We start from the raw sequence: 114223 nt of genomic DNA on the forward strand, positions 1-114223 counted from the left end.
CACTATGCGACCGCGCCGGGCAACGGTACGGTGGACGGTGGACGGTGGGCGTTCGGCGTTCGGCGCCCTGCGCTCCATGAGTGTCATGCACGCGCCGCCCGGCCGCGCGAAGCGGCCGGACGGCCGACGCCGAACGACCTTACTGGCCGCCGCCGCGCTGGTTGAACCAGCGGTCGAGCAGCTTGCCGGCCGCTTCGCGGCCGCCGAGGCCGAACGACAGCGCGACCGCCACCGCGATCGCGCCGAGCACGAGGCCGAACGCGAGCTGCACGATCTCGTTGGCGATGCCCATCGCGCGCAGCCCCATCGCGAACACCAGGCCGAGGATCGCGAATTGCGCGATCCGCGCGAACAGCACGCTGTGCTCGCGGTCGGCCTGCTCGATCACGCGGCGCGCGAGGCCCGCGAGCCACACGCCGATCACGAGGATCACGCCGCCCATCAGCACGTGGCCGCCGAATTCGATGAACAGCGTGACGACGTCGCGCACCTGCGAGAAACCGAGCCGGTTCGCGGCCTCGACCGACGCGAACAGCATCGCGAAGAACACGATCAGCCGCGCGACCAGCACCGACGGCTGCAGGATCCCCGAGAACACGCGCTCGACGCCGAGCACGGCCGGCAGCCCGTCGGCGCCGGCGGCTTCCAGCAGCTTCTGCGCGAGCGACGCGACGAAGCGCGCGAAGTAGAACGTGACGAGCACGATCACGATCGCCGCGACGATGTCCGGCACCGCGCCGAGGAACTGGTTCAGCATGTTGGTCGCCGGAATCGAGATCGCGTCGATCTTCAGCGCGTCGAGCGCGGAGATCAGCGTCGGCACGAACACGAACACGTAGACGATCGTGCCGACGAGGCTCGACACGCGCACCGGCGTCGGGCTGTCGAGACCCTGCGTGAGACGATCGGCGCCGGCGGCAACCAGCAGGTTCGTCACGAGGCCGCGCAGCACGCGCGCGACGACCCAGCCGACGAAACCGATCACCGCGGCCGCGAACAGGTTCGGCACGATCGCGAGCAGCTTGTCGACCATCCCCTGCACCGGCGACAGCAGGCCGGACAGCGCGAACGACGCGAGAATCGCCGGCAGGAACATCAGGATCACGAGCCAGAACAGCACGTCGCCGAGATAGCCGCTCATCGGCTGCATGCCCGCGCTTTCGGACAGCGCGTCGTCGACCTTGCTCGCCTTCAGCGCGCGGTTCGCGAGGCTGCGCAGCAACGATGCGATCAGCCACGCGATCAGCGTCAGCGCCGCGCCGCCGATCAGGTTCGGCAGGTAGTTGACGATGTGCGTGACGAGCAGCGAGAACGGATTGGAGACCGCGTACAGGTTGAGCACGTTGAAGATGCCCACCGCGGTGACGAGCAGCACGAGCCAGAACAGCCCGCCGGCGATGATCCGCTCGACGTACGCGCCCTGGCCGGTGCTTTCGTTGATCCGCTGATCGACCTTCAGCGCGCTGAGCAGCCTGAGCGCGCCGGCCCGCACCGCCACGGCGATCAGCCAGCCGATCACCAGGATGCCGATCGCGCCGGCGATCTTGGGCAGGTATCCGCCTAGCGTGGTCTGCAGCGACGTGATGAAGCTGGAAGCATCCATTTGTTGTTCTCCCGAAAAACGTGGCGTTGCGATTGAACATCGACGAACTACCTGCGTACTTCGAAAACCGTGTGTTGCCGCCCCAAGCAACTTACCCGAGAAAAATGACGCGATCACCCGATTTCACCGTCTTTAACTTTAGACATATCTCAGCGGGGGCGAGACCCCATTTCGGCGAAATTAAAAAGGGACGGATTTAGCGTTCCTACGCAACTCCGCAAGATTTATCAATCGGCGGCGTGCTACCGTGACGTCGATTCCTGCCGGGGGACACACGCATGACCGTCGACACGAAAACCGAAACGCCCGCGTGGGCGCGTTATGCAGCACGCGTCGCCCGCGTTCACGACTACATCCGCACGCACCTCGACGACACGCTCGACCTGAACCGGCTCGCCGACATCGCGTGCCTGTCGCCGTATCACTGGCAGCGCGTCTATCGCGCGCTGTACGGCGAGTCGATCGTGCTGACGGTGCGGCGGATGCGGATCGTGCGCGCGTCCGAGGATCTCGTCTGCACGGCGCTACCGCTCGACACGATCGCGCGGCGCGCCGGCTACGGGTCGACGCACGCGTTCGCACGCGCATTTCGGGATGCTTACGGCGTGCCGCCCGCGCAGCACCGTCGCGCCGGGGTCCACCGGCCGATCTATCCGTTACAGCGAGGAGAGGAAGACATGTTCAAGCATGAGGTCGAGATCCGGCGGCAGCCGGAACTGCGCGGTTATGCGGTGGCGCATACGGGCGCTTACCTGAAGGTCGGCGACGCGTTCGGGCAGATCGGCGCGTGGGTCGGGCGGCACGGGTTGATCGGCCCCGGCGCGAAGATGATCGGAATTTTCTACGACGATCCGGATACGACGCCCGAGGCGCAGCTGCGCGCGAAGGCGTGCTTCGTGCCGGCCGACGGCGCGCCGGACGTCGAACCGGCGCCGCCCGTCGAGCGCATGACGGTCGCCGGTGGCGAGTACGCGGTGCTGCTGCATACGGGGCCGTATGCGGACCTGAAGACGGCCTACCAGTGGCTATACGGCGACTGGCTGCGTCACACGGGCCGCGAAGCCGCCGATGCGCCGCCGTTCGAGCTGTATCTGAATACGCCGATGGATGCGGCGCCGGCCGACCTGCGCACGGAGATTCATTTGCCGCTGCGTTGAGCGGCGGGCCGGGCTCAGTGCTCCGGCGCCCGGGGAGTTGGGGCGAGCCGGCACGCTGTGCCGGGCGACGCCCGTTGCAGACGCCATGCCGTCCCTAAAGATCGGCCGTCACGCCGGCAACCAGGCCGGCGATCCAGCCTTACCCGGCCTGCGTCCCGCAGCCCGGACAGAAGCGCGCGTCGGCGGCCAGCGCCGCGTGGCACCGGCTGCACGCCTTGCCGCGCTGCGCTACGCCGCACTGCGCGCAGAATCGCGCATCCGCCGCGTTGATGGCGCCGCACCCCGCGCACGCGAACTGGCGCAGCGGCACGTTGCTGCCCGGGCCGCCCTGCACATCGGTCGACGGCTGCCAGCCCCAGCCGTGACGGTCGCGGCCGCGTGCATCGTGGCCGCCATGGCCCTCCCGGCCCGCTCCGCCGTGATGCCCGCCGCCACCGTGTCCGCTTCCATGCCCACCGCCGTGGCCACCGCCATGCCCGCCCAGGATCCGTTTCAGAAAGCTCATCGCCCGCTCCTCATCGCTTCGCCGCCGCGCCGTCGAACACGCCCGTCTTCGACAGCAGCCGCAACCCGTTGCCGACGACGATCAGGCTCGCGCCCGCATCGGCGAATACGGCCATCCACATCGTGCCGAGCCCCGCGACCGTGAGGCCGAGGAACACGACCTTCACGCCGAGCGCGAAGCCGATGTTCTGCACCAGCACGCGGTGCGTCGCGCGCGACAGCCGCACGAACGCGGGAATCTTGCGCAGGTCGTCGTCCATCAACGCGACGTCGGCCGTCTCGATCGCCGTGTCGGTGCCCATCGCGCCCATCGCGAAGCCGATGTCGGCGCGCGCGAGCGCCGGGGCGTCGTTGATCCCGTCGCCGACCATCCCGACCGCGCCCGCGCCGCCCGCCGACAGCTCCTCGACCGCCGCGAGCTTGTCCTCGGGCAACTGGTTGCCGCGCGCATCGTCGATGCCGGCCTGCTGCGCGATCGCCTGCGCGGTATGCGGGTTGTCGCCGGTCAGCATCGCGGTGCGGATGCCGAGCGCATGCAGGTCGGCGATCGCCGCGCGGCTGGTGTCCTTGATCGTGTCGGCCACCGCGAAGATGCCGAGCACGCGCGTGTCGTCGACCAGCATCACGACGCTCTTGCCCTGCCGCTCGAGCGCGTCGAGCTTCGCCTCCAGCGCCGGCGAGCAGCGTTCGAGCTCCTCGACGAGCCGGTGGTTGCCGAGCCAGTAGCGCGCACCGTCGATCGTGCCGCGCACGCCGCGCCCGACGAGCGCTTCGAAGTCCTCGACGTCGGCAAACGCCGCCGTCTGCGCGTCGCGCGCCGCTGCGGCGATCGCCTGCGACACCGGATGATCGGAGCGCGCCGCGAGACTCGCGCCGAGCCGACGCACGCGCGCCGCGTCGAGGTCCGCCGCATGCAGGTCGAAATCGGTCTGCACCGGCTTGCCGTGCGTGATCGTGCCGGTCTTGTCGAGCGCGAGCCAGGCGAGCTTGCGGCCTTCTTCCAGATACACGCCGCCCTTCACGAGAATCCCGCGCCGTGCCGCGGCCGCGAGCCCCGACACGATCGTCACCGGCGTCGAGATCACCAGCGCGCACGGGCACGCGATCACGAGCAGCACCAGCGCGCGATAGATCCAGTCGTGCCACGCGCCGCCCATGACGAGCGGCGGCGCCACCGCGACCAGCAGCGCGACCGCGAACACGATCGGCGTATAGACGCGTGCGAACTGGTCGACGAAACGCTGCGTCGGCGCCTTCGCGCCCTGCGCTTCCTCGACCGCGTGGATGATCCGCGCGAGCGTCGAGTTGGCGGCAACCGCGGTCACGCGATAGTCGAACGAACCCGCTTCGTTGATCGTGCCCGCGTAGACCGCGTCGCCTGCCGTCTTGTCGACCGGCAGGCTCTCGCCGGTAATCGGCGCCTGGTTCACCGTCGAGCGGCCCGCGACGACTTCGCCGTCCAGCCCGATCCGCTCGCCCGGCTTCACGCGCACGATCGCACCGAGCGCGACCTGCGCGGCCTCGATCGTGCGCCACGAGCCGTCGGCGCCCTGCACGGTCGCGGTGTCCGGCGCGAGCTGCATCAGGCCCTGGATCGCGTTGCGCGCGCGATCGAGCGACTTCGCCTCGATCAGCTCGGCGATCGTGAACAGCACCATCACCATCGCGGCTTCCGGCCACTGGCCGATCGCCATCGCGCCCGTCACCGCGATGCTCATCAGCGCGTTGATGTTCAGGTTGCCGTTGCGAATCGCGATCCAGCCCTTCTTGTAGGTGGTCAGCCCGCACGCGAGCACCGCCGCGAGCGCCAGCACCGCCGACAGCCACACCGGCAGGCCGGCCCAGCTCACGGCCTCGGACGCGATCGCGGCGACGCCGGCCAGCGCGAGCGGCCACCACGGCTTCGCGGGCGGCGGCGCGACCGGCGTTGCCGGCGCGTCGGACGACGCGGCCTCCGGCGTCATCCCGAGCGTGCGGATCGCGCTTTCGATCGCCGGCTGTGCGCCGGGCACGTGGTCGACGGTCAGCATCCGCTGCATCAGGTTGAATTCGAGCGCCGACACCTGCTGCATCCCGCCGAGCTTCTTGCGGATCAGCGTTTCCTCGGTCGGGCAGTCCATCTGCATGATCCGGAACGCGGAGCGCACGTGACCCGACGCGGTCGCCCGCGCGACCGGCAGCGGCGCGAGCGTCAGCGCGGCCGGCGCACAGCAGGCGCCGGCCGCGTGGTCGTGGTCGTGGTCGTGGTCGTGGTCGTGGTCGTGGTCGTGGTCGTGACCAGCATGGTCATGCGCCGCGAGGTCGTGCGAGCACGTCGCACCGTGGACATGCCCGTCGCCGTGCGTGTCGCCGTGGTCGCCGTGGTCGCCGCGTTCGTGAGCGTGCCCCGTACCGTGCGCGGATGCGTGATCGTGGTCATGATCGTGACCACATCCATGCGGCTGCGCGCCACGCGCTGCCGCGTCGCCGTGGGCGTGCTCGCCGGCCGCCGGCGCCGCGCCGGCAACGGGCGCCGCCTGCGTTTCGCGCGCGTCGGCGCAGCAGGTCTCGGCGCCGCCGGCATGACGGTGTCGTGGGTCGTGGGTACGCTGGGCGTCGGTCATGACAACCTCCTCTATGGCTTGACGGTGTAGAGTTAACACCCTGAAGCCACTACAAGGTCAACCCTTACAACGGAGCAAGCCATGAAGATCGGCGAACTGGCCAAGGCGGCCCGCTGCACGCCCGAAACGATCCGCTTCTACGAGAAGGAGGGGCTGATGCCGGACGCGGAGCGCACCGATTCGAACTACCGCAACTACACCGACCTGCATGTCGAACGGCTGCGCTTCATCCGCAACTGCCGCGCGCTCGACATGGCGCACGACGAAATCCGCGCGCTGCTGCAACTCACCGACACCCCGGCCGACCCGTGCGATTCGATCAACGCGCTGCTCGACGAACACATCGGCCACGTCGATGCGCGCCTCGCCGAACTGACGCATCTGCGCGACCAGCTCACCGAATTGCGCCGCCAGTGCGTCGGCGAACATTCGGTCGAGGACTGCGGGATCGTGCACGGTCTCGCGACGATGGAAACCGTCGCGCCGGCCGCGAAGCGCTCGCACCTCGGCTGAAACCCTTGTGGAATATGATAGTCTAGTTGATACTAGTTATATTCTAACTAGACATATCAGAACTATTCATGGCAACAAGCCGCCCGTCTCCGCTTGCGCTCGCGGTCCTCGTGACGCTCACCGAAACGCCGATGCATCCGTACGGGATGCTGCAGCAGCTGAAGGCGCGCGGCTACGACGAAGTCGTCAACGTGCGGCAGCGCACGAGCCTCTACCAGACCATCGACCGCCTGCTGCGCGACGGGCTGATCGCCGTGCACGACACCGAGCGCGACGGCGCGTTTCCCGAACGCACGCTGTACACGCTGACTGAAGCCGGGCATACGGCCGGCCAGGCGTGGCTCCATGCGCTGCTCGCGGAGCCCGCGCGCGAATTTCCGGCGTTCGGCGCCGGCCTCGCGTTCCTGCCGCTGCTCGACGCGGAAGATGCGCGCCAGCAACTCGAGCGCCGCATCGCCGCGCTCGAAGCCGAACGCGCACGTCTCGAGTCGCTGCGCAACGCCGCGCAGAACGATCAGGTGCCGCGCCTGTTCCTGCTGCAGAACGAGCATGCGCTCGTGCTGCTCAACGCGGAGCTCGACTGGGCACGCAGCGTCGTCGAACACCTGAAGATCGGTGCGCTGCGCTGGGTCGACGGCTGACGCGCCTCGCCATCGGCGCGCGCCGCTCAAAGCACCTTGCCGGGATTGAGCACGCCGGCCGGATCGAGCGCGGCCTTCAGGCGCCGCATCAGGCCGATTTCGGCGTCGCTGCGCGTGTGCGCGAGATAGGCGCGCTTGAGCATGCCGATGCCGTGCTCCGCCGACACCGAGCCGCCCATGTCCCGGACGACCGCGTAGACGCAGCGGTCGATCGCGTCGGCATCCGCGTCGCGCATGCCGTCGAGCGATACGCCGATATGCACGTTGCCGTCGCCGACGTGGCCGAAGAACAGGCACACGATGTCGGGCCAGACCGCACGCAATGCCGCTTCGCAGCGCTCGGCGAACCGGCCGAGTTCACCCGTCGGCAGGCTCACGTCGAAGTTCACCAGATGCGGCAGTGCATCGATCGCGAGGCCTTCGCGCAATGTCCACAGGTCGCGCGCCTGCCGCTCGGACGTCGCAAGCGCCGCATCGTCGACGAGCCCCGCGTCGATCGCGTCCTCCAGACCGGTTTCCAGCGCCTCGCGCGCGTCGCCGCCCGGTGCGCTCGTCGCGCACTCGATCAGCACCGCGAAGCCGCCGTCGCCCGCGAACGGCGCGACGACGCCGGGCGTATGACGCGCCACGTAGTCGTAGAAGGCCGGCCACATCGCTTCGAAACTGACGATCTCGGGCAGTGCGCGCAGGCGGTTCCACAACCCGACGACGGCGTCGTAGCCCTGCACGCGGCAAAGCGCGGTGGCCGGTGCGGCCAGCTTCGGATGCAGCCGCAGCACGGCGCGCGTGACGACGCCGAGCGTGCCTTCGCTGCCGATGAACAATTGCTTCAGGTCGTAACCCGCGTTGTTCTTCAGCATCCGGTTCATCGACGACACGACGGTGCCGTCGGCGAGCACGGCCTCGAGCCCGAGCACCTGCTCGCGCATCATTCCGTAGCGGATCGCGCGCGTGCCGCCCGCGTTGGTCGCGAGCATGCCGCCGATCTGGCACGAACCGCGTGCGCCGAGATCGACCCCGAACGTGAAGCCCGCCGCATCCGCGGCCTCCTGCACCGTCTGCAGCGGCGTCCCGGCGCGCACCGTCATCGTGCCCGCCGCCGCGTCGATCGCTTCGACGCCGGCGAAACGCTCCATCGACAGCACGATCTCGCCGCCCAGCGCGACCGCGCCGCGCGCGAGCCCGGTGAGGCCGCCCTGCGGCACGACCGGCTGCCCGAGCCGCGTGCACAGCGCGAGCGTGCGTGACACGTCGTCGACGCTGCGCGGCCGCACCAGCGCGCGCGGCCGCACGCCGGCCGGCTCGTTGTATGCGGTGAAGTAGCGCGGATCGATGTCGGCGGCCCGCGTGACCAGCGTGTCGCCCAGCGCGGCGACCAGCGCCGCCTCCAGCGCGTCGTCCGCCGGCGCCGCCGCGCCGTGATCGCCGCTCGCGGCGGCAGTGTCCAGGCTCTGCATCGTGCGCGCCCGCTTACTTGGTGGAGATGTCGATGTCGCCGAAGTACTTCTGGCCGAGCGACTTCACCGTGCCGTCCGCCTTCAGCTTGTCGATCGCCGCATCGAGTTTCCCCTTCAGCGCGTCGTCGCCCTTGCGCAGGCCGAACGCGATCCCGCTGCCGAGAATCCTGTCGTCGCGCACCGGCTGACCGACGAACCCGAAGCCCTTGCCGTCCGGGCGCGACAGGAAGCCGCGCTGGCCGGCCGGCGCGAGCACCAGCGTCGCGTCGAGGCGGCCCGCCACGAGGTCCGCATACACCTGGTTCTGGTCCTGGTAAGCGACGACCGACACGCCGGCCGGCTCCCAGTGCGCCTTCGCGTAGGTTTCCTGGATCGACGCCTGCAGCACGCCGACGCGCTTGCCCTTCAGCGCTTCCGGCGTCGGCAGCAGGCCGCTGCCGGTGCGCGCGATCAGTTGCGTCGGCACGCGGTAGATGATCGTCGTGAAGTCGATTGCCTGGCGCCGCTGCTCGGTCGCGTTCATCGCCGAGTTGATCGCGTCGAACTTGCGGCCCTGCAGTGCCGGAATCAGCCCGTCGAACGACGTCTCGACCCACTTGCACGACAGCTTCGCGGTCTGGCAGACGGCCTTGCCGACGTCGATGTCGAAGCCCTGCAGGTCACCGTTCGGCGCCTTCGACTCGAACGGCGGGTATTGCGCCTCGAGGCCGAAACGCAGCGTCTGCCCGTCGGCGAATGCCGCGCCGGAGCCGAGCGCGCACGCGAATGCGAACGCGAGTTTCAGGGGGTGTGCATGCTTCATCGTGATCTCCTGGCTTGTCGGTCGGCGCCGCGCTTGGCGCACGTACGCCGGTCCCATCCGTGACTTTCGGTGCGACGTACACGTCGCCTGCTTGGGTGCGGGCCGCGCCCGCGATTACAGCGAACGCAACCGACGCGCGCCTTCGATCAGCGTCGCGTCGTCCTTCGAAAAACTGAGTCGGATCACGCCCGCGTCGGTGCCGTCGGTGTAGAACGCCGACAGCGGAATCGTCGCGACGCGCGCATCGCGAATCAGGCGCAGCACGAAGTCGCTGTCGCGCTCGTCCGAGAAGTGCCGGAACCGCGCGAGCATGAAGAACGAGCCTTCGCTCGGCAGCAGCTCGAAGCGCGAATCGGCCAGCTCGCGCGCGAGCAGGTCGCGCTTGGCCTGGTAGAACGCCGACAGGCCGAGATAGCTTTCCGGCCGCGCGAGGATCTCCGCGAACGCGACCTGCATCGGCGTATCGGCCGAGAACACCATGAACTGGTGCACCTTGCGAATCTCGTCCATCAGTTCGGCCGGCGCGAGGCAATGGCCGACCCGCCAGCCCGTCACGTGGAACGACTTGCCGAACGACGACACGATCACGCTGCGCTCGGCCAGCTCGCGGTGACGCGCGACGCTCTGGTGCAGCGCGCCGTCGAACACCACGTGCTCGTAGACCTCGTCCGACAGCACCACGATGCCGGTATCGCGCGTGAGCTGCGCGAGCCGTTCGAGATCGTCGGCGGAGAACACGGTCGCGGTCGGGTTGTGCGGCGTGTTGACGATGATCATCCGCGTGCGCGGCGTGATCGCCGCGGCCACTTCGTCCCAGTTCACGCGGAAATGCTCGGACGACAGCTTGATCGCGACCGGCGTCGCGCCCTGCATCCGCACGATCGGCGCATAGCTGTCGAACGACGGCTCGAAATAGATCACTTCGTCGCCCGGATGCACGAGCGCGCTGATCGCCGCATAGAGCCCTTCGCTCGCGCTCGCGACCACCGTGATCTCGGTGCCCGGGTCGTAGCGCGTGCCGTACAGCGCCTCGGTCTTCTCCGCGAGCCGTTCGCGCAGCGACGCGAGGCCGGCCATCGGCGCGTACTGGTTGTGGCCGTCGCGCATCGCGCGCGCGACGCCCTCGACCAGCGCCGGATCTGGCGCGAAATTCGGCGCGCCCTGCGACAGGTTCAGCGCATCGTGCTGCGCGGCAAGCTGGCCGATCACCGTGAAGATCGTCGTCCCGACGTCCGGCAGTTTCGAACGGGGCGTGGTGGCGCTTCGCATGAATTCTCCTTCTGATGTCCTTCGGGCCGGCCCGCGACGCGCGCGGGCCGGCTCATTCCGCATGATTTAGCCCGAGCCAATATCGGCGGACAATCGAAAGTTCGTCATGGCGGCCATGCATTTTTCTCATGATTGACCATACGAAAGGTTCAACACCAAGCCGGTGCGGCGACAACGCATGCGAATCGGGCATTGCCCCCGGAGGCGCACGGCCGCGCCGCGCATCACGCGCCCGCGGCCGCCAGGTAGGCGCTCAACACGGCCCGCAGTTCGCCGCGCAACGCGTCGAAGTCCTGTGCGGGCCCGAGCGTGAGCAGCGCCTGCGACACGCCGCCGTAGCAGACCGTATGCGCCATCCGGGCGATCCCGTCGAGCCGCGCGGCCGGCGGCGGATCGGCGGCCTGCGCGAGCGCGTCGCGCCACAGCGCGACATAGGCGTCGTAATGCCGGCGGTACGCGGCGAGCGGCGACACCTGCCGCTCCAGCGCGAAGAACGCGCTCCACGGCGCGGCGTCGGCGCCGATCGCGTCGACCTGCAGGTCGACCAGCGCGGCCGCGAGTTCGGCGCGCGGCACGCCGCGCAGCCCGTGCGCCGCATCGCGCAGCCGGTCGGCCAGCGCCAGCACGCGCCGGTGGATGCACAGCGCGGCGAGGCTCTGCTTGTCGCCGAAGTATTCGTAGAAGGTGCCGATGCTCACGCCCGCGACGGCCGCGATCTCGCGAATCGTCGCCTTCGCGTAGCCGCGCTCGAGCAAAAGCTGAACGAAAGCCTGCTGGAGCGCCTCGGACGTGGCCTGCGCGCGCGACTGGCGCGGCCGGCGGCGCAGCGCGGGCGCGGGTTGCGCCGCCGGCTGGCCGGGCGGCGCCGGAACCTGAACATGTCGCGGCGGCATATTTGCTACTCTGAAATTCAGCGGATACGCGTTTGACCGGCAGACCGCGACGCACGAGACCGGAGACAGCCCGATGACCGAATCGACCCATGCCGTCACGAACCAGTTCGACGAACTGGTCGACTATAACCTCTTCGCCACCGACATCGCGCTGCGCGAGGCACTCGCCCGCGCGAACGCCGACTGGGCCGTGCCGCGGCTCGACGCGTACGGCGCGCGGCTCGGCAGCGCCGACACCGCGCAGCTCGCCGACGAAGCGAACCGCCACGCGCCGGAACTGAACGCGTTCGACCGCCGCGGCCGGCGCATCGACCGCGTCGACTTCCATCCGGCGTGGCACACGCTGCTGGGGATGTACCGCAACGCCGGCTTCGTGTCGCTCGCGTTCCGCGACACGCGCCCCGGCCGCTGGGCCGCGACCGCGGCCGGCTTCTACCTGCACGGCCAGATCGAGGCCGGCACGCTGTGCCCGGCGACGATGACGCAGGCCGCGATTCCGGTGCTGCAGAAGGAGCCCGCGCTATGGGACCTGCTGCGCGACAGGCTGTACAGCGACGACTACGATCCGCGCGACGTGCCGGTCGTCGACAAACGCTCGATCTGGTTCGGCATGGGGATGACCGAGAAACAGGGCGGCTCCGACGTGCGCGCGAACACGACGCTGGCGACCCCGGTCGGCGCGGGCGGGCGCGGCGGCGAATACCGGCTGCGCGGCCACAAGTGGTTCTTCTCCGCGCCGATGTGCGACGCGCACCTCGTCGTCGCGCGCACCGAAGCCGGCAGCCCGTCGTGCTTCTACGTGCCGCGCTGGCGGCCCGACGGCACGAAGAACGCGGTCGAGATCCAGCGGTTGAAGAACAAGCTCGGCAACCGCAGCAATTCGAGCAGCGAGATCGAGCTGAACGACGCATGGGGGATCATGCTCGGCGACGAAGGCCGCGGCATTCCGACCATCATCGAGATGGCCACCTACACGCGGCTGAACTGCGTGCTCGGCAGCGCGGCGATGCTGCGCCAGGGCGTCGTGCAGGCGCTCGCGTACACGCGCCAACGCCACGCGTTCGGCCGCGCGCTCGCCGAGCAGCCGCTGATGCGCACCGTGCTCGCCGATCTCGCGCTCGAAAGCGAGGCCGCGCTCACGCTCGCGATGCGCCTGGCCGATGCGTTCGAGCGCGACGACTCGCCGCGCGAACGCGCGTGGAAGCGGATCGTCACACCCGCCGCGAAATTCTGGGTCTGCAAGCGCGCGGTCGAACTGACCGGCGAGGTAATGGAGGTGTTCGGCGGCAACGGCTACGTCGACGACGGTCCGATCGCGCGGCTGTTCCGCGAAGCGCCGGTCAACTCGATCTGGGAAGGCTCCGGCAACGTGATGTGCCTCGACGTGCTGCGCGCGATGTCGCGCGAGCCCGACGCGGCCGCGGCGCTGCTCGCCGAACTGGCCGACCTCGGCGCGGGCGAACCGCGCATCCGTGCAGCGCTCGACGCGCTGCGCGCGATGCTCGCGGCGCCGGCCGACACGCTCGAGGCGTCGGCCCGCGTGTTCGCGCAGCGGCTCGCGCTCGTCGCGCAGGCGTGCCTGCTGCGGCGCGACGCGCCCGCGTTTGTCGCCGACGCGTTCGTCGCGACGCGGCTCGCCGCGCCCGACTGGGGCCGCATCGCGGGCGGTTTCGATCCGCACGCGCTCGACGTCGCCGCGCTGCTGCAGCGCACGTACCCGGCCTGACGCCCGGCCGTCCGCGCGTTCGCCCCGCCCGCCCAGCCAGCCCAGCCTGGAGCCACGATGAACCCCGTCGCCGCCCTCGACCGCGCCGCCCGCGCGACGCCCGACAAGCCGTTCCTGATCCACGACGACACGACGATCACGTACGCCGACGCGCACGAGCGCTCGCATCGCGCGGCGGCCGTGTTGAGCGCGCTCGGCGTCGCGGCCGGCGACCGCGTCGCCGCGATGTGCTTCAACACGCCGGCCTTCGTCGACCTGATGTTCGGCGCGTGGCGGCTCGGCGCCGCGTTCGTGCCGATCAACCACAAGCTGCAGGCGCCGGAAGTCGACTACCTGCTGGCGCACAGCGGCAGCAAGGTGCTCCTGTTCGACGCGGCGCTCGCGCCGGTGCTGGCGCGCGTGGCCCATCCGGTGCGGCGGCTCGTCACCGAAGGCGACGCCGCCGGCGTGCCGAACTTCGACGCGATGCGTTCGGCGATGGACGGCCTCGCGGGCATCGAGCCGGCCGACGGCGACGTCGCGCAGATCCTCTACACGTCCGGCACGACCGGCCGCCCCAAAGGCTGCGTGCACAGCCATCGCGCCGTGACGCTCGCGGCGATGCAGGCGGCGCTCGCGACCGGCATCGGCCGCAACGAGCGCACATTGATGGCGATGCCGATCTGGCATTCGTCGCCGCTGAACAACTGGTTCGGCGGCACGCTGTACGCGGGCGGCACCGTCGTGCTGCTGCGCGAATACCACCCGCTGCACTTCCTGCAGGCGATCGAGCGCGAGCGCGTGACGCTGTATTTCGGTGCGCCGGTGTCGTATACGCTGCCGCTCGACACGATCGAGCGCTTCGCGACGTTCGACCTGTCGAGCGTGCGCGCATGGCTGTACGGCGGCGGCCCGATCGGCGCCGCGCAGGCCGAACGGCTCGCGCATGCGTATCGCAGCAACGCGTTCTTCCAGGTGTACGGGATGACGGAAACGGGCCCGGCCGGCACCACGCTGTATCCGGACGAGCAGATCGCGAAGGCCGGCTCGATCGGACGCCAGGGCGGCCCCGGCGTCGACCTGCGGGTCGTGCGGAGCAATGGCGCCGACGCGCTGCCAGGCGACATCGGCGAGATCTGGCTGAAGGCCGACAGCATGATGCTCGGCTATCTCGACGACCCGGCCGCGACGCGCGCCGCGTTCGCGCCGGACGGCTGGTATCGCACCGGCGACATCGCGCGAATCGATCAGGATGGCTACCTGTTCATCGTCGACCGGCTGAAGGACATGATCGTGACGGGCGGCGAGAACGTCTATTCGAAGGAGGTGGAGGACGTGCTCGACGCGCATCCGGGCGTCGCGGAAGCGGCTGTCGTCGGCGTCCCGCATCCGGACTGGGGCGAGACGGTCGTCGCGCACGTCGTGCCGCGCGCGGGCACCATGCCCGATGCGGATGCGCTGCGCGCGTTCTGCGGCGAGCGGCTCGCCGCGTACAAGATCCCGCGCGAATTCGTGTTCGCGGAAGCGCTGCCGCGCACGCCGACCGGCAAGCTGCAGAAGTTCCTGCTGCGCGTGCGCCACGAATAGCGTCGAAGCGCCGAAGCCAAAGAAAAAGCCACCGGACCCGACGGCCCGGTGGCTTTCTCACATGATGCGCGAGGTGGCGCCCTTCGACGCCGCCCGCGACTCACGCCATGCTTACTTGCCGCCGATGCTCTTCAGCGGCTTCCACTCGCCCTTCTCGACCTTGTACATCGTGATGCCGCCGTTCTTCAGGTCGCCCTTCGCGTCGTACGCGACGTGCGACGACGTGACGCCGGCCATGTCGGTCTTCGCGAGCACCGGCAGGTACTTCGCCGGATCGGTCGAATCGGCCTTCTTCATCGCGTTGAGCATCGCCATCGCGCCGTCGTACGCGTACGGCGAGTACGTCTGCACGTCTTCACCGAAGCGCTTCTTGTACTTGTCGGCGTAGGTCTTGCCGCCCGGCATTTCTTCCAGCGGGAGGCCCGCCAGCGATGCGATCGTGCCGTCGGCCGCGTTGCCCGCGATCTTCAGGAACGTCGGCGTCTTCACCATTTCGCCGCTCATCAGCGGTGCGGTGATGCCGAGCGTCTTCATCTGCTTGACCATCGGCGCTGCCTGCGAATCCGCGCCGCCGTAGTAGACGAGGTCCGGCTTCGACGCCTTCAGCTTGGTCAGGATCGCCTTGAAGTCGACGGCCTTGTCGTTCGTGAATTCACGGTCGACGATCGTCGCGCCGCCGGCCTTCGCGGCCTTCTCGAACTGGTCGGCGAGACCCTGGCCGTAGGCCGTGCGGTCGTCGACGATCGCGATCTTCTTCATGCCGAGATCCTTCGACGCGAAGGTGCCCGCCACCGAGCCCTGCTGCGTGTCGGACGTCATCATGCGGAAGGTCGTCTTGTAACCCTGCTGCGTGTATTCCGGCGCCGTCGCCATCGCGATTTCCGGAATGCCGGCGTTCGCGTAGATGCGCGAAGCGGGAATCGTCGTGCCCGAGTTGAAGTGGCCGAGCATGCCCTTGATGCCGTCGTCGACGAGCTTCTGTGCAACCGTCGTGCCGGTGCGCGGGTCAGCCTGGTCGTCCTGCGTCTCGAGCACGAACTTCACCGCCTTGCCGCCGATCTTCGGGCTGGTCGCGTTGAAGTCTTCCAGCGCGAGCGCGATCCCGTTCTGCATATCCTTGCCGTAGTGAGCCTGGGCGCCCGTCATCGGCCCTGCGTAACCGATCTTCACGTCGTCCGCATGGGCCGTCCCCGCCAGCGACATGACAGCGACGAACGTCGCGCCTGCCAGCTTTTTCATCGTGTGTTGCATAGCATCTCCTTGGTACCAGGGTAAATGGAGCGGCTTCGGGATCGCCTTGCCGCTTCCTTTGTTTGATCCGAACGGCAAGGATGGTCAGCCGATCGTCATCAAATTCGCATTGCCGCCCGCCGCGGCCGTGTTCACGCTCACCGAGCGCTCGGTCAGCAGGCGCTCGAGCGCGTAGTCTTCCGCATCGCCGTTCCCGAACGCGCCCGCCGACACGCCCTGCACCGACACGATCGGGCCCGGCCGCTGCGCGACGTCCTTCACGAGCGTCTGCAGTTCGTCGCTGTCGCCTTCGAACAGCACCGCGTCGAACGGCGCGTCGGCCTGCTTGCGCACGGCCGCATGCGCCTTCAGCGCAGCCGGCAGCGCAGCCACCAGCGCCTCGCCCGCCGCACCGGCGAACAGCGCGCGGTTGCCCGTCGCCAGCACCGCCGCGAACTGCGCACGCGCGCCGCCCGGCGTCGCCGCGACGCACAGCACCGTGCCGCGCGGGCCGAGTGTATACGTGTTTCGCTCGCCCGTCGGCCCGCTCAGCACCGCGGTCGCGCCGGCCGGCACCTGCGCCAGATAGCCGTCGCAGCGTGCGGCCAGTGCCGGCTCGCGCTGCTCGATCAGCCAGTCACGCAGTGCGATGAGCGCCGTCGCCGGGTTGCCGCGCTGTTCGCCATCGACCGCGCCGTCCGCGATCAGCGTCTGCGCGAGCGAACGCGGCAGGCCCGACGGACGCGTCGCGAGCAGGCGCTGCAGGTACAGCGCGCCGCCGGCCTTCGGGCCCGTGCCCGACAGCCCTTCGCCGCCGAACGGCTGCACGCCGACTACCGCGCCGATCACGTTGCGGTTCACGTAGATGTTGCCGACGTGCGCGTTCGAGATCACATGCGCGATCGTCTCGTCGATCCGCGTGTGGATGCCGAGCGTCAGGCCGTAACCCGTCGCGCGGATCTGCTCGAGCAGCTTGTCGAGCTGGCTGCGGCGGTAGCGCACCACGTGCAGCACCGGGCCGAACACTTCACGCTTCAGCTCGTCGATGCTGCCGATCTCGATCAGCGTCGGCGGCACGAACGTGCCGTGCGCGCAGGCTTCCGGCGACGGCAGTTGCGTGACCGCATGGCCCTTGTCCTTCATCGTCGCGACGTGCGTGTCGATCGTCTGCTTCGCTTCGCCGTCGATCACCGGGCCGACGTCGGTCGACAGCCGGTCCGGATTGCCGAGCGCCAGCTCGTGCATCGCGCCCTTCAGCATCGTCAGCGTGCGGTCCGCGACGTCGTCCTGCAGACACAGAACGCGCAGCGCCGAACACCGTTGACCGGCCGAGTCGAACGACGACTGCATCACGTCCGCGACGACCTGCTCCGCGAGCGCCGACGAGTCGACGATCATCGCGTTCTGGCCACCCGTTTCCGCGATCAGCGGAATCGGCTTGCCGTCCGGGTCGAGACGCGCGGACAGCGTCTTGTTGATCAGGCGCGCGACTTCGGTCGAGCCGGTGAACATTACCGCGCGCGTGCGCGGATCGGCGACCAGCGCCGCGCCGACGGTCTCGCCGGTGCCCGGCAGCAGCTGCACCGCGCCGGCCGGCACGCCGGCCTCGCGCAGCAGGCGCACGGCTTGCGCCGCGATCAGCGGCGTCTGTTCGGCCGGCTTCGCGAGCACCGTGTTGCCGGCCGCGAGCGCGGCGGCCACCTGGCCCATGAAGATCGCGAGCGGGAAGTTCCACGGGCTGATGCAGACCACGGGGCCGAGCGGACGGTGCGTGTCGTTCGAGAATTCGTCGCGGATCTGCGCCGCGTAGTAGCGCAGGAAGTCGACGGCTTCGCGGATTTCGGCGATCGCGTTCGGCAGCGACTTGCCGGCTTCGCGCACGATCAGGCCCATCAGCGTGTGCATCTGCGCTTCGAGCAGGTCGGCCGCGCGCACCAGGCAGTCGGCGCGCGCATCGACCGGCGTCGCCTGCCAGATCGGCGCGGCAGCCACCGCGTGCGCGAGCGCCGCGCTCACGTGCTCGGCCGTCGCTTCGCTGACCGTGCCGACCACGTCGCGCTGGTCGGCCGGGTTGCGCACGTCGCGCGCCGGGGCGTCGGCGAGCGCGTCGTCGGCGAGCAGCGGCGCCGCGCGCCATGGATGGTGCGCGCTCGCGAGCAGCGCGGACGACAGCGACGCGAGCCGGTGTTCGTTCGACAGGTCGAGGCCCATCGAGTTGGGACGCTCGTCGCCGTACAGGTGGCGCGGCAGCGGAATCTTCGTGTGCGGCGCGCCGAGCGGCACGACCTTCGACGCCTCGTCGACCGGATCGGCGACCAGTTCCTTCACCGACACCGTCTTGTCGGCGATGCGGTTCACGAACGACGTGTTCGCGCCGTTCTCCAGCAGGCGGCGCACGAGGTAGGCGAGCAGCGTTTCATGCGTGCCGACCGGCGCGTACACGCGGCACGGACGGTTCAGCTTGTCGCGGCCCGTGACTTCCTCGTACAGCGGCTCGCCCATCCCGTGCAGGCACTGGAATTCGTACTGGCCCGGGTAGTAGTTCTGGCCGGCCAGGTGATAGATCGCGGCCAGCGTGTACGCGTTGTGCGTCGCGAACTGCGGATAGACGGCGTCGGGCGCCGCGAGCAGCTTCTTCGCGCACGCGAGGTACGACACGTCCGTGTAGATCTTGCGCGTGTAGACCGGATAGCCTTCGAGGCCGTCGACCTGCGCGCGCTTGATTTCGGAGTCCCAGTACGCGCCCTTGACCAGGCGGATCATCAGGCGGTGACGGCTGCGGCGCGCGAGGTCGATCAGGTAGTCGATCACGAACGGGCAGCGCTTCTGGTAGCCCTGCACGACGAAGCCGATGCCGTTCCAGCCCGCGAGTTCCGGATCGAAGCACAGCGCCTCGAGCAGGTCGAGCGACAGCTCGAGACGGTCCGCTTCTTCCGCGTCGATGTTCAGGCCGATGTCGTAGCGGCGCGCGAGCAGCGCCAGCGCGCGCACGCGCGGCAGCAGCTCGCTCATCGTGCGGTCCTGCTGCGAGCGCGAGTAGCGCGCGTGCAGCGCCGACAGCTTGATCGAGATGCCCGGGCCTTCGTAGATGCCGCGGCCGCCGGCCGCCTTGCCGATCGCGTGGATCGCCTGCTCGTACGATGCGTAGTAGCGCAGCGCGTCCTCTTCGGTCGTCGCCGCTTCGCCGAGCATGTCGTACGAGTAGCGGAAGCCGCGCGCTTCGTATTTGCGGCTGTTCGCGAGCGCCTCGGAAATCGTCTCGCCGGTGACGAACTGCTCGCCCATCAGGCGCATCGCCATGTCGACGCCCTTGCGGATCAGCGGCTCGCCGCCGCGGCCGATCAGGCGCGTGAGCGCCGACGACAGGCCCGCTTCGCTGTTGGTCGTCACCAGCTTGCCGGTGATCATCAGCCCCCAGGTCGCCGCGTTCACGAACAGCGACGGCGCGTGGCCGACGTGCGAACGCCAGTCGCCCTTGCTGATCTTGTCGCGAATCAGCGCGTCGCGCGTCGCGCGATCGGGAATGCGCAGCAGCGCTTCGGCGAGGCACATCAGCGCGACGCCTTCCTGGCTCGACAGCGAGAACTCGTGGATCAGCCCTTCGACGCCGCCGCCCGAGCTCTTCTCGCGCAGCGCCTCGACGAGCGCCGTCGCGAGCGTCTGCACGTCGGCCTGCAGGTTCGCCGGCAGGCGCGCCTGGCCCAGCAGGAACGGCACGCATTCCGGCTCGGGACGGCGATACGCGGCCGTGATCGCCGCGCGCAGCACCGACTGCGGCTGCACGTTCTGCGCGAATTCGAGGAACGGATGCGGCGAGTTGTCGTCGTCGCCGTCCGTCGCCTGGCCGTCGGCGAGCTCTGTCACGCCGCTGCTGCCCGACAGTTCAGGCGGCAGCTGGCCGTGCTCGATCCGCTCGAGATACGCGAAGATCGCCTGCTTGATCAGCCAGTGGGGAGTGCGCTCGAGACGCGCCGCCGCGTCTTTCAGGCGCGAGCGGAGAAGGTCGTCGACTTTGACGCCGAGAGTCGTGCTTGCCATGGTGGGTTCGTGCGCCGGTGCGAGCCCGGCAATGTGGTGTGAGAGGATGCGCGAAATCCTACGGCACGCAATAAAAAGGTGCAACCGAATTAAGAGATTGGTTGCACCCTCAAGTTAGTCAATATAATCAGCCACTTAGAAGGTTGCAACCTAGGGGTTGCCCGTGGTCGGTGGATCGGTGTTTTCCCTGATCGAGGGCGAGTTGGGGCGCGTGGGCAACCTGCGGTGTGCACGGCGGAAGGGAAAAGCGGGTTGCACTGGGCGGACCGGCGGGTACCGCAGGCGGGTGTGGAACGGGGCCGGCAATGGGATCGCGCGCGGGTCGGCTCGGCGGCGGCGGCGGTGGGCTCGGTGGGCTCGGTGGGCTCGGTGGGCTCGGTGGGCTCGGCTCGGCTCGGCTCGGCTCGGCTCGGCTGGCTCGGCTGGCTCGGCTGGCTCGGCTGGCTCGGCTGGCTCGGCTGGCTCGGCTGGCTCGGCTGGCTCGGCTGGCTCGGCGGCTCGGCGGCTCGGCGGCGGCAGGCTCGGTGCCTAGAAGCGGCGCGCGACACGACGACTGTCGCCGCACCGCTCAGATATCGAGCGGATCGACCTCGACGCTCCACCGCAGCACGCCCTTCAGCGCCCGCAGTTCCGGCTGCCATGCGCGCAGCGCATGCTGCAGTGCGGCCCGCGACGCGCTTTCGAGCAGCAACTGCGCGCGGTGGACGTTCGCGACCTTCACGATCGTCATCGGCACCGCGTCGTACACCGTCACGCGATCGGCGCCCGGCAGCCCCGGCAACGCGGCCGCGGCCTGCAGCAGGAACGCGAGCGCCGCATCGAGCGTGCGCCCTTCGGCGCGCAGCAGCGCCTGATAGACGAACGGCGGCAGGTGCGCGTCGCGGCGCTCGCCGAGCGTCGAGTTCGCGAAGCCGACGTAATCCTGCCGGCCGAGCGCGTGATACAGCGCGTGACGCGGATACCGCGTCTGCACGAGCACCTCGCCCGGCAGCCCGGCGCGCCCCGCGCGGCCGCTCACCTGCATCAGCTGCGCGAACAGCCGCTCGCTCGCGCGGAAGTCGTGCGAGAACAGCGCGGTATCGGCATTGAGCACGCCGACGAGCGACACGCGCTGGAAGTCGTGCCCCTTCGCGATCATCTGCGTGCCGACCAGGATGTCGACTTCGCCGGCGTGCACGTCGGAGAACAGCGCCTGCGCACTGCCCTTGCGCCGTGTGCTGTCCGCGTCGATCCGCAGTATCCGGGCGCCCGGCACGGCCTCGGCAAGCGCCTCCTCGATGCGCTGCGTGCCGCGCCCGAGCGGCGCGATATCGACGTTCCCGCATTCCGGGCACGACCGCGGAATGCGCGCTTCCCAGCCGCAGTGATGGCAGCGCAGCGCATGCTCGGGCTTGTGCAGCACGACATAGGCGCTGCAGCGCGGGCAACCGGCGACCCAGCCGCACGCGTCGCACGCGAGCTGCGGTGCGTAGCCGCGCCGGTTCAGGAACACGAGGCTCTGTTCGCCGCGCTCGAGCCGCGCCTTCAGCGCCGCGACGAGCGGCCCCGACAGCCCGCCCATCGACGCGCGCCCGCGCCGCCGCTCCTCTTCGAGATCGATCAGCCGCACGGTCGGCAGCGTCGCGTCGGCCACCGCGCGGCGCGACAGCGTGAGCCGCGTGTAACGGCCCTGCTCGGCCTGCCACCAGGTCTCGAGCGACGGCGTCGCCGAACCGAGCACGACCGGAATGCCGAGATGCTTCGCGCGCCACACCGCGAGATCGCGCGCCGAATAGCGCAGCCCTTCCTGCTGCTTGTACGCGGGCTCGTGCTCTTCGTCGACGACGATCAGCGCGAGCGTCGGCAGCGATGCGAGCACCGCGAGCCGCGTGCCGAGCACGATCCGCGCGCGGCCCGTGTGCGCGGCGAGCCAGTTGCGCGCCCGCTCGCCCTCGGCGAGCCCGCTGTGCAGCGTGACGATCGCGTCGTCGGCGAGCGTGCCCGCGAAGCGCGCGCGAAACGCGGCCTCGAACTGCGGCGTCAGGTTGATTTCGGGCACGAGCACGAGCGCCTGCGCATCGGGCCGCGCATCGAGCAGCGCGGCGAGCGCATGCAGATAAACCTCGGTCTTGCCGCTCCCGGTCACGCCATGCAGCAGGAACGGCGCGAAGCCCTGCGCCGCGCGGATCGCGTCGAGCGCCTCGGCCTGCTGGTCGGTGAGCGCCGGCGGCACAGCTCGTCCACTGGTTGTCGACAGGTTATCCACAGCTTTGGGCACAGGCGCATCGGCCCAGCCGATTGCCTCGATGGCGACCCAGCCGCGCGCCGCCCAGTCGTCGAGCGTGGCGGCGGCCTTGGGATGCAACGCGCGCGCATCGGGCAACGTCAGCGAATCGGTGTCGGCGAGCGCCTGTGCGAGCCGGCGCAGCGCGGCCCCGCGCGCGGGCAGTGCGTCGGGAAGCGCCGCGCGGCCGGCGTCGGTCAGCCGGTAGCGCACCTCGGGGGCCAGCAGCCGCCCCCAGCGCTCCGCGTCGCGCAGCGCCTGCGGCAGCGCCGGCAGCGCAACTTCGCCGCGACCGCGCTGATAGTAGTCGGCCGCGAACGACACGAGCGCGAGCCAGTCCGGCGCAAGCGGCGGCAATTCGGTACAGATCGCGTCGACCGCCCGCAATCGGGACGGCGGCACGTCGGTGTGAGTCGTCACTTCGCAGACGAGGCCGACGACCTGCCGCTTGCCGAACGGCACCTGCACCAGGGTGCCGGGCTCGGGCGCGGGCCGGACGTCGCAGCGGTAGTCGAACAGGGTGGCGAGCGGATGGTCGAGGGCGACCCGCAGATAGGTGCCGTCCATCACCGCGCTCCGGCGGCAGCGCGCAGCGCACGGACGATTTGCTTCCGAGTCCGCATCACGGTGGCGAACTTAAAGTAAAACTTCAGATTCGGCGCTAAGTTTTGGATTCGCATTAGGAATCGCCGTATACCCTGACCAGCCTGTGGATAACTTTGTTGAGAACTCGCCGTTCAATCGCCGCAAAGCACGCGGGGCCGTGCTTTCCGCCGTTTTCGGCCGCCGTGTGCCGCGCCCCGCGGAGCCTTATTCCATAAGGCTGCTATTCAAATTACCTAACCATAGCGAGACAATTCGACCGATACAGGGCTCTACCGCGCTGCAACGTGGAAAATGTGCATAAGTCAAGTCTTGACAAGCCATGAATCGGCAACCGGGGCGGGGTTGCGCCCTGTTTAGCGCCGACAGCGAAACGCCGTCACCCCGCAGTGCAGCATGACAGCGCTTGCGCTCAGCCCGCCGCTCCGCTACGGATCTTGCGGCTGTGGGTGTGCACTTCGTCGACGAGTTCGGCGACATGGTCGGGCGACGTGAACTGCGAGATGCCGTGGCCGAGGTTGAATACGTGGCCCGGATGATTGCCATAGCTGTCGAGTACCGCGCGCGCCTGCTCGCGCACCGCTGCCGGCGGCGCAAACAGGATCGTCGGGTCGAGGTTGCCCTGCAGCGCGACGCGCCCCGCGACGCGTTCGCGTGCGGCGCCCAGGTTGACCGTCCAGTCGAGCCCGACCGCATCGACGCCGGTCGCCGCGATTTCCTCGAGCCACAGCCCGCCGCCCTTCGTGAACGTGATCACCGGCACGCGCTCGCCGTCGTGCTCGCGCTTGAGCTGCGCCACCACGCGGCGGATGTAGTCCAGCGAGAAGCGCTGGTACGCGCCGTCCGCCAGCGCGCCGCCCCACGTATCGAAGATCATCACGGCCTGCGCGCCGGCTTCGATCTGCGCGTTCAGGTACGCGGCCACGGCCTGCGCGTTCACGTCGAGGATCCGGTGCATCAGGTCGGGGCGCGAATACGCCATCGACTTCACCGTGCGGAAATCGTCCGACCCGCCGCCTTCGACCATGTAGCACGCGAGCGTCCACGGGCTGCCCGAGAAGCCGATCAGCGGCACGCGCTGGCGGCCCTGGCCGTCGGTGAGCGCACGGCGGATCTCGCGCACGGCGCCCGTCACGTAGCCGAGCGTCTCCTCGATGTCCGGCACCGCGAGCTTCGCGACGTCGGCCTCGGTGCGCACCGGATGCGCGAACTTCGGCCCTTCGCCGACCTGGAAGTCGAGGCCGAGGCCCATCGCGTCGGGAATCGTCAGGATGTCCGAGAACAGGATCGCGGCGTCGAGCGGGAAGCGCTCGAGCGGCTGCAGCGTCACTTCGGTCGCGTAGTCGGGATTCTTCGCGAGGCCGAGGAAGCTGCCGGCGCGCGCACGCGTCGCGTTGTACTCGGGCAGGTAGCGGCCGGCCTGGCGCATCAGCCAGATCGGCGTGTAGTCGGTCGGCTCGCGCAGAAGCGCACGCAGGAAGGTGTCGTTGAGCAGGGTATGGGCCACGGTAGGAGCGACGATGCGAAGGCAAAGCGGCATTTTACCGGAGCGGGGCCGCAGGGCTGCGTCTGTCGATGCGATGGCGGCCATATGACGCGCGTGATGGCTCCGTTATGATCGGACGCTGATATCGAACCGAACCAAGGAGGAGACCGATGAAGACATTCGCCACGCTGGCCACGCTCACTGCCGCCATGCTTTGCTGCGCTGCCGCGCACGCGCAGGGCGCGCCGGCGACCGCGGCCCCGGCCGCCGCCGCCGCGGCCGGCTCGCGGCTCGACGACGTGCTCGCACGCGGCACGCTGCGCGTATGCACGACGGGCGACTACAAGCCGTATTCGTACTACCGGAGCGACAGCCGCTTCGAGGGGATCGACATCGACATGGCCGAATCGCTCGCGAAATCGCTCGGCGTGAAGGCCGACTTCGTGAAGACCAGCTGGTCGAATCTCACCAGCGACTTCGTAGCGAAGTGCGATATCGCGGTAGGCGGCGTGTCGACGACGCTCGAGCGCCAGAAGCGCGTGTTCTTCACGCAGCCGTACGTGGTCGACGGCAAGACGCCGATCGTGCGCTGCGCGGACGCCGACAAGTACCAGACCGTCGCGCAGATCGACCGGCCCGAGACCCGCGTGATCGTGAACCCGGGCGGCACCAACGAGCGCTTCGCGAAGCAGTTCTTCACGCATGCGAACCTGACCGTCTATCCCGACAACGTGACGATCTTCAAGCAGATCCTCGCGGGCAAGGCGGACGTCATGGTGACGGATGCATCCGAGACGCTGCTGCAGCAAAAGCTGAATCCGGGCCTGTGCTCGGTGCATCCGGACAAGCCGTTCCAGTTCGGCGAAAAGGCCTACATGGTGCCGCGCGGCGACGTCGCGTTCCAGCAGTACGTCGACCAGTGGCTGCACCTCGCGCTGTCGACCGGCGAATACCAGGCGATCGCCGACAAGTGGCTGAAGTGAGCGCGATCGCGGGCGGCAACGGCGGCCGCTAACGGGCACGGCCCCCGCTGTCGCAGCCGGCAAATGCGAAGCAGGCAGCGGGTTCCGGCAGCCGTCCGGCGCACCGCCGTTACACATCGGCGCAGTGGACTACAGACGTGAAACCGAGAAAACCGGCCGAATGGCCGACTACCGCGCGCGCCGATCACGTTTCAAAATCTTTCCGACGAATGATTCGTCATATGCGGTATCTGCCGCGCGATGCACATTCCGGCGTGTAATTCGGCAATTCATCGGTGCCTATACGCATGAAAAACGCATTGCGCGCACTCGCTGAAAACTCTGCGGAAAAGATAAGTAAATATGACCTTTTTCAGGACCCCGAAAACAGCAAAAAATCCCGGGAAGCCTTATCTGGCGGGCGTTACAACCTGAAACACTTTGTTACCGCGAGGGGTGAGTAATTCGCCCACAATGGCCTCAACGGTTTCAACACGGATGCGGTCTCGTGTGCCAAGTGTGAGCGGACGCGAAGCGCTGCGAGCCAGTCGGTCACGTACCGAAGCCCTTCCGAGGGGCATCCCTGTTGGAGTCGTTTCCGGCCCCCCGCCGGATCCGGTTTCATCTTTGGTCTCCTCGCGCTAACCCCGTAGCGTGTGGTTTTTAGCGGGCTAATAAGCCCGCTTTTTTTCGTCCATCGAAAACGCAACGGCCCGCAGGCCGCGGCGTTTCCCGCCGCCGCGCCGCCCGGCCCTCTCAAGCGGTCTTCTGCACGTCCAGCTTCAGTTCCTCGATCATCCGGTCGCGCATCACGAACTTCTGCACCTTGCCCGTCACCGTCATCGGCAGCTCGTCGACGAAGCGGATGTAGCGCGGAATCTTGTAGTGCGCGATCTGGCCGCTGCAGAACGCGCGCACGTCGTCCTCGGTCATCTGCTCGTCCGTGCGCAGCACGATCCACGCGCACAGCTCCTCGCCGTACTTCGCATCGGGCACGCCGAACACCTGCGCGCTCTGAATCTTCGGATGCCTGAACAGGAATTCCTCGATCTCGCGCGGATACACGTTCTCGCCGCCCCGGATCACCATGTCCTTCAGCCGGCCGACGATGTTGCAGTAGCCGTCCGCGTCGAGCGTCGCGAGGTCGCCCGTATGCATCCAGCCGTCGACCAGCACCTCGCGCGTCTTCGCGTCGTCATCCCAGTAGCCGAGCATCACCGAATAGCCCTTCGTGCACAGCTCGCCGGTCGCGCCGACCGGCACGACGTCGCCGCTCGGATCGACGATCTTCACCTCCAGGTGCGGCTGGATACGGCCGACCGTCGTCGTGCGCTTCTCGAGCGGATCGTCGGTCGAGCTCTGGAACGACACGGGGCTCGTCTCCGTCATCCCGTACGCGATCGTGATCTCGGACAGGTGCATTTGCGACACGACGCGCTTCATCGTCTCGATCGGGCACGGCGAGCCGGCCATGATCCCGGTGCGCAGCGTCGACAGGTCGAACGTCGCGAACTGCGGATGATCGAGCTCCGCGATGAACATCGTCGGCACGCCATGCAGCGCGGTGCAGCGTTCTTCCGCGACGGCCGCGAGCGTCGCGACCGGATCGAACGCCTCGCCGGGGAACACCATCGCCGCGCCCTTCGACACGCAGGCGAGCACGGCCAGCACCATCCCGAAGCAGTGATACAGCGGCACCGGGATGCACAGCGAATCCTGTTCGGTGAAGCGCATCGCCATCGCGATCGAGCGCGCGTTGTTGACGACGTTGCGGTGCGTCAGCGTCGCGCCCTTCGGGCTGCCGGTCGTGCCGCTCGTGAACTGGATGTTGATCGGGTCGGTGGCCGCGAGCGTCGCGCCGATCGCATCGAGCCGCGCGACCTCGAGCGTGTCGCGGCCGCACGCCATCACGTCCGCGAAGCGGAACATGCCGGCCGGCGCGACCTCGCCCATCGACACGACCGTGCGCAGGCTCGGCACGCGCGCCGCATGCAGGTCGCCCGGCGTCGCGCTCGCGAGTTCCGGCGCGATGGTCTGCAGCATCTCGACGTACGCCGACGTCTTGAAGCGCTCGGCCGCGATCACGGCCTTGCAGCCGACCTTGTTCAGCGCGTATTCGAGTTCGGCGAGCCGGTAGGCCGGGTTGATGTTGACGAGGACCGCACCGATGCGCGCGGTCGCGAACTGCGTGAGCAGCCATTCGCTGCGGTTCGGCGACCAGATGCCGACGCAATCGCCCGTCGCGATCCCGAGCGCGGCGAGGCCGGCCGCGAGCACGTCGACCTCGTGGGCGAATTCGCGCCAGGTCCAGCGCACCTGCTGTTCGCGGAACACGACGGCCGGACGATCGGGGAACCGGCCGGCCGTGTCGAGCAGGAACCGGCTGATCGTCGCTTCGGATAGCGGCACGTCGGTCGCGCCGCGCACGTACGACAGTCCGTTTTCGGGCGCGATCAGCGCCCCCTTGCCAAGGTCTGCTGCCATCGATGTCTCCGTCCGTTTTTGTCTGATCGGCCCGGCACGCGGCTGACGCGCGCCTGCTCCGCCGCGATGGCGGCGGACAGCCTCTCCGCGGATGATGCCGTGCTCCGCTGACGACACTCTGACATCAAACCGCGGCGGGCGGATGAAATAGCACGACCGGACGATACGATCCGGCCCGCAAAAAGCAGACGAGAACGACGGGCGAAAAAAAAGCAGCCCGAAGGCTGCTTTCTTTCGCGGGATACGCGCGCGCGGCTCAGTGCCGGCTGCGGATCTTCGCCAGACGCTGGATCGCTTCGAGCTGCGCCATCGCGGTCGCGAGCTCGGATTGCGCCTTTGCGAGGTCGAGGTCCGACTTCGCGTTCTGCAGCGTTTCCTCGGCACGCTTGCGCGCTTCCTCGGCTTTCGCCGCGTCGAGGTCCTTGCCGCGGATCGCGGTATCGGCGAGCACCGTCACGGCGCCCGGCTGCACTTCGAGAATGCCGCCTGCGACGAACACGAATTCGTCGTTGCCGCCCTCGACTTCGATGCGCACCGCACCCGGACGAATCCGCGTGATCAGCGGCGTGTGACCCGGCAGAATGCCCAGCTCACCCGTTTCGCCCGGCAGCGCGACGAATTTCGCCTCGCCCGAGAAGATCTGCTCTTCCGCGCTGACGACGTCTACTTTGATGGTTGCCATATCGAACTCCTGTCGGCGGGAGTCAGCGCTTCAGCACGTGCTCCCGCCCCATGCCGCGGTTGGCGAGCGCCAGCGTTTCGGCGCTGACTCCTGCCCTGCGGCGGTCGACGGGAGCAAGCACTTCGGCGCTTGCTCCGATCCCATGACCCTTACTGGATCTTCTTGGCCTTTTCGAAGGCTTCGTCGATCGTGCCGACCATGTAGAACGCCTGCTCCGGCAGGTGGTCGCACTCGCCGTCGACGATCATCTTGAAGCCACGGATCGTTTCCTTCAGCGGCACGTACTTGCCCGGCGAGCCCGTGAACACTTCAGCGACGTGGAACGGCTGCGACAGGAAACGCTGGATCTTACGTGCACGTGCGACCGACAGCTTGTCTTCCGGCGACAGTTCGTCCATGCCCAGAATCGCGATGATGTCGCGCAGTTCCTTGTAGCGCTGCAGCGTCTGCTGAACGCGACGGGTGATCGAGTAGTGCTCTTCACCGATCACGTTCGGGTCGATCTGGCGCGACGTCGAGTCGAGCGGGTCGACCGCCGGGTAGATACCCAGCGAAGCGATGTCACGCGACAGAACGACGGTTGCGTCCAGGTGGCCGAAGGTGGTCGCCGGCGACGGGTCGGTCAAGTCGTCCGCAGGGACGTACACGGCCTGAACCGACGTAATCGAGCCCTTCTTGGTCGACGTGATGCGCTCTTGCAGCTTGCCCATTTCTTCAGCCAGCGTCGGCTGATAGCCCACTGCCGACGGCATACGGCCGAGCAGTGCCGACACTTCGGTACCGGCCAGCGTGAAACGGTAGATGTTGTCGACGAAGAACAGCACGTCGAGGCCTTCGTCACGGAAGTGCTCGGCCATCGTCAGGCCGGTCAGCGCGACGCGCAGACGGTTGCCCGGCGGCTCGTTCATCTGGCCGTACACCAGCGCGACCTTGTCGAGAACGTTCGAGTCCTTCATTTCGTGGTAGAAGTCGTTCCCTTCACGGGTACGCTCGCCCACGCCCGCGAACACGGAGTAACCGCCGTGTTCCTTCGCGATGTTGTTGATGAGCTCCATCATGTTGACGGTCTTGCCCACGCCAGCACCGCCGAACAGGCCAACCTTGCCGCCCTTCGCGAACGGGCAGATCAGGTCGATGACCTTGATACCCGTTTCGAGCAGTTCGGTCGACGGCGACAGTTCGTCGAACGCCGGAGCCTTCTGGTGGATCGAACGCGTGTGTTCGCTTTCGATCGGACCGGCTTCGTCGATCGGACGGCCGAGCACGTCCATGATACGACCGAGGGTCGGCTTGCCGACCGGCACCGAAATCGGCTTTGCCGTGTTCTTCACGGTCAGGCCGCGGCGCAGGCCGTCGGATGCACCCAGACAAATGGTACGGACCACGCCGTCGCCCAGCTGCTGCTGGACTTCGAGCGTCAGTTCCGAGCCATCGAGAATGAGCGCGTCGTAGATCTTCGGCATGCTGTCGCGCGGGAATTCCACGTCGATAACGGCGCCGATGCACTGTACGATCTTGCCTTCTACCAAAGCAGCAGTACTCATCGCTTTTCCTTTAAATACCTGATTCTTTACTCGCGCAAAGGCGCAGTTGTCGTCCCGGGCGCGCGCTTAAACAGCGGCTGCGCCGCCGACGATCTCCGACAGTTCTTTCGTAATCGCGGCCTGGCGGCTCTTGTTGTACACGAGCTGCAGTTCGCTGATCACCGTCTTCGCGTTGTCGGACGCGGCCTTCATCGCGACCATCCGCGCCGATTGCTCGGACGCCATGTTCTCCGCGACGGCCTGGTACACCAGCGCCTCGACGTAACGCACGAGCAGTTCGTCGACGACTGCCTGCGCGTCCGGCTCGTAGATGTAGTCCCACGACGTGGCCGGCGTACCGTCATCGGCTTCGAAGTGTTCCGACGACAGCGGCAGCAGCTGCTCGATCACGGCTTCCTGCTTCATCGTGTTGACGAAGCGCGTGTAAGCGATATAAACCGCCGACAGCTTGCCTTCCGAGTACAGATCGAGCTGCGTCTTCACGGCGCCGATCAGCTTGTCCAGATGCGGGGTGTCGCCGAGGTGCACGACCTGCGACATCACCTTCGCGCCGAAGCGGTTCAGGAACCCGAGGCCCTTGCTACCGATCGCGGTGGCTTCGACCTTCTGGCCCTTCTCTTCCAGCTCCTTGAACTTCTGAACCGTCGCACGCAGCACGTTGGTGTTCAAACCGCCGCACAGACCCTTGTCCGTCGTGACGAGAATGATGCCGGCCGTGTTCGCGCCGTCGTTCGCCACCATGAACGGGTGGCGGTACTCCGGGTTCGCGCGGCTCATGTGCGCGGCGATGGCACGGACCTTGTCCGCATACGGACGAGCGGCGCGCATGCGTTCCTGCGCGCGGCGCATCTTCGATGCGGCCACCATCTCCATCGCCTTCGTGATCTTGCGCGTGTTCTGCACGCTCTTGATCTTGCCGCGAATTTCCTTCATTCCAGCCATAGCTTGCTCCTTGACCGAAGCGGCGCGGGCGCATCAGCACCCGCGCGGCCTCAGTGTGTCACTCGCGGATCAATAGGCACCGGACTTCTTGAAGGATTCGATCGCCGCGCGCAGTGCGCCTTCGTCGTCCTTCGAGAGATCCTTGGTGTCTTCGATGCGCTTGATGAGGTCAGCGTGGCTGGTCTTCAGGTTGTCGCGCAGGCCCTTCTCGAACGACAGCACTTGCTTGACGTCGAGATCGTCGAGGTAACCGTTGTTCGCGGCGTACAGCGACACGGCCAGTTCCCACACCTGCAGCGGCTGGTACTGCGGCTGCTTCAGCAGTTCCGTCACGCGGCGGCCGCGCTCGAGCTGCTTGCGGGTCGCTTCGTCGAGGTCCGATGCGAACTGCGCGAATGCGGCCAGTTCACGGTACTGCGCGAGGTCGGTACGGATACCGCCCGACAGCTTCTTCACGACCTTCGTCTGAGCGGCGCCACCGACTCGCGACACCGACACGCCGGCGTTGATTGCCGGGCGGATGCCTGCGTTGAACAGGTCGGTTTCCAGGAAGATCTGGCCGTCGGTAATCGAGATCACGTTCGTCGGAACGAACGCGGTCACGTCGCCAGCCTGCGTTTCGATGACCGGCAGTGCCGTCAGCGAGCCGCTCTTGCCCTTCACTTCGCCGTTCGTGAACTTCTCGACGTACTCTTCCGACACGCGAGCAGCACGCTCGAGCAGACGCGAGTGCAGATAGAACACGTCGCCCGGGTACGCTTCACGGCCCGGCGGGCGGCGCAGCAGCAGCGAGATCTGACGGTATGCCCAGGCTTGCTTGGTCAAGTCGTCATAGATGATCAGCGCGTCTTGGCCGCGATCGCGGAAGTATTCGCCCATCGTGCAGCCGGCGTACGGTGCCAGGTACTGCATGGCAGCCGAATCCGATGCCGAAGCGGCGACGACGATCGTGTATTCCATCGCGCCCGTTTCTTCGAGCTTGCGAACCACGTTCATGATCGACGAAGCCTTCTGGCCGATCGCGACGTAGATACAGATCAGGTCCTTGCCCTTCTGGTTGATGATCGCGTCGAGCGCCACCGCGGTCTTGCCGCACTGACGGTCGCCGATGATCAGCTCACGCTGGCCACGGCCGATCGGCACCATCGCGTCGATCGACTTGATGCCCGTCTGCACCGGCTGCGACACCGACTTACGCCAGATCACGCCCGGGGCGATCTTTTCGATCGCGTCGGTCAGCTTTGCGTTGACCGGGCCCTTGCCATCGATCGGGTTGCCGAGCGCATCGACCACGCGGCCGACGAGTTCCGGACCAACCGGGACTTCCAGAATGCGGCCCGTCGTCTTGACGATGTCGCCTTCCGAGATGTGTTCGTATTCGCCGAGAATCACCGCGCCGACCGAGTCGCGCTCGAGGTTCAGCGCGAGACCGAACGTGTTGCCCGGAAACTCGAGCATTTCGCCCTGCATCACGTCCGACAGGCCGTGGATGCGCACGATACCGTCGGTCACGGAGATCACGGTGCCCTGGTTGCGAACGTCTGCGCTCGCTTCAAGGCCCTGGATCCGGCTCTTGATCAGCTCGCTGATCTCAGAGGGATTGAGTTGCATTATTCGCTCCTGATAGTCAATTCTGTTGCGTGCCGGCGTGGCGCTCAGGCGGTCAAGGCAGCCTGCATCGATGCGAGGCGCGCGCGAACCGAGGTGTCGAGCACTTCGTCGCCGACCGTCACGCGCACGCCGCCGATCAGCGACGAATCGACTTCGACCGTCGGCTTCAGCTTGCGCTTGAACTTGCGTTCGAGGCCAGAGACGAGGCTTTCGAGATCCGCGCCGTTCAGCGGGAACGCGCTCACGATCTCGGCGTCGGCTGCACCTTCACGTTCGTTCTTGAGCGCCTCGAACTGCTCGGCGATTTCCGGCAGCAGCGCGATGCGATGATTGTCGACCAGCATCTGCACGAAGTTCTTCGCTTCGGCGCCGGCCGCGACCGGCGACTTCACCGCAGCAAGCAGCAGCTCGGCCACTTGCGTGCGCGTCACCTTCGGGCTCGACGCGACCGACAGGACTTCCGGCAGACGCGCAACCTGGGCCAGCTCTTGCACGAGCGTGGACCAGGCGGCGATGTCACCTCCCTCGGCCACGCGGAACAGCGCTTCTGCGTAAGGGCGGGCGATGGTTGCAAGTTCGGCCATGATCAGAGCTCGGCTTTCAGTTGATTCAGCAGTTGGGCGTGGGCCGTTTGATCGACTTCGCGCTTCAGGATCTGCTCGGCGCCCTTCACGGCCAGCGCGGCGACTTCGCCACGCAGCGCTTCGCGCGCCTTCACGATTTGCTGTTCTGCTTCCGCTTTCGCCTGGGCGACGATGCGGGCGGCTTCAGCCTGGGCGTTGGCCTTGATTTCCTCGGCGACCGCCTGGGCACGCTTTTCAGCGTCGGCGATGCGCTGCTGGCCGTCGTTGCGGGCCTGCGCGAGTTCCTGGTCCACGCGCTTGTGCGCTGCGTCGAGTTCCGCCTTGCCCTTCTCCGCGGCGGCGAGGCCGTCGGCGATCTTCTTCGAACGTTCGTCGAGGGCGTTGATCAACGGCGGCCACACGAATTTCATCGTGAACCACGCGAGGACCAGGAACACGACCATTTGCGCAAACAGAGTTGCGTTGAGATTCACGGTGTTTCCTTATCTGCTATTCCGGAAAAATGAAACGGTAAGGCGCTCATCGAGTTGCATTCGATCAGCGCCCCAAGTCTCCGTTCCGCCCTGCGCCGGCTCACGCCGGACGCATATTTCCGAGGAACCTTAGCCTGCGACGAGCTTCGACAGGAGCGGGTTCGCGAACGCGAACAGCATTGCGACACCAACGCCGATCAGGAATGCAGCGTCGATCAGGCCGGCCAGCAGGAACATCTTCGTTTGCAGCGGGTTGATGAGTTCCGGCTGACGTGCGCAGGCTTCGATGTACTTGCCACCCATCAGCGCGATACCGATACAGGCGCCGATTGCACCCAGGCCGATGATGATGCCGATACCGATGGCGGTCAGACCCTGGATGTTGGCGATGTAAGCTTGCATGATCACTCCTTTGTGAAAAGACTTGGAACTGAGATTTAAAAAACTAAAACGGAAACTCTTTTTTGCACGCCGCGCTTAGTGCGTGTCGTGCGCCTGGCCGAGATACACCAGCGTCAGCATCATGAAAATGAATGCCTGCAACAGAACAATCAGGATGTGGAAGATTGCCCAGACGCTACCCGCGATCACGTGACCAACGAAGCCGAGGAACGTTGCGTCGCCACCGAAGCTCCACATGCTGCCGAGCAGGGCGATCAACAGGAACAACAGCTCACCCGCGTACATGTTGCCGAACAGCCGCATGCCGAGGGAGACGGTCTTCGCGAGATATTCGACGATGTTGAGCGCGAGGTTAGGGATCCACAGCAGCGGGTGGGCGCCGAACGGGGCCGACAGCAGCTCATGCACAAAGCCGCCCGCGCCCTTGATCTTGATGCTGTAGTAGATCATCAGGACGAACACGCCGAGCGCGATGCCGAGCGTGCCGTTCAGGTCGGCCGTCGGGACGATGCGATGGTGGGAAATCACGTCCGACAGACCGAGCAGGCCGATCACGCGGCCCGGCAGGTCGACCGGGAGGAAGTCGAGGGAGTTCATCAGCGCGACCCACACGAACACCGTGAGGGCGAGCGGAGCGATGAAGGTGCGGTTGCCGTGGACGATGGCCTTCGACTGGTCTTCGACCATTTCGACGAGCATCTCGATCGCGCACTGGAAACGACCCGGCACGCCCGAGGTCGCCTTGCGGGCGGCCAGACGCAGCAGGAGGATCGTCACGATGCCGCACACGATCGACCAGAACAGCGTGTCGAGGTTCCAGACGTGGATGTCGAAAATCGACGTCTGATGCGAGGTGGAGAAATTCTGCAAGTGGTGCGCAATGTACTCGGACGGATCCGGACCGCGCGTGCCTTCGCTAGCTGCCATATCGTTAATGCCACCCAAATTGTCGAAAATCGTTTTGCCCCGTTCCGCAATACGTTATTGCGGGAACGGGCCGGTGCGGTTCGTTGTCGAAACCGCACGCTGCTTGTTGCTTACCGCCAGGCCAGCGCGATCCAGTACGTCTTCAGCACGACGAGGTAGGTGACGAGGAGCGCTGGCCAGTGCACGCCGGCATAGCCGTACGCCACTGCGGCGAACATCCCGACCGTCACGCCGAGCTTCAGGGCTTCGCCCATCACCCAGCTCATCACGGTGGCCGAGCCACCTGCCTTCAGTCGTGCCACGAACAACGCGCTTGGCACCCAGCCGATCGCCCCGCCCAGAAACGCGGATTGCGCAGCGGCGCCCGGCGACTTTGAAAACAGCCACCACGCCAGCGTTGCAACCAGGGACAAGACCACCTGCGCGATCACCACCTTGTAGGGGGTCACGCGCGGCGGCTTGCTCACGTTCGGACCGAACAACCTCTCGGCTTCCGTCCGCGTGAGCGGAACGATGTTGTCATCTTGCTGCTCGGCATCCCAGTCATCGGACTCGCGCCGCTCGCCGGCCGCTGAAGCGGGGCGTTGCGCTCGGTGATCATCGTGCCTGTCGTTCGGCGCCTGACCCGCCATCGCAATCTTCCGCAAAATCTCTGAACCCGGCCCCAAGCTTTCTGAAAGCTTTCAGGGGTGCCTAGCTAACAAATCCGGGCGATTGTAAGCGATAGTTGCAAGTGATTCAAGGCTTTAGACGCGACAAAAACCTGCGTAAAACGACGCCTCATCATGTGAAAAACGCGCGAATCGACGACGTACGATGACAGTTGTAAGGTCGCTTTTTTGCACCGGTATTTCTTGCCCGAAAAAGTCCGGCAACGAGGCAATGACGCAACATCGACGCCTGGCGCGGGCGCCACCGGCGCGACGCGATCGCAGCAGGAAATCTGCTGTGACGCAGCCACCGGAAATGACTCGGCGCGGCGATGCGGAAGAGAGGAAAACCTGTGACCACCGCATCGAGCGCGACGCGCGAAATACGCTTGAACGCGCCGCGCTGATGTCGGCAATCAGTTGTTGCGCCACCACAGTCGATCGACTGTGGATCGCTGTACTTATCAACAGCTTCGGCTTCTCACCAGCTGCGAACGCTGTGCCCCACCCCATCAAGCTTGCAGCACGCCTGCACCGCACGCGGCCGCGCAGCTCAGCCGTGCACGAGCAACCACGCACCCAATGCCGCGCTCACGAGCGCGAACGGAATCGACACGAGGTGAAACGGCAGCCACATGCGCGGCTCCTTCGCGAGACGCACCGCGATCAGGTTCGCGAGCGAGCCGATCGCGAAACCGAAACCGCCGACCGATACGCCGAACGCGAGCGCCCGCCAGTCGTGTGTGAATTCCGACAGCAGGATCGCCGCCGGTACGTTGCTGATGCCCTGTGACAGCACCGCGCCGGCCGCGAACACGCGCAACGGCGAATCGAGGTGAGTTCGCGCGATCGCGTCGTGGACGACGGGCAGCGCGGCCGCGCTGCGCAGCACGACGAACATCAGCACGAAGATCAGCAGCAGCAGCCAGTCGATCTTCAGGACTGCATCACGTTTTGCGACCAGCAGCGCGATCACGACGGCGATCAGGCCCGGCACCGGATGGTGCGCATCGGCGAGCAACACGAACGCACCGAACAGCACCGCCGCGAGCAGCGCGTGCATGCGCTGCACGGGCACCGCCTCGACGTCGCCCGACAGATCGAGCGGTTTCGCGCGAAACCCGCACGCCGTCACCACGAGCAGCAGCGCCATCAGCGCCAGCGCGAGCGGCCCGAGCGTGACGACGAAGCGCCCGAACGACACGCCGCTCAATTGCCACAGGAACAGGTTCTGGGGATTGCCGAGCGGGGTCGCGACGGACCCGGCATTGACGGCCAGCGCGACGGCGATCACGAGCCGCCGGAACGGCAGCGGCGTCAGCGCGCGCAGCGACACCATCAGCGGCACGACGACGAACAGCGCGACATCGTTGGTGAGCCACATCGCGAGCACCGCCGCGAACACGACGAGCAGTATCGCGAGCCCGCGCTCGGAATGCACGTGATGCACGATGCGATGCGCGAGCCACATCAGGCACCCGGACAGCTCGAGCGCCTTGGTCAGCATCAGCAGACCCGCGAGCGTCGCGACGGTCTGCCAGTCGACGAGACCGACCAATGCGGCAATTGGTTGCGGACGCAACCATTGAAGAATAATCAGGGCAAGCGCCAGCACCGCAAGCACCGGCTCCTGCATCAGCCATCCGAGCCATCGGCGCGGCGCGGCCGCGCCCGTGTTCTCCGTCAATCGCACCGCGTTACTCTTCGGTCGCGACGTTGCCGCGCAGACGCACGAGAATGCCCTCGAGCGCGTCGAGGTTGCCGAAGTCGATCATCACCTGCCCTCGCCCGCGGCGGCCGAGCTTGATCTTCACCGTCGACGCGAGCAGGTCGGACAACTCTTCCTCGAGACGGCGCGTGTCGCGACCGCCGTCATCCTTGGCGCGCGCCTTCACCGCCGGCGCTTCCTTCGTCGTGTGCGCGACCAGCTTCTCGGTCTCGCGCACCGACATGCGCTTGTTGACGACCTGGTGCGCGAGCGTGATCTGCGTCGCCGCGTCGACCGCGAGCAGCGCACGCGCGTGGCCCATGTCGAGATCGCCGGCCAGCAGCATCGTCTGCACCGGCGAGGCAAGGTTCAGCAGGCGCAGCAGGTTCGACACCGCGCTGCGCGAACGGCCGACCGATTCAGCTGCCTGTTCGTGCGTGAAACCGAACTCGTCGAGCAGACGCTGGATACCGTGCGCCTCTTCCAGCGGATTCAGATCCTCGCGCTGGATGTTCTCGATCAGCGCCATCGCCGCAGCGGCCTGATCGGACACGTCCTTCACGAGCACCGGCACTTCGTCGAGGCCCGCCAGGCGTGCCGCGCGGAAACGGCGCTCGCCGGCGATGATCTCGTATTTATCAGACGAAATGGGGCGTACCAGGATCGGCTGCATCACGCCCTGTGCGCGAATGCTGGCCGCCAGCTCCTGCAGGCTGCCTTCGTCCATCCGCGTCCGCGGCTGGTACTTGCCGGCCTGCAGCTTGCCGAGCGCGAGCGTGTTCGGCGCCCCTTCGATCTTCACCGCTTCGGTGATGTCCGCACTGCCGCCGAGCAGCGCTTCGAGGCCACGTCCCAAGCCCTTCTTCTTTGGTACCGCGTTCATGTCTTTCTTCCTCGCTTCGCTCATGTCCGGATCACGACACCTCGAACGCGCGCACGCGATCGATCATCTCGGCACCGAACTGGAGATACGCCTGCGCACCGCGCGAGTTGCGGTCGAACACGACGCCCGGCAACCCGTAACTCGGCGCTTCCGCCAGGCGCACGTTGCGCGGAATCACCGCGTCGAACACCTTGTCGCCGAAGTGCGCTTTCAGTTGATCGGAGACTTGCTGCTGCAGCGTGATGCGCGGATCGAACATCACGCGCAGCAAGCCGATGATCTTCAGGTCACGGTTCATGTTCGCGTGCACCTGCTTGATCGTATTGACGAGATCCGACAGCCCTTCCAGCGCGAAGTACTCGCACTGCATCGGGATCACGACGCCATGTGCCGCGCACAGCCCGTTCAGCGTCAGCAGCGACAGCGTCGGCGGGCAATCGATCAGCACGAAGTCGTAGTCGTCGGCCACGTGCTCGAGCGCCGCCTTCAACCGGCGCTCGCGGTTGTCGATGCTGATCAGCTCGATCTCGGCACCGGACAGTTCGCGGTTGGCCGGCAGCACGTCGTACGTGACGCCTTCCGGACGCACACGCGCGTCCGTCACCGATACACCGTCGACCAGCACTTCGTACACGGTCGACTCGCAGGCGGCCTTGTCGATCCCGCTGCCCATCGTCGCGTTGCCCTGCGGGTCGAGATCGATCAGCAGGACGCGTTGCTCCTGCGCTGCAAGGCTTGCGGCGAGATTGACCGATGTCGTCGTCTTGCCGACGCCCCCCTTCTGGTTCGCAACGCAGAAGATCTTTGCCATCGTTGGTGTGTTCCCTTTACCTTCAAACAAACGGCGTGCTACCGCACGCCTTCAATTCGCCTCGTCGACGGTGACCTCGATCAGATGCCGTTCGGCATCGAGCATCGGGACCGCCAGCCGCATCGTCTGCTTTACGCGACTGCCTTCCGGCAGCCGTGCAATTTCGTCGTCCGGGTGGACACCCTTCATTGCCCAGATCGATCCACCGGGCGCGACGAGATGTCGAGCAAGTTTAACGAAGTCGGATAGATCCGCGAAAGCGCGGGATACGATCATGTCGAATTTTTCCGGCACTTCGACACCCGGCTGCAGCGATTCGACCCGCCCGGTGACGACCGACAGGTTCGCGAGCTTCAACTCCGCACGCATCTGCGTCTGGAATGCAGACTTTTTCTGCACGATATCGTTCAGCGTGACCTGCCAGTCCGGCCGAACGATCGCCAGCACGATACCGGGCAGCCCGCCACCCGAACCCACGTCGAGCACGCGCGCCGATGCACGGTCGCGCAGATGCGGAACGATGGAGAGCGAATCGAGAATGTGCTGGATCAGCATCTGCTTCGGGTCGCGGATCGCGGTCAGGTTGTAGACCGCGTTCCACTTGCCGAGCAGCGCGACATAGTCGAGCAGCTGGTCGCGTTGTGCACCCGTCAATGCGATGTCGAGCGCGGCCGTGCCGTCGACGAGCATCTGTTCAAGTACGTCCCGATTAACCGCCGGCGCGCGACGCGCCGTCATTGTTGCGTCGGGACGGTGCCGTCCCCCTGCTCGGTCGCCTCTGCGGCGGTGCCGTTACGACGGCCGAGGCCACGACGCTTCAGGTGCACCATCAGCAGCGAGATCGCAGCCGGCGTGACGCCCGAGATCCGCGATGCCTGGCCGATCGTTTCCGGCCGGAACTCGTTGAGCTTCTGGCTCACTTCGAACGACAGACCGCGCACCTCGCGATAGTCGATACCGTCCGGCAGGCGCGTATTCTCGTTCGCATCGTTGCGCTCGATCTCGCTCGCCTGACGCTCGATATAGCCCTGATATTTGATGCCGATCTCGACCTGTTCCTTGATCTGCTCGAGCAGCACCGGATCGTCGGCCAGCGGCTCTGTCGGCGCGCATTCGCCGCCCTTCAGGCCGCATACGCCGTCATAGCTGATACCCGGGCGGCGCAGCAGTTCCGCGAGGCTGTACTCGTGATCGATCGCCTTGCCGAGCAACGCGGTCGCCTCTTCCGGCGGCAACGTCTTCGGCGTGACCCACGTCGATTTCAGTCGTTCGGTTTCACGTGAAACAGCGTCGCGCTTCCGGCTGAACGCATCCCAGCGCACGTCGTCGACCAGGCCCAGCTCGCGGCCGATTTCGGTCAGGCGCATGTCCGCATTGTCTTCACGGAGGCTCAGACGGTACTCGGCACGGCTCGTGAACATCCGGTACGGCTCGGCCACGCCACGCGTGACGAGGTCGTCGACCAGCACGCCAAGGTAGGCCTGATCGCGACGCGGGCACCATGCGTCCTTCTCCTGCACGTAGCGGCCTGCATTCAGGCCGGCCAGCAGGCCTTGTGCGGCCGCTTCTTCATAGCCGGTCGTGCCGTTGATCTGGCCCGCAAAAAACAGCCCGTTGATCGCCTTCGTCTCGAGCGATGCCTTCAGCGCGCGCGGGTCGAAGTAGTCGTACTCGATCGCGTAGCCGGGACGCAGGATGTGCGCGTTCTCGAGGCCGCGCATCGAATGCACGAGCTCGAGCTGCACGTCGAACGGCAAACTCGTCGAAATCCCGTTCGGATAGAACTCGTTGGTCGTCAGCCCTTCCGGCTCGAGGAAGATCTGGTGCGATTCCTTCGATGCGAACCGGTGGATCTTGTCCTCGATCGACGGGCAGTAACGCGGGCCGACACCTTCGATCACGCCTGTATACATAGGCGAACGGTCGAGGCCGCCGCGAATGATGTCGTGCGTGCGCTCGTTCGTATGCGTGACCCAGCACGGCAACTGCTGCGGATGCTGCTCCGCACGGCCCAGGAATGAGAACACGGGGATCGGATCGAGGTCGCCCGGCTGCTCGTCCAGCTTCGAAAAGTCGATCGAGCGGCCGTCGATACGCGGCGGCGTACCGGTCTTCAGGCGCCCCTGCGGCAGCTTCAACTCCTTCAGGCGCGCCGACAGCGACACGGCCGCCGGATCGCCCGCGCGACCGCCCGTGTAGTTGTTCAGGCCGACGTGGATCTTGCCGTCGAGGAAGGTACCGGCCGTCAGCACCACCGCACGTGCGCGGAAGCGGATGCCGATCTGCGTGACGGCGCCGACCACACGGTCGCCTTCGACCATCAGGTCGTCGACGGCCTGCTGGAACAGCCACAGGTTCGGCTGGTTCTCGAGCCGGTGGCGGATCGCAGCCTTGTACAGGATGCGGTCGGCCTGCGCACGCGTCGCGCGCACGGCCGGACCCTTCGACGAATTGAGGATCCGGAACTGAATACCGCTCTCGTCCGTCGCGGCGGCCATCGCACCGCCGAGCGCATCGACTTCCTTGACCAGATGGCCCTTGCCAATGCCGCCGATCGACGGATTGCAGCTCATCTGCCCGAGCGTTTCGATGTTATGGGTCAGCAGCAGCGTCTTCGCACCCATACGGGCCGATGCCAACGCGGCTTCCGTGCCGGCGTGCCCGCCACCGACGACGATGACGTCAAATTCTGTGGGAAAAAGCATGGTGGATTCCGCGCGCAGGACTGCGCACGAACCTATCTGAGAAATGTATGGGCCGAATTATAGCGGGTTCGCTTTTCACCCGAAGACCGTCCGAATGGTAGGGTCCGTTCATTTGACCGGTTTTTTCGTCCGATCGGCCGAGCTGTGCCGTACTACCTGCTTCGGCGCCACGGCCGCGGCCTCGACACACAACGTCAAGCTGTGCGAAACCAGCGATCGGGACGTGGCTCGTGAGCCACAGCATCACAGTATTTCCGGTCAATCGCCCGGTACTTATCCACTGTGCCGCCTGGCCCGGGGCGACAACGCACTGTCGGCGCATACAACGCTCATTACTCGGTGCACCCCAGCGTGACGCGCCCCCTATTCCATCACAGGGCTTCCGCTTGTTGCTCCGGCACTTATCCCCACACCCGATTCACCGACACATCGCCCTCCTCCCGAAAACAAAAACGGCGTGTTTCACGTGAAACACGCCGCCCGTTTCCCACCAACCGCCCCAACCATCAAGCCGTTTTCTTCGCCAGCCCCAGGTACGTTTCGATCACGCGCGGATTCTGTGCCAGCTCGGCCGCCGGCCCTTCCAGCGCAAACTCGCCCGTCTCCAGCACGTAGCCGTAGTCCGAGATCTGCAGCGCGGCCCGCGCGTTCTGCTCGATCAGCAGCGTCGCGACGCCTGTGCCGCGCAACGCGCTGATGATATGAAAGATCTCCTTCACGATCAGCGGCGCCAGCCCGAGGCTCGGTTCGTCGAGCATCAGCAGGTCGGGCTTGCCCATCAGTGCACGGCCCACCGCGAGCATCTGCCGCTCGCCGCCCGAAAGCGTGCCGGCCGCCTGCTTGCGCCGCTCCTTGAGCCGCGGAAACAGCGCGAACACATGATCGAGCTGGTCGAGGAAGTTCGATTCGCCCGCGCGCTTACGCCGATACGCGCCCAGCACGAGGTTGTCCTCGACCGTCATCGTGCTGAACAGCTCGCGCTTTTCCGGCACGAGGCACATTCCGCGCGCGACGCGCTGCTCGACCGGCAGCGCGCCCACGTCGTTGCCGCGATACACGACCGCGCCCGACGCATGCCCGGTCACCGGCAACGCGCCCATGATCGCGTTCAGCAGCGTCGACTTGCCGGCCCCGTTCGGGCCGATCACGCTGACGATCTGCCCTGCGCCGACCTTGATCGCCGCACCGTGCAGCGCCTCGACCTTCCCGTACCGCACCGCCAGTCCGCGCACCTCGAGAATCGGCATCGTCGTGTCCGTCATCACTCCACCCCGCCCAGATACGCTTCGAGCACCGCCGGGTCCTGCTGCACATCCTGTGGCAGCCCTTCCGCGATCCGCGTGCCGAATTCCATCACCACCAGCCGGTCGGTGAGGTTCATCACGAAATCCATGTCATGTTCCACGAGCAACACGCTCATCCCTTCGGCCTTCAGGCGCCGCAGCAGGTCGGCGAGTTGCTGCTTCTCCTGGTAGCGCAGCCCCGCGGCCGGCTCGTCGAGCAGCAGCAGCGTCGGGTCGCAGCACAGCGCACGCGCGATTTCGAGAATCCGCTGCTGGCCGAGCGCGAGGCTGCCCGCTTCGTCGTACATGTGCTTCTCCAGCCCGACGCGGCGGATCTGCCGTGCCGCTTCGGCCAGCAGCTGCGCTTCCTCGTGTGCGTTGAGCCGCGCGATGCTGCGCCACACGCCCGTATGGCCGCGCAGGTGCGCACCGATCGCGACGTTCTCGAGCACCGTCATCGTCGGCAGCAGCTTCACGTGCTGGAACGTCCGGCCGATCCCGCGCCGCACGATCTGGCGCGACGTGAGCCTGTCGATCCGCTCGCCGCGGAACGTGATCGTGCCGCCGGTCGGCTGCAGCACGCCGGTCACGAGGTTGAACGTGGTCGACTTGCCGGCGCCGTTCGGGCCGATCAGCCCGATGATCTGCCCCGCTTTCACATCGAAGCTGACGTCGTTGACTGCCACCAGGCCACCGAACTGCTTGCGCGCGTTGTCGACGACGAGCAGCGGCTCGCCCGCCACCGGCTTCGCGCGCTGCGGCAGCGGATCGGCGTGGTCGGGCACGTGTGCGCGCGGCCCGCGCGGAAACAGCTTCGCGACGAACGGCCACACGCCCTGGCGCGCGTACTGCAGCAACAACACCATCAGCACGCCGAACACGATGATCTCGAAGTTGCCTTCCGAGCCGAGCAGCTTCGGCAACAGCGTCTGCAGGTAGTCCTGCAGCACGGTGAGGATCGCCGCACCGAGCACCGCGCCCCATACGTGCGACACGCCGCCGACCACGGCCATGAACAGGAATTCGATCCCGTGGTTCAGGCCGAACGGGGTCGGGTTCACCGCACGCTGCAGGTGCGCGTACAGGAAGCCCGATACCGCCGCGAGCACGGCCGCGTAGACGAAGATCACGACACGCATCCACGCGGTGTTCACGCCCATCGCCTCGGCCATCACCCCGCCGCCGCGCAGCGCGCGGATCGCGCGGCCGGGCCGGCTGTTGAGCAGGTTCTGCACCGACACGATCGCGGCCAGCACGACGGCCCAGATCAGGAAGTACAGGCTGCGGCCGCTGCCGAGCTCGACGCCGAACAGGTTGAGCGCCGGAATCCCGTTGATCCCGTCGTACTTGCCGAGCAGTTCGAGGTTGCCGAACAGATAGAACAGCGCGAGGCCCCACGCAATCGTGCCGAGCGGCAGGAAATGCCCGGACAGGCGCATCGTGACCGCGCCGAGCACGAGCGCGACGAGCGCCGTCAGCACGACGCCGACGATCAGCGCGAGCCACGGCGACACGCCGTATCGCGTGGTCAGGAACGCGGTCGCATATGCGCCGATGCCGACGAACGCGGCCTGCCCGAAGCTCGTCATCCCGCCGACGCCGGTCAGCAGCACGAGCCCGATCGCGACGATCGCGTAGAGGCCGATGTAGTTCAGCAGCGTGATCCAGTATTCGGGCACCTGCAGCGCGCCGGGCAGCACCGGCAGCGCGAACAGCACCACGAGAAACACGCAGAAGGTCTTGTTGCGTACCATCGTCTTCATCGCGTCACTCCTCTTCCTCTTCCGCATGCGGCGTCGCGAAACTGCGCCACAGCAGCACCGGGATGATCAGCGTGAACACGATCACTTCCTTGTACGCGCTCGCCCAGAACGACGAATACGATTCGAGCACGCCGACCAGCAGCGAGCCGGCGGCCGCGAGCGGATAACTGACCAGCCCGCCGATGATCGCGCCGACGAAACCCTTCAGGCCGATCAGGAAGCCGGAGTCGTAATAGATCGTCGTCAGCGGACCGACGAGGATGCCGGACAGCACGCCGAGCCCGGCCGCCAGCGTGAATGCGAGCCGCCCTGCTTCGGTCGTGCCGATGCCGACGAGCCGCGCGCCGAGCCGGTTCACCGACGTCGCGCGCAGCGCCTTGCCGGCGATCGTGCGGCCGAAGTACACGTAGAGCGCACCGATCAGCACCAGCGCGGTCACGACCACGAGGACGCTCTGCACCGACACCGTCATGCTGCCGACCGACAGCGACGCATCCGCGAAGCCGTTGGTGCGCGAGCCTTCCGCGCCGAACATCACGAGCCCGAGGCCGACCATCGCGAAATGGACGGCGACCGACACGATCAGCAGCAGCAGCGTCGTGCCTTCGGCGATCGGCTGATAGACGAGCCGGTAGACGAACGGCCCCATCGGCACGACGATCGCGAGCGTCAGCGCGATCTGCGCGAGCATCGGCATCGGCTGCGCCGCAAAGCTGCGCGTGATCGCGAACACCGCGAGCGGCAGCAGCACGTAGCGGCTGCCGAGTGTCGCGAGCGTGCGGCCGAGCTGATGACGGCGTTCGCGATGGCGGATCAGGCCGCCGACTTCCAGCAGGAAGCACGCGATGCCCATCACGAACAGCAGCCAGCAGGTGGCGGGAAATTTCTGCGCCTGCAACGCCGCAAGCGTGAGCGCACCGTAGGCGACGAACTCGCCCTGGGGAATGAAGATCACCCGCGTGACGGAAAACACCAGCACGAGCGCCAGCGACAGCAATGCATAAATGGCGCCGGTCGTGATGCCGTCTTGCGCGAGGATCGCCGCAATCGAGAGATCCATACGTGTCGTGTATCGAGAATGCTGCGGAGAAACGGCGACGGGAACGGCCCGCGCGCGGACGGCAAGACCGGGGTCTCAGGCGTCATGCTGCGGGCTTCCCGGAATTCCATGCGGCGCGCGGGCACGGACCGCCCCGCCGCCGACGGCGCGCACGGCGCCGTTCGCGCCGCGCCGCCGGTTTCACGTGATGCTTACTCGGCCTGCAGCTTCCACTTGCCGTCGACGATCTGCACCATCACGCGCGCCCGCGTGTCGAAGCCGTTGTGATCGGCCGGCGTCATGTTGATCACGCCGTGCGACACGGGCAGGTCCTTCACGCTCTCGAGCGACGCGCGCAGCGCTTCGCGGAACGCCTCGGTGCCCGGCTGGCCCTTCTTCAGCGCGTCGGGAATCGCACGCTGCAGCAGCAGGCCCGCATCCCACGCGTGGCCGCCGAAGGTCGCCAGCGAACCCGCGCCGTACGCCTTTTCATACGCGGCCTTGTAGCCGAGCGCCGGCTTCTTCACCGGATTCGAATCGGGCAACTGGTCGGTCACGAGTACCGGGCCGGCCGGCAGGATCTCGCCTTCGCAATCCTTGCCGCACACGCGCAGGAAGTCGTTGTTCGCGACGCCGTGCGTCTGGTACACCTTGCCCTTGTAGCCCCGCTCCTTCAGCGTCTTGGCCGGCAGCGCGGCCGGCGTGCCGGATCCGGCGATCAGCACCGCGTCGGGATTCGAGCCCATCAGCTTCAGCACCTGCCCCATCACCGACGCGTCGGTGCGGTTGAAGCGCTCGTTCGACACGACCTTCAGCCCGTTCTTCGCGGCAGCCGCGTTGAACGTGTTGAACCAGCTGTCGCCGTACGCATCGGCGAAGCCGATGAAGCCGACCGTCTTCACGCCATGCTTCGCCATGTAGCCGGCGATCGCATCGGCCATCAGCTGGTCGTTCTGCGGCACCTTGAACATCCACGCGCGCTTCGCGTCCATCGGCGCGATGATCTGCGCGCTCGCCGCGAGCGAGATCGTCGGTGTCTTGCCCTGCGACACCGGATCGAGCATCGCGAGCGAGTTCGGCGTGACCGACGAACCGATGATTGCGTCCACGTGATCCTCGTCGATCAGCTTGCGCACGTTCTGCACCGCGCGGCTCGTGTCGGACGCATCGTCGAGCACGATGTACTGGACGCTCTTGCCCGCGATTTCCTTCGGCAGCAGCGCAATCGTGTTCTTTTCCGGAATCCCGAGCGAGGCGGCCGGCCCGGTAGCCGACAGCGTCACGCCGATCTTCACCTGCGCCGACGCCGTGGCCGCCGCACACACGAGGCCCGCGGCAAGCAGAACCTCCATCCATCGATTCATCTTCATTTACGTTGTCTCCAAACGCTGCTCGAAAAATCCGCGGGTCGCTCGGGCGGCGCCCGGCCCTCAAACAAGTTAATAACTTAACTATCTCGTCGTACCGCGTCTACGCTCGTTTTCCCGTGAAACGCCGGCACCGCAACCGAGCCCCTGGCGACACCGCGCGCGCGCGCCGCGGCGCGCGCCAAAGCGGTCGTTCGACCGCCACGATGCGCGGCGGCAATGTCGTCAGGATGAAGGAAGCGGAGAAAGGCGGCGTTGCGCGAGCGGCGATCGATGCGGATGCAACGATCGCCGGAAAGTCGGCCGGCCGGGCCGGATTCGGCCACGCACACGGGCGGCGCAAGATCGGAAACCCGACCGTTCATGCGAACCGGAATCCGAACGACGCGTCGGATGCGAACGCAACGACCGGAGCAACAGCCGCGCCGGCCAATCGCACCCGCACGCGCATACCGGCCGCAGGACGGCTCGTGAAAGCCGGGGCATACCCGTGCCCCCCTGCCCCCGAACGAGCGGCGCCAGCCGCCCCTCGTGCCCCGATCCATCGTCCCGCGCTTCTCATCCAACCGTACTCCCTCTTCTGCATTTTGCTTGTAGGAGAACTGCCGACCGTTTTCCCGACCGTGCGGTCGGCGAAAGCTGAGTGTAACGGACGCTTTTTGCGCACGCCAACCGGGTAAGCCCGGACGACATGCATGCAGCTGCGCGCCGGCGGCGATCGACCGGCAGGAACGGATGAAAACGGGGGGACGGGGTGAGACGCGGGCGAAGCGAGGCAGGACGCGGACGCGAGGAAAACGGCGCCACGCGCCTGCACCATCAAAGCAAACTCGCGCACACAAATGAAAAAGCGCTGTTGGATTCCGTCCAACAGCGCTTTGGGGTCCGGGCACTTTGTGCCTCGATTGTCTCCTCGTTCTCCACCTGCAAATTCGTTTCGCGGTGCATCAGAACTGAAACGAAGATTAAAGGACCTTTCACCCTGCGACAACTTAGCATTTACCCCTATGGTGCATCGCCGCACGAAAATGGGGCGCCAGCCTTGCCGCGCGGCGCCGGCCCGAGGCCGCCGAAACGCCCTTCCGGGCCGCGCCGGATGGTGCTTCGCATCAACGTGGGGCCTCGCCCCGTTGCGATGCAATCAGGACGGCCTGAGCGTCTTGACCCGCGCGACCATCTCGCCGACGATCCCGCGCCGGAACGCAAGCACGCATGCGATGAAGATCAGCCCCGTGACGATCGTCGCCGATTCGCCAAGCGAGCGGAACCAGCCGATACCCGTCAGCGACGCGATCCATTCGCCGATGTCGCCGAGCCGGTCCTCCAGCGCGACGATCAGCGCCGCACCGAGCAACGGCCCGAACAGCGTGCCCATCCCGCCGACGAGCGTCATCAGCACGACGAGGCCCGACATCGTCCAGTACGCATCGGACAGCGTCTCGAAGCCGAGCACCAGCACCTTCAGCGAACCGGCCAGCCCCGCGAGCCCGGCCGACAGGATGAACGCGAGCAGCTTGAACCGGTCGGTGTCGTAGCCGAGCGAGATCGCGCGCGCCTCGTTTTCCTTGATCGCGACGAGCACCTGGCCGAACGGCGAGTGCACGATCCGCACGATGAACGCGCACGCGGCGACGATCACCGCGAGCACCACGTAGTAGAGCGCGACGTCGTTCGACAGGTCCACGAGCCCGAACAGGTGTCCGCGCGGCACGCCCTGCAAGCCGTCCTCGCCGTGCGTGAACGGCGCCTGCAGGTAGATGAAGTAGACCATTTGCGCGAACGCGAGCGTGATCATCGCGAAATAGATGCCCTGCCGGCGGATCGCGAACAGGCCGACGACGAGCCCGAGCAGCGTCGCGGCGAAGGTGCCGACGAGCACGCCGAGCTCCGGCGTGAAGCCGAGCGTCTGGATCGCATAGCCGGTCGCGTAGCCGGCGGTCGCGAGGAACATCGCATGGCCGAACGACAGCAGCCCCGTATAGCCGATCAGCAGGTTGAACGCGGCCGCGAACAGCGCGAACGTGAGCACCTTCATCACGAACACCGGATAAGCGCCGATGAACGGCGCGGCGAGCAGTGCGGCGAGCAGCACGCCGTAGAGCACTTTTCTCTGCATCATTTTTCCTTGCCGAACAGGCCCGCCGGACGGATCAGCAGCACGATCGCCATGATCACGAACACGACCGTGGCCGACGCTTCCGGATAGAACACGCGCGTGAAGCCTTCGATCACGCCGAGCATCAGCCCGGTGATGATCGAGCCGAGAATCGAACCCATCCCGCCGATCACGACCACCGCGAACACGGTGATGATCATCGGCTGGCCCATCAGCGGCGACACCTGGATCACCGGCGCGGCGAGCACGCCCGCGAATGCCGCGAGCGCGACACCGAAGCCGTAGGTGAGCGTGATCATCATCGGCACGTTCACGCCGAACGCCTCGACGAGCTTCGGGTTCTCGGTGCCCGCGCGCAAATAGGCGCCCAGGCGCGTCTTCTCGATCACGAACCATGTCGCGAGACACACCGCGAGCGACGCGACGACCACCCACGCGCGGTAGTTCGGCAGGAACATGAAGCCGAGATTGGTCGCGCCGGACAGTTGCGACGGCACGTCGTACGGCTGGCCGGACGACCCGTAGATCGAGCGGAACACGCCTTCGACGACGAGCGTGAGCCCGAACGTGAGCAGCAGCCCGTACAGGTGATCGAGCTTGTAGAGCCAGCGCAGCATCGAACGCTCGATCACGATCCCGAACGCGCCGACGATCAGCGGCGCGAGCGCGAGCATCGCCCAGTACGGCAACCCGAAATACGACAGCCCCATCCACGCGAGCATCGCGCCCAGCATGAACAGCGCGCCGTGCGCGAAGTTGATCACGTTGAGCAGCCCGAAGATCACGGCGAGCCCGAGGCTCAGGATCGCGTAGAACGAGCCGTTGACGAGCCCGAGCAGCAACTGGCTCAGCATCGCCGGCAACGGAATGCCAAAGATTTCCATCGACTTAGCCGTCAGTATGAGTTTCGTTGCGTATGCAACTTCCAAGCCGTCGCGTGCGCGGGCGGCGCAGCGGGCACATCGCTGCGGCCGCCGCCACGCGCTGCCACGCCGCGCTTACTTCCACATCGCGCAGCGCGTCTCCTGCTTGGTCGTGAACGCCTGGTCGCCCGGAATCGTCGCGAGCACCTTGTAGTAGTCCCACGGCTCCTTCGATTCCGACGGCTTCTTCACTTCCATCAGGTACATGTCGTGGATCATGCTGCCGTCCTGGCGGATGAAGCCCTTCGCGTAGAAGTCGTTGATCTTCATCTTCTTCAGCTCGGCCATCACCTTGTCGGAGTCGGTCGTGCCGGCCGCCTGCACCGCCTTCAGGTAGGTCGTCACCGACGAGTAGTCGGCCGCCTGCAGGCTCGACGGCATCTTCTTCATCTTGCCGAAGTAGCGCTGCGCCCACTGGCGCGCCGCCGCGTCGCGGTTCCAGTACCAGCTGTCGGTCAGCACGAGGCCCTGCGTCGTCTCGAGGCCGAGGCTGTGCACGTCGTTGATGAACATCAGCAGCGCGGCGATCTTCATCGTCTTGGTGATGCCGAATTCCTTCGCGGCCTTGATCGCGTTGATCGTGTCGCCGCCCGCGTTCGCGAGGCCGAGGATCTGCGCCTTCGACGACTGCGCCTGCAGCAGGAACGACGAGAAGTCCGACGCCGACAGCGGGTGCCGCACCGTGCCGAGCACCTGGCCGCCGTTCGCCTTCACGACGTCCGACGTGTTCTTCTCGAGCGCCTTGCCGAATGCATAGTCGGCGGTCAGGAAGAACCAGCTCTTGCCGCCCTGCTTCACCACCGCCGAGCCGGTGCCCTTCGCGAGCGCCATCGTGTCGTACGCGTAGTGGACCGTGTACGGCGTGCACTGCTCGTTGGTCAGCGTGTCGGCGCCCGCGCCGATGTTGATGTAAACCTTCTTCTTCTCGGCCGCGACCTGGTTCATCGACAGCGCGGTCGCGGAGTTCGTGCCGCCGACCAGCAGGTCGAGCCCGCCGCGGTCCATCCATTCGCGCGCCTTCGACGCGGCGATGTCCGCCTTGTTCTGGTGGTCGGCATAGACGACCTCGATCGGCTTGCCGAGCACCTTGCCGCCGAAGTCGGCGACCGCCATCCGGATCGCCTCGAGGCCGCCCTGCCCGTCGATGTCCGCGTAAAGCCCCGACATGTCGGTGATGAAGCCGATCTTCACGCTATCCGCGGCGTGTGCGGCGCCGGCGGTGAACGCTGCGGTCGCGACCGCCAGACACGCGTGTGCGAGGGTCTTCATTTTCATTGACGTCTCCTGTTGTTCTGATGCGTTGTGGTTGTTCGAGGGCCGCCACGGCTAGCGGCAAGGGAAACGGGGCGGCGTCACACCCCGAGCAGGTCGTGAAGGATCGGCATCTTGCCTTCCAGTTCGGATGAGCGGAAATGCTCGACGATGCGGCCATGTTCCATCACGTAGAAGCGATCGGCGAGCGGCGCGGCGAAGCGGAAGTTCTGCTCGACCATCACGACGGTGTAGCCGCGCGCCTTCAGCGCGACGATCATCCGCGCGAGCGCCTGCACGATCACCGGCGCGAGGCCTTCGGAAATTTCATCGAGCAGCAACAGGTTCGCGCCGGTGCGCAGGATCCGCGCCACCGCGAGCATCTGCTGCTCGCCGCCGGACAGCCGCGTGCCCTGGCTCTGCCGGCGCGACGCGAGGTTCGGGAACATCGCGTAGATCTCGTCGAGCGACATCGCGTGCTCGCTCGGGCCGATCGGCGGCGGCAGCATCAGGTTCTCCTCGCACGACAGGCTCGAGAAGATCCCGCGCTCCTCCGGGCAATAGCCGACGCCGAAATGCGCGATGCGGTGCGTCGCGAGGCCGATCGTCTCGTTGCCCGCGACCTTGATCGAGCCGCTGCGGCGGCCGGTGAGGCCCATGATCGCGCGCAGCGTCGTGGTCCGGCCCGCCCCGTTGCGGCCGAGCAGCGTGACGACCTCGCCGCGCTGAACGCTCAGGTCGACACCGTGCAATATGTGGGATTCCCCGTACCAGGCCTCGAGGCCCGTGATCTCCAGCGCGGGCGTGCCGCTTTCGACGCCGCTCAATTCGCGTTCCTCCCGTTCGCTGTGCTTCATGCGTGCGCCCCCGCGAGCGCCGCATCGGCGCTGCCCATGTAGGCCTCGATCACCAGCGGATTCTTCGATACTTCCGCATACGAGCCTTCGGCCAGCACCTCGCCGCGCTGCAGGACGGTGATCGTGTCGGAGATGCCCGCGATCACGTTCATGTTGTGCTCGACCATCAGGATCGTGCGGCCGCTCGCGACCTTCTTGATCAGCGCGGTCACGCGGTCGACATCCTCGTGGCCCATCCCTTGCGTGGGCTCGTCGAGCAGCATCAGTTCAGGTTCCATCGCGAGCGTCGTCGCGATCTCGAGCGCGCGCTTGCGGCCGTACGCGAGCTCGACCGTCGGCACGTGCGCGAAATCGGTGAGACCGACCTGCGTGAGGAGATCCATCGCGCGATCGTCGAGGCGCCGCAACGTGCGCTCGCTGCGCCAGAAATGGAATTCCGTGCCGAGTGCGCGCTGCAGGCCGAGGCGCACGTTCTGCAGCGCCGTCAGGTGCGGGAATACCGCCGAGATCTGGAAGGAACGGATGATGCCGCGGCGCGCGACCTGCGCGGGCCGCTCGTCGGTGATGTCGATCCCGTTGAAGACGATCTGGCCGGCCGTCGGTGTCAGGAACTTGGTCAGCAGGTTGAAGCAGGTGGTCTTGCCCGCGCCGTTCGGTCCGATCAACGCATGGATCGCACCGCGGCGCACACGCAGGTTGACGCCGTTCACGGCGGTGAAGCCCCTGAATTCCTTGGTCAGTCCGCGTGTTTCCAGAATCGTGTCGCCGAGAATCATGTTCCCTTCCGTACGAAGTCAGGCGAAGCACCGGGAAGATTCGCGCAAGCGACCGCGAACGAGTCCGCGGATCAGCGGGCTGCCCCCGGGGCGCCGTATTACGCCTCGAGGGTGGTCTCCCGCGTCGACGCGTATGCACACTGCGCAACATTGTCGCGCCGTTGGTGCAGTGCAATCATCGGGATTTGCACTTATAGGGCTGGCCGCCATATCGGACGCGGCTGAGCGCGCATTGTCGACGCGTTTTTTTTGACACGCGCATCATCGACGGTCGCGCGATCGCATGGCGCGTGCCTGCGCGAACGCGGGCACGTTACGCGACGCGTCATGTCGTCACGCAACAAAATAGCCGCATGAAATGCGCGGCTTGCGGCGCAAGCGACGTTCATGTCGTCGATCCGTTGCGATCCGTGCGCGTCGGCTTGTTTCGCATAGCGAACCAGCGGGCACCCGGATGACGGCCCGCTGTCGTGCGTGTCAGCCTGGTGTCACGCAGCGGTCGTCGCCGTGTCCGTTCGCACCTGTGTCGCGTCGTGCGCCGCGCGTCGATCGGCGCGGATCATGTCGCTCGCGCGCTCGGCGATCATCAGTGTCGGCGAATTCGTGTTGCCCGACGTGATGAACGGCATCACCGATGCATCGACGATCCGCAGCCCGGCGATGCCGCGCACGCGCAGCCGGCTGTCGACGACGGCACGTGCGTCGTCCGCGCGCCCCATCCGGCAGGTCCCGACCGGATGGAAGATCGTCGTGCCGACCGCGCCCGCCGCTTCGATCAGTTCGGCTTCGGTCTGGTACCGCGTGCCCGGCAGGATCTCCTCCGGACGGTAGCGCGCGAGCGCCGGCGCGGACGCGATCCGGCGCGTGAGGCGCAGCGCCTTCGCGGCGACATGACGATCGTGGTCGGTCGACAGGTAGTTCGGAGCGATCGACGGCGCCACGACCGCATCCGGGCTCGCGATATGCACGCTGCCGCGCGAGCTCGGCCGCAGATGGCAGACGGACGCCGTGAACGCATTGAAGCTGTGCAGCGGCTCGCCGAAGCGCTCGAGCGACAGCGGCTGCACGTGGTATTCGAGATCGGGACGCGTGAGCGCGGGATCGTCGGCATCGGACTTCGCGAACGCGCCGAGCTGCGACGGCGCCATCGACATCGGCCCGCGCTGCAGCAGCGCATATTCGGCGCCGATCATCAGCTTGCCCCACCAGTGCGCGGACAGCGTGTTCAACGTGCGCACGCCTTCGACGCGAAACGCCATCCGCAACTGCAGGTGATCCTGCAGGTTCTCGCCGACGCCCGGCAGATCCTGCACGACGTCGATGCCGAGCGCCTGCAGCCGTGCGCCCGCACCGATGCCCGACAGTTCGAGCAGCTGCGGCGAATTCACCGCGCCGGCGGTCAGCAGCACTTCGGCGCGTGCGCGCGCGACGTAGTCGGTGCCGCCGCCGCGATACTCGACGCCGACCGCGCGCCGCCCGTCGAAGATCACGCGCTGCGCCTGCGCGCCGGTGATCACGGTCAGGTTCGGGCGCGTCATCGCGGGCCGCAGGAACGCCTTCGACGTATTCCAGCGCACGCCGCGTTTCTGGTTCACTTCGAAATAGCCGACCCCGGTGTTGTCGCCGCGGTTGAAATCGTCGGTCGCCGGGATGCCCGTCTGCTGCGCGGCCTGCGCGAACGATTCGAGGATCTCCCAGCGCAGCCGCTGCTTCTCGACGCGCCAGTAGCCGCCCGCGCCGTGCGCGTCGCTCGCGCCCGCGTGGTGGTCCTCGCTGCGCTTGAAGATCGGCAGCACGCTGTCCCACGACCAGCCGGCGTCGCCGGTTTCATGCGCCCAGCCGTCGTAATCCTCGCGCTGGCCGCGCATGTAGATCATCCCGTTGATCGACGAGCAGCCGCCGAGCACGCGGCCGCGCGGATACGACAGCGCGCGGCCGTTGAGCGCCGCTTCCGGCTGCGTCTTGTACAGCCAGTCGGTGCGCGGATTGCCGATGCAATACAGATAGCCGACCGGGATGTGGATCCAGTGATAGTCGTCCTTGCCGCCGGCTTCGAGCAGCAGCACGCGGATGTCGGGATCCTCGGTCAGGCGGTTCGCGAGCACGCAGCCCGCGGTGCCCGCGCCGACGATCACGTAATCGAATTCGCCCTCGAGCGTGCGTTGAGTCGTCACGACGTGTCTCCTGTCGACCCAAGTTAGCGCTTCAGCGCTTACTTGGGTCCCATGCTTCGCGGTCGACCCAAGTTGGCGCTTCAGCGCTTACTCGGGTCCCATGCTTCGCGGTCGACCCGAGTTGGCGCTTTAGCGCTTACTCGAGCCCCATGCAAAGCTTGTTGTTATGCCCCGCGCGGCGCGATCCCGCGCATCGTTTTCAGCATAGTGCGTCGCGAGCGACGCGATCGATGAAGCGTACTCCGCCCGCCGGCCGCCGATCCAATGAGTTATGCTGAACTGCGTTATAAGCTGCGCTCATATCACGACGATGGATCTCACCCTGCTCCGTGCGTTCGCGACGGTCGCCCGCGAAGGCAACCTGACGCGCGCCGCCGTGCAGCTGCACCTGACGCAGCCGGCCGTCAGCCTGCAGATCAAGCATCTGCAGGAAACGCTCGGCGTCACGCTGTTCACGCGCACGTCGCGCGGGCTCGCGCTCACGCGCGACGGCCAGACGCTGCTGCCCCACGCGGAGCGCGCGCTGGCCGCGGCCGCCGACGTGCAGCGCGCCGCTGCTGCGCTGCGGCACGAGGTGCGCGGCCGGCTGCGGATCGGCACGATCCTCGATCCCGGCTTCCTGCGGCTCGGCGGCTTCCTGCGCGCGCTGGTCGAGACCCATCCGCAGATCGAGACCGCGCTGCGACACGGGATGTCCGGCTGGGTGCTCGAACAGGTGCGCGCGCAGGCGCTCGACGTCGGCTACTACATCGGCCGGCCCGGCGAGGACGATCCGCGCGACGACACGCCGTTCCACACGGTCACGCTCACGCGTTTCCAGTACCGCGTGCTCGCGCCGGCCGGCTGGAAGGAGCGCGTGCAGCGCGCGCACGACTGGCGCGCGCTCGCCGCGCTGCCGTGGATCTGGACGCCGCCGGCGTCCGCCCATCACCGGCTGCTGTCGCGGCTGTTCGCGGCGGCCGGCGCGCAGCCGGCGAAGGTCGCCGAGGTCGATCAGGAGCAGTCGATGCTCGACCTCGTGAAATCGGGGATCGGGTTGACGCTCGCGCGCGACTCGACCGCGCTGGCCGAAGCGCACGCCCATGCGCTGACGATCGTCGAACGCGTGACGGTGCCGACCGAGCTGACGTTCGTGACGCTCGCCGAGCGGCGCGCCGAACCGGCGATCGCAGCCGCGCTGCGGCTGATCGAGGCCCAATGGGCGATATGAGTGCGGCTGATGTCGATGTCGACGGTCGGGCATCGGCGCCGGACGCATCCTGCGCACCGTGCGGATTTCCAACTCGCGCCCCGCGTGACGCGTGGCCTCGCGGACCGGCTCGAATCGCCCGATCCGCGACGTGCCGCCGCGTCCCGCTTGCTCGTCACGCCGCCATCGCAGGCTTTTTGCTAGATTGTGCGTTCGCACACCGCGAGACCCCTGATTGAAGGAGACCCGCATGGCCCGCAACATCGAGATCAAAGCCCGCGCCCGCGAATTCGACCGGCTGCGCGAACAGGCGGCTAAGCTCGCGACCGAAGCGCCGCTCTTCTACCGCCAGCAGGATTTCTTCTACGACGTGCCGCGCGGCCGGCTGAAGCTGCGCCGCTTCGAGGACGGCACGCCGGCCGAACTGATCTTCTACCAGCGCGACGACCGCGACGGCCCGAAGGCGTCGTACTACACGCGCAGCCCGGTGACGAACCCGGACGCGATGCACGCCCTGCTCGCGACCGCGCTGACCACGCGCGGAATCGTGACGAAGGAACGGCACGTGTACCTCGTCGGCCGCACGCGGATCCACCTCGACCGCGTCGACGGCCTCGGCGACTTCATCGAACTGGAAGTGGTGCTCGGCCCCGACGACGACGAAGCCGGCGGCGAAGCCGAGGCGCATGACGTGTTCGCGAAGCTCGGCGTGGCGCAGGAGGATCTCGTCGCGGTCGCGTACGTCGACCTGCTGAACGCCGACGCGCAATCCGAACCGGCCTGACCCGGCCCTGTCCGCGGCGGCGCCTTGCGACCCGCCGCCGGCCCGGCCGCCGCCTCACGCGGCGCCGGGCGCCAGGTGCGCGAGCGGCAGCGCGCCGTTGCGCTTGAAGGTCGTCAGCACGATGTTCGAGCGCACGCTGTCGACGCCCGGCACGCGCATCAGCTTCTTCATCACGAACTGCGACAGCGCGTTGAGATCCGGCGCGACGATCCGCAGCAGATAGTCGGCATCGCCGACCACCGCATGACATTCGAGCACCTCGGGCAGCACGTCGATCTGCTGCTGGAACTGCTCGATGATCGAATCGCCGTGGTGCTTGAGCTTCAGGCTGGTGAACGCCGTGACGCCGAGCCCGAGCTTTTCGGGGCGCAGCATCACGCGGTAGCCTTCGATCACGCCGGCCGCCTCGAGCCGCTGCAGCCGCCGGCCGATCTGCGACGGCGACAGCGGCACCTCCTCGCCGAGCTGCTGGTGCGTCGCGCGACCGAAGCGCTGCAGCACGTCGAGCAGCGCGAGATCGAAGTGATCGAGTTCCAGCATGAGCATTCTCCGCATTGATTCCTGTTTTGATGCGCAATTATCGCATCATTGAGCGAATTCACGCCATCTTTGCGCCCATTCCGCACATCACCCGCTCTACACTTGCATGGTTCCCAACCACAGCGTGCAGAGCCTCATCATGTCCACCGTCGTCACCGCGAAACTGCAGGAGCAGTTCGACGCGGGCCTCGAAACCCGCGCCGATTTCACCATCGACCAGCCGCTCGAACGCTACGGCCAGGTCGACCACGCGGTGTGGCAGCAGCTCTATGCGCGCCAGTCGGCGCTGTTGCGCGGTCGCGCATGCGACGCGTTCGTGGCCGGGCTCGGGAAGATCGACCTGCCGGCCGACCGCGTGCCGTCGTTCGCCGACGTGAACCGCCAGCTGAAGCCGGCCACCGGCTGGGAGATCGTCGCGGTGCCGGGCCTCGTGCCCGATCGCGTGTTCTTCGAGCACCTCGCGAACCGGCGGTTTCCGGTCACCTGGTGGATGCGCCGTCCGGACCAGCTCGATTACCTGCAGGAACCCGACTGCTTCCACGACCTGTTCGGCCACGTGCCGCTCCTGATCGAGCCGGTGTTCGCCGACTACATGCAGGCCTACGGCCGCACCGCGCTCGCGGTCGCGGACGACGAAGCGGCGCTCGCGCGGCTGGCGCGGCTCTACTGGTATACGGTGGAGTTCGGCCTGATCCGCGACCCGAACGGCACGAACGGGCTGTCGATCTACGGCGCCGGGATCGTGTCGAGCAAGGGCGAGAGCCTCTACAGCCTCGAAAGCGCGGCGCCGAACCGGCTCGGCTTCGACCTCGAGCGCGTGATGCGCACGCGGTACCGGATCGACACGTTCCAGAAAACCTACTTCGTGATCGACGATTTCGCGCAGCTGTTCGCGCTCGCCGACGTCGACGGCCGTGCGCTGGCCGACCGGCTGGCCGCGCTGCCCGAATTCCCGGCCGGCGCGGTAGTCGATGGCGATCTCGTGCTGCATCGCGGCACGGGTGAAGGCTGGCCCGACGACGCGGACGCGTAATGCTGCGGGCCGCGCCGGCACGATTCGCGCGCCGGTGCCCGCCTCACGATGCCGGACCCCGGGTGCCCGTCGCACAACTATGAAACAATGACCGGTACCGGCTTTGCCGCGTGGCCCTTGCCCGCGTGCGGGCGCCGCTACCGAACGAGGTGCAACATGATCCACAAGCTCACATCAGAAGAACGCAAGACCCGGCTCGAAGGCCTGCCGCACTGGACGGCCGTGCCGGGCCGCGACGCGATCCAGCGCAGCCTGCGCTTCGCCGATTTCAACGAGGCCTTCGGCTTCATGACGCGCGTCGCGATCAAGGCGCAGGAAATGAACCACCATCCGGAATGGTTCAACGTGTACAACCGCGTCGACGTGACGCTGTCGACCCACGACGCGGACGGCCTGACCGAGCGCGACATCGCGCTCGCGACGTTCATCGACCAGGTGTGCGCGCACACCCAGCCGGCCGCCTGAGACCTTCCTCTACCGCCGCGCATCTTTCGACGCGCGGCGCGTCAACTTTTCATTTCGATGAACGTTTCCTAGGATGTACTCAGCGAAAGCCTTCAGCTTTCCAAGCCATCCTTAAGGCGCACGTAAGTCTCGTACGCTTTCCGCGCCTTGGGGTCCAAACCTTCCAGTTGCAGCGCGCTTTCGCGCTGTACAATCAGCAGCGCATACGGCTTGGAGAGCGCGCTGGCCTCTTCGCAGAGTTTGAGTTCGTCGCCGCTCGACGGCGAGCGGGCGCGCCAGAAATTGATCGCGGCTTCGAGGTCGTGGATCGAAATATCGGACATGATTGGATTTAATCGTTCGCTGGCCGCCATGCTTGATGTCAGGCGATGCGGCGCCCCTGTGGAAATGGCGTCGTGCTGTCCGCGTGCCTGAACCGCCAACCCATTGTACTTGAGCGAACTTCATGCGACTCCTTCTGATCGAAGACGACCGCCCCATCGCACGCGGTATCCAGAGCAGCCTCGAGCAGGCTGGCTTCACCGTCGACATGGTGCATGACGGCATCTTTGCCGAACAGGCGTTGGCACAGAACCGCCACGAACTCGTGATCCTCGACCTCGGCCTGCCGGGCATCGACGGGATGACGCTGCTCACGCGCTTCCGCCAGACCAACCGCCACACGCCGGTCATCGTGCTGACCGCGCGCGACGAACTGAACGACCGGATCCAGGGCCTGAACTCCGGCGCCGACGACTACATGCTCAAGCCGTTCGAGCCGGCCGAGCTCGAAGCGCGCATCCGCGCGGTGATGCGCCGCAGCGGCCCGCACAGCGACATGCCGCGTCCGGAAGTGTCGCTCGGCGGCGTCCGCCTGTCGGGCGTCGATCGCCGCATCTTCAACGACGACAAGCCGCTCGAACTGTCGCCGCGCGAATTCGCGGTGCTGGAAATGCTGCTGCTGCGTCACGGCCGCGTCGTCAGCAAGGCCCAGCTGCAGGATCACCTCACGCACTTCGGCGGCGATCTCGGCGACACCGCGATCGAAGTCTACGTGCACCGGGTGCGCAAGAAACTCGAGCAGTGCCGTGTCGAAATCGTCACGGTGCGCGGCTTCGGCTACCTGCTGCAGGAAATCCGCCAGACCGCGAGCGTCTGAGCGGCGCCGCATGCCGGCCGGCCGCGTGCCGCCGGCGAGCCGCCCTGCCCGCGTCGCCGTCCGACGCACATCCGCGCCGCTCCCCGTGAGCGGCGCTTATCCATTTGCCCGTCGAAATGTCTTCTGATCCGGCTGTCACCACCAGCCTGCGCCGCTCGCTGCTCCGGCGCCTCGCCGCGCCGCTGTCGATGCTCGCGCTGATGAGCGGCCTGATTGCCTACTGGCTCGCGTGGCAATACACGCAACACGTGATCGACCGCTCGCTCGCCGATCTCGCGACCGCCATCTCCAAACAGATCCAGATCGCCGGCCCCGACGCGCCGTTCACGGTGCCGCCGCTCGCGCAGGCGATGTTCTCCGATCCGGCCGAGGCGCTGATCTACCGGATCAGCGACGGCGAGCAGGAACTCGCCGGCGATCCGAAGCTGCCGCTGCGGGGCATCAACGTGCGCCGCATGCATCACGCGTACGTGTTCGAGGCCGAGTACGACAACCGCGCGGTGCGGGTCGCGCAGGTGCGCGTCGACGAAGTCGAGGGCGGCCGGCCGATGGTGGTCGAGGTCGCGCAGCCGGTGCGGCACCGCTACCGGATCGCGGCCGAATTCCTCGTCGCGATCATGATGCCGCTGCTGCTGCTGCTGCTCGCGGGCTGGGGCATCGTGTGGCGCGTCGTGAACCAGCAACTCGGCCCGCTGACCCATCTCGCCGATTCGCTGAACCGGCAGACCCACACGTCGCTGGAGCCGGTCGACGAAACCGACGTGCCGCTCGAGATCCGGCCGCTGACGAGCGCGATGAACGCGCTGCTCGGCCGCCTGAAGACCGCGCTCGACGCGCAGCGCAAGTTCATCGCCGACGCCGCGCACCAGTTGCGCACGCCGCTCACGGCCGTGAAGCTGCATGCCGAACAGGCCGCCGTCGCGCGCGACCCGCAGCAGACCTACGCCGCGGTGCGCGAACTGCGCGCGGCCGCCGACCGCGCGGTGCGGCTGTCGAACCAGCTGCTGTCGCTCGCGCGTGCGGAGCCCGGCGAACAGGCCGCGCGTTTCGTCGACGTCGACCTGGCCGCGATGGCGTTCGAGACGGGCGCCGAATGGGTGCCGCGCGCGCTCGCGTCGCATGTCGACCTCGGCTTCCAGCGCAGCGACGAACCCGGCGAGGACGAAACGCTGAACGTGCGCGGCAACCCCGTGCTGCTGCGCGAGGTGATCGCGAACCTGCTCGACAATGCGTTGAAATACGTGCCGCTCGCCCGGCCGGACGGGGCGCGGATCACGGTGAACGTCGCGCGCGGCGCGCTCGAGGACGGCCAGCCGGCCGCCGAGATCGTCGTCGAGGACAACGGCCCGGGCGTGCCGGCCAATCAGCAGGCCGACCTGTTCAAGCGCTTCTTCCGCGGCGATGCGCAAAGCGGCAACGGCGTCGAGACGGGCGCCGGGCTCGGGCTCGCGATCGTGCACGACATCATCGCGATGCACGGCGGCACGGTGTCGTACGAGGATGCATCGGAAGGCGGTTCGCGCTTCGTGGTGCGGGTGCCGCTCGCCAAGCGCACCGCGAAGCCGGCGAGCGAGACGCCGGCCGCCGCGCCGACGCACTGAGTCGCGCGCGGGCCGAGTATCAGGCGGAAAGGAGGGCTGAACGGCCGCGCGGCGGCCATCCGCTGGTGCAGCAGCCGCGCACGATGCGCGGCCGCGCCGGTCACTTCTTCTTTTTCCTGTCCTTCGAGCCGGACTCGGACTTGTCGTCCTTCTTGCTCTTCTTTTTCTTCTTGCCGTCGTCGTCCGGCGTGGCGAGCAGCGTGCCGCGACAGGCGGCCGCGCCGCAATGGCACGCGTATTCGCGCTTGAGCTTCTTCGTCAGCTTCTCGTCGATCACGAGGCCATAGTCGTAGAACAGCTCTTCTTCCGGCCCGATGTCGCGCAGCGCGTGGATGAACACGCGGCCCTTGATCTCCTCGGCCTCGCAGTTCGGCGCGCACGAATGGTTGATCCAGCGCGCGCTGTTGCCGTCGATCTTGCCGTCGATCACGCCGCCCTCTTCCAGTGCGAAGTAGAACGTATGGTTCGGCTCGTTCGGGTCGTGCGGATGGCGGCGCAGCGCTTCCTTCCACGAAATTCGCTCGCCCTTGTATTCCACTACGCGTTCGCCGGCCTTGATCGGCTCCACCGCGAACACGCCCTTGCCGTGTACTCCCGAGCGGCGCACCGCGATCCTGCGTGAACTCATCGAACGAATCCTTTGAAGACGACTTGAATGGAAGACGGCCGCGATCGCGGCCCTGCGTCGCGCAAAACGAAAACGCGGCACCGGTCGGTGCCGCGTCGGGGCATGCGGCGAATCACCCGCATCCTACACGTTCAAGATTGCTTCGCTCAACATCGCGCGCAATATTGCACGCATGACGCTCAGCGCTGGCCGAACGAGATGTCGCCGAACAACGCCTTGTGCTCGCGCGGTTGCGAACGCCAGTACTGCGGCGGCGCCGACACCTGCGCGCCAAGCTCGGCAGCCGCATGCCACGGCCAGCGCGGGTCGTACAGCATCGCGCGCGCCATCGCGACGAAATCGGCGTCGCCCGCCTCGATCAGCCGGTTCGCATGCGCGGGATCGTTGATGAGGCCGACCGCGATCGTCGGCATCCCGATCGCGCGCTTCACGGCCTGCGCGAACGGCACCTGGTAACCGGGCGACAGCGGAATCTGCTGCAGCGGCGACACGCCGCCGGACGACACGTCGATCCAGTCGCAGCCGCGCTGCTTCAGTTCGTGGGCGAACGCGATCGTGTCGTCGAGTTCCCAGCCACCCTCGACCCAGTCGGTCGCCGACACGCGCACGCCGACCGGCCGGTCCTCCGGAAACGCCGCGCGCACGATCTCGAAGATCTCGAGCGGAAAGCGCATCCGGTTTTCGCGCGAGCCGCCATATTCGTCGGTGCGCTGGTTCGCGAGCGGCGACAGGAACTGGTGCAGCAGGTAGCCGTGCGCCGCGTGCACTTCGAGCGCATCGATGCCGAGGCGCGCGGCACGTTTCGCGGTGGCCGCGAACGCCTCGCGGATCCGGTTCAGGCCGGCCGCGTCGAGCGCGAGCGGCGGCGTCTCGCCGTCCTTGTGCGGCAGCGCCGACGGCGCATGCGGCAGCCAGCCGCCATCGGCGACGGACACGAGCTGGCCGCCCTTCCACGGCACCTCGCTCGACGCCTTGCGCCCCGCGTGCGACAACTGCATCGCGACGCGGACCGGCGAATGCCTGCGGATCGACGCCAGCACGGGCTCGAGCGCTGCTTCGGTCACGTCGTCCCACAAGCCGAGGTCGCCGGCCGTGATGCGTCCTTCGGGTTCGACCGCGGTCGCCTCGATGCAGAGCAGGCCCGCGCCGGACAGCGCGAGATGGCCGAGGTGGATCATGTGCCAGTCGGTCGCCTCGCCGCGCTCGGCCGAGTACTGGCACATCGGGGAGATCACGATCCGGTTCGGAAGGGTCACGCCGCGCAGCGTGAACGGGGAAAACAGCGCAGTCATGGATGCCGCTCGCCAGGAAAGGGGAAGAGCGGACGAGCGTAGCATGCAGGCTCGAAGCCTGCTGGCGGCCGGTTCGGCAGTAAGCGGATGGTCAGGTAGCGCCGGCGCGCAGCCGGCAGCGATGCCGCGCGCACGCGGCGTGCAGCGGTGCGCCGGCCGCCCATGCCTGGGGGCCGGTCACGCGCGGTGCCGCTCGCTCGGGCTCAGATCCCGACGCTGTCGAGCCACTCCGCGAACATGCGTCGCGCGGCCGTCTCCAGCGTGGGACCGTGCTGCACGGTGTCGGCGCGCAACTGGCGCGCGTCGATGCCGGGCGTCGACGCGATTTCGCCGGCGTTGCCGATCAGCCAGGGTTCGAAGCGGTCGGCGCGGATTTCGGGATGGCATTGCAGCGCCAGCACGTGCTGCCCCCACGCGAACGCCTGGTGGCGGCATGCCGGTGTCGAGGCGAGATGGATCGCGCCGCCCGGCAGGTCGAACGTATCGCCGTGCCAGTGCAGCATCGAAGTCGCCGCACCGTCGAGATGGCGCAGCGGCGACGCGCGGCCCGCGTCGGTGAGCGTCAGCGGCGCCCAGCCGAGTTCCTTTTGGACCGCCGGATAGACGCGCGCACCGAGTGCGCGGGCAATGAACTGCGCCCCCAGGCAGATACCGAGGATCGGCAGTCCGGCGTCGATGCGCTGGCGCACGAGCGCCGCGAGCGGCGCGATCGACGGATACTGCGCGTCGTCGTACACGCTGAGCGGCCCGCCGAGCATCACGAGCAGCGACGGCTTGAGCGCGTCGAGCACCTCGACGCGCGACGCGCCGACGTCGACGTAGCGCACTCGCCGCCCGCGCTCCCCGAGCACCTGCTCGAGGCTGCCGAGATCCTCGAAATGCACGTGGCGGATCGCCACCACTTCAGCGTTCATCATCGGCCTCCCGGTCGATCGACGGACGTCAGCCGGCGAACACCTTCCAGGTCTTCTTTTGCGTCGCCGCGTCGGCTTCTTCCTGCACCGAACAGTCGAGACGCAGATCGCTGTCGGCCATCGACAGGTCGAGCGCCGCGCAGTAATGCACGGTCTTCTTCGACTGCTTGCCCGGCTGGAAATGCGCGCACGTCAGGCACATGCGCTGCGGCGGCGTCGCACCGGCCACCTGCAGTTCGCGCAGCGTCTTCAGCAGCGCGCGGTACAGTGCGCCCTGCTCGTCCGCGCCGAGCTTGCCGACCGCTTTCGTCAGGAATTCCGGCCATTGCAGCGCCTTCTTCGCCGCGGTACGGCCGCGGGCCGACAGGCGCACGGCGAGCGCACGGCCGTCGTCCAGTGCGCGACGCTTCTCGACGAGCCCCTTCGTCTCGAGCGTGCTGACCGCATCGCTGGTGGTCGCAGCCGTGAGCTGCGTCTCGCGCGCGATCTCGCCGAGCCGCATCGGGCCCTTGCGTTGCAGCAGCAGCACGAGGATCTCGCCCTGCGTCGGCGTAAGGCCCGCGCCTTCCGCCCAATCCCATGCCTGGCTTCGCATGGCCGTACTCAACCGCAGCAAGCTGTGGGTCACACGTCCCGAAGCCTGATTCCCGTAAACGCCTTCGCTCATAGTCTTTTCGCTTTGCCGCCGCCCGGATTGCCGAGCAGCCGTAGTGTGGAGATCGAATGTCTATCTCAAAACAGACGCTCGTTGCAGAGCGTCGACACGGCCGTCGCGAGGCACACGCGGCGGTCGCGTTCGCGGCGACCGGTGAGACACACGTCGTTCCGGTGTCCGCAAAGCCGACATTCTAAGCGAGAGCGGAAAATCGCACAGCTAAGTTATCCCCTTCAATCTGTGGAAAATCGTTGAATAACCGATTTTTTTCGTTGTGCCGGCAATCTCTGCCGACCCCACGGCGCAACGCGCAAACATTTTCCTGTTCGAATCGGCCATCGTGCCGATGGCACCGATCCACCGGGTTATCCATGCCGCAGAGCGTTGACTTTGAAGCGGAATATCAGGTTATCCACAGATTTTCAGGACGACTGGCGACGTCGTCCGCACGAATCGGTGCCGACCGGCATTCAGCGAATCGCCGCGCGGTCGAGCCCGTAATCTGCAAAACATTTTTTCATTCACGCCAGCGCAGGCACTGCTGGCGGACCGTCTCGTTCAGCGATTTTTCCTGTTTGAAAACGGTTCTCAACCACGATGCGTCGTTCACGCGCGCCTTCGCGAGCGCGCCGATCTCGTCAAGCGCGGCGCGCGAGCCAAGCGCGGCCGCATGCGGCGCGATCCGGTCGAGCGTATCGAGAATGTCTTCCGCGATCGTGCGGCGCTCACCTGTCTGAGGATTGACGCAAGTGCCCTCGAGCCCGAAGCGGCACGCCTCGAAACGGTTGAATGTGTAGACGAGATAGTCGTCCTCCGACAGCTTCAGCGGCCGGTCGGTCAGCAGGTAGCGCGCGAGCGTCTGGATGTAGCACGCGATCGCGGCCGCGCGGTCGACCGACAGCGGCGTGTCCATCACGCGCACCTCGATCGTCCCGTAGCCGGGCTTCGGCCGGATGTCCCAGTAAAAGTCCTTCATCGAGTTGACGACACCCGTGTTGACCATCTTCGTGAAGTACTCCTCGAAGCTGTCCCAGGTCAGCACGAACGGTGCGCGGCCCGACAGCGGGAACGCGAACACCGAATTCAGGCGCGCCGAATGGAAGCCGGTGTCGACGTTCTGCACGAACGGCGACGACGCGGACAGCGCGATGAAGTGCGGAATGAAGCGCGACATCGAGTGCAGCAGGAACAGCGCGCTGTCCGGATCGGGACAGCCGATGTGCACGTGCTGGCCGAACACGGTGAACTGCTTCGCGAGATAGCCGTACAGCTCGGAGATGTACTGGAAGCGCGGCGCATCGTAGATCTGCCGGTCGCTCCACTGCTGGAACGCGTGCGTCCCGCCGCCGCCCAGCCCGACGTTGAGCTGGTCGGCCGCCTTCACGAGCACGTCGCGGATCGCGTGCAGCTCGGAAACCGCCTGCTCGTGCGAATGGCAGATGCCGGTCGACAGCTCGATCATGCTCTCGGTGATTTCCGGCGTGATGTTGCCGGGGAAGGTCTCGCCCTGGATCAGGCGCATCAGGTCGGATGCCGCCTTGGTCAGGTCGTAGTTGTGCGTGTTGACGACCTGGATCTCCAGTTCGACGCCGAACGTGAACGGTTCGGAATTGACGAAGGTTTCGAGTGCCATGGCAGGTTCCGGAATCAGTTTCTGTCGCTGCGTTCGCTGACCGCCGACAGGCAGCGGTAGACGACGAACGGGCTGACGAGCTGCAGGATCACGATCGTGCACATCACGATCGCGCGCAGGTGCGGGTCGAAATTCGGATAGAGCTGGTAGGTGTCGTCGACGAGCAGGTACGACAGCGCGGACATCGGTGTCAGCGCGATGCCGAGCGCGACGCCCTGCTTCATCCCGAGCCCGCTCGGCTTCGCGAACGCGACGACGCCCGCAAGCTTGGCGGCGAGCCGCGTGACGATCAGCGCGATCGCGAGCAGGCCGCCGAGCGCGATGTCGCCCCACGTGAACGACGTGAGCGTCAGCACGAACAGGATCACCGTCAGCAGCCAGCCGGCCGTGCCGAAATGCTCGGGCCACAGCTGCGGCCGCGCCTCGAGGTTCTTCACGATGATGCCGGCGAGCAGCAGCGTGAGCAGCGTCGACAGCTTCAGCGCCTGCGCGACCGCGATCGCGAGCATCACGAGCCCGAACAGCGCGACGAACGAATGCTCGTCGCGCATCGTCGCGGTCATGTGACGGAACAGGTAGTTGCACGCCCGCGCGACCAGGTACGCGACGATGAACGAACCGACGATCAGGTAGACGGGTTGCAGGATCGTCGCGAAAACGTTCCCGTAGGCTTCCTGGTGAAGCCAGCTCGTGACGAGCTTGGTCAGCACGATCGCGTACACGCTGTTCAGCGCGGTCAGCGTGATGAGGCGCTGCGACACCTGCCCTTCCGCGCGCAGTTCGGTCTTGAGCTGGATCACCATCGACGGCGACGTCGCGATCGCGATCGCCGACAGCACGAGCGCGACCATGCCCGACACGCCGAGCGCGAGCATCACGAACAGCACGAGCACGAAGGTCAGCGTCGCCTCGGCGAGGCTCGATGCAATGAGCCACGGATTGCGGCGAATCCATTTCAGGTCGAGACGGCTGCCGAGCTCGAACAGCAGCAGGCCGAGCGCGACGTCGATCAGCAGCCGCGAGGTTTCGTCGGTGCTCGCGTCGATCACGCCGAATCCGAACGAACCGGCGACGAGACCGATCACCGCATAGCCGGTAATGCGCGGCAGCCGCCATGCGCGATAGCACAGCTCGCCACACAGCCCGGCCGCGAACAACGCGAGCCCGGCCCAGAACACGGCATCCGGCGCGAGCGGCCAGTTGGGCAGGAATGAGAACGCCGACTTCATCGTGGTGACTTCTCCTTTGGAAGCAATCGCCAGCGGCGCAGGGTCAAGCGTCGGAAGTGAGATGCGCGCCGGCCGGGTACTGCCCCGAATGTGATTGTTGTGGTCGACGACGGCGGGACATGGGATCCGCCTCTTCCGCCATCCGGCGGAACTGTCGTTCAGGCTGCCGATCTGGATTGTCGGCCTGGTGTGTGAACGGACTGCGCAGTCTCGAAGATTCAGATTCGAAATCGAGCCGACCGTTCCATTGAAGCATGTCCGGCGCTTGGCCGAACGAACGCGAAGGAAACCGATTGTGCCACAGCTTTTTCGCTCCGGAACCGATTGAATCGACTCGCGGCGCTGTGAGGCACCCTCGGTCTTTGGTTTCAATGGTTTACTTGTATATATATGTAGTAGAAGTTAACAAGGCGCGCACAGTTCTGTGGATAACTTCGGTTTACGCAGCAAGATCAAGGTGTTGGCGCGGCCATAACCCGTTGCACAGGCTGTTTGCTCACAGAGGTTTGAGTTGAGCAACTTTCGGGGCGCTTCACAGCTGTGCCGAGTTGCCCAGTTTACGTCCACTGTGATTGCACACGAAGTGCGTGCGGATTCCGCGCGGTTATCCACAGCGTCGCGTGGATAACCTTGCACGGAAAAATCGAAGAACTGTGAGGATTCGGCTGACGAGATCAGCCGATCTGGCGGCCGCGCAGCGCGCGGATCAGGAACCGGGCCGGGTCGACGGCATCGGCGAGTTCGCGCTCGAGCGGCAACGGCTCGCCTTCGAGTTGCGACGCGATCAGTTCGGCGCCGAGCGCCGCCCACACCAGGCCGCGGGAGCCGTAGCCGAATGCGCCGTAGAGGCCCGCGGTGCGCGGCAGGTCGCGCGCCTTCGCACCGCTCAGCGCGCGCGCGTTCGCGACGGCCTGCGCTTCGTCGGCGAGCGGGCCGATCACGGGCACTCGGTCGGCGACGACCCAGCGAAACGCGACGCGCCCGCGCAGCGTATCGACGTCCGGCAACTCGCCGATCAGGCCGGGCAGCAGATGCCGGACACGCTCGATATTCTCGATATGTCCGGCGGTGCGCATCGCCGGATCGAGGTCGTCGGGTTCGAACGTCGCGCCGATCAGCAGCGTGCCGTCGTCGAGCGGCACCGCGTAGCCGTCGCCGATCGCCGGGCACGGCAGCGGCGACGTGCTGCCGGGCGGCAGCAGCGTGAGCTGGCCGCGCACCGGTTGCAGCGCGACATGCCGCAGGCCCGCGAGACGCACCGCGTCGCCCGCGTTGGCGAGCACGACGACCGGCGCTTCGGCGAGCGTCGCGCCTGCCGCGTCGACGGCGCACCACGTGTCGCCATCACGCTCGAGTCGCGCGACTTCCGTGCCGGCCAGCAGTGTCACGCGTTCACCGGCCGCCGCGACTTGTGCGGCGCAGAGCCCGGCCGGCGATACGGCACCGCCGTGCGGAAACAGCAGGCCGCCATGTGCGACCGGCAGGTTCAGATGCGCGCGGGCGGCGTCGGTGTCGAGCAGCGACACATAGTCGGACGGTGCGCCGAGCGCGTCGAACGCATCGCGCATCCGCACGAAATCGTCGGCCGATTCCGCGAGATGGATCATCCCGCGCGTGCTGCGCGCGAACGCATGGCCCGCATTCTCGAGTGCGCGCCAGCGTGCGAGCGCATGCAGGAAACCGCTGCGCGTGAGGCGGCTCGCGACGTTGTCGTCGCGCGTCATCAGCGGATGGAATACCCCGGCCGGATTGCCCGATGCGTCGCTCGCGATCCGCGCGTGCCGCTCGATCAGCGTGACGTGCCAGCCGCGTGCGGCGAGCCGTTCGACGACCGCGCAGCCGGCCAGGCCCGCGCCGATCACGATTGCGTCGCGCGCGGCCACCGGCAATGCGCGAGGCGGTTCGTGCCGGCGCATCCGCCAGCGCGGCGCATATTCGCCGACACGCAGTGCGGGTTCGCCTGCGCAATCGTCGACATTGCGACTCGTGAAACCCGTTTCCTCGAGCGTTTGTTTCACGGCATCGTCGTGCGAATGCGTCGCATAGGTCGCGCCTTCGCCGGCGAGGCGCGCGAGTGCACGCGTCACGTCGGCCGACAGCAAATCGCCGTACGCGGCGGACACGACGTTGCCGAGATAGAACGCATCGGCGCGCGCGACGAGCCGTTGCAGCATGTCACGCGCATCGCCGAATGCAAGCGTGAGCACCACGCGCCCTGCGTCGAATTCGAGCCGATGCAGGCCGGGCACAAGCATCGGCCACGCGTCGATCAGCGCATCGGCAATTTCCGATATGGTTGTGTTAGCAACTATATCGGAAGCGATGCGGCGCAGGTCCTCGCGCGAGAACGGATGCGGTTCGACCGCGACGAAATGCAGCCGCTCGCAGCGCGCGGGATCGTCGCGCCACGCGGCCCACGTCGCGAGAAAATGGCCGCCCGTGCCGAATCCCGTCTCGACGATAGTGAACGTGCGGCGGCCCTGCCAGCGGGCCGGCAGCCCGTTGCCGGCGAGCATCCGGTTCGCGTGCGCGCGTGCGCGCGACGCGTCGCGAGGGAGTTCGCCGTACTCGGGCGAGACGAGAATGCCGTCGTCGCGGCGGACGAGCGTGGCGGGAACGAGTCGGTCGGGCATGCGAAACAAAAAACGTGGCAGCCAAGCCAGGCAAGGGATTGCGCGGAGGCGTCCGGCGGGCCGTTGGCAAAAACCAACGGGGTTGCGCGGCAGCGGACCCGGCTGCGTATCCTGTCCGGTTGGCGCAGGTCAAAAAACGGGCAATCGACGATTCATTCGGCGAAATACCGATGAAAATCTTTGAAACCCTTGTCGTTATTGGGTTTGCGCTGCGCTATCATAGCAACGCCGTACCGCGGGGTGGCCGCCGGCAAGCCGGACGGCACGTCGCGCGGGCCAGGATTCGGCGCTGTGTCGTCGGAGTCTGTCTCTCGACGGCACGGTTCGCGCACGTATAATCGGCGCGTTCGCGCTGTTCGTGTCAAACCTAACCTGAAAAAGGAACCTTAATGAACAAACAGGAACTGATCGACGCCGTCGCCGCCCAAACGGGCGCCAGCAAGGCTCAAACCGGCGAAACGCTGGACACGCTGCTCGAAGTCATCAAGAAGGCCGTGTCGAAGGGTGATGCGGTTCAGCTGATCGGCTTCGGCAGCTTCGGTTCGGGCAAGCGCGCAGCACGTACGGGCCGCAACCCGAAGACCGGCGAAACCATCAAGATCCCGGCAGCCAAGACGGTCAAGTTCACGGCTGGCAAGGCGTTCAAGGACGCCGTCAACAAGCGTTAATCCAGCGCCTGTTCCAGGAAAAAAACCCGCCTTTCGGCGGGTTTTTTGTTGGGCGCGCGCGGCATTTTCGCCACAGTTCGCGCCACTCTTGCAAGATTTAACGGTTAGCTTTCGCAGGCCGTTTTTACCGCGGTTTACCGCGTATTACGCGTGCACGATCTGCGTGTCGCCGGGATCTTCGTCGTCGTGCGCATCGACATCCCACACCGGGAACGGATCGTCGAACGCGGTCCATTGCGTCGCACCGAGCGCGAATTCCGCATCGGTGAGCAGGCATGCGTCGAGTTTCGCGCGCCATGCGTCGGCATCGAGCCCGATACCGATCAGCACGAGTTCCTGACGGCGATCGCCGACCGAACGGTCGTCGAGGTCACCCTGCCACTCCGTGCGAATTTCGGCGAGCAGCTCGTCGTCGTCCGGCCATTCCGCGCGATCCTGCGCGGCCCACCAGAGCCCTGCCGGGCCATGCCGGCATACGCCGCCCGCCTGCGACAGCGAACCCGCGATGTCGTTGCGCGTCGCGAGCCAGAAGAAGCCCTTGCTGCGCAGTACGCCCGGCCACTCCTGATGCAGCAGCGCCCAGAGCCGCGCCGGATGAAACGGCCGGCGCGCGCGGTACACGAAATTGCCGATACCGAATTCGTCGGCTTCGCCATGCACGTGCGCGTGATGCGGATCGTGACACTCGGGATCGTCGCAATGCGTGTGATCGTGATCGAGCGACGCGAGCCAGCCCGGCGCGTTCGCGGCTTCATCGAAATCGAAGCGGCCGGTGTTCAGCACTTCGCCGAGCGGCACGTTGCCGAACGTCGACACGACCTGGTGCGCGCGCGGGTTGAGCCGCGCGAGGATGTGCTGCAGGCGCGCGAGTTCTTCCGCGCCGACGAGGTCGGTCTTGTTGATCACCAGCACGTCGCAGAATTCGATCTGCTCGATCAGCAGCTCGACGAGCGTGCGATCGTCTTCGTCCGATGCGGCGATGCCGCGCGTCGCGAGCGCGTCGTCGGAACCGTAGTCGCGCAGGAAATTGTAGGCGTCGACCACGGTGACGAGCGTGTCGAGGCGCGCGACGCTCGACAGCGATGCGCCGTCGTCGTCGACGAACGTGAAGGTTTCCGCGATCGGCATCGGCTCCGCGATGCCGGTCGATTCGATCACGATCGCGTCGAAGCGGCCGTCCGCCGCGAGATTGCGGATCTCGACGAGCAGGTCGTCGCGCAGCGTGCAGCAGATGCAGCCGTTCGACATCTCGATGAGGCGTTCCTCGACATGCGACAGCGCCTGCGCATCGCGCACGAGCGATGCGTCGATGTTGACCGCCGCGAGATCGTTGACGATCACGGCGACTTTCAGGCCCGCGCGGTTCGCGAGGATGTGATTGAGCAGCGTGGTCTTGCCGGCGCCGAGGAAACCGGACAGCACGGTGACGGGCAACGGCTGGTTCATTGCCGGATTCATAACGATTTGCACCAACGGAAAAGATGAGAAAGCGGCCGCGGCGCCCTGGCGGGGCGCGATCGGCCCGGGGCCGGTCGAAACCGCGGCGTGAGCCCGCATTGTGCATCAAACGCGCGCCGGCCGAGCGGCATGGCGTCAGTCCGCGCCGCGGCGCCGCGTCACTGCTCGGGCGGCAGCAGCTTCCACTGCGCCAGGATCCCGGCGATCTGCCGCGCGTACTTGTCGCGCAGCGACGGCGTTTCGGAATGATAGGCGCCGACGGCCTGCCAGGTGTTGCCGTAGCGATTCATCTTCTGGCGCAGGTGCCACGCGGCGATGTAGACGTTCTTGCACGGCTGCATCAGCGTGTCGCGGCCGATGCCGTAGCGCGACAGCGTCGGCAGGTGGATCGAGTTGATCTGCATCAGGCCGTAGTCGACCGAGCCGTTCGTATTCTTGTTCAGCGCGTCGGGCCGGTTGCGCGACTCCTGCCACGCGATCGCGCGCAGGATCAACGGATTGACCTTCTGGTACCGGGCGGCCTCGTCGAAACAATCCGCGCGAGCGTTTCCGCAGGCGAACCACACGCCGGCGGCGATCCACGCGATCGAAGCGAACCGTCTGTTCATGGTGCGGAAACGAAAAGGGAATGACGCAAAGATCGGGAAAACCCGTGTCTGTTATTCGTGCGACTTGAAACGCGCCGACCGTATCATACCGGCAGTCCGTGAGATGGCGACATGCAAAAGACGGCAGCCCGGTTATACCGCATTTCCGTGTCGATTCATCGCAAAACGGCGGCGATGGCCGTCATGCCGGGGCGGCGCCGAAATCTTACATATCGCATACGGTGCGTCGGATACATGTCGTATGTGAGACAGTCCTCGGATCAATGTGATATTTCGGACATGAAAAACTGCTAATGTCGCCTCTTTAGGACTTGGATCCCAGCACTACCGCCGGAAGTGGCCTGAGCCGGCATCGACCCATTCATCCATGACAAGAAATCGCTTCGTTATGCGGCGCGTCGCGACGACCCTGATCGTCGCCGGCATCATCGTCTCGCAGGCCGCCTACGCTCAGGTCACGCTCAATTTCGTGAATGCGGATATCGACCAGGTCGCCAAGGCGATCGGCGCCGCAACCGGCAAGACCATCATCGTCGACCCCCGCGTGAAGGGGCAGCTCAATCTCGTGGCCGAACGGCCGGTGCCGGAAGACCAGGCGCTGAAGACGCTGCAGTCGGCGCTGCGCATGCAGGGCTTCGCGCTCGTGCAGGATCACGGCGTGCTGAAGGTCGTGCCGGAGGCCGACGCGAAGCTGCAGGGCGTGCCGACCTATGTCGGCAATGCGCCGCAGGCGCGCGGCGACCAGATCATCACGCAGGTGTTCGAACTGCATAACGAATCGGCGAACAACCTGCTGCCGGTGCTGCGGCCGCTGATCTCGCCGAACAACACGGTCACCGCCTACCCGGCGAACAACACGATCGTCGTCACCGACTACGCGGACAACGTGCGCCGCATCGCGCAGATCATCTCGGGCGTCGACAGCGCCGCCGGCGCGCAGGTCCAGGTCGTGCCGCTGCGCAACGCGAACGCGATCGACCTTGCCGCGCAACTGCAGAAGATGCTCGACCCCGGTGCGATCGGCAACAGCGACGCGACGCTGAAGGTGTCGGTCACGGCCGATCCGCGCACCAACTCGCTGATGCTGCGCGCCTCGAGCGCCTCGCGCCTCGCGGCCGCGAAGCGCCTCGTGCAGCAGCTCGACGCGCCGAGCGCGGTGCCCGGCAACATGCACGTCGTGCCGCTGCGCAACGCCGACGCGGTGAAGCTCGCGAAGACGCTGCGCGGGATGCTCGGCAAGAGCGGCAGCGACAGCGGTTCGTCGGCGTCGTCCAACGATGCGAACAGCTTCAACCAGAGCGGCGGCTCGTCGTCGAGCGGCAACTTCTCGACCGGCACGTCGGGCACCCCGCCGCTGCCGTCGGGCGGCCTGGGCGGTTCGTCGTCCTCGTCGTCGTACGGCGGCTCGTCCGGCAGCGGCGGCCTGGGTTCGGCCGGCCTGCTCGGCGGCGACAAGGACAAGAGCGACGACAATCAGCCGGGCGGGATGATCCAGGCCGACGCGGCGACCAACTCGCTGATCATCACCGCGTCCGATCCGGTCTACCGGAACCTGCGCTCGGTGATCGACCAGCTCGACGCGCGGCGCGCGCAGGTCTACATCGAAGCGCTGATCGTCGAGCTGAACTCGACGACGCAGGGCAACCTCGGGATCCAGTGGCAGGTGGCGAGCGGCCAGTTCCTCGGCGGCACGAACCTGGCGGCCACGGCCGGCAGCGTGGCGGGCAACAGCATCATCAACCTGACGACGGGCGGCACGGCCGCCACCACCGGGCTGGCCGCCAATCTCTCGTCGCTCAACCAGGGCCTCAACATCGGCTGGCTGCACAACATGTTCGGCGTGCAGGGGCTCGGTGCGCTGCTGCAGTACTTCTCGGGCGTGAGCGACGCGAACGTGCTGTCGACGCCGAACCTGATCACGCTCGACAACGAGGAAGCGAAGATCGTCGTCGGCCAGAACGTGCCGATCGCGACCGGGTCGTATTCGAACCTGACGAGCGGCACGACGAGCAACGCATTCAATACCTACGATCGTCGCGACGTCGGCCTGACGCTGCACGTGAAGCCGCAGATCACCGACGGCGGGATCCTGAAGCTGCAGTTGTATACGGAGGATTCGGCGGTCGTCAGCAGCACCACGAACGCGCAGACCGGCCCGACCTTCACGAAGCGCTCGATCCAGTCGACGATCCTGGCCGACAACGGCGAGATCATCGTGCTCGGCGGCCTGATGCAGGACAACTACCAGGTGTCGAACAGCAAGGTTCCGCTGCTCGGCGACATCCCGTGGATCGGCCAGCTGTTCCGTTCGGAATCGAAGCAGCGCCAGAAGACCAACCTGATGGTGTTCCTGCGCCCGGTGATCATCTCCGATCGCAGTACCGCGCAGGAAGTCACGGCCAACCGCTACGACTACATCCAGGGCGTGACGGGCGCGTACAAGTCGGACAACAACGTGATCCGCGACAAGGACGACCCGGTCGTCCCGCCGATGCCGCTCGGCCCGAGCCAGGGCGGCACGCCCGCCGGGAACCTGTTCGATCTCGACAAGATGCGTCGCCAGCAGCTGCAGCGCCAGGTCGCGCCCGTTCCCGCGCCGGCCCCGGTGCCCGCGCCTGAACCGGTGCAGCCGCAGAGCGTGCCGCAGCAGTCGGTGCCGCAACAACCGCTGACCGCCACGCCGGGAGCCTCGCAGTGAGCGACGTGCTCGCGTCCTCGCCCCAGGACGGCGCGCCCGGCGAGCGCCAGCCGCCGTCGCCGCTGGCCGCGCGCCTGTTGCCGTACGGCTTCGCGAAGAGCGGCCAGGTGCTGATCGCGCACCAGCTCGACGACACGCTCGAGGTGTGGATCAGCGAACGCACGAACGATGCGGCGCTCGCCGAAATCGCGCGCAACTTCGGCTCGATCTCCGTGCATCGCGTGCCGGCCGACGAGCTCGCGCAGGCGATCAACCAGGCCTACGCGCGCCAGGACGGCAGTGCGGCGCAGATCGTCGGCGAGGTCGAAGGCGAAGTCGACCTGTCGCGGCTGATGCAGGACATCCCCGAAGTCGAGGATCTGCTCGAATCGGAAGACGACGCGCCGATCATCCGGATGATCAACGCGCTGCTCACGCAAGCGGCGCGCGAACAGGCGTCGGACATTCACATCGAGCCGTTCGAGAATGCATCGGTCGTGCGGTTCCGCGTCGACGGCACGCTGCGCGACGTCGTGCGTCCGAAGAAGGCGCTGCACGGCGCGCTGATCTCGCGGATCAAGATCATGGCGCAGCTCGACATCGCCGAGAAACGCCTGCCGCAGGACGGCCGCATCACGCTGCGCGTCGGCGGCCGGCCGGTCGACGTGCGCGTGTCGACGCTGCCGACCGGGCACGGCGAGCGTGCGGTGCTGCGTCTGCTGGAAAAGGATGCGCAGCGCCTGAATCTCGAAGCGCTCGGGATGGGCCGCGACACGCTCGTCCAGTTCGACAAGCTGATCGCCCGCCCGCACGGGATCGTGCTGGTCACGGGGCCGACCGGTTCGGGCAAGACGACGACGCTGTATGCGTCGATGTCGCGGCTCGAAACGGCGACGACCAACATCATGACCGTCGAGGACCCGATCGAATACGACCTGTCCGGCATCGGCCAGACGCAGGTGAACGAGCGGATCGGGATGACCTTTGCCCGTGCGCTGCGTTCGATCCTGCGCCAGGACCCGGACGTGATCATGATCGGCGAAATCCGCGATCTCGAAACCGCGCAGATCGCGGTGCAGGCATCGCTGACGGGCCACCTCGTGCTCGCGACGCTGCACACCAACGACGCGGCATCGGCCGTCACGCGTCTGACCGACATGGGCGTCGAGCCGTACCTGCTCGCGTCGTCGCTGCTCGGCGTGCTCGCGCAGCGGCTGGTGCGCCAGCTGTGCCCGGTCTGCAAGGAAGAGCGGCACGAGGAAGGCCGCACCGTGTGGCATCCGGTCGGCTGCGACAAGTGCGGGCATTCGGGCTACACGGGCCGCCGCGGCGTGTACGAACTGCTGGTGGTCGACGATTCGATCCGCACGCTGATCCACCGCAACGCGGCCGATGCGGAGATTCTCGCCGCGGGCCGTGCGGAAGGGATGCGCACGCTGCGCGACGACGCCGAGCGCTGGCTCGCGGCCGGTGCGACGTCGCTCGAGGAAGTGCTGCGCGTGACGGGAGGCGCATAGCGCGATGTCGGCATTCCGTTTCGAAGCAATCGATTCGGCGGGACGCGCGCAGAAGGGCGTGATCGATGCCGACAGCGCGCGTGCCGCGCGCGGCCAGCTGCGCACGCAGGGGCTCACGCCGCTCGTCGTCGAGCCGGCCGCCAGCGCGAGCCGCGGCGCGCGCTCGCAGCGCCTCGCGTTCGGCCGCAAGCTGTCGCAGCGCGAGCAGGCGATCCTCACGCGCCAGCTCGCGAGCCTGCTGATCGCGGGGCTGCCGCTCGACGAGGCGCTCGGCGTGCTGACCGAGCAGGCCGAGCGCGACTACATCCGCGAACTGATGGCCGCGATCCGCGCGGAAGTGCTCGGCGGCCATTCGCTCGCGAATGCGCTGGGCCAGCATCCGCGCGACTTCCCGGAAATCTACCGCGCGCTCGTCGCGGCGGGCGAGCACACCGGCAAGCTCGGCATCGTGCTGTCGCGCCTCGCCGACTACATCGAGCAGAGCAACGCGCTGAAGCAGAAGATCCTGCTCGCGTTCACGTATCCCGGGATCGTCACGCTGATCGCGTTCGGCATCGTCACGTTCCTGCTGAGCTACGTCGTGCCGCAGGTCGTCAACGTGTTCGCGAGCACCAAGCAGCAGTTGCCGATCCTCACGGTCGTGATGATGGCGCTGTCGGATTTCGTGCGGCACTGGTGGTGGGCGATCCTGATCGCGGTCGCGCTCGTGGTGTGGTTCGTGAAGGCGACGTTGTCACGCGACGGGCCCAGGCTCGCGTTCGACCGCTGGGTGCTGACCGCGCCGCTCGCGGGCAAGCTCGTGCGCGGCTACAACACGGTGCGCTTCGCGAGCACGCTCGGGATCCTGACCGCGGCCGGCGTGCCGATCCTGCGCGCGCTGCAGGCGGCCGGCGAGACGCTGTCGAACCGCGCGATGCGCGCGAACATCGACGATGCGATCGTGCGCGTGCGCGAAGGCTCCGCGCTGTCGCGCGCGCTGAACAACGTGAAGACGTTTCCGCCGGTGCTCGTGCACCTGATCCGTTCCGGCGAAGCGACGGGCGACGTGACGACGATGCTCGACCGTGCGGCGGAAGGCGAGGCGCGCGAGCTCGAACGGCGCACGATGTTCCTGACGAGCCTGCTCGAGCCGCTGCTGATCCTGGCGATGGGCGGCATCGTGCTCGTGATCGTGCTGGCCGTGATGCTGCCGATCATCGAGCTGAACAACATGGTGCAGTGACGGCCTGACCGCCGGTCAGGCCAGCGCCGTTCAACGCATGTAGATCGCGGGGGACGGCGTGTTGGCAGGGAGCTGGATTTCGGCGCGGGCGCCGTTGCGGTCGACGATGATCGAGCGGCTGCGGACTTCGGCGAGCTTCGCGCCGGGCGTGACCTCCGCGCCGAGCGACACGGCACGCGGCGGTTCGCCGCCGATGCCGACGATCGCGGCGCTGCCGTGATCGAGCGCGAGAATGCCGAACAGATGGATGTCCTGCACGGGATTCTTGTCGAGTTGTCCGCCGAAGAGCGCGGCGGCGTCCTCGGTGCGGATCGGCAACCGCGCGGCGGCGGCGGGCAGCGGCGCTTCGCGGGCCGACAGCGTGACGACCCAGAAGGTGGCCGTCGCGCACAAACCCGCGAAGAGGGCTAGGGAGAGGATCCGGATCGAGAGCGCGTTCATGCGCGCTATTGTACGGATGTATGTGAAATTTGCGTTGGGTGAAAGCCCTCGGCAATGCGCGCCTTACAATGCGTGCTCCGCGCCCGGGGAAACGGAAGCTGGCCGTCAGGCAAACGTCCGGAATACGCCGGGTGCGTCACTCAATCGACGATATTTTTTGGAAAGAGGTAGTCAGTCATGCAAACGTGGATCACTCGCCGTAATGCGGCCGTGCGCCGTCAGCGCGGTTTCACGCTGATCGAGATCATGGTGGTGGTCGCGATCCTCGGGATCCTGGCGGCACTGATCGTGCCGAAGATCATGAGCCGTCCCGACGAGGCGCGCCGCATCGCCGCGAAGCAGGACATCGGCACGATCATGCAGGCGCTCAAGCTGTACCGTCTCGACAACGGCCGCTATCCGTCCCAGGAGCAGGGCCTGAATTCGCTGATCCAGAAGCCGACCACCGATCCGATCCCGAACAACTGGAAGGACGGCGGCTACCTCGAGCGCCTGCCGAACGATCCGTGGGGCAACGGGTACAAGTACCTGAATCCGGGCGTGCACGGCGAGATCGACGTGTTCAGCTACGGTGCCGACGGCAAGGAAGGCGGCGAAAGCAACGACACCGACATCGGTTCGTGGCAGTAAGCCTGCGCTGATCGGCCCGACGCTCTCCCCGTTCTTCACTTCATGCCCGCCCTTCGCACGCCCTTGCGCTCCGCTCGCGCTCGCCGCGATGCCCGCGCCGGCCGCGTGCGTCGCAGCGCGGCCGTGACCGCGGCACCCGCGCGTGTCCGCGGCTTCACGCTGCTCGAGATGCTGGTCGTGCTGGTGATCGCGGGCCTGCTGGTGTCGCTCGCGTCGCTGTCGCTGACGCGCAATCCGCGCACCGACCTGCGCGAGGAAGCGCAGCGCATCGCCCTGCTGTTCGAGTCGGCCGGCGACGAAGCGCAGGTGCGCGCGCGGCCGATCGCGTGGCAGCCGACCGCGCACGGCTTCCGTTTCGACGTGAGCTCGCCCGACGGCTGGCGCACGCTGCGCGACGACCTGCTGCGCCCGCGCGACTGGGACGGTGGCGTCACGGGCGCCGATATCGACTACCCGGGATCCGACACGCGCGCGAGCCGCGTCGTGTTCGGCACCGAAAGCATCGACACGCCGGTGCGCGTGACGCTGCATTCGGCGGCCGGCAGCGCGACGATCGTCGGCACCGGCAACGGCCGCTACGAGGTGCAATGACGATGCGTCGTCGCCTGCCCTTCCCGGCTTCTTCCTCGCGTCCCCCCAGGGGACTTCCTTCGGGGCGCGGCTTCACGATGATCGAGGTGCTGGTCGCGCTCGCGATCATCGCGGTCGCGCTCGCCGCGTCGATCCGCGCGGTCGGCACGATGGCGACCAACGCATCCGATCTCCATCGCCGGCTGCTCGCAGGCTGGAGTGCCGACAACGCGCTCGCGCAGCTGCGCCTCACGCATGCATGGCCGGAGGTCGGCGAGCAGAGCTTCGACTGTTCGCAAGGCAACGTGCAGCTGGTCTGCACGCAGCGCGTGAGCACGACGCCGAACCCGGTGTTCCGGCGCGTGCAGATGTCGGTGAGCATGCCTGAGCATGCCGGCGTGCTCGCGCAAATGGTGACGGTGGTCGCGAATGAAACCAGCCGTCCGCTCTGACGCGCCGATGCGGCGCCGGCCCCTGCGCGCCGTCGGCGCGCGCCGCGTGCGAGGCTTCACGCTGATCGAACTGATGATCGCGATCGCGATCCTCGCGGTGGTCGCGATCCTGTCGTGGCGCGGGCTCGACCAGATCATGCGCGGCCGCGACAAGGTCGCGTCCGCGATGGAAGACGAGCGCGTGTTCGCGCAGATGTTCGACCAGATGCGCATCGACGCGCGGCTCGCCGCGACCGACGACGAAGCCGGCCAGCCGGCGATCGGCGTCGCCGGCAACACGCTGCAGATCGTCCGCGAACTCGACGTGCCGGGTGCCGCGCCGCGGCTGCAGGTGGTCCGCTACCGGATCGCCGGCGGGCGCGTCGTGCGCTATGCGTCGCCGCCGCTCGACGACGCGAACCGCCTGCGCGACGTGCTGAAGGACAGCAGCGTCGACGGCTGGAGCTGGGTCGCGCTGATGGGCGGCGTCGGTGCGATCGACGCGAAGCTGTACGTGCCGCGCGTCGGCTGGACCACCAACCTGCAGACGGCCAACGACGCGCTGTCGCAGAACAACGATGCGCTGAAGGTGCCGCAGATCGGCAACGCGCCGCCGTCGCGCGCGGTGACGGGGCTGCAGGTGAGCATCGGCGCGACGTCGCTGCGCGTGCCCGTCACGCGCATCTTCCTCGTCGGGGAATGACGATGCGCGCGCGCCCTCACCGCTTCCGGCTCGCCGTCCGTGACACCGCACGCGCCCATACACGCGCACGCCGCGAGCGCGGCGCGGCGATCATCACCGCGCTGCTCGTCGTCGCGCTGTCGGCGATCCTCGTGTCGGGGATGCTGTGGCGCCAGCAGGTGCAGATTCGCCGCATCGAGAACCAGCGCGTGATCGCGCAGGCGCAGTGGGTCGCGCGCGGCGCGCTCGACTGGACGCGCATGATCCTGCGCTCCGAAGGCGACACGGCGCCCGGCATCACCTATCTCGGCGGGATCTGGGCCGTGCCGATCGCGAAGACCAAGCTGTCGGATTTCCTCGGCCGGATCGGTGCGCCGAACGACAACGGCGGCGAAGACACCTACCTCTCCGGATCGATCGAGGACGCGCAGGCGAAGTACAACCTGCGCAACCTCGTGTCGTCGCCGGCGCCCGGCGTGCTGCAGCTCAACGTGACGCAGCTCCAGGCGTTCCAGCGGCTGTTGACGACGCTCGGCTACGACGGCGCGTTCGCGAAGCGGATCGCGCTGCAGATGCGCGCGGGCCTGATGCACTCCGCGACGCGTTTCCAGACGCCGACGCTGCCCGGCGCCGGTACGGCCGCGACCGCGCCGGTGCCCGGCGGCGACATGGCCGGCAACTTCACCGACGAACCGGGGATGTCCGACAGCGACCGCGGGCCCGCGCCGCTCGTGATGACCGGCGTCGACAGCCTGCTCGACGTCGACGGCGTGACGCCCGAGATGGTCGCGCGGCTGCGCCCGTTCGTCACCGTGCTGCCGACCACGACGCCAGTGAACATGAACACCGCGCCGGCCGAGGTGATCGCGGCGCTGGTGCCGGGGATGAGCGTGTCGTCCGCGCAGGCGCTGGTGTCGCGTCGCGAGACCGTGTTTTTCCGCAACGTCGGCGACGTGCAGCTCGCGCTGCGCGGCGCCGGCGCGCCGAACGTGACGATCGACTCGAGCCTCGTCGACGTCAATTCGAGTTACTTCATCGTGCATGGCCGGATTCAGCACGATCGCGCGGAGGTCGATCGCACCTCGCTCGTGTATCGTGATCCGACCACGCACTCGACGCGGGTCGTGCGCATCCGCGACCAGCTATAACGACGCCATTCGGGAGAGGAGCTCTTGAGCACGCTGATTGTTTCTTTGCCGCCGCGCGAGCCGGCCGTGCCGTTGCAGGAATGGCAGTGGCCCGAGCTGCCGTTCACGCTCGTGGACAAGGCCGGCCAGGTGCAGCGCGCGGGCCGCGCCGCGCTCGCGCTGCTGCCGCGCGCGAACGCGACGGTGCTGATCGTCGCCGCGCGCGACGTGCTGCTGCTGGCCGCGACCGTGCCGCCGCTCAAGGGGCCGAAGCTGCGCCAGGCGTTGCCGAACATCGTCGAGGATCAGCTGATCCAGGATCCGCTGGGCTGCCATATCGCGCTCGATCCGGTCGCGCTGCCCGACGGCCGCCGGGTGCTGGCCGTCGTCGATCGCGCGTGGTTCCGCACGATCTGCGACGCGTTTACCGCAGCCGGCCACCGGCACCTGAGCGCGGTGCCCGCGACGCGCTGCCTGCCCGCGCCGCGCGCGCCGGCGGCGGAAGCTGCGCCGGATGCGCCGGATGCGCCTGCCGACGGTGAGGCCACGCAAGCTGAAGCGATCACGGATGCGGCTGAGCCGCACGCGCGCCCGACCGCAGTGGCCGCGGTGCTCGGCCTCGCGGCGACGGTCGAGCCGGTGCTGGTGGAAGCCGGCGCGCAGCTGGCGGCGGCCGGTGCGCCGCGGCTCGAACTCGCGGTCGCGCGCGGCGCGCTCGGCGAAGGTTTCGCGGCACCCGCGTCGCGCGCAGCCGGCACGCTGACCGCGCTCGCGGGCGGCGGCGACGTCGAGCTGTACGAACTCGGCGAACCGGGCGCGGAGCCGCGCCTCGCGTCGGTCGGACGCGCCGACGGCCCGCTGCTGCCGGGCGCGCAACCGCTGTCGTTCGACGCGTTCGCACGGCGTGCGCTGACCGAGCGCTTCGATCTGTGCCAGTTCGAATTCGAATCGCAGCCGTGGCGCTTCGACCGCGCGACGGTGAAGCGCCTGCGCGTGCCGATCGCACTCGTCGCGGCCACGCTCGCCGTCGCGGTGATCGGGATGAACCTGCACTGGTGGAAGCTGTCGCGCGAGCGTGACGCGCTGTCCGCGCAGATCACCGAGACGCTGCTGTCCGCATTCCCGAAGACGACCACGGTACTCGATCCGCCCGCGCAGATGCAGCGTCAGCTCGACCAGCTGCGCCTCGCGGCGGGCGAGCTGTCGCCGAACGATTTCCTCGCGTTGTCGAGCGGGCTGTCGCGTTCGATGGGCGCGCTGCCGCTGAACGGCATCGCGTCGCTCGATTATCACGACCGGCGGCTCGACGTCGGCTTCAAGCCGGAGGTCAAGGTCGATCCCGATTTCCCGCAGCGTCTCGCGCGCAACGGGCTGTCCGGCGAAGTCGACAGCAGCACCGGCAAATGGACGATCCGGAGCCGCTCATGAAGACCGAACAACTGAACCAGACGCTGGCCCAGTTCTGGGGCGAGCGCACGCCGCGCGAACGGACGCTGCTCGGCTGGGGCGGCGCCGTGCTGGCCGTGGCGATCGCGTATTCGGTGCTGTGGTCGCCCGCGCAGGAAGGCCGCGCGCGAATCCGCCACGCGCTGCCGACGATGCGCCAGGAGCTCGCGCAGATGACCGCGCAGGCCAACGAGGCGAAGTCTCTGACGGCCGCCGCGCAAGGCGTCGCGCCGACCGGCCTCGCGCTGAAGGACGCGCTCGCCGCGTCGCTGTCCGATCACGGGCTGCAGGGCGCGCAGGCGCAGGTCGTCGGCAACGGCGTGCAGATCCAGATGAAGAACGTGCCGTTCCCGGTGTGGACGCAGTGGCTCGACGACGCGCGCCGGCAGTTCAAGGTGCAGGTCGGCGAAGCGCACGTGACCGCGCTGAAGGAAGACGGCCAGGTCGACCTGACGGCCGTGATGCAACCCTCGACGCAGAAATGACGCAGTGGATGAAACCAGCGACGGTCGGCCGATGAGGCCAGGGATCAGGCGGCTCGTCGCCGCATTGCCGTGGGTGGTGGCGGGCGGGTTCGCGACGGCGCTGACGCTCGTCGCGCTCGCGCCGGCCGCGTGGATCGCGCCGCAGTTCGCGCGCGCGACCGGCGGGCACGTGAATCTCGTCGATCCGGACGGATCGCTGTGGCACGGTTCGGGCACGCTGATGCTCGCCGCGGGCGCGGATCAGAGCGCGGCGACGCTGCTGCCGGGCCGGGTCGAATGGACCACGGGCTTCTGGCCGCTCCTGGTCGGGCGCGTGCGGATGCGCATGCGGCAGACCGAGGCGATGCCCGACGCCGTCACGCTCGACGCGACGTGGCGCGGCGCGGTGCTGTCGGCGGGCGCGATGGCCGTGCCCGCGTCGCTGCTCGCCGGGCTCGGCACGCCGTTCAACACACTCGACCTGCAGGGTGACGTGCGGCTCGGCTGGACCGACTGGCGGATGATCGGCAACAACGCGTTCGGCCAGTTGACGGTGACGATCGATTCGATGAGCTCGCGCGTGTCGCGCGTGAAGCCGCTCGGGTCGTACCGTGCGGTGCTGCAGGCGAAGGGCGCGGGCGCCGATCTCGACCTGTCGACGACGCAGGGCCCGCTGTTCCTCGACGGGCACGGCAGCTTCGGGCCCGGCCAGGGTTCGTTTCGCGGTACCGCGCATGCGGCGCCCGAGCAGCAGGCGAACCTCGCGGGGCTGCTGAACCTGCTCGGCCATCCGATCGGCGACAACCAGGTGTCGCTGATTTTCGGCGACGCGACGCGCTGACGCGCTCACGCGCGCGGCGCGCTCTCCCTTTCCGTCTTACTTCTGCGCGAGCGGCACGGCGGCCGACGGTGCGGTCGCGGCCGGTGCCGCCGCACCGGATGCCGGCGCCGGCGCCGCCATCTCACCCGTCTCGCGCGCCATGTCCGACGCATCCCAGCCGCCGCCGAGCGCCTTCACGAGCCCGACCGACGACACCATCCGCTGCCCGGAGATCGTCGCGAGCTTCTGCTGCGCGGTGAACGCGGTGGTCTGCGCGGTCAGCACGTTCAGGTAGGCGACCGTGCCGGCCTTGTACTGGTTCGTGACGATCGCGAGCGCGTGCTCGGCGCTGTCGACGGCCTGCCGCTGCACGTCGACTTCCTGCGCGAGGATGCGCTGCGACGCGAGGTTGTCCTCGACGTCCTGGAACGCGGTGAGCACCGCGAGGCGGTACGCGGCGACGTCCTGGTCGTAGGTCGCGCGCGCGGCATCCGTTTGCGCGGCGCGCAGGCCGGCGTCGAACAGCGTTGCCGCGAGCTGCGGGCCGACCGTCCAGAACCGCGCGGGCAGCGTGAACAGTTGCGACCACACCGAGCTCTGGAAGCCGCCGGTGGCCGACAGCGTGAGTGTCGGGAAGAACGCGGCGATCGCGACGCCGATCTGCTCGTTCGCGGCCGCCGCGCGGCGCTCGGCCGCCGCGATGTCGGGCCGGCGCTCGAGCAGCGCGGACGGCACGTCGACCGGCGTGATCGGCGGTTCCGCCGTGAGCGGGTTCGGCGGCAGCGAGAACGTCGATGCGGGTTCGCCGATCAGCGTCGCGATCGCATGCTCGTACTGCGCGCGCGCGACGCCGTTGTCGATCGACGCGGCCTGTGCGCTCTGCAGCTGCGTCTGCGCCTGGATCACGTCCGCGCGCGCGGCGACGCCCTGCGCGTACTGGTTCTGCGTGAGCTTCAACGATTCGCCGTACGACTTCACGGTGTCGTCGAGCAGCTTCTGCAGCGCGTCGGACGTGCGCAGCTGGAAGTAGGTCTGCGCGAGCAGCGCCTGCTGCGACAGCCGCGCGTTCGCGAGATCGGCCGCGGCGGCGGCCTCGCCGGCGCGCTGCGCGCTGACGCTGCGGCTCACCTTGCCCCACAGGTCGGGTTCCCAGCTCGCGTCGAGGCCGACGCTGTAGCTGTCGCTGATCGACGAGCTGCTGCTGAAACCGGACGAGCTCGACGACGTGCGCCCCGCGCGGGAACGCGTGCCCGACGCGGTCAGCCCGACGGTCGGGAAATACGCGGCGCGCGCCTCGGTGACGAGCGCGCGGGCCTGCCGGTAAGCGGCGGCCGATTGCGCGACGGTCTGGTTCGATGCGTTGAGCTTGCCGATCAGCGCGTCGAGCTGTTGATCGCCGTAGACGGTCCACCACGGGCCGCGGTCGGCCCGGTCGGCGGGCTGCGCGACCTTCCAGCCGGCCGGCGCTTCCTTGAAGGCGGCGGGGATCGACGTGTCGGGCCGGTGATAGTCGGGCCCGACGGCGCAGCCGGCGAGCAGCACGGCCGTCGCAACGGCGACGGCGGCGCTCAGCGGGCGAAGGGCGCGCGGGAGGGGGGCGTACGGCATCGTGATTTTCCTGTCTGGGTGCTGAGGCCGGCGAGCGGCGTCGCGCGATGCGGTCGTCGTGCCGCTGGCGGACAAATGGTAACTGACGGCGGGAAAGCTGCGCAGCCCTAAGGGTACGGTGCGCGGCGGCACGAATGTGTTACCGGCGCGGCCAGCCGGTTTACCGGTCATTACGGATCGCTTGCGTGCGAGACCGGCAACGAATGCACGCGGACGACGGCGGGCCGCGGGGGCGCGGCCGGCGTTCAGTCGGGACGATGGGGGCGGGGCGGTGTCAGTGGCAGCGCACGGGCACCGGGACGGCATCGGCGGCGGACCGCCATGTCGACGGCTCCGTTACCGCCGGCTGGCTCGTGCGGCGGGCGGCGCCCTTCGCGTGGCGCTGCCGGCGATGATCGAACCATGCGAACCCGAGCGCCGCGAGCGATCCGCCCGGTACCACCAGCATCGTCACGTACAGCGCGATCTTCCAGCCGCGGTGCGGCCCGGAGAACACATGATGAGCGGTATCGGTCAGGTTGCGGCGCAGCGCGCCGGCGGCATTTTTAAGGAACAGCATCGCGAACATCCTCGGGGTGCCCGGCAGCGCGGGCTTGGCGGTCAGAACATCGTCTCCGGCAGTGCAGCATGCACGTCGTAACTGGTTGACCGAAATAATATTGACTAAGCAATCATTTTTCAAGATACTGGGCGCGTTTTGACCTGAAACGCACTGTTGCTGCGCGCGCAATCGCATGAACGGCGGCCTCTACGATCCCGACACCATCGCACTGGAAACGAGCCTCGGTTACTACCTGACCAAGGCCCGGCAGGCGCTCGTCGAGCGCATGGATCGCGCACTCGAGCCGTACGACCTCACCGCGCAGCAGATCGGCGTGATCCTGCTGTTGTCGCGCGGTTATGCGCGCACGCCGTTCGAGCTGTCGCGCAAGATGTCGTACGACAGCGGTTCGATGACCCGGATGCTCGACCGCCTCGAGCGCAAGGGCCTGATCGCGCGTTCACGCAGCGAACAGGACCGCCGGGTGATCGAGCTGACGCTGACCGAACGCGGCGCCGAAGCGGCGCGCGCCCTGCCGTCGCTGATCGCGACCGCGCTGAACGCGCAACTCGCCGGCTTCTCGGCCGACGAACTCGCGACGCTCACCGGCCTGCTGCAGCGGTTCATCGCCAACGGGCCCGGCGACGCCGGCTGCCCGAAGCCCGACGAACCGGATTGCTGAGCGCGGGAGGCCCGATGTCTAGGTTAAGCATTCGCTTATTTCTCTGTCTGGGCAGAAGATGACAAGGCACGCGCTTCGTCTCTCCCCCTATCCGTTCCACCCGGCCGGGACGCGCGGTATCGCGCGCCCGTGCGTTGTGCCGGCGCGTTGCGCGCGCCGCGTCTAGGAGATTCCGATGTCCGCCACCACGGCATCCGCCGCGCCGCCTGCCGCCCAACCCGCGCCGCTCACCGGCGGGGCGCTCGCGCTCCTCACCATCGGGCTCGCGCTCGGCACCTTCATGGAAGTGCTCGACACGTCGATCGCGAACGTCGCGGTGCCGACCATCTCGGGCAGCCTCGGCGTCGCGACGAGCGAAGGCACGTGGGTGATCTCGTCGTATTCGGTCGCGTCCGCGATCGCGGTGCCGCTGACCGGCTGGCTCGCGCGGCGGGTCGGCGAGGTGCGCCTGTTCACGCTGTCGGTGCTCGCGTTCACGATCGCGTCGGCGCTGTGCGGCTTCGCGTCGAACTTCGAGACGCTGATCGCGTTCCGGCTGCTGCAGGGCCTCGTGTCGGGGCCGATGGTGCCGCTGTCGCAGACGATCCTGATGCGCAGCTACCCGCCCGCGAAGCGCGGGCTCGCGCTCGGGCTCTGGGCGATGACGGTGATCGTCGCGCCGATCTTCGGCCCGTTGCTGGGCGGCTGGATCAGCGACAACTACACATGGCCGTGGATCTTCTACATCAACCTGCCGATCGGCATCTTCTCGGCGGTCTGCGCGTACTTCCTGCTGCGCGGCCGCGAGACCAGGACGACGAAGCAGCGGATCGACGCGGTCGGCCTCGCGCTGCTCGTGATCGGCGTGTCGTGCCTGCAGATGATGCTCGACCTCGGCAAGGATCGCGACTGGTTCAATTCGGGCTTCATCGTCGCGCTCGCGCTGATCGCGGTGGTGTCGCTCGCGTTCATGCTCGTGTGGGAGGCGACCGAGAAGGAACCGGTGGTCGACCTGTCGCTGTTCAAGGACCGCAACTTCGCGCTCGGCGCGCTGATCATCTCGTTCGGCTTCATGGCGTTCTTCGGCTCGGTCGTGATCTTCCCGCTGTGGCTGCAGACGGTGATGGGCTACACGGCCGGCAAGGCCGGCCTCGCGACCGCGCCGGTCGGGCTGCTCGCGCTGGTGCTGTCGCCGCTGATCGGGCGCAACATGCACCGGCTCGACCTGCGGATGGTCGCGAGCTTCGCGTTCATCGTGTTCGCCGGCGTGTCGGTCTGGAATTCGACGTTCACGCTCGACGTGCCGTTCAACCACGTGATCCTGCCGCGGCTCGTGCAGGGGATCGGCGTCGCGTGCTTCTTCGTGCCGATGACGACGATCACGCTGTCGAGCATCTCCGACGAGCGGCTCGCGAGCGCGTCGGGGCTGTCGAACTTCCTGCGCACGCTGTCCGGCGCGATCGGCACCGCGGCCAGCTCGACGTTCTGGGAGAACGATGCGATCTACCACCACGCGCGGCTGTCGGAATCGGTGAGCGTCTACGCGCAGAACACGACCGACTACCAGGGCGCGCTCGCGCAGCTCGGGATCGTCGGGCAGACGGCCAACGCGCAGCTCAACCAGCTCGTCACGCAGCAGGGCTTCATGATGGCGACCAACGACTTCTTCCACCTGTCGGCGGGCGTGTTCATCGCGCTCGCGGCGCTCGTGTGGATCACGAAGCCGAAGAAGGGCGCGGGGCCGGCGATGGGGCACTGAACGCGCGCCCGCCCGCTGCCCGGTCCGCTCGCCGGTCCATTCTGCCGCCCGCGTCGCGGGCCTCACTCCCTCGCCCGCAATCCGCCGAAGGCCAGATCGTCGCCCGACGCGATCGGCAGCGTCGCCCGCGCGACCTCGAGCCATGCACGCGCCGCGTGCGACAGATAACCCTTCTTCAGCCAGCCGAGCGCGATCGCCCAGGTGATCTCCGGCTCGACGATCGGCCGGCACGTGAACTGCCGCGCATCGAGCCGCCGGCAGTACGGCTCCGGCAACAGCGCGATGCCGACGCCCGCGTGCACGAGCGCGGCCATGAAATCCCAGTGGCCGCTGCGGCTCACGATCGACGGCGTGAAGCCGACCTGCCGGCACGCGTCGAGCACCGCATCGTGCAGCGCGAGGCTCTCCGCGTAGAACACGAACGACTCGCGCGCCAGATCGGCGAGCGGCACGGCCGCGTGATCCTCCCAGCGCGACTCGCGCGGCGCGACCAGCCACAGCGGCGCGCGCACCATCGGCAGTCGTTCGAACGTGGCGGGATCGACCGGCTCCAGCAGCCCGCCCAGCTCGAGTTCGCCCGACATCAGCGCGGCCTCGATCATCCGCGCGCCCTGCTCGAACAGCTTCAGCTCGATGTTCGGATAACGCTGCTTGTACGCGGCGATGATCGGCGTGAACAGCGACCCGCCGAGCGGCGGAATGCCGATCGTCAGCTCGCCGCGCCCGAGCGTGCCCAGATCCTTCAGCTCCGACTGCAGCTGCGCCTGCGCGGCGAGCACGTCCTGGCCGCGCTGGAACACGATCCGCCCCGCGTCGGTCAGCACCATCTGCCGGCCGTCGCGCAGCAAGAGCGGCGAGCCGATCTCGTCCTCGAGCGCCTTCACCATCTTGCTGATGGTCGGTTGCGTGACGAACAACCGGTCGGCCGCCGCCGTGAAGCTCTGCTGGCGGACCACCTCGACGAAGTACCGCAGCGCGCGCAATTCCATCGATCACTCCCCAAGTTGGTGCGACGAACCAAGATGAATTCCGAATTGGAATGACAAGGATAGAGACAAGTCATTTTATTTATGGTTAGGGGAAACCCTATACTTGCACCATTGACAGAAATACCTGTATGGAGCCCGCCATGACCAAGCCGACCGCCACCGCCGCCGCCCGCCCCGCCGCTTCGGGCAACGTTGCGCGTACGAGCCGGATCGTGCTGCAGTCCGCCGCGCTCGGCGTGCTGTGGATGGCGGTCGACTGGGCGGTGCGCGCGGTCGGGCTGCCGGTGCCGTCCGGCGTGATCGGCCTCGCCGTGCTGCTCGCGCTGCTGTTCTCGGGCCGTGTCGCGCCCGCGTGGGTGAAGGACGGTGCGAACTGGCTGTTGTCCGACATGCTGCTGTTCTTCGTGCCGGCCGCGGTCGCGGCCGTCCAGTACGGCGGGCTGTTCCGCGAGGACGGCTGGCGCATCGCGCTGGTCATGCTCGCCGGCACCGCGTTCGTGATGGTCGCAGTGGCGGTGGCGGTCGATCTCGCCGCGAAGCTCGAGCGCCGGCTCGCCGCCCAGCGCGTGTTCGCCGAACGCCGCCGCGCACGCCTCGCCACCGCCCACTGAGCCGGAGCCTGTGATGCCCGCGCTGCTGTCGAACCTGTCCGCCGACCAGGTGAATACCGCGATCTCCGTCGGCTGCTTCGTGCTGACGGTCGTCCTGTATTTCGCGTCGAAGCGGCTCTACGCATACAAGAAGACGCTGCTGTTCTCGCCGCTCGTGTTCGTGCCGGGCGTGCTGGTGCTGCTCGTCCTGCTGACCGGCATCCCGTATTCGGTCTACTTCCGCGACACGCGCTGGCTGATGTGGCTGCTCGGCCCGGCGACGATCGCGTTCGCGGTGCCGATCTACGAGTATCGCGACCTGATCCGCCGCCACTGGCTGTCGCTGTCGGTCGGCGTCGCGGTCGGGATCGGCGCGGGCGTGTGCGGGTCGCTGCTGCTCGCGAAGCTGCTGCACCTGTCGCCCGAGCTGCAGCGCTCGCTGATGACGCGCTCGGTCTCGACCCCGTTCGCGCTCGCCGTGTCCGACAAGATCCATGCGCCGAAGGACCTCACCGCCCTCTTCGTGATCGCAACCGGCATCTGCGGGATGCTGCTCGGCGAGATCGTGCTCGCGCTGGTGCCGATGCGCACGCGGCTCGCGCGCGGCGCATTGTTCGGCGCGGCCGCCCACGGCGTGGGCACCGCGAAGGCGCGCGAGATCGGCAACGAGGAAGGCGTCGTGTCGAGCCTCACGATGATGATCGCGGGCGTCGCGATGGTGCTGATCGCGCCGCTGCTGTCGCTGCTGCCGATCTGACGATGCGCGGGCGGGCCCCCTGCCCGCCCTCTCCGTCTTCCCGCCCCGGCGATCGCCGGCCGCCGGCCACACCTCGCCCCGCCGCCCGGTTGTTTTCCCCCCGCCGTTCCAGTCGTCGCGCAACGCGCAACCTGCCCTGCATCGAGCCGACACCCGGCCGACAATCGGCTGAGATAGCCGCAATTCCCCCCTCTTTTCCGCCCATCGGGCTCGGCCCGGATGCCGAACAATGCATGCTACGAGACATCACGCACGCATTCACATGGCCTCCACGACCGCAAACCCGACCGCCGACAAGCCGGCTTCGTCCGGCAAGTTCAAGCGCATCGCGCTCATCGCCGTCATCGCGCTGGGCGCGGCCGCCGCCGCCGCGGGCGGCATGTACGTGTTCCTGAGCAAGGCAGGCGTCGGCCATGCGAGCGCGCCCGCCGAACCGGCACCGCTCGCCGCGCCGGTGTTCTTCCCGCTCGACCCGCTGACCGTCAACCTGCAGTCGGACGACGGCGGGCAGCACTATCTGCGCGTCGGCCTGTCGCTGAAGCTCACCGACCCGAAGGCGCAGGAACAGTTGACCGCGCGCATGCCGGAGATCCGCAGCCGGATCCTGCTCGCGCTGTCGAACAAGCATCCCGAGGATCTCGCGACGCCGGACGGCAAGCGTTCGCTCGCGAAGGAACTGCGGGACCTGATCGAGCAGCCGACGCAGCCGGGCAACCAGCGCGCGAAGGTCGACGACGTGCTGTTCACCGAATTCGTCGTCCAGTAACGCGGCCGGAAAAGGAGCGCGCATGGGCCACCAGGAGTTCATGTCCCAGGAGGAGGTCGACGCCCTCCTCAAGGGCGTCACGGGCGAAACCGACGCAGTCGACGAGCAGCGCGACACGTCGGGCGTCCGCCCCTACAACATCGCGACGCAGGAGCGGATCGTCCGCGGCCGGATGCCCGGCCTCGAGATCATCAACGACCGCTTCGCGCGCCTGCTGCGGATCGGCATCTTCAACTTCATGCGGCGCACGGCGGAAATCTCCGTGAGCCAGGTGAAGGTGCAGAAGTACAGCGAGTTCACCCGCAACCTGCCGATCCCGACGAACCTGAACCTGGTGCACGTGAAGCCGCTGCGCGGCACGTCGCTGTTCGTGTTCGACCCGAACCTCGTGTTCTTCGTCGTCGACAACCTGTTCGGCGGCGACGGACGCTTCCACACGCGCGTCGAGGGCCGCGACTTCACGGCCACCGAGCAGCGGATCATCGGCAAGCTGCTGAACCTCGTGTTCGAGCACTACACGACCGCGTGGAAGAGCGTGCGGCCGCTGCAGTTCGAATTCGTGCGCTCGGAGATGCACACGCAGTTCGCGAACGTCGCGACGCCGAACGAGATCGTGATCGTCACGCAGTTCTCGATCGAGTTCGGGCCGACGGGCGGCACGCTGCACATCTGCATGCCGTACTCGATGGTCGAGCCGATCCGCGACGTGCTCGCGTCGCCGATCCAGGGCGAGGCGCTCGAAGTCGACCGCCGCTGGGTGCGCGTGCTGTCGCAGCAGGTGCAGTCGGCCGAGGTCGAGCTGAGCGCGGATCTCGCCGAGGTCCCGTCGACGTTCGAGAAGATCCTGAACCTGCGCGCGGGCGACGTGCTGCCGCTGGAGATCGCGGAAACGATCACCGCGAAGGTCGACGGCGTGCCGGTGATGGAATGCGGCTACGGCATTTTCAATGGTCAATATGCGTTGCGCGTGCAGAAGATGATCAGCGCGGGCGACACGATGAAGGAAGGTGGATATGAGTGAGCTGAACCCGACGCACGAACTCGACCCGCAAGCGCTCGCCGACGCGGCGCTGGCGGAATCGGCCGCGGCCGCGCAGGCGGCACCCGCCGAGGCGGAGGAAGATCCGGGCATGGACGACTGGGCCGCCGCGCTCGCCGAGCAGAACCAGCAGCCGGTGCAGGCCGGCGCGACCGGCGCCGGCGTGTTCCAGCCGCTGTCGAAGGCCGCGGCCAGCTCGACGCACAACGACATCGAGATGATTCTCGACATCCCGGTCAAGATGACCGTGGAACTCGGCCGCACCAAGATCGCGATCCGCAACCTGCTGCAGCTCGCGCAGGGTTCGGTCGTCGAGCTCGACGGCCTCGCCGGCGAGCCGATGGACGTGCTCGTGAACGGCTGCCTGATCGCGCAGGGCGAGGTCGTGGTCGTCAACGACAAGTTCGGCATCCGGCTGACCGACATCATCACGCCGGCCGAACGTATCCGGAAGCTGAATCGGTGAACGTCGTGAAGTCCGGCCGCCGCGTGCGCCTTTTCCCGAGCGTGGCGGCGGCGATCGCTGCCGCGGCGCTTGCGTGCGCACCGGCCGGCGCCGCCGACATGAACGCGGTGAACAACGCCGGCTCGATCGCGTCGAGCGTGATGGTCGGTTCGGCCGCGCCGTCGCTCGGCGTCGGCGCGGTGCTGCAGACGCTCGTCGGGCTCGCGGTCGTGATCGGTCTCGTGTTCGGCTGCGCGTGGCTCGCGCGCCGCTTCGGCTTCCAGCCCGCGCGACGCGGCGGCCCGCTGAAGGTCGTGTCGAGCGTCGGGCTCGGCGCGAAGGAAAGCGCGACGATCGTCGAGATCGGCGACACCTGGCTCGTGCTCGGCGTCGCGCCGGGCAACGTACGGTTGCTGCATACGCTGCCGGCCGGCTCGGCGGCGGCACCGGCGCCGGCCTTGCCCGACGTTCCCGCCGGCACGGCTTCCACCGAACGCGGCCAGCCCGGCACGTTCGGCGCGCGGTTTCGCGACGCGCTCGCGGGCGAAGCCGCGAAGCGCTTCGGACGCGGCAAGGACCGCTGACATGGCGTCGCGCCCTCTTTCCGTTCCTGCATTCCGATGAAACACGAATTCCTGCGTCGCGCGGCGCGCTTCGCGCCCGTGCTGATCCTCGGCCTCGCCCCCGCGCTCGCGTGCGCGCAGGCGGCCGGCCTGCCCGCGTTCAACACGAGCCCGGGCCCGAACGGCGGCACCACCTATTCGCTGAGCGTGCAGACGATGCTGCTGCTCACGATGCTGTCGTTCCTGCCGGCGATGCTGCTGATGATGACGAGCTTCACACGCATCATCATCGTGCTGTCGCTGCTGCGCCAGGCGCTCGGCACCGCGACGACGCCGCCGAACCAGGTGCTGGTCGGCCTCGCGATGTTCCTCACCTTCTTCGTGATGTCGCCGGTGCTCGACCGCGCGTACAGCGACGGCTACAAGCCGTTCTCCGACGGCTCGATGCCGATGGAGCAGGCCGTGCAGCGCGGCGTCGCGCCGTTCAAGACCTTCATGCTGAAGCAGACCCGCGAGACCGATCTCGCGCTGTTCGCGAAGATCTCGAAGGCCGCGCCGATGCAGGGCCCGGAAGACGTGCCGCTGTCGCTGCTGGTGCCCGCGTTCGTCACCAGCGAGCTGAAGACCGGCTTCCAGATCGGCTTCACGATCTTCATCCCGTTCCTGATCATCGACATGGTCGTCGCGAGCGTGCTGATGTCGATGGGGATGATGATGGTGTCGCCGTCCACCGTGTCGCTGCCGTTCAAGCTGATGCTGTTCGTGCTGGTCGACGGCTGGCAGCTCCTGATCGGCTCGCTCGCGCAGAGCTTCACGTAAGCGGAGGAATCGCGCGATGACGCCCGAACAAGTCATGACGCTGGCGCACCAGGCGATGATGGTCGGCCTGCTGCTGGCGGCCCCGCTGCTGCTGGTCGCGCTCGCGGTCGGCCTCGTCGTGAGCCTGTTCCAGGCCGCGACGCAGATCAACGAATCGACGCTGTCGTTCATCCCGAAGCTGCTCGCGGTGGCCGCGACGCTCGTCATCGCCGGCCCGTGGATGCTGACGACGATGCTCGACTACCTGCGGCAGACGCTGCTGCACGTCGCGACGCTCGGCGCCGGCTGAGCGGCGCGCCCGGCTCCGTTCCACCGCGATGTTCTCGGTTACCTACGCGCAGCTCAACGGCTGGCTGACCGCCTTCCTGTGGCCGTTCGTGCGGATGCTCGCGCTCGTCGCGACGGCGCCCTTGGTCGGCCACGCGGCCGTGCCGGTGCGCGTGAAGATCGGCATCGCCGCGTTCATGGCGCTGGTCGTCGCGCCGACGCTCGGCGCGATGCCGGGCGTCACGGTGTTCTCCGCACAGGGCATCTGGATCGTCGTCACGCAGTTCCTGATCGGCGCCGCGATGGGCTTCACGATGCAGATCGTGTTCGCGGCCGTCGAGGCGGCCGGCGACTTCATCGGCCTGTCGATGGGGCTCGGCTTCGCGACCTTCTTCGACCCGCATTCGAACGGCGCGACGCCGGCGATGGGCCGCTTCCTGAACGCGATCGCGATGCTCGCGTTCCTCGCGGTGGACGGCCACCTGCAGGTGTTCGCGGCGCTGGCCGCGTCGTTCCAGTCGTTGCCGGTGTCGGCCGACCTGCTGCACGCGCCCGGCTGGCGCACGCTCGCCGCGTTCGGCGCGACCGTGTTCGAGATGGGGCTGCTGCTCGCGCTGCCGGTGGTCGCGGCGCTGCTGATCGCGAACCTCGCGCTCGGGATCCTGAACCGCGCGGCACCGCAGATCGGCATCTTCCAGATCGGCTTTCCGGTCACGATGCTGGTCGGGCTGTTGCTCGTGCAACTGATGATCCCGAACCTGGTGCCGTTCGTGTCGCACCTGTTCGACATGGGGCTGGATGCGATGGGGCGGGTGCTGCTCGGGTGGCGCCAGGCCGCTTGAGCCCCGGATTGCTGGAAAACCCCTAAAGGAATCGCCGAACCGCGAAAGGTAGCGGAAGGTTTCGCCTCCCTATACTCGTTATCACGATGCAGCAAGCATCGCGCCATACGAATACAACGAAGGAGACGACCCCGATGCGACCCATCCTGCGCACCCTCGCCGTTGCAGCCAGCCTGAGCTGCGCGCTCGCCGCTCACCCCGCTTTCGCCGACGACGGCGGAAAGATCACGATCATGGTCGGCGGGATCGCGAAGCTGATCTACCTGCCCGCGCGGCTCACGCAGGAGCTCGGCTACTTCAAGGCCGAAGGGCTCGACGTCGAGCTGCTGTCGCAGCCGGCCGGCGTCGACGCCGAGAACGAACTGCTGGCGGGCGCCGTGCAGGGCGTCGTCGGCTTCTACGACCATACGATCGACCTGCAGAGCAAGGGCAAGGACGTGAAGGCGATCGCCGTGTTCGGCCAGGTGCCGGGCGAGGTCGAGATGGTGTCGACCAAGGCCGCGCCCACCTTCAAGTCGATGGCCGACGCGAAAGGCAAGACGCTCGGCGTGACGGGCCTCGGCTCGTCGACGAGCTTCCTCACGCAATACCTGGCGCTGCAGCACGGCGTGCCGTCGACGCAGTACACGATGCTGCCGGTCGGCGCCGACGCGAGCTTCATCGCCGCGATCAAGCAGGGCCGCATCGACGCCGGGATGACGACCGAGCCGACGGTGTCCGCGCTCGAGAAGATGGGCGACGCGAAGGTGATGGTCGACCTGCGCACGCTGGAAGGCACGCGCGCCGCGCTCGGCGGCACCTATCCGGCCGCGAGCCTGTACGTGCAGTCGGCGTGGGCCGATTCGCACAAGGCCGAAGCCACCAGGCTCGCGCACGCGTTCGCGAAGACGATGCAGTTCATCCACACGCACAGCGCCGAGGAGATCGCCGCGAAGATGCCGGCCGACTACCAGAAGGACAAGGGCCTGTACGTGTCCGCGCTGAAGGCGTCGCTGCCGATGTACACCGCCGACGCGAAGATGCCGGCCGACGGCCCGGCGACCGTGCTGAAGGTGCTGTCGGCGTTCAACCCGTCGGTGAAGGGCAAGCACATCGACCTGGCGCGCACCTACACCAACGATTTCGTGAACGCGAAGTAATCGATCTCGGTACAGGCGCCGGCGGCGGCGATCCCGCCGCCGCGCGTTCCCCGTTCCGGCCCGGCTGACCGGCCCGGCGTCGTCACGATGCGACGCCCTCCTCACCCGCAGGACGAATGCGATGAACCAGGCAGTTTCCCCGAGCACACCGGCGATCGAGTTTCGCAATGTGTCGTGCCGCTTCATTTCGCCGGAAGGCAAGGCCACCGTCGCACTGCGCGACTTCAGCATGAGCGTCGCGCGCGGCGAGTTCATCGCGATCGTCGGGCCGACCGGCTGCGGCAAGTCGACCACGCTGAACATGATCACCGGGCTGCTCAAGCCGGTGTCGGGCGAGGTGCGCGTGATGGGCCGCCCGGTCGACGGGATCGACCCGCGCATCGGCTTCGTGTTCCAGGCCGACGCCGTGTTCCCGTGGCGCAACGTGATCGACAACGTCGCGGCAGGCCCCTTGTTTCGCGGCCGCTCGAAGGACGTCGCGTATGCGCAGGCCGAGGAATGGATCCGCAAGGTCGGCCTCGACAAGTTCACGAAGCACTACCCGCATCAACTCTCGGGCGGGATGCGCAAGCGCGTCGCGCTCGCGCAAACCTTCATCAACCAGCCGGAAATCCTGCTGATGGACGAGCCGTTCTCCGCGCTCGACATGCAGACGCGCACGCTGATGCAGGATGAGCTGCTGCAGCTCTGGTCCGCCAACAAGGGCTCGGTCGTGTTCGTCACGCACGATCTCGAGGAAGCGATCGCGCTGGCCGACCGCGTGTTCGTGCTGACCGCGCGCCCCGCGACGCTCAAGCGCGTGTACGAGATCGACCTGCCGCGCCCGCGCGTCACGTCGGAGATCCGCTACGACCCGCGCTTCATCGAGATTTCCAAGGACATCTGGCACGACCTGCGCGAAGAAGTGCAGATCGGCTGACGCATACGCCGCACGGCAAGCAATGGCAAGACACAGCAAGGACAGGAGCATGACCGACATGACGCTTCCCACTACCGCCCTCCCGGCGACGACGCTCGAGGACGACGAGCGCGCCGCGCAACGCCGGCTGCGCCGCCGGCGCAACCTGATCGTCACGCTGCGGATCGCCGTGCTCGTCATCGTGCTCGGCGGCTGGGAGCTCGCCGCCCGCCTGAAGTGGATCGATCCGTTCTTCTTCTCGATGCCGTCGCTGATCTTCGCGCAGATCCAGGACTGGTTCGTGAACGGCACGTCGCAGGGCCCGCTGCTCACGCAGGTGTGGGTCACGCTGGAGGAAACCGGGATCGGCTTCCTGATCGGCTCGGTCGCCGGCGTGATCTGCGGGATCGTGCTCGGCCGCAACAAGCTGATGGCCGACGTGTTCGGCCTGTACATCCAGATCGCGAACTCGATCCCGCGCGTCGTGCTCGGCTCGATCTTCGTGATCGCGCTGGGCCTCGGGATGGCGTCCAAGATCGCGCTGGCCGTCGTGATGGTGTTCTTCGTCGTGTTCGGCAACGCGTTCCAGGGCGTGCGCGAAGCCGACCGCTACCTGATCGCGAACGCGCAGATCCTCGGCGCGTCGCGCCGGCAGATCACCACGGCCGTCGTGATCCCGTCCGCGCTGAGCTGGATTCTCGCGAGCCTGCACGTGAGCTTCGGCTTCGCGCTGGTCGGTGCGGTCGTCGGCGAATTCCTGGGTTCCAAGCAGGGCATCGGCCTGCTAATCTCCACCGCCCAGGGTGCGTTCAACGCGAGCGGCGTGTTCGCGGCGATGATCGTGCTGGCCGTGGTCGCGCTGGCCGCCGACTACCTGCTGACCTGGGTCGAGAAGCGCTTGCTCAAGTGGCGTCCCGCCGCGTTCTGAGCAGCGCACGCATCGCATGACACACCCGAACCGCGCCGGTTGCCCCGGCGCGGTTCGGCATTGAGGAGAAGGCATGGCGCACAGCCTGCGCGGGCGGCTCTTGTGGTGGCTGCTGCTGCCGCTCGCGGCTTTCGTGCTGATCGCGGGCGCGATGTCGTACGACACCGCGCGGCGCACGGCCGGGCTCGTGCAGGACAGCGCGCTCGTCGCATCCGCGCGCACGATCGGCGAGGACGTCGAATGGCGCAACGGGCTGCCGGTCGCCGACGTGCCGCCGGCCGCGCTGGAAATCTTCGAATCGCCGTCGCGCGATTCGGTGTTCTACAAGGTGGTCGACGGCCACGACCGGCTGCTCGCGGGCAACCCGGCGCTCGCGGTGCCCGAGCGGCACGGCGTCGAGCCGACCCTGTACGACACGTCGCTTGACGGCGTGCGGCTGCGCGCGACCGCCTACGATCGCCAGCTGTACGACGAGGGGCAGATCGAGACGGTCACGGTGGTCGTCGCGAAAACGACGCGCTCGTACGACGCGATGGTCGCGACGATCTGGCGGCCGCAGCTCGTGCGCCTGTCGCTGATGCTGGTGCTCGCGATCGTGCTCGTCTACCTCGGCCTCACGCTCGAGCTGCGCCCGCTGATGAAGCTGAAGGACGATGTCGCCGACCGCGGGCCGATGGAACTGGAACCGATCCGCCCGGAACGGCTGCAGCACGAGCTGCGGCCGATCGTCGACGCGATCAACCAGTGCATCGCGCGGCTGAACACGCACACGGCCACGCAGCGCCGCTTCATCGCCGATGCCGCGCACCAGTTGCGCACGCCGATCGCGGTGCTCGACACGCAGATCCAGTACGCGCAGCAGCGCGACCATGACGATCGCGAGCTGGCGTCGGTGCTCGACAGCATGCAGCGCAGCAGCCGCAAGATGGCCGACGTGACCGACAAGCTGCTGCTGCTCGCGCATGCGGAAGCGACGCCGTCGACGCTGCTCACGCATCGCGTCGATCTCGCCGTCGTCGTATCGAGCGTGCTGGAGGAAACGATCGTGCTCGCGCAGCAGCGCGCCATCGACCTCGGCGCGGATCTCGGCGAACGGCTCGACGTCGCGGGCAGCGACAGCCTGCTGACCGCGCTGGTGATGAACCTCGTCGACAACGCGGTACGCTATACGCAGCCGGGCGGCTGCGTGACGGTCGCCGCGCGGCGCGACGGCGACGCGGTCATGCTGGAGGTGGTCGACAACGGCCCCGGCATTCCGGCCGAAGCGCGGCCGCACGTGTTCAAGCGCTTCTACCGCGTGTCGTCCGACACCGAAGGCTCGGGCCTGGGCCTCGCGATCGTCCGCGAGATCGCGCAGGCGCACGGCGGCAGCGCGTCGCTCGCGCCGGGGCCCGGCAATCGCGGTATCGTCGTGACCGTGCGGCTGCCCGCGTACGATTGAAGAGTGCCCCCAAATCCGTCGCTGCGCGCCAGGCCCCCCGAGGGGGCCAAGGAAACTTGGAGCGGCCCGGCGTTTCCTTGAAGAGATGAAGTCGCCATGAAACTCCTGCTGGTCGAAGACAACGCCGAACTCGCGCACTGGATCGTGAACCTGCTGCGCGGCGAGGATTTCGCGGTCGACTGCGTCGGCGACGGCGAACGCGCCGACACGGTGCTGAAGACCGAGCGCTACGACGCGGTGCTGCTCGACATGCGGCTGCCGGGCATCAGCGGCAAGGAAGTGCTCGCGCGATTGCGGCGCCGCAACGACAACGTGCCGGTGCTGATGCTGACCGCGCACGGCTCGGTCGACGACAAGGTCGACTGCTTCGGCGCGGGCGCCGACGACTACGTGGTCAAGCCGTTCGAATCGCGCGAACTGGTCGCGCGGATCCGCGCGCTGATCCGCCGGCAGGCCGGCGTCGGCACGACGCAGCTCGTGTGCGGCGATCTCGTCTATGCGTTCGGCACGCGCGAATTCCGCTGCGGCGACACGGTGCTCGCGCTGCGCCGCCGCGAGCATGCGATTCTCGAGACGCTGATGCTGCAGCAGAACAAGACGGTGTCGAAGGCACGGCTGATGGACAGCGTGTTCGCGCTCGACGACGAGCCGAGCGCGGATGCGATCGACATCTACATCCACCGGCTGCGCAAGCATCTCGCGGGCAGCACGGCCGAGATCATCACGCTGCGCGGGCTCGGCTACATCCTGCGCGCGAAGACCGCGCAGGACTGACGGCCCCACCCCGGGCATCCCCCGGGCATCGATTCGTAGCACGTAATGTGTCGGCAGCCGGCAGGCGGCCGGCCGGGCTCGCGTTCGCCCGCCTGCCCGATTCTCGATTATTGCGATTTCGGTGTTTTCACCGATTCGATTCTTTCCTTCGGGAAAGCCGCGTGAAGGATTGCACCCTCTACGATGCTATGCGTCGGCCCTCTCGCTGTGGCCGGCAACATCCGGCATACATTACGTACTGCCAACGAATAGATTTCAATGCGGCAGCTCGGAGGAGACGATCTTGAAACGAAAAACCCTTGCCCTTTCCATCGCGGCGGCAGGCCTGTGCGCCGGCACCCAGGCGCATGCGCAGTCGAGCGTGCAGCTCTACGGCCTGATGGACCTGAGCTTTCCGACCTACCGGACCCACGCCGACGCCAACGGCAACCATGTGATCGGCATGGGCAACGAAGGCGAGCCGTGGTTCAGCGGCAGCCGCTGGGGCCTGAAAGGCGCCGAGGACATCGGCGGCGGCACGAAGATCATCTTCCGCCTCGAAAGCGAGTTCGTGGTCGCGAACGGCCAGATGGAAGACGAAGGCCAGATCTTCGATCGTGACGCATGGGTCGGCGTCGAGGACGAGCGCTTCGGCAAGCTGACGGCCGGCTTCCAGAACACGATCGCGCGCGACTCCGCGGCGATCTACGGCGACGCGTACGGCTCCGCGAAGCTGACGACCGAGGAAGGCGGCTGGACCAACTCGAACAACTTCAAGCAGATGATCTTCTACGCGGCCGGCCCGACCGGCACGCGCTACAACAACGGCCTCGCGTGGAAGAAGCTGTTCAGCAACGGCATCTTCGCGAGCGCCGGCTACCAGTTCAGCAACTCGACCTCGTTCGCGACCGGCTCCGCGTACCAGGTCGCGCTCGGCTACAACGGCGGGCCGTTCGCCGTGTCGGGCTTCTACAACCACGTGAACCACAACGGCTTCACGAACCAGACGTTCTCGGTCGGCGGCAACTACGCGTTCAGCATCGTGCGCCTGAACGCCGGCTACTTCCGCTACAACGGCGACCAGGGCTCGCTCGGCCAGCGTCACGACGATTCGTGGACGGTGTCGATGAAGATCGCGCCGAAGGGCCCGCTCGACTACGAGCTCGGTTATCAGCAGATGCGCATCAAGAACGCCGCGTACAACGCCGACGGCTTCACGCCGAACGCGAACCTCGGCGCGTTCAGCCTGACCAACGGCGTCGGCAACGGCTTCAAGGAGACGATCTACGGATCGGTGTTCTACCACCTGAGCAAGCGCACCGAGCTGTATCTGGCCGGCGACTACATGAGGCTGCATGGCGGCTACAAGGTATCGTCGACGTTCGGCGCGAAGAACCAGCTCGAACTGACGTCGGGCATCCGTACGCGCTTCTGACCTCGGACGGGGCCCGTCGGGCCCCGCCCTACCCTCCATCCGGGATTTCTCCATGCGGGCACGCCGGCGCATTGCGCTGACCGTGCCCTTTTTTTCGTCGTTTTGGCTCGTGCGGAGCCCCGCCGGAAACGCCGGCCGGCCGGCGCCGCGACAACCGGCCCGAAGCCGCTTGCGGCCCGTGGGGCGGGCGATCGCGGCCGATGCACGCACGATCGCCTCACATCGGTGCTTGACCTGCGCCGACCGACTCGCTAGCGTTTCGGGTTTGCCCGGGTGGCCATTGCCGCCGGTGCCGTGAGTGCGCCCGACGTCCTGGCGCACGCGGCCGGGCTCCGATGGAAAAAACGATGCAGAAACTCGATGCGGCGAGCCCGCAGGCGATGTCGACGGATTTCACCGCCGACAACGTCGCGCGCCTGAAGGCGCTGTTCCCCGAACTCGTGACCGAAGGCCCGGACGGCGCGTCGGTCGACGTCGACGTGCTGAAGGCGCTGGTCGGCGAGCGCACCGTCGGCGACGCCGACGAGCGCTACGGCTTCCACTGGCACGGCAAGCGCAGCGCGCGCCAGGCCGCGCTCACGCCGTCGACGGGCACGCTGCGTCCGTGCCCCGACGACAGCGTCGCGTGGGACGATACGCGCCATCTCGTGATCGAGGGCGACAACCTCGACGTGATGAAGCTGCTGCACAAGAGCTACGCGGGCAAGGTGAAGCTCGTCTACATCGACCCGCCGTACAACACCGGCAACGATTTCGTCTATCCGGACGACTTCAGCGACAGCATCCGCCACTACCTGGCGATGACGGGCCAGACCGACGGCGGCGTGAAGCGCAGCACCAACACCGAGGCCAACGGCCGGTTCCACACCGACTGGCTGAACATGATGTATCCGCGCCTGAAGCTCGCGCACGCGCTGCTGTCCGACGAAGGGCTGATCGCCGTGCACATCGACGAGCACGAAGTGCATGCGCTCGTGCTGATGCTGCGCGAGATCTTCGGCGAGGAGAACGAACTCGGCGTCGCCGTGTGGGACAAGCGCAATCCGAAGGGCGATGCGCGCGGCGTCGCGTACCAGCACGAATCGCTGGTGCTGTTCGCGCGCAATGCCGAGACGCTGCTCGAGCAGGCGCCGCTGAGGCGCCCGAAGCGCAACGCGCAGCGCATGCTGGATGCCGCGCACGACGCGGTGTACCGCAGCGGCAACGCGAAGGATGCGCAGAAGGCCTACCGCGCGTGGATGAAGGCGCAGACCAACCTGTCGGGCGGCGAAGTGATGTACGACCGGCTGTCGGCCGACGGGCGCGTGTACCGCCTCGTGTCGATGGCGTGGCCGAACAAGAAGAAGGCGCCGGACGAGTACTTCACGCCGCTGATCCACCCGGTCACCGGCAAGCCGTGCGCGATGCCGGCACGCGGCTGGCGCAACCCGCCCGCGACGATGCAGGCGCTGATCGAGCGCGGCCAGATCGAATTCGGCGCGGATGAAACCACGCAGCCGCAGCGGATCTACTACCTCGACGAGAACATGTACGAGAACGTGCCGTCGGTGCTGCCGTTCGCCGGTTCCGACGACGCGTTGCTGAAGACGCTCGGCATCCCGTTCGACCAGCCGAAGCCGGTCGATTTCGCGGCGGCCGTGATCGGCTGGTGCACGCGCGGCGACGACATCGTGCTCGACTGCTTCGCGGGCTCCGGCTCGACCGGCCACGCGGTGATGCAGGTGAACGCGACCGACGGCGGCGCGCGCCGCTACATCCTCGTGCAGCTGCCCGAGGCACTCGACCGCCGCGACAAGACGCAGCTCGCGGCCGCCGATTTCTGCGCGAAGCTGAAGAAGCCGCTGACGCTCGCGGAAGTCACGAAGGAACGCCTGCGCCGCACCGCGCAGCAGGTCGCGCGCGACTATCCGGAAAGCTATGGCGACCTCGGTTTCCGCGTGTACCGGCTCGACACGACCAACGTGATCGAGTGGGATCCGCGCCGCGACGACTTCGACCACGCGCTGTTCGCGTCCGTCGAGCACGTGAAGACCGGCCGCGGCGAGGACGACCTGCTCGCCGAGCTGACGCTGAAGCTCGGCCTCGATCTGTGCACGCCGGTCGAGCATCACCAGGTTGCGGCCAAGACCGTGCACCTGATCGGCCGCTCGATCGTCGCGTGCTTCGATGCGCGCATTGCCCGCGACGACGCGGGCCCGCTCGCCGACGGCATCGTCGAGCTGCTCGATGCGACCGGCGCGACGCGCGACGTCACGTGCCTGTTCCGCGACAGCGGCTTCGTCGACGACGTCGCGAAGCTCAATCTCGCCGCGCTGCTCGAACAGCACGGCGTGAAGCGCGTGCGGAGCCTGTGATGCGGCTGCATTTCGAAGCGGATCTCGACTACCAGCGCGAGGCGATCGACGCCGTCTGCGACCTGTTTCGCGGCCAGGAATCGTATCGCGGCGACTTCAGCGTGCTCGCGAACGCCGCGCCCGGCACGACCGCCGCGGCACAAGGCTCGCTCGGCTTCGCGGTGTCGGAGCAAGGCGTCGGCAACCGGCTGTCGCTGACCGACGACGCGCTCGCGCGCAATCTCGCCGACGTGCAGCTGCGCGGCGGGCTGCCGCCGTCCGGCCTGCCCGGCTCGCGCGACTTCACCGTCGAGATGGAGACCGGTACCGGCAAGACCTACGTGTACCTGCGCACGATCTTCGAGCTGAACCGCCGTTACGGCTTCACGAAGTTCGTGATCGTCGTGCCGTCGATCGCGATCAAGGAAGGCGTGCACAAGACGCTTGCGATCACCGAGGACCATTTCCGCGCGCTGTACGCGGGCGTGCCGTACGACTACTTCCTGTACGACTCCGCGAAGCTCGGCCAGGTGCGCCACTTCGCGGCGAGCGCCGCGATCCAGATCATGGTGATGACGGTCGCCGCGATCAACAAGAAAGAGATCAACAACCTCTACAAGGACAGCGAGAAGACCGGCGGCGAGAAGCCGATCGACCTGATCCGCGCGACGCGGCCGATCGTGATCGTCGACGAGCCGCAGAGCGTCGACGGCGGGCTCGAGGGGCGCGGGCGCGAAGCGCTCGCCGCGATGGCGCCGCTCTGCACGCTGCGCTATTCGGCGACGCACGTCGACCGGCACCACATGGTGTACCGGCTCGACGCGGTCGACGCGTACGAGCGCAAGCTCGTCAAGCAGATCGAGATCGCATCGGCGATCGTCGAGGATGCGCACAACAAGCCGTACGTGCGGCTCGTCGGCGTGTCGAACCGGCGCGGCGCGATCAGCGCGCGCATCGAGCTCGACGTCGCGACCGCGGCCGGCGTGAAGCGCCAGATCGTGTCGGCGACCGACGGCGACGATCTCGAACGCCTGACCAAGCGCGCACTGTATGCGGGGCTGCGGATCGGCGAAGTGCATGCGGTGAAGGGCGCCGAGTACGTCGAGCTGCGCCATCCGGAAGGCGAGGCATTCCTGTCGCTTGGTGAAGCATTCGGCGACATCGACACGCTCGCCGTGCAGCGCGAGATGATCCGCCGCACGATCCGCGAGCATCTCGACAAGGAATTGCGCCTGGCCGAGCGCGGCGTGAAGGTGCTGTCGCTGTTCTTCGTCGATTCGGTCGAACGCTATCGCCGCTACGACGAGAACGGGATGCCCGTGAAGGGCGACTACGCGCTGATCTTCGAAGAGGAATATGCACGCGCGGCACGTGTGCCGGCCTACCGTGCGCTGTTCGACGGTGTCGACGTCGCGCTCGAAGTCGAGCGCGCGCACAACGGCTACTTCTCGATCGACCGCAAGGGCGGCTGGACCGACACGAGCGAGAGCAGCGCCGCGGCCCGCGAGAACGCGGAACGTGCGTACGGCCTCATCATGCGCGAGAAGGAAGCGCTGCTGTCGTTCGACACGCCGCTGAAGTTCATCTTCTCGCACTCGGCGCTGAAGGAAGGCTGGGACAACCCGAACGTATTCCAGATCTGCACGCTGCGCGACATCCAGACCGAACGCGAGCGACGCCAGACGCTCGGCCGCGGGCTGCGCCTCGCCGTCGACCAGGACGGCGAACGCGTGCGCGATCCGGGCGTGAACACGCTCACCGTGATCGCGACCGAGCGCTACGAGTCGTTCGCGGAGAACCTGCAGAAGGAAATCGAGGCCGACACCGGCATCCGCTTCGGGATCGTCGAGGAGCACCAGTTCGCGGCGCTGCCGGTGCAGGAAGGCGACGGGCCGGCGCACGCGCTCGGCATCGAGCTGTCGCGCGTGCTGTGGACGCATCTGCACGAGCAGGGCTACGTCGACGCACAGGGCAAGGTGCTCGACCGGCTGAAGGATGCGCTGCGCCAGAGCGCGCTCGTGCTGCCCGACGCGTTCGAATCGCTGCGCGCGCCGATCGTCGCGACCCTGCGCAAGCTGTCGGGCCGCTTCGCGGTGCGCAATGCGGACGAGCGCCGCGCGATCGACTTGCGGCGCGACGCATCGGGCAAGGCCGTCGTGTTCGGCGACGACTTCCGCGCGCTGTGGGACCGTATCCGCCATCGCACCGTGTACAGCGTCGAGTTCGACAACGCGAAGCTCGTGCGCGACTGCACGGCCGCGCTGCGCGACGCACCGGACATCGCGCGCGCACGGCTGCAGTGGCGCAAGGCCGAGATCGACATCGGCAAGGCCGGCATCGAGGCGATCGAGGTGGCCGGCGCCGGCACGGTGCTGCTCGACGAAGGCGAGCTGCCGCTGCCCGATCTGCTCACCGAACTGCAGGACCGCACGCAACTCACGCGCCGCTCGCTCGCGACGATCCTGGCCGACAGCGGCCGGCTCGACGACTTCCGCGTGAATCCGCAGCAGTTCATCGCGCTGGCCGCCGATGCGATCAACCGTTGCAAGCGGCTCGCGCTGGTCGCGGGTATCGCGTACCGGAAGCTCGGCGAACGGCACGTGCATGCGCTCGAATCGTTCGAGAGCGAGGCGCTGACCGGGTATCTGCGCAACCTGCGGCCGAATGCGCGGAAGTCGATCCACGAGGCCGTCGTGTGCGAGACCGACGCGGAGCGCGCGTTCGCCGATGCGCTGGAAGCGCACGACGGCGTGAAGCTGTACGCGAAGCTGCCCGCGTGGTTCCGCGTGCCGACGCCGCTCGGCAGCTATCACCCCGACTGGGCGGTGCTCGCGGAGCAGGACGGCGGCGAGCGGTTGTACTTCGTCGTCGATACGCCGAATGCCGATGGCGACGTGACGAGCGAGCACCAGCGCGCGAAGCTCGTGTGCGGCGAAGCGCATTTCCGTGCGCTGGTGGACGGTGGAGACGCGGCGCGATTCGTGCGCGTCAGGCAGGCCGATGCGTTGTTCGAGCCGGTTGCATCCGTCGCGCCGCTGGCAGGCGCGGGACGCTGAAACGAAGGGTGGCGACGAGCCGCCCTTTTTTTTATGGCGCGGGCCGTGACGCCGCTGCGTCGGTGGGTTCCACGGGGACGAATCCGCCTGTCATTTCCATGAAAGCGATTCGTATCCTCGCGCGTTCGCGCGCGTGGTTACGGCTGGTTGCAAATCAGGGTCGATGCGATGCCGGCGCGCGACAGACCCTTGCCCGGCCGGCATGCAAAAAGGGCGCCGAAGCGCCCTTTCCCCGGATGCGTCCGCCGCACTTACAGCGTGTGGCCGAACGCTTTCCGATGCGCGTGATGCGTGGACGTCGATGCATGCGCGGTATGGCCGTGCGTATGTCCATGACCATGGCCCGGCTGCGCACCCGCACGATCGGCGATCGTGTCGGAACGATCGGCCGCGCGCGACAGGCCCTTGTCGCGGTCGCCCGCGTGCATGCCGTTCGAGTTGCCCAGCGCTTCGCCGCTCATGTGGCCGCCGGACATGCCGCCCGCGTTGCCGCCGGAGCCGCCTGCGCCATGACCGCCGCCGTTGCCGCCGCCGCCACCATTGCCGCCGGCCGCCGCATTCGCGGAAACGGCACCGAGTGCGAGCAGCGCGGCTGCCAGCACGGACAGAATTCGTTGGGTTTTCATTGTTTGCTCCCTGGAGCGCGTTCGAGTGATTGCATTCTAGGAACACGCGGGGCTGATGCGGTCCGGCGTTGTAAATGATCGTAACGGTGCGCGTGACGCGCATTCGTCGGATCAATGCGTGGCGCGCTGGCGGCGCGCGCGGAACGCGCGGCCGGCCGTCGTCGGACAAGGAAGATGAAAGGCGGAAACGGCGCCGTGGCGCCGCTCCGTGTGACGATCGCGCTTACTGCGCCGGCTGCACGCCCTGCGCGGCGGCCTTGCGCTGCGCGGCCAGCTCCTGCTCGTGCTTCTTCGCCATGTGGTGGCCGACGATACAGCCGCCGACCGCGCCGACCACGGCGTGATGTCCCGCGTAGTGGCCGGCGACGCCGCCCACCACCGCACCCTTCATGCAGCCCGCCGCGTGCGCGCTGCCGATCGTTGCGAGCGCAACGACGGCGGCCGCCGCGCACGACCTGATGTGTCGAATGGGCATCATGCGATCACTCTCCTCTTGTCGTCGTGATCCGTGTTCTCGTGCGCCGGGCGCCGGGCTCAGTTCCAGCGGCCGCGCCAGCCGTCGCCATCACGCCAGCCGCCGCGCTCGCGCCACTCGTGTTCGCGCCATTCGCGCGCACGCCAGCCGTCGTCGCGATAGCCCACCGGCGCGTACATCACCGGCGGCGGCGGCGCGACGTAGACCGGCGCCGGCGCCGCATAGACGCCCGGCACACCGATGCCGACCGACAGGTCGACGTGGGCCGATGCGACGCCCGAAGCTGCCAGCGCCGCTACACCGAGAACTGCACCGAGAATAAGTTTCTTGCTCATTTCGCGACTCCCTGCACGTGTCGTGCGTCATGTGACTACGGTTCGGAGTCTAGGCACCAGGGGCGGACACAGGTGAAACCGGTATGCGAGACCGGTAACGGACGTTTACGGCGGGGCGCCAAGCCTTGCGGGACAAGGGTGACGAGCGATTCGACACGCCGTTGCAACGGCGCATCGAATCGGTAAGGGCGGGAATTTTTGCCGAAGTGCGGGCCGGCGACGCAGGCAGTGCGCGATCCGCACGCACGCCGTGCGAGCGGTGCTCGACGACGTTACGCGCGGATATCGTCGACGCTGCGCAGCCAGTGCACGCTGAACAGGTTGTCCGCGTCGGTCCACACGGTGTCGGGCTCGAAGCCCGCACGCCGCGCGATCGCATGGAAGCCGTCGATCGTGAACTTGTGCGAGTTCTCCGTGTGGATGCGCTCGCCGGCCTCGAAGCGGAACGTGTGGCTGCGCACGTGCACCGTCTGCGCGATGTCGCTGACGAGATGCATCTCGATGCGTTGCCGCTCGCGATCGTAGAACGCGCAATGCGAGAACGCGTCGAGATCGAAGTCCGCGCCGAGCTCCGCGTTCGCGCGGGCGAGCAGGTTCAGGTTGAACTGCGCGGTCACGCCCTGCGCGTCGTTGTACGCGTGATGCAGCGCGCGCTCGTCCTTCACGAGATCCGTGCCGACCAGCAGGCCGCCGCCGCGCAACAGCCGCGCGGCGTCGCGCAGGAACGCATCGGCTTCCTCCGGCGAGAAGTTGCCGATCGTCGAGCCGGGAAAGAAGCCGATGCGCCGGCGCGACGTCCCGGTCAGCTCGGTCAGTTGCTCGGCCTTCGTGTAGTCGGCCGCGATCGGCGCGACGTCGAGCCACGGATACGCGGCCCCCAGCCGCGCGGCCGCGCCGTGCAGGTAGTCGGCCGAGATGTCGATCGGCACGTAGCGCGCCGGCGCGTTCGCGTAGTTGTCCGCGCACGCATCGAGCAGCACGCGGATCTTCTCGAGCGAGCCCGCGCCGAATTCGACGATGTCCGCATGCGGACCGACGCGCCGCACGATCTCGGCCGCGCGATCGCGCAGGATCCCGAGCTCGGTGCGCGTCGGGTAGTACTCGGGCAGTTCGCAGATACGGTCGAACAGCGCGGAGCCGGCCGCATCGTAGAAGTATTTCGGCGGAATGCTGCGCGGCGTGCGCGACAGTCCGTCGATCAGGTCGCGCTCGAACGCGCTCGGCCGCGCATCGCGGGCGGGTTGCAGGCCACCGCTCGTGGCCGTCAGGTCAGACGTCTCGCGCAAGTCGCACTCCCGTGAATTGCCAGCGCGCGGCCGGCGGAAAGAAATTGCGGTACGTCGGCCGTTCGTGCCCCGGCGGCGTCGCGATGCTGCTGCCGCGCAGGACCTGCTGGCCGACCATGAACTTGCCGTTGTATTCGGCGGCGACGCCCGCGAGCGGCCGAAAGCCCGGATACGGCTCGTAGGACGAACGCGTCCACTGCCAGACGTGCCCGAGCATCTGCGTGATGCCATCCGCGCCGAACGCGGCCTCCCATTCGAATTCGGTCGGCAGGCGTGCGCCGGCCCATTCCGCATACGCGGCCGCTTCGTAGAAGCTCAGGTGACACACGGGTGCATCGGGCGCAAGCGACGCCACGCCGTGCAGGCCGAACGTGCGCCAGGTGTGTGCGGCTGTCGGATCACCGTCGTCGCCGGGAATCCAGTACGCGGGCCCTTGCCAGCCTTCCCGCTGCACCGTCGCCCAGCCGTCGGACAGCCAGTATTCGGGGCGTGCGTAGCCGCCGTCCGCGATGAAGGCTGCGAATTCGGCGTTCGTCACGAGACGGTTCGCGATCTCGCACGGACGCACGAGCGCCGTATGGCGCGGCCGTTCGTTGTCGAACGAGAACGCGTCGCCGTCGTGGCCGATCTCGACGAGCCCGCCCGGCTGATGCAGCCAGCGCAGCGGGCCGGCATCGCCCGCGGCCAGGGCGGCGTGCCCGGCGTGCCCATCGGCGCCGTTGCGCGGCCGGAACGCGGGCTTCAGCGGGTTGCACGAGAACGCATGCAGCATGTCCGTGACGATCAGCTCCTGGTGCTGCTGTTCGTGATGCAGGCCGAGCTCGATCTCGGGCGCGATCGTGGCGAGCAACGCCGGATCGGCGCCGTCGAGCGCGCGCAGCATCGCGTCGTCGACGTACTGCCGGTACGCACGCACCTCATCGAGCGACGGACGCGTGAGCAGCCCGCGCTGCGGCCGCGGATGGCGCGGGCCGAGCGCTTCGTAATAGGAATTGAAGAGGAACTGGAACGCATCGTCGAACGGCGCGTAGCCGCGCACGCGGCGCATCAGTACGACGGTTTCGAAGAACCAGGTCGTATGCGCGAGATGCCATTTCACCGGACTCGCGTCGGGCATCGACTGCACGGCCTGGTCTTCGGCGGACAGCGTCGCGGTCAGTGCGACGCTATGGGTGCGCACGTCCTGGTAACGGCGCTGAAGCTGGGATGCAAGGAGGCTCATCGGTTTACCGTCCACGTCGCGATTCGCTGCGTTGCGTTGCCGGAAAAAGGAAAGCCTTGCGCTCGGATGCGCGCGGCTGACGTGCGACCTTCATTGCTGCGTCGTCGGGCAGCCGGCGCGCGCGCCGGGCCGCTGGTGCGGCGTCACGTCATCTGCCCGTGCAGAACAGTATGGGCCAGAAATGTGAACGTCGCGAATCGGATTTCGGGTGAAACGAACGCGAAAGAAAAATGAAAGCATCGATCATGCGCGGGGCGGCGGCGTGACGAACCGTCGATGACGGTCATGACAGGGCTCGGCGGGTGAACGCAATGCGCATGCCTGCGGGTTCGCCATGCCGACGCCTCATGACACCCACGCCGGAGTCATGAAAGGTCGGATGGCGTGAGTTCGCCGTGGGAGCGAGGCCATGGGATCGACATCGGCCCTGGTCCGCGCGTCGGTGTCGCGGACCTCGACACCCCCGTTCGACTGCTCCGCCCTCCGCGCGCTTCCCGGCGTTTGAAAAATTTTCGCGTCGATGTCACACCCGCGGGGGGCTCGCTCGTCATATCGGCGGAACCCACACGAAAGGAGAAGGAACCATGACTGCGAAACTCAATCCGTTTGCCGCCGCGCCCGCGCTGATGAAGAACTGGATGGCCGTCTCGGTCGCCGCGGCCGGGAGCCTCGAGCCGACGCTGATCGAGCTGGTCAAGATCCGCGCATCGCAGATCAACGCGTGCGCGAACTGCCTTAACATGCACACCGTCGAGGCGCGCGAGCAAGGCGAGACCGAGCAGCGCATCAACCTGCTGGCCGCGTGGCGCGAAGCGCCCTGCTACACCGACCGCGAACGCGCGGCGCTCGGCTGGACCGATGCACTCACGCGGCTGTCGGAGGGC

Annotated in this window: 103 protein-coding genes (1 of these 103 cut by a window edge); 45 read left to right on the forward strand and 58 right to left on the reverse strand. The window is 67.5% G+C overall.

Translation table 11 applies throughout. The annotated features are described in order from the left end of the window. Positions 1–139: 139 nt before the first annotated feature. Positions 140–1603 (reverse strand): mechanosensitive ion channel, encoded by a 1464-nt coding sequence (locus U5771_RS17830; protein WP_322025201.1) that lies wholly within the window; start codon positions 1601–1603, stop codon positions 140–142. A gap of 278 nt (positions 1604–1881) precedes the next feature. Here U5771_RS17830 and U5771_RS17835 point away from each other — a divergent pair, with 278 nt between their 5' ends. Continuing rightward, entirely contained in the window at positions 1882–2760 is an 879-nt protein-coding gene (locus U5771_RS17835) for an AraC family transcriptional regulator (RefSeq protein WP_322025202.1), read from the forward strand. A gap of 139 nt (positions 2761–2899) precedes the next feature. Here U5771_RS17835 and U5771_RS17840 read toward each other — a convergent pair whose 3' ends face one another. Continuing rightward, complete coding sequence (locus U5771_RS17840) at positions 2900–3265, reverse strand: zinc ribbon domain-containing protein (protein WP_322025203.1); 366 nt, start codon at positions 3263–3265, stop codon at positions 2900–2902. 10 nt (positions 3266–3275) lie between these two features. Beyond that, positions 3276–5867, reverse strand: a complete 2592-nt coding sequence (locus tag U5771_RS17845; RefSeq protein ID WP_322025204.1) for a heavy metal translocating P-type ATPase — start codon at positions 5865–5867, stop codon at positions 3276–3278. A gap of 81 nt (positions 5868–5948) precedes the next feature. Here U5771_RS17845 and cadR point away from each other — a divergent pair, with 81 nt between their 5' ends. Next, positions 5949–6380: a Cd(II)/Pb(II)-responsive transcriptional regulator gene (gene cadR / locus U5771_RS17850; protein WP_322025205.1), complete on the forward strand. Its 432-nt coding sequence runs from the start codon at positions 5949–5951 to the stop codon at positions 6378–6380. 68 nt (positions 6381–6448) lie between these two features. Then, entirely contained in the window at positions 6449–7021 is a 573-nt protein-coding gene (locus U5771_RS17855; protein WP_322025206.1) for a PadR family transcriptional regulator, read from the forward strand. A 26-nt stretch (positions 7022–7047) separates the two neighbouring features. Here the strand turns inward: U5771_RS17855 and U5771_RS17860 are convergent, their stop codons facing one another. The 4 genes from U5771_RS17860 to U5771_RS17875 all read right to left on the reverse strand — a co-directional run bounded on the left by U5771_RS17860 (position 7048) and on the right by U5771_RS17875 (position 11442). Continuing rightward, complete coding sequence (locus tag U5771_RS17860) at positions 7048–8478, reverse strand: FAD-binding oxidoreductase (RefSeq protein WP_322025207.1); 1431 nt, start codon at positions 8476–8478, stop codon at positions 7048–7050. Positions 8479–8491: 13 nt separating this feature from the next. Further along, positions 8492–9280 carry an ABC transporter substrate-binding protein gene (locus U5771_RS17865; RefSeq protein WP_322025208.1) on the reverse strand — a complete coding sequence of 263 codons (789 nt, stop codon included), beginning with the start codon at positions 9278–9280 and terminating at the stop codon, positions 8492–8494. 114 nt (positions 9281–9394) lie between these two features. Further along, complete coding sequence (locus U5771_RS17870; protein WP_322025209.1) at positions 9395–10549, reverse strand: pyridoxal phosphate-dependent aminotransferase; 1155 nt, start codon at positions 10547–10549, stop codon at positions 9395–9397. A gap of 224 nt (positions 10550–10773) precedes the next feature. Next, positions 10774–11442, reverse strand: coding sequence for a TetR/AcrR family transcriptional regulator (locus tag U5771_RS17875; protein WP_322025210.1), 669 nt, complete (start codon positions 11440–11442; stop codon positions 10774–10776). A 73-nt stretch (positions 11443–11515) separates the two neighbouring features. Here U5771_RS17875 and U5771_RS17880 point away from each other — a divergent pair, with 73 nt between their 5' ends. Then, the gene (locus U5771_RS17880) at positions 11516–13168 is read left to right on the forward strand and encodes an acyl-CoA dehydrogenase family protein (protein ID WP_322025211.1); all 1653 of its coding nucleotides are present in this window, start codon (positions 11516–11518) and stop codon (positions 13166–13168) included. Positions 13169–13225: 57 nt separating this feature from the next. Then, complete coding sequence (locus U5771_RS17885; protein ID WP_322025212.1) at positions 13226–14734, forward strand: long-chain fatty acid--CoA ligase; 1509 nt, start codon at positions 13226–13228, stop codon at positions 14732–14734. A 111-nt stretch (positions 14735–14845) separates the two neighbouring features. Here U5771_RS17885 and U5771_RS17890 read toward each other — a convergent pair whose 3' ends face one another. The 4 genes from U5771_RS17890 to hemE form a co-directional block, all read right to left on the reverse strand. Then, positions 14846–15985 carry a branched-chain amino acid ABC transporter substrate-binding protein gene (locus U5771_RS17890; protein ID WP_322025213.1) on the reverse strand — a complete coding sequence of 380 codons (1140 nt, stop codon included), beginning with the start codon at positions 15983–15985 and terminating at the stop codon, positions 14846–14848. 84 nt (positions 15986–16069) lie between these two features. Further along, complete coding sequence (gene putA / locus U5771_RS17895) at positions 16070–20002, reverse strand: trifunctional transcriptional regulator/proline dehydrogenase/L-glutamate gamma-semialdehyde dehydrogenase (RefSeq protein ID WP_322025214.1); 3933 nt, start codon at positions 20000–20002, stop codon at positions 16070–16072. 568 nt (positions 20003–20570) lie between these two features. After that, complete coding sequence (locus U5771_RS17900; RefSeq protein ID WP_322025215.1) at positions 20571–22832, reverse strand: primosomal protein N'; 2262 nt, start codon at positions 22830–22832, stop codon at positions 20571–20573. A 448-nt stretch (positions 22833–23280) separates the two neighbouring features. Next, entirely contained in the window at positions 23281–24375 is a 1095-nt protein-coding gene (gene hemE, locus U5771_RS17905) for a uroporphyrinogen decarboxylase (protein WP_311766328.1), read from the reverse strand. A gap of 149 nt (positions 24376–24524) precedes the next feature. Here hemE and U5771_RS17910 point away from each other — a divergent pair, with 149 nt between their 5' ends. Both U5771_RS17910 and U5771_RS17915 read left to right on the forward strand, forming a co-directional pair. Beyond that, entirely contained in the window at positions 24525–25337 is an 813-nt protein-coding gene (locus U5771_RS17910) for a transporter substrate-binding domain-containing protein (RefSeq protein ID WP_322025216.1), read from the forward strand. Between the two features lie 287 nt (positions 25338–25624). After that, complete coding sequence (locus U5771_RS17915; protein WP_322025217.1) at positions 25625–25780, forward strand: hypothetical protein; 156 nt, start codon at positions 25625–25627, stop codon at positions 25778–25780. A 292-nt stretch (positions 25781–26072) separates the two neighbouring features. Here the strand turns inward: U5771_RS17915 and U5771_RS17920 are convergent, their stop codons facing one another. From U5771_RS17920 to U5771_RS18045, 26 genes are all read right to left on the reverse strand, one after another. Then, complete coding sequence (locus U5771_RS17920) at positions 26073–27800, reverse strand: AMP-binding protein (RefSeq protein WP_322025218.1); 1728 nt, start codon at positions 27798–27800, stop codon at positions 26073–26075. A 256-nt stretch (positions 27801–28056) separates the two neighbouring features. Continuing rightward, the gene (locus U5771_RS17925; protein WP_006477288.1) at positions 28057–28482 is read right to left on the reverse strand and encodes a F0F1 ATP synthase subunit epsilon; all 426 of its coding nucleotides are present in this window, start codon (positions 28480–28482) and stop codon (positions 28057–28059) included. A 149-nt stretch (positions 28483–28631) separates the two neighbouring features. Then, entirely contained in the window at positions 28632–30026 is a 1395-nt protein-coding gene (gene atpD, locus U5771_RS17930) for a F0F1 ATP synthase subunit beta (protein WP_034188169.1), read from the reverse strand. Between the two features lie 66 nt (positions 30027–30092). Then, positions 30093–30968 (reverse strand): F0F1 ATP synthase subunit gamma, encoded by an 876-nt coding sequence (atpG, locus tag U5771_RS17935; RefSeq protein WP_059602072.1) that lies wholly within the window; start codon positions 30966–30968, stop codon positions 30093–30095. 69 nt (positions 30969–31037) lie between these two features. Beyond that, positions 31038–32579, reverse strand: coding sequence for a F0F1 ATP synthase subunit alpha (gene atpA / locus U5771_RS17940; protein WP_006756467.1), 1542 nt, complete (start codon positions 32577–32579; stop codon positions 31038–31040). 44 nt (positions 32580–32623) lie between these two features. Continuing rightward, complete coding sequence (locus U5771_RS17945; RefSeq protein WP_014895498.1) at positions 32624–33163, reverse strand: F0F1 ATP synthase subunit delta; 540 nt, start codon at positions 33161–33163, stop codon at positions 32624–32626. 2 nt (positions 33164–33165) lie between these two features. Then, the gene (locus U5771_RS17950) at positions 33166–33636 is read right to left on the reverse strand and encodes a F0F1 ATP synthase subunit B (protein WP_006477283.1); all 471 of its coding nucleotides are present in this window, start codon (positions 33634–33636) and stop codon (positions 33166–33168) included. Positions 33637–33765: 129 nt separating this feature from the next. Continuing rightward, entirely contained in the window at positions 33766–34038 is a 273-nt protein-coding gene (gene atpE / locus U5771_RS17955; protein ID WP_021160442.1) for a F0F1 ATP synthase subunit C, read from the reverse strand. A gap of 75 nt (positions 34039–34113) precedes the next feature. Then, positions 34114–34965, reverse strand: a complete 852-nt coding sequence (atpB, locus tag U5771_RS17960) for a F0F1 ATP synthase subunit A (protein WP_034183834.1) — start codon at positions 34963–34965, stop codon at positions 34114–34116. A 110-nt stretch (positions 34966–35075) separates the two neighbouring features. Further along, positions 35076–35597 carry an ATP synthase subunit I gene (locus tag U5771_RS17965; RefSeq protein WP_322025219.1) on the reverse strand — a complete coding sequence of 174 codons (522 nt, stop codon included), beginning with the start codon at positions 35595–35597 and terminating at the stop codon, positions 35076–35078. Positions 35598–35711: 114 nt separating this feature from the next. Beyond that, a complete protein-coding gene (locus tag U5771_RS17970) occupies positions 35712–36047 on the reverse strand; it encodes a hypothetical protein (RefSeq protein WP_322025220.1) in 336 nt (111 codons plus the stop codon). Positions 36048–36168: 121 nt separating this feature from the next. Beyond that, on the reverse strand, positions 36169–37251 hold the full coding sequence (locus U5771_RS17975) for an SLC13 family permease (RefSeq protein ID WP_322025287.1): 1083 nt from the start codon (positions 37249–37251) through the stop codon (positions 36169–36171). Between the two features lie 61 nt (positions 37252–37312). Next, positions 37313–38206: a ParB/RepB/Spo0J family partition protein gene (locus tag U5771_RS17980; RefSeq protein ID WP_047901106.1), complete on the reverse strand. Its 894-nt coding sequence runs from the start codon at positions 38204–38206 to the stop codon at positions 37313–37315. Between the two features lie 31 nt (positions 38207–38237). After that, positions 38238–39017, reverse strand: a complete 780-nt coding sequence (locus tag U5771_RS17985; protein WP_044845234.1) for a ParA family protein — start codon at positions 39015–39017, stop codon at positions 38238–38240. Between the two features lie 51 nt (positions 39018–39068). Continuing rightward, positions 39069–39755 (reverse strand): 16S rRNA (guanine(527)-N(7))-methyltransferase RsmG, encoded by a 687-nt coding sequence (gene rsmG / locus U5771_RS17990; RefSeq protein ID WP_322025221.1) that lies wholly within the window; start codon positions 39753–39755, stop codon positions 39069–39071. Beyond that, positions 39752–41722 carry a tRNA uridine-5-carboxymethylaminomethyl(34) synthesis enzyme MnmG gene (mnmG, locus tag U5771_RS17995; RefSeq protein WP_322025222.1) on the reverse strand — a complete coding sequence of 657 codons (1971 nt, stop codon included), beginning with the start codon at positions 41720–41722 and terminating at the stop codon, positions 39752–39754. Before mnmG ends, rsmG begins: the two co-directional genes overlap by 4 nt. A gap of 506 nt (positions 41723–42228) precedes the next feature. Continuing rightward, complete coding sequence (locus tag U5771_RS18000; protein WP_322025223.1) at positions 42229–42984, reverse strand: ABC transporter ATP-binding protein; 756 nt, start codon at positions 42982–42984, stop codon at positions 42229–42231. Beyond that, positions 42984–44768 carry a branched-chain amino acid ABC transporter ATP-binding protein/permease gene (locus U5771_RS18005; RefSeq protein WP_322025224.1) on the reverse strand — a complete coding sequence of 595 codons (1785 nt, stop codon included), beginning with the start codon at positions 44766–44768 and terminating at the stop codon, positions 42984–42986. Before U5771_RS18005 ends, U5771_RS18000 begins: the two co-directional genes overlap by 1 nt. Before the next feature lie 4 nt (positions 44769–44772). Continuing rightward, on the reverse strand, positions 44773–45828 hold the full coding sequence (locus U5771_RS18010; RefSeq protein ID WP_322025225.1) for a branched-chain amino acid ABC transporter permease: 1056 nt from the start codon (positions 45826–45828) through the stop codon (positions 44773–44775). A 191-nt stretch (positions 45829–46019) separates the two neighbouring features. Continuing rightward, on the reverse strand, positions 46020–47177 hold the full coding sequence (locus tag U5771_RS18015; protein ID WP_322025226.1) for an ABC transporter substrate-binding protein: 1158 nt from the start codon (positions 47175–47177) through the stop codon (positions 46020–46022). A 1138-nt stretch (positions 47178–48315) separates the two neighbouring features. After that, complete coding sequence (locus U5771_RS18020) at positions 48316–49290, reverse strand: branched-chain amino acid ABC transporter permease (RefSeq protein ID WP_322025227.1); 975 nt, start codon at positions 49288–49290, stop codon at positions 48316–48318. Beyond that, positions 49290–50174 (reverse strand): branched-chain amino acid ABC transporter permease, encoded by an 885-nt coding sequence (locus U5771_RS18025; protein WP_322025228.1) that lies wholly within the window; start codon positions 50172–50174, stop codon positions 49290–49292. Before U5771_RS18025 ends, U5771_RS18020 begins: the two co-directional genes overlap by 1 nt. 114 nt (positions 50175–50288) lie before the next feature. After that, positions 50289–51488, reverse strand: a complete 1200-nt coding sequence (locus tag U5771_RS18030) for an ABC transporter substrate-binding protein (protein ID WP_322025229.1) — start codon at positions 51486–51488, stop codon at positions 50289–50291. A gap of 77 nt (positions 51489–51565) precedes the next feature. Further along, entirely contained in the window at positions 51566–52321 is a 756-nt protein-coding gene (locus U5771_RS18035; protein ID WP_322025230.1) for an ABC transporter ATP-binding protein, read from the reverse strand. After that, positions 52318–53097, reverse strand: coding sequence for an ABC transporter ATP-binding protein (locus U5771_RS18040; RefSeq protein WP_322025231.1), 780 nt, complete (start codon positions 53095–53097; stop codon positions 52318–52320). The genes U5771_RS18035 and U5771_RS18040 overlap by 4 nt, the downstream gene beginning before the upstream one ends. 488 nt (positions 53098–53585) lie before the next feature. Beyond that, positions 53586–55271, reverse strand: coding sequence for a GMC family oxidoreductase (locus U5771_RS18045; RefSeq protein WP_322025232.1), 1686 nt, complete (start codon positions 55269–55271; stop codon positions 53586–53588). 310 nt (positions 55272–55581) lie between these two features. Here U5771_RS18045 and U5771_RS18050 point away from each other — a divergent pair, with 310 nt between their 5' ends. Together U5771_RS18050 and U5771_RS18055 are read left to right on the forward strand one after the other, a co-directional pair. Next, positions 55582–56481: a LysR family transcriptional regulator gene (locus U5771_RS18050; protein WP_322025233.1), complete on the forward strand. Its 900-nt coding sequence runs from the start codon at positions 55582–55584 to the stop codon at positions 56479–56481. Between the two features lie 229 nt (positions 56482–56710). Next, positions 56711–57244: a class IV adenylate cyclase gene (locus U5771_RS18055; protein WP_322025234.1), complete on the forward strand. Its 534-nt coding sequence runs from the start codon at positions 56711–56713 to the stop codon at positions 57242–57244. A 54-nt stretch (positions 57245–57298) separates the two neighbouring features. Here U5771_RS18055 and U5771_RS18060 read toward each other — a convergent pair whose 3' ends face one another. Beyond that, a complete protein-coding gene (locus tag U5771_RS18060) occupies positions 57299–57784 on the reverse strand; it encodes an Lrp/AsnC family transcriptional regulator (RefSeq protein ID WP_006408082.1) in 486 nt (161 codons plus the stop codon). Between the two features lie 106 nt (positions 57785–57890). On the opposite strand from U5771_RS18060, the gene phhA reads away from it, so the two are divergent. After that, complete coding sequence (gene phhA / locus U5771_RS18065) at positions 57891–58817, forward strand: phenylalanine 4-monooxygenase (RefSeq protein WP_322025235.1); 927 nt, start codon at positions 57891–57893, stop codon at positions 58815–58817. Positions 58818–58973: 156 nt separating this feature from the next. Then, the gene (locus tag U5771_RS18070) at positions 58974–59282 is read left to right on the forward strand and encodes a 4a-hydroxytetrahydrobiopterin dehydratase (RefSeq protein ID WP_044845221.1); all 309 of its coding nucleotides are present in this window, start codon (positions 58974–58976) and stop codon (positions 59280–59282) included. A gap of 92 nt (positions 59283–59374) precedes the next feature. Here U5771_RS18070 and U5771_RS18075 read toward each other — a convergent pair whose 3' ends face one another. Then, positions 59375–59605, reverse strand: a complete 231-nt coding sequence (locus U5771_RS18075; RefSeq protein WP_006401493.1) for a DUF3717 domain-containing protein — start codon at positions 59603–59605, stop codon at positions 59375–59377. 122 nt (positions 59606–59727) lie between these two features. Between U5771_RS18075 and U5771_RS18080 the strand changes: the two genes are divergently transcribed. Both U5771_RS18080 and U5771_RS18085 read left to right on the forward strand, forming a co-directional pair. Beyond that, positions 59728–60420 carry a response regulator transcription factor gene (locus tag U5771_RS18080; RefSeq protein WP_006401494.1) on the forward strand — a complete coding sequence of 231 codons (693 nt, stop codon included), beginning with the start codon at positions 59728–59730 and terminating at the stop codon, positions 60418–60420. Between the two features lie 116 nt (positions 60421–60536). After that, entirely contained in the window at positions 60537–62021 is a 1485-nt protein-coding gene (locus U5771_RS18085; RefSeq protein ID WP_322025236.1) for a sensor histidine kinase, read from the forward strand. 100 nt (positions 62022–62121) lie between these two features. Here U5771_RS18085 and U5771_RS18090 read toward each other — a convergent pair whose 3' ends face one another. The 7 genes from U5771_RS18090 to mnmC all read right to left on the reverse strand — a co-directional run bounded on the left by U5771_RS18090 (position 62122) and on the right by mnmC (position 71005). Further along, positions 62122–62649 carry an SET domain-containing protein gene (locus U5771_RS18090; protein WP_322025237.1) on the reverse strand — a complete coding sequence of 176 codons (528 nt, stop codon included), beginning with the start codon at positions 62647–62649 and terminating at the stop codon, positions 62122–62124. A gap of 179 nt (positions 62650–62828) precedes the next feature. Then, entirely contained in the window at positions 62829–63941 is a 1113-nt protein-coding gene (locus tag U5771_RS18095) for an NADH:flavin oxidoreductase/NADH oxidase (protein WP_322025238.1), read from the reverse strand. 203 nt (positions 63942–64144) lie between these two features. Further along, the gene (locus U5771_RS18100; RefSeq protein ID WP_322025288.1) at positions 64145–64855 is read right to left on the reverse strand and encodes a glutamine amidotransferase; all 711 of its coding nucleotides are present in this window, start codon (positions 64853–64855) and stop codon (positions 64145–64147) included. Positions 64856–64883: 28 nt separating this feature from the next. After that, a complete protein-coding gene (locus U5771_RS18105; protein WP_124663924.1) occupies positions 64884–65522 on the reverse strand; it encodes a MarR family winged helix-turn-helix transcriptional regulator in 639 nt (212 codons plus the stop codon). Positions 65523–66027: 505 nt separating this feature from the next. Then, positions 66028–67143, reverse strand: a complete 1116-nt coding sequence (locus tag U5771_RS18110) for a YbdK family carboxylate-amine ligase (RefSeq protein ID WP_096506738.1) — start codon at positions 67141–67143, stop codon at positions 66028–66030. A 14-nt stretch (positions 67144–67157) separates the two neighbouring features. Then, positions 67158–68372 carry a cation:proton antiporter gene (locus tag U5771_RS18115; RefSeq protein ID WP_322025239.1) on the reverse strand — a complete coding sequence of 405 codons (1215 nt, stop codon included), beginning with the start codon at positions 68370–68372 and terminating at the stop codon, positions 67158–67160. Between the two features lie 674 nt (positions 68373–69046). After that, the gene (mnmC, locus tag U5771_RS18120; protein ID WP_322025240.1) at positions 69047–71005 is read right to left on the reverse strand and encodes a bifunctional tRNA (5-methylaminomethyl-2-thiouridine)(34)-methyltransferase MnmD/FAD-dependent 5-carboxymethylaminomethyl-2-thiouridine(34) oxidoreductase MnmC; all 1959 of its coding nucleotides are present in this window, start codon (positions 71003–71005) and stop codon (positions 69047–69049) included. A 389-nt stretch (positions 71006–71394) separates the two neighbouring features. On the opposite strand from mnmC, the gene U5771_RS18125 reads away from it, so the two are divergent. Continuing rightward, on the forward strand, positions 71395–71673 hold the full coding sequence (locus U5771_RS18125; protein WP_006401505.1) for an HU family DNA-binding protein: 279 nt from the start codon (positions 71395–71397) through the stop codon (positions 71671–71673). Between the two features lie 144 nt (positions 71674–71817). Here the strand turns inward: U5771_RS18125 and U5771_RS18130 are convergent, their stop codons facing one another. Further along, the gene (locus U5771_RS18130; RefSeq protein WP_322025241.1) at positions 71818–73131 is read right to left on the reverse strand and encodes a GTP-binding protein; all 1314 of its coding nucleotides are present in this window, start codon (positions 73129–73131) and stop codon (positions 71818–71820) included. Positions 73132–73289: 158 nt separating this feature from the next. Beyond that, positions 73290–73739 (reverse strand): lytic transglycosylase domain-containing protein, encoded by a 450-nt coding sequence (locus U5771_RS18135; protein ID WP_322025242.1) that lies wholly within the window; start codon positions 73737–73739, stop codon positions 73290–73292. A 367-nt stretch (positions 73740–74106) separates the two neighbouring features. On the opposite strand from U5771_RS18135, the gene gspD reads away from it, so the two are divergent. From gspD to gspF, 3 genes are read left to right on the forward strand one after another with little or no spacing between them, the layout of a single operon-like run. Beyond that, positions 74107–76437 (forward strand): type II secretion system secretin GspD, encoded by a 2331-nt coding sequence (gene gspD, locus U5771_RS18140; protein WP_322025243.1) that lies wholly within the window; start codon positions 74107–74109, stop codon positions 76435–76437. Further along, positions 76434–77933: a type II secretion system ATPase GspE gene (gene gspE, locus U5771_RS18145; protein ID WP_415859415.1), complete on the forward strand. Its 1500-nt coding sequence runs from the start codon at positions 76434–76436 to the stop codon at positions 77931–77933. The genes gspD and gspE overlap by 4 nt, the downstream gene beginning before the upstream one ends. Before the next feature lie 4 nt (positions 77934–77937). Then, on the forward strand, positions 77938–79155 hold the full coding sequence (gene gspF, locus U5771_RS18150; RefSeq protein WP_322025244.1) for a type II secretion system inner membrane protein GspF: 1218 nt from the start codon (positions 77938–77940) through the stop codon (positions 79153–79155). Between the two features lie 30 nt (positions 79156–79185). Here the strand turns inward: gspF and U5771_RS18155 are convergent, their stop codons facing one another. After that, positions 79186–79596: a hypothetical protein gene (locus tag U5771_RS18155; protein WP_322025245.1), complete on the reverse strand. Its 411-nt coding sequence runs from the start codon at positions 79594–79596 to the stop codon at positions 79186–79188. 177 nt (positions 79597–79773) lie between these two features. Between U5771_RS18155 and gspG the strand changes: the two genes are divergently transcribed. Genes gspG through U5771_RS18195 form a run of 8 tightly spaced genes read left to right on the forward strand, consistent with a single transcriptional unit; the run spans position 79774 to position 85787 of the window. Beyond that, on the forward strand, positions 79774–80226 hold the full coding sequence (gspG, locus tag U5771_RS18160; protein WP_322025246.1) for a type II secretion system major pseudopilin GspG: 453 nt from the start codon (positions 79774–79776) through the stop codon (positions 80224–80226). Positions 80227–80268: 42 nt separating this feature from the next. Then, positions 80269–80817, forward strand: coding sequence for a GspH/FimT family pseudopilin (locus U5771_RS18165; protein ID WP_322025247.1), 549 nt, complete (start codon positions 80269–80271; stop codon positions 80815–80817). Beyond that, positions 80814–81248 (forward strand): type II secretion system minor pseudopilin GspI, encoded by a 435-nt coding sequence (gspI, locus tag U5771_RS18170; protein WP_322025248.1) that lies wholly within the window; start codon positions 80814–80816, stop codon positions 81246–81248. Before U5771_RS18165 ends, gspI begins: the two co-directional genes overlap by 4 nt. Next, positions 81226–81930 carry a type II secretion system protein J gene (locus tag U5771_RS18175; protein WP_322025249.1) on the forward strand — a complete coding sequence of 235 codons (705 nt, stop codon included), beginning with the start codon at positions 81226–81228 and terminating at the stop codon, positions 81928–81930. Before gspI ends, U5771_RS18175 begins: the two co-directional genes overlap by 23 nt. A 2-nt stretch (positions 81931–81932) precedes the next feature. Beyond that, the gene (gene gspK, locus U5771_RS18180) at positions 81933–83057 is read left to right on the forward strand and encodes a type II secretion system minor pseudopilin GspK (RefSeq protein ID WP_322025250.1); all 1125 of its coding nucleotides are present in this window, start codon (positions 81933–81935) and stop codon (positions 83055–83057) included. Positions 83058–83081: 24 nt separating this feature from the next. Further along, positions 83082–84464, forward strand: coding sequence for a type II secretion system protein GspL (gene gspL / locus U5771_RS18185; RefSeq protein WP_322025251.1), 1383 nt, complete (start codon positions 83082–83084; stop codon positions 84462–84464). Continuing rightward, complete coding sequence (locus U5771_RS18190) at positions 84461–84967, forward strand: type II secretion system protein M (RefSeq protein ID WP_322025252.1); 507 nt, start codon at positions 84461–84463, stop codon at positions 84965–84967. The genes gspL and U5771_RS18190 overlap by 4 nt, the downstream gene beginning before the upstream one ends. 31 nt (positions 84968–84998) lie before the next feature. Continuing rightward, positions 84999–85787 (forward strand): type II secretion system protein N, encoded by a 789-nt coding sequence (locus tag U5771_RS18195; RefSeq protein ID WP_322025290.1) that lies wholly within the window; start codon positions 84999–85001, stop codon positions 85785–85787. A gap of 36 nt (positions 85788–85823) precedes the next feature. On the opposite strand, the gene U5771_RS18200 is transcribed toward U5771_RS18195, so the two are convergent. Both U5771_RS18200 and U5771_RS18205 read right to left on the reverse strand, forming a co-directional pair. Continuing rightward, the gene (locus tag U5771_RS18200; RefSeq protein WP_322025253.1) at positions 85824–87374 is read right to left on the reverse strand and encodes an efflux transporter outer membrane subunit; all 1551 of its coding nucleotides are present in this window, start codon (positions 87372–87374) and stop codon (positions 85824–85826) included. Between the two features lie 274 nt (positions 87375–87648). Next, positions 87649–87933 carry a multidrug ABC transporter ATPase gene (locus tag U5771_RS18205; protein ID WP_322025291.1) on the reverse strand — a complete coding sequence of 95 codons (285 nt, stop codon included), beginning with the start codon at positions 87931–87933 and terminating at the stop codon, positions 87649–87651. A 175-nt stretch (positions 87934–88108) separates the two neighbouring features. Between U5771_RS18205 and U5771_RS18210 the strand changes: the two genes are divergently transcribed. Both U5771_RS18210 and U5771_RS18215 read left to right on the forward strand, forming a co-directional pair. Next, positions 88109–88597: a MarR family winged helix-turn-helix transcriptional regulator gene (locus U5771_RS18210; protein ID WP_057927994.1), complete on the forward strand. Its 489-nt coding sequence runs from the start codon at positions 88109–88111 to the stop codon at positions 88595–88597. Between the two features lie 175 nt (positions 88598–88772). After that, positions 88773–90335 carry a DHA2 family efflux MFS transporter permease subunit gene (locus U5771_RS18215; protein WP_322025254.1) on the forward strand — a complete coding sequence of 521 codons (1563 nt, stop codon included), beginning with the start codon at positions 88773–88775 and terminating at the stop codon, positions 90333–90335. A gap of 62 nt (positions 90336–90397) precedes the next feature. Here U5771_RS18215 and U5771_RS18220 read toward each other — a convergent pair whose 3' ends face one another. Then, complete coding sequence (locus tag U5771_RS18220) at positions 90398–91324, reverse strand: LysR family transcriptional regulator (RefSeq protein ID WP_322025255.1); 927 nt, start codon at positions 91322–91324, stop codon at positions 90398–90400. Between the two features lie 140 nt (positions 91325–91464). On the opposite strand from U5771_RS18220, the gene U5771_RS18225 reads away from it, so the two are divergent. The 17 genes from U5771_RS18225 to U5771_RS18305 all read left to right on the forward strand — a co-directional run bounded on the left by U5771_RS18225 (position 91465) and on the right by U5771_RS18305 (position 109395). After that, complete coding sequence (locus tag U5771_RS18225; protein ID WP_322025256.1) at positions 91465–91935, forward strand: CidA/LrgA family protein; 471 nt, start codon at positions 91465–91467, stop codon at positions 91933–91935. A 13-nt stretch (positions 91936–91948) separates the two neighbouring features. Further along, positions 91949–92671, forward strand: a complete 723-nt coding sequence (locus U5771_RS18230) for an LrgB family protein (protein WP_322025257.1) — start codon at positions 91949–91951, stop codon at positions 92669–92671. A 229-nt stretch (positions 92672–92900) separates the two neighbouring features. Continuing rightward, entirely contained in the window at positions 92901–93437 is a 537-nt protein-coding gene (fliL, locus tag U5771_RS18235; protein ID WP_322025258.1) for a flagellar basal body-associated protein FliL, read from the forward strand. A 22-nt stretch (positions 93438–93459) separates the two neighbouring features. Beyond that, a complete protein-coding gene (gene fliM / locus U5771_RS18240) occupies positions 93460–94458 on the forward strand; it encodes a flagellar motor switch protein FliM (RefSeq protein ID WP_322025259.1) in 999 nt (332 codons plus the stop codon). Further along, a complete protein-coding gene (gene fliN, locus U5771_RS18245) occupies positions 94451–94942 on the forward strand; it encodes a flagellar motor switch protein FliN (protein ID WP_322025260.1) in 492 nt (163 codons plus the stop codon). The genes fliM and fliN overlap by 8 nt, the downstream gene beginning before the upstream one ends. Then, positions 94939–95505, forward strand: coding sequence for a flagellar biosynthetic protein FliO (gene fliO / locus U5771_RS18250; RefSeq protein WP_322025261.1), 567 nt, complete (start codon positions 94939–94941; stop codon positions 95503–95505). Before fliN ends, fliO begins: the two co-directional genes overlap by 4 nt. Before the next feature lie 36 nt (positions 95506–95541). Then, positions 95542–96303, forward strand: a complete 762-nt coding sequence (gene fliP / locus U5771_RS18255) for a flagellar type III secretion system pore protein FliP (RefSeq protein ID WP_322025262.1) — start codon at positions 95542–95544, stop codon at positions 96301–96303. Positions 96304–96319: 16 nt separating this feature from the next. Continuing rightward, a complete protein-coding gene (gene fliQ / locus U5771_RS18260) occupies positions 96320–96592 on the forward strand; it encodes a flagellar biosynthesis protein FliQ (RefSeq protein WP_006750427.1) in 273 nt (90 codons plus the stop codon). A gap of 28 nt (positions 96593–96620) precedes the next feature. Continuing rightward, the gene (fliR, locus tag U5771_RS18265; protein WP_322025263.1) at positions 96621–97412 is read left to right on the forward strand and encodes a flagellar biosynthetic protein FliR; all 792 of its coding nucleotides are present in this window, start codon (positions 96621–96623) and stop codon (positions 97410–97412) included. A 134-nt stretch (positions 97413–97546) separates the two neighbouring features. Next, positions 97547–98551 (forward strand): ABC transporter substrate-binding protein, encoded by a 1005-nt coding sequence (locus U5771_RS18270; protein ID WP_322025264.1) that lies wholly within the window; start codon positions 97547–97549, stop codon positions 98549–98551. 121 nt (positions 98552–98672) lie between these two features. Further along, on the forward strand, positions 98673–99470 hold the full coding sequence (locus tag U5771_RS18275; RefSeq protein ID WP_124613176.1) for an ABC transporter ATP-binding protein: 798 nt from the start codon (positions 98673–98675) through the stop codon (positions 99468–99470). 58 nt (positions 99471–99528) lie between these two features. Continuing rightward, positions 99529–100377: an ABC transporter permease gene (locus tag U5771_RS18280; RefSeq protein ID WP_322025265.1), complete on the forward strand. Its 849-nt coding sequence runs from the start codon at positions 99529–99531 to the stop codon at positions 100375–100377. A 73-nt stretch (positions 100378–100450) separates the two neighbouring features. Continuing rightward, a complete protein-coding gene (locus U5771_RS18285) occupies positions 100451–101818 on the forward strand; it encodes a sensor histidine kinase (RefSeq protein ID WP_322025266.1) in 1368 nt (455 codons plus the stop codon). A 96-nt stretch (positions 101819–101914) separates the two neighbouring features. After that, positions 101915–102592 (forward strand): response regulator, encoded by a 678-nt coding sequence (locus U5771_RS18290; RefSeq protein WP_322025267.1) that lies wholly within the window; start codon positions 101915–101917, stop codon positions 102590–102592. 283 nt (positions 102593–102875) lie between these two features. Further along, entirely contained in the window at positions 102876–104006 is a 1131-nt protein-coding gene (locus tag U5771_RS18295) for a porin (RefSeq protein WP_322025268.1), read from the forward strand. A gap of 335 nt (positions 104007–104341) precedes the next feature. Continuing rightward, positions 104342–106360 (forward strand): site-specific DNA-methyltransferase, encoded by a 2019-nt coding sequence (locus tag U5771_RS18300; RefSeq protein ID WP_322025269.1) that lies wholly within the window; start codon positions 104342–104344, stop codon positions 106358–106360. Further along, a complete protein-coding gene (locus U5771_RS18305) occupies positions 106360–109395 on the forward strand; it encodes a type III restriction-modification system endonuclease (RefSeq protein WP_322025270.1) in 3036 nt (1011 codons plus the stop codon). Before U5771_RS18300 ends, U5771_RS18305 begins: the two co-directional genes overlap by 1 nt. A gap of 251 nt (positions 109396–109646) precedes the next feature. On the opposite strand, the gene U5771_RS18310 is transcribed toward U5771_RS18305, so the two are convergent. From U5771_RS18310 to U5771_RS18335, 6 genes are all read right to left on the reverse strand, one after another. Then, positions 109647–110021 carry a hypothetical protein gene (locus U5771_RS18310; protein WP_322025271.1) on the reverse strand — a complete coding sequence of 125 codons (375 nt, stop codon included), beginning with the start codon at positions 110019–110021 and terminating at the stop codon, positions 109647–109649. 223 nt (positions 110022–110244) lie between these two features. Continuing rightward, a complete protein-coding gene (locus tag U5771_RS18315; protein WP_322025272.1) occupies positions 110245–110499 on the reverse strand; it encodes a hypothetical protein in 255 nt (84 codons plus the stop codon). A 56-nt stretch (positions 110500–110555) separates the two neighbouring features. Continuing rightward, a complete protein-coding gene (locus U5771_RS18320; protein ID WP_322025273.1) occupies positions 110556–110831 on the reverse strand; it encodes a hypothetical protein in 276 nt (91 codons plus the stop codon). Between the two features lie 272 nt (positions 110832–111103). Next, a complete protein-coding gene (gene egtD / locus U5771_RS18325) occupies positions 111104–112117 on the reverse strand; it encodes an L-histidine N(alpha)-methyltransferase (RefSeq protein WP_322025274.1) in 1014 nt (337 codons plus the stop codon). Then, positions 112101–113339 (reverse strand): ergothioneine biosynthesis protein EgtB, encoded by a 1239-nt coding sequence (gene egtB, locus U5771_RS18330; protein ID WP_322025275.1) that lies wholly within the window; start codon positions 113337–113339, stop codon positions 112101–112103. Before egtB ends, egtD begins: the two co-directional genes overlap by 17 nt. 143 nt (positions 113340–113482) lie before the next feature. Beyond that, complete coding sequence (locus tag U5771_RS18335; RefSeq protein ID WP_322025276.1) at positions 113483–113626, reverse strand: hypothetical protein; 144 nt, start codon at positions 113624–113626, stop codon at positions 113483–113485. Positions 113627–113923: 297 nt separating this feature from the next. Here U5771_RS18335 and U5771_RS18340 point away from each other — a divergent pair, with 297 nt between their 5' ends. Continuing rightward, positions 113924–114223 carry the 5' portion of a carboxymuconolactone decarboxylase family protein gene (locus tag U5771_RS18340; protein ID WP_059602222.1) on the forward strand. The gene runs 177 nt beyond the window's last position, so the window shows 300 of its 477 coding nt (coding positions 1–300); the start codon lies at positions 113924–113926; its stop codon lies beyond the right edge, outside the window.

The organism is Burkholderia sp. BCC1977 (assembly GCF_905339595.1).
Taxonomy (GTDB): Bacteria; Pseudomonadota; Gammaproteobacteria; order Burkholderiales; family Burkholderiaceae; genus Burkholderia.

Bases quoted from the DNA above. Each gene is read 5' to 3' on its own strand.
- U5771_RS17865 (WP_322025208.1), bottom strand. From the start codon at position 9,280: ATGAAGCATGCACACCCCCTGAAACTCGCGTTCGCATTCGCGTGCGCG.
- atpE (WP_021160442.1), bottom strand. From the start codon at position 34,038: ATGCAAGCTTACATCGCCAACATCCAGGGTCTGACCGCCATCGGTATC.
- phhA (WP_322025235.1), top strand. From the start codon at position 57,891: ATGGTTCCCAACCACAGCGTGCAGAGCCTCATCATGTCCACCGTCGTC.
- gspK (WP_322025250.1), top strand. From the start codon at position 81,933: ATGCGCGCGCGCCCTCACCGCTTCCGGCTCGCCGTCCGTGACACCGCA.
- U5771_RS18005 (WP_322025224.1), bottom strand. From the start codon at position 44,768: ATGAAGACGATGGTACGCAACAAGACCTTCTGCGTGTTTCTCGTGGTG.
- U5771_RS17900 (WP_322025215.1), bottom strand. From the start codon at position 22,832: ATGGACGGCACCTATCTGCGGGTCGCCCTCGACCATCCGCTCGCCACC.
- U5771_RS18075 (WP_006401493.1), bottom strand. From the start codon at position 59,605: ATGTCCGATATTTCGATCCACGACCTCGAAGCCGCGATCAATTTCTGG.
- U5771_RS18085 (WP_322025236.1), top strand. From the start codon at position 60,537: ATGTCTTCTGATCCGGCTGTCACCACCAGCCTGCGCCGCTCGCTGCTC.
- U5771_RS18105 (WP_124663924.1), bottom strand. From the start codon at position 65,522: ATGAGCGAAGGCGTTTACGGGAATCAGGCTTCGGGACGTGTGACCCAC.
- U5771_RS18040 (WP_322025231.1), bottom strand. From the start codon at position 53,097: ATGATTCTCGGCGACACGATTCTGGAAACACGCGGACTGACCAAGGAA.
- U5771_RS17845 (WP_322025204.1), bottom strand. From the start codon at position 5,867: ATGACCGACGCCCAGCGTACCCACGACCCACGACACCGTCATGCCGGC.
- gspF (WP_322025244.1), top strand. From the start codon at position 77,938: ATGTCGGCATTCCGTTTCGAAGCAATCGATTCGGCGGGACGCGCGCAG.
- cadR (WP_322025205.1), top strand. From the start codon at position 5,949: ATGAAGATCGGCGAACTGGCCAAGGCGGCCCGCTGCACGCCCGAAACG.
- U5771_RS17980 (WP_047901106.1), bottom strand. From the start codon at position 38,206: ATGAACGCGGTACCAAAGAAGAAGGGCTTGGGACGTGGCCTCGAAGCG.
- U5771_RS17975 (WP_322025287.1), bottom strand. From the start codon at position 37,251: ATGCAGGAGCCGGTGCTTGCGGTGCTGGCGCTTGCCCTGATTATTCTT.
- U5771_RS18215 (WP_322025254.1), top strand. From the start codon at position 88,773: ATGTCCGCCACCACGGCATCCGCCGCGCCGCCTGCCGCCCAACCCGCG.
- U5771_RS17880 (WP_322025211.1), top strand. From the start codon at position 11,516: ATGACCGAATCGACCCATGCCGTCACGAACCAGTTCGACGAACTGGTC.
- gspG (WP_322025246.1), top strand. From the start codon at position 79,774: ATGCAAACGTGGATCACTCGCCGTAATGCGGCCGTGCGCCGTCAGCGC.
- U5771_RS18305 (WP_322025270.1), top strand. From the start codon at position 106,360: ATGCGGCTGCATTTCGAAGCGGATCTCGACTACCAGCGCGAGGCGATC.
- mnmC (WP_322025240.1), bottom strand. From the start codon at position 71,005: ATGCCCGACCGACTCGTTCCCGCCACGCTCGTCCGCCGCGACGACGGC.
- U5771_RS18280 (WP_322025265.1), top strand. From the start codon at position 99,529: ATGACGCTTCCCACTACCGCCCTCCCGGCGACGACGCTCGAGGACGAC.
- atpD (WP_034188169.1), bottom strand. From the start codon at position 30,026: ATGAGTACTGCTGCTTTGGTAGAAGGCAAGATCGTACAGTGCATCGGC.
- gspI (WP_322025248.1), top strand. From the start codon at position 80,814: ATGACGATGCGTCGTCGCCTGCCCTTCCCGGCTTCTTCCTCGCGTCCC.
- U5771_RS17860 (WP_322025207.1), bottom strand. From the start codon at position 8,478: ATGCAGAGCCTGGACACTGCCGCCGCGAGCGGCGATCACGGCGCGGCG.
- gspD (WP_322025243.1), top strand. From the start codon at position 74,107: ATGACAAGAAATCGCTTCGTTATGCGGCGCGTCGCGACGACCCTGATC.
- U5771_RS18285 (WP_322025266.1), top strand. From the start codon at position 100,451: ATGGCGCACAGCCTGCGCGGGCGGCTCTTGTGGTGGCTGCTGCTGCCG.
- U5771_RS17870 (WP_322025209.1), bottom strand. From the start codon at position 10,549: ATGCGAAGCGCCACCACGCCCCGTTCGAAACTGCCGGACGTCGGGACG.
- fliL (WP_322025258.1), top strand. From the start codon at position 92,901: ATGCATGCTACGAGACATCACGCACGCATTCACATGGCCTCCACGACC.
- U5771_RS18155 (WP_322025245.1), bottom strand. From the start codon at position 79,596: ATGAACGCGCTCTCGATCCGGATCCTCTCCCTAGCCCTCTTCGCGGGT.
- U5771_RS18225 (WP_322025256.1), top strand. From the start codon at position 91,465: ATGACCAAGCCGACCGCCACCGCCGCCGCCCGCCCCGCCGCTTCGGGC.
- rsmG (WP_322025221.1), bottom strand. From the start codon at position 39,755: ATGACGGCGCGTCGCGCGCCGGCGGTTAATCGGGACGTACTTGAACAG.
- U5771_RS17830 (WP_322025201.1), bottom strand. From the start codon at position 1,603: ATGGATGCTTCCAGCTTCATCACGTCGCTGCAGACCACGCTAGGCGGA.
- U5771_RS18015 (WP_322025226.1), bottom strand. From the start codon at position 47,177: ATGAAGATGAATCGATGGATGGAGGTTCTGCTTGCCGCGGGCCTCGTG.
- U5771_RS18230 (WP_322025257.1), top strand. From the start codon at position 91,949: ATGCCCGCGCTGCTGTCGAACCTGTCCGCCGACCAGGTGAATACCGCG.
- U5771_RS17840 (WP_322025203.1), bottom strand. From the start codon at position 3,265: ATGAGCTTTCTGAAACGGATCCTGGGCGGGCATGGCGGTGGCCACGGC.
- U5771_RS17875 (WP_322025210.1), bottom strand. From the start codon at position 11,442: ATGCCGCCGCGACATGTTCAGGTTCCGGCGCCGCCCGGCCAGCCGGCG.
- U5771_RS18275 (WP_124613176.1), top strand. From the start codon at position 98,673: ATGAACCAGGCAGTTTCCCCGAGCACACCGGCGATCGAGTTTCGCAAT.
- U5771_RS18095 (WP_322025238.1), bottom strand. From the start codon at position 63,941: ATGACTGCGCTGTTTTCCCCGTTCACGCTGCGCGGCGTGACCCTTCCG.
- U5771_RS17885 (WP_322025212.1), top strand. From the start codon at position 13,226: ATGAACCCCGTCGCCGCCCTCGACCGCGCCGCCCGCGCGACGCCCGAC.
- U5771_RS18175 (WP_322025249.1), top strand. From the start codon at position 81,226: ATGAAACCAGCCGTCCGCTCTGACGCGCCGATGCGGCGCCGGCCCCTG.
- U5771_RS18300 (WP_322025269.1), top strand. From the start codon at position 104,342: ATGGAAAAAACGATGCAGAAACTCGATGCGGCGAGCCCGCAGGCGATG.
- fliR (WP_322025263.1), top strand. From the start codon at position 96,621: ATGTTCTCGGTTACCTACGCGCAGCTCAACGGCTGGCTGACCGCCTTC.
- U5771_RS18125 (WP_006401505.1), top strand. From the start codon at position 71,395: ATGAACAAACAGGAACTGATCGACGCCGTCGCCGCCCAAACGGGCGCC.
- U5771_RS18205 (WP_322025291.1), bottom strand. From the start codon at position 87,933: ATGCTGTTCCTTAAAAATGCCGCCGGCGCGCTGCGCCGCAACCTGACC.
- U5771_RS17945 (WP_014895498.1), bottom strand. From the start codon at position 33,163: ATGGCCGAACTTGCAACCATCGCCCGCCCTTACGCAGAAGCGCTGTTC.
- U5771_RS18315 (WP_322025272.1), bottom strand. From the start codon at position 110,499: ATGATGCCCATTCGACACATCAGGTCGTGCGCGGCGGCCGCCGTCGTT.
- U5771_RS18130 (WP_322025241.1), bottom strand. From the start codon at position 73,131: ATGAATCCGGCAATGAACCAGCCGTTGCCCGTCACCGTGCTGTCCGGT.
- U5771_RS17835 (WP_322025202.1), top strand. From the start codon at position 1,882: ATGACCGTCGACACGAAAACCGAAACGCCCGCGTGGGCGCGTTATGCA.
- U5771_RS18135 (WP_322025242.1), bottom strand. From the start codon at position 73,739: ATGAACAGACGGTTCGCTTCGATCGCGTGGATCGCCGCCGGCGTGTGG.
- atpG (WP_059602072.1), bottom strand. From the start codon at position 30,968: ATGGCTGGAATGAAGGAAATTCGCGGCAAGATCAAGAGCGTGCAGAAC.
- U5771_RS17915 (WP_322025217.1), top strand. From the start codon at position 25,625: ATGAAAAACGCATTGCGCGCACTCGCTGAAAACTCTGCGGAAAAGATA.
- U5771_RS18070 (WP_044845221.1), top strand. From the start codon at position 58,974: ATGATCCACAAGCTCACATCAGAAGAACGCAAGACCCGGCTCGAAGGC.
- U5771_RS18060 (WP_006408082.1), bottom strand. From the start codon at position 57,784: ATGCTGGAACTCGATCACTTCGATCTCGCGCTGCTCGACGTGCTGCAG.
- U5771_RS17985 (WP_044845234.1), bottom strand. From the start codon at position 39,017: ATGGCAAAGATCTTCTGCGTTGCGAACCAGAAGGGGGGCGTCGGCAAG.
- U5771_RS18000 (WP_322025223.1), bottom strand. From the start codon at position 42,984: ATGACGGACACGACGATGCCGATTCTCGAGGTGCGCGGACTGGCGGTG.
- atpA (WP_006756467.1), bottom strand. From the start codon at position 32,579: ATGCAACTCAATCCCTCTGAGATCAGCGAGCTGATCAAGAGCCGGATC.
- U5771_RS18020 (WP_322025227.1), bottom strand. From the start codon at position 49,290: ATGCAGAGAAAAGTGCTCTACGGCGTGCTGCTCGCCGCACTGCTCGCC.
- U5771_RS18190 (WP_322025252.1), top strand. From the start codon at position 84,461: ATGAAGACCGAACAACTGAACCAGACGCTGGCCCAGTTCTGGGGCGAG.
- fliQ (WP_006750427.1), top strand. From the start codon at position 96,320: ATGACGCCCGAACAAGTCATGACGCTGGCGCACCAGGCGATGATGGTC.
- U5771_RS18290 (WP_322025267.1), top strand. From the start codon at position 101,915: ATGAAACTCCTGCTGGTCGAAGACAACGCCGAACTCGCGCACTGGATC.
- U5771_RS17920 (WP_322025218.1), bottom strand. From the start codon at position 27,800: ATGGCAGCAGACCTTGGCAAGGGGGCGCTGATCGCGCCCGAAAACGGA.
- egtB (WP_322025275.1), bottom strand. From the start codon at position 113,339: ATGAGCCTCCTTGCATCCCAGCTTCAGCGCCGTTACCAGGACGTGCGC.
- atpB (WP_034183834.1), bottom strand. From the start codon at position 34,965: ATGGCAGCTAGCGAAGGCACGCGCGGTCCGGATCCGTCCGAGTACATT.
- U5771_RS17965 (WP_322025219.1), bottom strand. From the start codon at position 35,597: ATGGCGGGTCAGGCGCCGAACGACAGGCACGATGATCACCGAGCGCAA.
- putA (WP_322025214.1), bottom strand. From the start codon at position 20,002: ATGGCAAGCACGACTCTCGGCGTCAAAGTCGACGACCTTCTCCGCTCG.
- U5771_RS18080 (WP_006401494.1), top strand. From the start codon at position 59,728: ATGCGACTCCTTCTGATCGAAGACGACCGCCCCATCGCACGCGGTATC.
- U5771_RS18220 (WP_322025255.1), bottom strand. From the start codon at position 91,324: ATGGAATTGCGCGCGCTGCGGTACTTCGTCGAGGTGGTCCGCCAGCAG.
- U5771_RS17910 (WP_322025216.1), top strand. From the start codon at position 24,525: ATGAAGACATTCGCCACGCTGGCCACGCTCACTGCCGCCATGCTTTGC.
- U5771_RS18195 (WP_322025290.1), top strand. From the start codon at position 84,999: ATGAGGCCAGGGATCAGGCGGCTCGTCGCCGCATTGCCGTGGGTGGTG.
- U5771_RS17890 (WP_322025213.1), bottom strand. From the start codon at position 15,985: ATGCAACACACGATGAAAAAGCTGGCAGGCGCGACGTTCGTCGCTGTC.
- fliN (WP_322025260.1), top strand. From the start codon at position 94,451: ATGAGTGAGCTGAACCCGACGCACGAACTCGACCCGCAAGCGCTCGCC.
- U5771_RS18050 (WP_322025233.1), top strand. From the start codon at position 55,582: ATGGATCTCACCCTGCTCCGTGCGTTCGCGACGGTCGCCCGCGAAGGC.
- U5771_RS18270 (WP_322025264.1), top strand. From the start codon at position 97,547: ATGCGACCCATCCTGCGCACCCTCGCCGTTGCAGCCAGCCTGAGCTGC.
- U5771_RS18210 (WP_057927994.1), top strand. From the start codon at position 88,109: ATGAACGGCGGCCTCTACGATCCCGACACCATCGCACTGGAAACGAGC.
- U5771_RS18010 (WP_322025225.1), bottom strand. From the start codon at position 45,828: ATGGATCTCTCGATTGCGGCGATCCTCGCGCAAGACGGCATCACGACC.
- U5771_RS18055 (WP_322025234.1), top strand. From the start codon at position 56,711: ATGGCCCGCAACATCGAGATCAAAGCCCGCGCCCGCGAATTCGACCGG.
- U5771_RS18110 (WP_096506738.1), bottom strand. From the start codon at position 67,143: ATGGCACTCGAAACCTTCGTCAATTCCGAACCGTTCACGTTCGGCGTC.
- U5771_RS18025 (WP_322025228.1), bottom strand. From the start codon at position 50,174: ATGGAAATCTTTGGCATTCCGTTGCCGGCGATGCTGAGCCAGTTGCTG.
- U5771_RS18115 (WP_322025239.1), bottom strand. From the start codon at position 68,372: ATGAAGTCGGCGTTCTCATTCCTGCCCAACTGGCCGCTCGCGCCGGAT.
- U5771_RS17855 (WP_322025206.1), top strand. From the start codon at position 6,449: ATGGCAACAAGCCGCCCGTCTCCGCTTGCGCTCGCGGTCCTCGTGACG.
- U5771_RS17925 (WP_006477288.1), bottom strand. From the start codon at position 28,482: ATGGCAACCATCAAAGTAGACGTCGTCAGCGCGGAAGAGCAGATCTTC.
- fliM (WP_322025259.1), top strand. From the start codon at position 93,460: ATGGGCCACCAGGAGTTCATGTCCCAGGAGGAGGTCGACGCCCTCCTC.
- U5771_RS18030 (WP_322025229.1), bottom strand. From the start codon at position 51,488: ATGAAAATGAAGACCCTCGCACACGCGTGTCTGGCGGTCGCGACCGCA.
- U5771_RS18335 (WP_322025276.1), bottom strand. From the start codon at position 113,626: ATGACCGTCATCGACGGTTCGTCACGCCGCCGCCCCGCGCATGATCGA.
- U5771_RS18165 (WP_322025247.1), top strand. From the start codon at position 80,269: ATGCCCGCCCTTCGCACGCCCTTGCGCTCCGCTCGCGCTCGCCGCGAT.
- U5771_RS18035 (WP_322025230.1), bottom strand. From the start codon at position 52,321: ATGAAGCACAGCGAACGGGAGGAACGCGAATTGAGCGGCGTCGAAAGC.
- fliP (WP_322025262.1), top strand. From the start codon at position 95,542: ATGAAACACGAATTCCTGCGTCGCGCGGCGCGCTTCGCGCCCGTGCTG.
- U5771_RS18100 (WP_322025288.1), bottom strand. From the start codon at position 64,855: ATGAACGCTGAAGTGGTGGCGATCCGCCACGTGCATTTCGAGGATCTC.
- U5771_RS18310 (WP_322025271.1), bottom strand. From the start codon at position 110,021: ATGAAAACCCAACGAATTCTGTCCGTGCTGGCAGCCGCGCTGCTCGCA.
- U5771_RS18200 (WP_322025253.1), bottom strand. From the start codon at position 87,374: ATGCCGTACGCCCCCCTCCCGCGCGCCCTTCGCCCGCTGAGCGCCGCC.
- U5771_RS18320 (WP_322025273.1), bottom strand. From the start codon at position 110,831: ATGAGCAAGAAACTTATTCTCGGTGCAGTTCTCGGTGTAGCGGCGCTG.
- U5771_RS18090 (WP_322025237.1), bottom strand. From the start codon at position 62,649: ATGAGTTCACGCAGGATCGCGGTGCGCCGCTCGGGAGTACACGGCAAG.
- mnmG (WP_322025222.1), bottom strand. From the start codon at position 41,722: ATGCTTTTTCCCACAGAATTTGACGTCATCGTCGTCGGTGGCGGGCAC.